The sequence below is a fragment of the Paenibacillus sp. 276b genome, assembly GCF_900107875.1.
GTDB classification, from domain to species: domain Bacteria; phylum Bacillota; class Bacilli; order Paenibacillales; family Paenibacillaceae; genus Paenibacillus; species Paenibacillus marchantiae.
Genome location: NZ_FNRR01000005.1, coordinates 1 through 115343 on the forward strand (window position 1 = coordinate 1; position 115343 = coordinate 115343).

Sequence of the window (115343 nt, forward strand, 5' to 3'; positions counted from 1 at the left end):
AAGCCCCCCTCAAGATGAGATTTCCCAGTATGTAAGACCCCTTGAAGACGACGAGGTAGATAGGCTGGGGGTGGAAGTGCAGCAATGCATGGAGCTGACCAGTACTAATCGGTCGAGGGCTTATCCAATATGCAAGTTATAAATCGCACATTTCGTTTCGGATCTAGTTTTCAGAGAATAATCTCTGAAATGAAAATCGGTACATCACAGAATGTGTGTATGATTTTCAGTTCTACAAAGATTTCAAGAAGCAATGCTTCGACAAATCGCGTTTGGTGGCGATGGCGGAGGGGTTCCACACGTACCCATCCCGAACACGACCGTTAAGCCCTCTAGCGCCGATGGTACTTGGACCGCAGGGTCCTGGGAGAGTAGGACGCCGCCAAGCGAATTCCCTTTGGGGTATTTTTTTTGCCCCCCTCGTAAGGAAAAGGGAAATATATTGGGGCCCTTAGCTCAGTTGGTTAGAGCGCACCTCTGATAAGGGTGAGGCCGGTGGTTCGAGTCCACCAGGGCCCATAGTAATACCAGATATACTAAAGTGTATGGGGCCATAGCTCAGCTGGGAGAGCGCCTGCCTTGCAAGCAGGAGGTCAGCGGTTCGATCCCGCTTGGCTCCACCATTCCCTGATAGCTCAGTTGGTAGAGCACTCGACTGTTAATCGAGTTGTCACAGGTTCGAGCCCTGTTCGGGGAGCCATTCAGGAGAGGTGTCCGAGTTGGTCGAAGGAGCACGATTGGAAATCGTGTAGGCGCCAAAAGCGTCTCGAGGGTTCGAATCCCTCTCTCTCCGCCAGATAGAATTTTGTTACTGTGGCCCGTTGGTCAAGGGGTTAAGACACCTCCCTTTCACGGAGGTAACAGGGGTTCGAATCCCCTACGGGTCATATTTACATGGAGGCTTAGCTCAGCTGGGAGAGCATCTGCCTTACAAGCAGAGGGTCGGGGGTTCGATCCCCTCAGCCTCCACCATATAGATTTCTGAATAACGACGCGGGGTGGAGCAGCCCGGTAGCTCGTCGGGCTCATAACCCGAAGGCCGCAGGTTCAAATCCTGCCCCCGCAATTATACTTTCTTTCAAGAAAGTGATCTGGAACCGTGGTGTAGTTGGCCTAACATGCCTGCCTGTCACGCAGGAGATCGCGGGTTCGAATCCCGTCGGTTCCGCCATTTTAATCTTTACATGAGGAAGCTGTTCACTAAATCTGCAATATGGCACCGAACGCCCTAGATAAAGTGTAACGTTCCAAGATTAAACTTTATTGTGGCTCGGTAGCTCAGTCGGTAGAGCAGAGGACTGAAAATCCTCGTGTCGGCGGTTCGATTCCGTCCCGAGCCACCATTTATCACAACTTAATACGCCGGTGTAGCTCAACTGGTAGAGCAACTGACTTGTAATCAGTAGGTTGGGGGTTCAAGTCCTCTCGCCGGCACCATGTAATCCTGGAGGATTAGCGAAGCGGCCAAACGCATCAGACTGTAAATCTGCTCCCGTACGGGTTCGGTGGTTCGAATCCATCATCCTCCACCAGTTTTTCGAGTCATTAGCTCAGTTGGTAGAGCACCTGACTTTTAATCAGGGTGTCGAAGGTTCGAGCCCTTCATGACTCACCATTATATTTTGCGGTCGTGGCGGAATTGGCAGACGCGCACGGTTCAGGTCCGTGTGGGCTAACCCCCGTGGAGGTTCGAGTCCTCTCGACCGCACCATATATTTTGCGGAAGTGGCTCAGCGGTAGAGCATCGCCTTGCCAAGGCGAGGGTCGCGGGTTCGATTCCCGTCTTCCGCTCCAATATTTGCGCCCTTAGCTCAGCTGGATAGAGCGTTTGACTACGAATCAAAAGGCCGGGAGTTCGAATCTCTCAGGGCGCGCCATTATTTTCATAAGTATCGGGATGTAGCTCAGCTTGGTAGAGCACCTGGTTTGGGACCAGGGGGTCGCATGTTCAAATCGTGTCATCCCGATTTTTATATGCGGGTGTAGTTCAATGGTAGAACTTTAGCCTTCCAAGCTAATAGCGTGGGTTCGATTCCCATCACCCGCTTCATGGTAACATCAAAGAGAGCTCTTGCTTATTGCAAGGGCTCTTTTTGATATAGTAATCTTAAATAAGAAAATAGTGGGAGGACTTATGAAAAATAAAATAGAAACGCCAAAGATTCCCCTGGAACTCGAGGACTTATCGTTAACTTTAGAAGCATGGGAGAGTAAAGAAGAAATCAAACATGGACGATTTACCAATATCTCTATTGAGAATCAGAGCGCCAGCAGGGTTTCATTCGATAAAGTGGTCTTTGAGAACGTGATCTTCAGCCAGTCCTCTCTCCCCGAAGTTGAGCTTACTGATGTGATTTTTGATAAATGTGATTTGTCCAATATGGACTTTAACGGTTCTTTCCTACACCGGACAGAATTTAGAAACTGTAAATTGCTTGGTACTAAGTTTTCGAATAGCAGGCTCCAAAATGTAACCTTTCAGGGCTGTGTAGCTGACCTTTCTTTATTTCGATTTTCCAAGTTTAAACAGGTGAAGTACACAGAATGTTCTCTGGTGAGTGGCGATTTCTTTCAAGCTACAGCCCCAAAACTGGAGTTTTCTGAATGCAATATAGATCAAGCTCTTTTGTCTGGGGTTAAGCTTAAGGGAGTGGACCTTAGTGACTGTAGCTTTGAAAGGTTACACGTGGATATTGAGGACCTGGACGGATGCATCATCTCTGATGCTCAGGCTGCCTCTTTTGTTGGATTATTAGGCTTAATTGTGAAGTAAGTTTGATTATGCGAGTGATCTTTGTTTAAATGAAGAGATCAATGAATGTACAAATCATGCTTTCACTGATAAAAAGGAGGCGGATTATGAAAAGGGCTCTGGTTATTGGAGGAAATGGAACATTAGGCAAGGCTGTTGTTGCGAAGCTTCAGGAATATTCCGTTGAAGTCATTACAGCTGGCAGGCAATCCGGGGATTACCATGTAGATATGACCTCGACTGAGAGTATTACATCCCTCTTTGAAACGGTAACTAATATTGATTATGTCATTGTTGCAGCAGGCCAGACCCATTATGCGAAGTTGGAGGAGCTGACTCCTGAGAACAACATGATTAGTGTGCAGGGGAAATTACTCGGTCAAGTGAACATCGTCTTGATTGGGCAGCACTACATCAACGATAAGGGAAGCTTTACGCTGGTCAGCGGCATTATACAGGACCATCCCATTCTGAAAGGCGCATCCAGTGCTATGGTCAACGGTGCAATTGATTCGTTTGCCAAAGCAGCAGCGTATGAGTTGCCGCGAGGTATACGTCTGAATTCGGTTAGTCCTAACCTGTTTGTTGAATCCGCAGAGAAATATAAGGGTGTGTTTATTGGATTTAATCCGGTTCCTGTGGAGCGGGTCGCCAATACGTTTATCCAGAGTGCACTTGGTATCGAAACAGCCCAGAACTTTAAAATATATTAACTGTAAGGAATATTAAATAAAGGAGATCAACAGAATGTTCCTGTTGATCTCCTTTTGTTTTGGGTGAAAATGGATGTAGGCTTGAATGGGCAGATAAACCAAACATATCATTGTATGTTTAAGCGATAGGGTATGGGAAGGGGAAAGACCATGATTCGATTCGTTTCATTAAGAACATAGACATGCCCATTTTCCCCGTTGCCTTTAAACCGCTAGATACCATACTTAGACTTATACGGTATGGGCAGCTACAACCAATTAGTATCTTTCCAAGATGAGCTGAGTTTTCAGGCCATCGGCAGGAATGAGCCAGTTTTTGTTTGCTAGGACTTGCATCAGTTGAGTACGCAGTCCAGAAACTTCTGTAGAATCTGCTGTTTTGAACGAGATCTCAACGATATTCTCTACACCTGTGCCTGCTGCGTTGCGAATTGGCCATACTTCAAGGGTGAGTTCCTGTCCATTCCATGTGCCTTCATAACGTTGGAACGTTACCGGGCCGTAGGCACGGGATGCCGTGAGTTGTTGTTTACCCCAGTTGGAGGAGGACCAGTTTTTTAATTTGCCAGGCAGCTTGTCCAATAACATGCTCAAGGCTTCCTGCTGTGATGGAAGTTGTACGCCTGTAGCGTTGGTATCCACCTTTTTCGTGTTGGAGAAGCTTAATGTTTGTTTGCCATATCCCCAGTCAATTTCAGCCTCGTAGTTATCATCTGACGCATTAAATCCCTCTTGGTAAGCCAGAGTCAACGCCGCATTAACATCACCATTGATGACAGGATAGCGCTTTTTATAAGTCAGTTCATAATTGTTCTTGTCATCCTTCTTCCGAAAACGGACATCCCATCCTGCTTGATTTAGATTGAGTGCGTTAGTGTCGAAATACTCTGCACTAATGTTTCTTGCTGTGGAGTTCAAGCCAAGTGTCTGAATGACTTCACTGCGTGGTGTCCCATCTGTGTTCAATACCAGCTCCGGCTTAGCCAGGAACTTCACTTCATAAGCAGGAACGGCGTTTGCTGCTGCTGAGGCCTGTGGTGCTTCCAGAAACGTCAGTCCACTTCCCAATGTCACGATGCTCAGCATGAATGAGGCGGTTACCTTTTTCCATTTTTTCAAAACCAATCACTCCCTAGGCTGGATTAACGTACAGACCCACTTTATCGTCCGAGTATATGAAAGCGATTAAATGGAAGGGCTCGTTGCGTTAACCCTGCATAGATTTGATGAATGCCAAGCGATAGTTTATATGGGATAGCGGGATCATGAATTAAAAAGAGAGATGCTGTGGCTCATGTCCCGCAGTACTTCCTTGAAGCGGTTGACCTGGACGGAAGGATGACGATCCTTGTTGTGGACGGTGTAAATATGCCGCGGAGCCTGCTCCCCCGGAATGGGGAGGACCTTGATCAGTCCATGCTGCTCTTCCCACTGTACGGCCATTCGTGACATGAACGAGATATGACCGCCGAGTAGAACCAACTGCTTGATCGCTTCCAGAGAGTCCATCTCAACGGTGCTCCGCAGACGAATATCATGTTGCTCCAGCCATTGGTTGGTTAAACGGCGAGTGCTAGATTCATCCCCATGCAGTGCAAAAGGAACCTGTGCCATATGCTCAGGTTTCAGCACATCCCTCTGAGCCAAGGCATGCTGTGGTGAGCAGATTAATACCAGATCGTCTTCACACAACGTCTCTGCTTGCAGCACCGGCCCTACAAACGGTTCGGAAGAGATTACACCCAGATCAATCTGGTGACGGATCAACATTTCGCGGATAACGGGTGAAGGTTTGACTGATAACATAATTCGAATACCGGGGAATTCCTGAGAAAATGTATTCAAAATAGGTGGCAGCAGATACGTGGCTGGTACATAGCTCGCTCCAATGTGCAGGGTGCCCCGATAGAGGCTGTCATATTCCTGTACTACCCGGCGTGCCTCCTGGGTCAGGGCATTGATTTTGACGGAATAGTGTAAAAGGGCTTGTCCAGCCTCGGTTAGAAATGTCTTTCCACTACGCGATTCGAATAATCGCACCCCCATCTCTTCCTCCAAAGACTTCATATGAAAGGTAACAGTAGGTTGCTTGATACCTAGAAGTTCGGCCACGCTGGTCATATGATGATGTTTATCAATGAGTTCAACAATTTGCAGTTTAATCAGGTTCAACGAACTCAACACTCCTCTCACTTATACAGGGCCTCCATAATATAAGATGAATTAATGTTTTTTTTCATAAAGACGGAGAGTACAGGACCAATCTGAAGAAGCGGAGCTAAAAGCTTTCTGAAAGAAAGCTACTTCGGAAGCATATGCTTCGCCTTTATCCCCTGATTTCTCCCTTTGTAAAGGGAATCAAGGAAATCTGGGGATAACAGCGATCGGAAGATGGTGCTGTAATCGGAGTAGCAAAATGAAAAATTCATTTTAATCACCTTATATAGATTTAATCTATGAAGATCAACAGAATTCATCTAAAAAGTTAATTCCAATTTTACATTTCTAACATACAACTCGCGAAAGCGGACGTTAGACTGAGAACAGTACAAGAAGACAGGCAGGGATGCTTATGAAAATGGAAATTAGGGGAATTCAAAAATCATTCAATCGCACTCCCGCGCTGCTGCCCACGGATTTAACACTTCAGCATGGACAGTTTACGACGCTGCTCGGCCCATCCGGCTGTGGCAAAACGACGTTGCTGCGCATGCTGGCGGGGCTGGAGCAACCGGATGCGGGAGAAATCGTCGCGGATGGCAAGAGTTTTTACTCGGCGACGAAGCGAATAGATGTACCGACACATAAGCGTAATCTGGGCATGGTGTTTCAGGATTTTGCATTATGGCCGCATATGACCGTATACGAAAATGTGGCGTTCGGCTTGAAAGCCGGAAAGCAGAAATTGGATTTGCGCCAGAAGGTGACCGAAGCACTAAGCATGGTTCGCCTGCAAGGCATGGAGGATCGTTATCCTCATCAGCTGTCGGGAGGACAGCAGCAACGGGTTGCTTTTGCCAGAGCGGTAGCAGTAAGACCGGGGATTATCCTGTTCGATGAGCCACTAAGTGCACTGGATGCCGTGCTGCGGGAAGAGATGCGAATTGAGATGATGTCATTGGTGCGGGATATGGGATTGACAGCGCTGTACGTCACCCATGATCAGGTTGAGGCGATGTCGATGTCCGATGAGATTGTGGTGATGGAGAAGGGGCGGATATTGCAAAAGGGAACCCCGGAAACGATCTACGCATCGCCAAGCGATCCTTTTGTTGCTTCGTTTATCGGAAAGTCTAACTGGCTTACGCCTAATCAGTCCATGGTGAGACCGGAACATGTCTCCTGGAGCAAAACAGGTCATGACGATCTGTGTTATCAGGCGATAGTGCTCAGTGTCAGTTATGTAGGAGAGCGTTATGAAATTCGGGTGCAGATGGAGGGACTGGGTGTATGGACAGCCTATCTGGATCGAAGAGTACGCGTAGGAGAGAAGGTTCAGCTATATGTAGCCCCGGAGCGGATTTGCCGAATGAACGGACAAGACACTCCGAATGTGAAGCCTAGAGAGTTCATCGCAGCAGCCAACTGATCATGATGAGCATACAGCGTGAGTTTGCAGAAACTTGAATACTAATATAATCAGAAACCAAGGGAGATGGAATGAAAATGTTGGGTATGATAACACGGAAAAGAAGTGCAATGCTATTATTATCAGCGGTAATGAGTATCAGTTTGTTCGGATGTAGCACAGGTAATTCAACTACCGGGAATGCGGGTCAAGCTGCTGGGGAAGGCAGTACGGCTACTGCATCAGTGGAAACAACAAAACCAGCCGGCGGTAAGCTGGTATTGTACAGTGCAGGACCTCAGAAGCTGGCGGATAACATCATCAGCGGATTTACAGCCAAGACGGGCATTGAAGTGGAGATTTTCCAGGGTACGACAGGCAAAATTCTGGCTCGCATGGAAGCTGAAAAATCTAATCCGGTAGCGGACGTGGTTATCCTGGCTTCCCTGCCTTCGGCACAAGCGCTGAAAGCGGATGGTCTGACACTCCCATATCCTGATGCGGAGAATGCAGACAAGCTGAACAAGGATTGGTCAGATGCCGATGGCAACTATTTTAGCTCCAGTGCTTCGGCACTTGGAATTGTCTACAATACGAAGCTGGTGTCCACGCCACCAACCAGTTGGGCTGAGCTGGCAACACCCGCCTGGAAAGATGTTGTGAACATTCCTGATCCTACACTGTCCGGTTCTGCACTGGACTTCATTACGGGATACCTGAGTGTGAATGGAGATAAGGGCTGGGACTTGCTGGAAAGCTACAAAGCGAATGGTGTTGCGATGGCAGGAGCGAATCAGGAAGCACTTGACCCGGTTATTACTGGAGCGAAGAGCATCGTAGCAGCAGGTGTGGACTACATGGCGTATTCCTCCAAAGCCAAAGGTGAACCGCTGGACATCGTATATCCAGAGGAAGGGACTGTAATCAGTCCAAGACCGGCAGCGATTCTGAAATCGAGTCAGAATGTGGAGAATGCCAAGGCGTTTATCGACTACCTGTTGTCTGATGAGGCACAAAAGCTCGTTGCAGATGCTTACCTGATTCCGGGTCGTGAAGACATCGAGGCGACTAACCGGGCAAATCTGAAAGATATCCCGCAGCTTAAAGTGGATTGGAACTGGATGAGTGAACACGGAGATGAGACAGCGGCACGTTTCTCCGAGACTTTTAAATAAGAATAGTGTTATGACCTAACGATTGAGTAACTAGAGCAACTAGAGTGAAGAGACGATTGTTTTGTGGAAGTCATGTGAGGTGAAATCGTAGTGAAACCTGGTGTAATAGACAACAACCGTATTTTTCGGAGAGTGGGCGTGATTCTGGCCCTCTTTCTGCTGACGATAAGCATTGGTGTACCGCTCTTGCTGATTTTCTGGGAAAGTGTGTATCCAGACGGGCAGTGGGATTGGATGGCTCCGATTCGGACCATTACCGGGCAGCATTTATCCGGGGTGTTGCTGAATTCCGTCTGGCTGGGGATCTGCGTGGTAGCTGTAACAACGCTGCTGGCATTGCCACTGGCCTGGATGATGGCGAAGACCCGCATGGGTCAGCATCGCTGGGTGGACGTAATCCTGATGATTCCGTTCATGACCCCGCCGTATATCGGCTCCATGGGATGGATTCTGTTTATGCAAAAAGGGGGATACCTGCAGCAATGGGTGCCCTCCGCTGCGAGCTGGAGTGAGTTGTTCTTCAGCTTCTGGGGCATGGTGCTCATTATGAGCCTACATCTGTTCCCTTTCCTATATCTGTTGCTTCGGGATGCCATCATTCGCATTGGAGGCAACCTGGAAGAAGCGGGAGCGGTGCACGGGGGACGTGCGGGATACCGATTCAGACGCATTATTTTGCCACTGCTGTTGTCTTCCTATGGCATGGGGATCATGCTCGTCTTTGTCAAAACGATTGCGGAATTCGGAACACCGGCCACCTTCGGGCGCCGTATCGGTTATTATGTCATGACATCTGAGATTCACAAGTATATCTCCAGTTGGCCGATTGATTTTGGCAAGGCAACCTCGCTTGCATCGGTGCTGCTGTCGGTCTGTCTGGTGATGTGGTACATGCAGTCTGCCATGAGTCGGAAGTTCACGTACCGTCTGGTAGGGGGCAAAGGGCAGAGATCCAAACGATACTCCCTACGCGGCGGAGCGGGTTGGTTGTGTGGGTTGTATCTCGCGTTGCTGCTGATTCTGTCGGTGGGCATTCCGTATTTCTCCATTATTGCTGCATCGACTATGAAGCTGCGCGGCGCAGGATTGTCCTTCGACAATCTGACGCTGGATCATTACCGGGAATTGCTGTCCTGGGGATCGGTCAGTATGAAAGCAATCGGGAACAGTCTAGGGCTGTCACTAGCAGCTTCAACGGTTGCGGTTATTATCGGTACAGGTTTTGCATTGACGATTGGTAAATCGTCTTCCTTTATGCAGCGTGTCATTGACCTGTTCAGTCTGCTGCCGAATACGGTACCTGGCATTGTCATGGTGGTGGGTCTCATCCTGTTCTGGAATTCACCATGGATGCCGTTCACCCTGTACAACTCGTACGGAATGGTTGTTCTGACGTATGTGGTGCTCTTCTTGCCGTACACGGTGCAGTATGTCAAATCAAGCTTCACCCAGATAGACGGAACGTTGTTCCAGGCGGGTCAGGTCTTTGGCGGAAGACCGTTGTATATTCTGCGGCGCATTCTTCTACCACTGATCATTCCCGGTATGTTGGCCGGGTGGATGATGACATTCACCATTGCCACGCGGGAGCTGGTGGGATCACTGTTGATTTTGCCTCCATCGATGCAGACATCAGCTACGTATATTTTTGCTCAATTTGAACAAGGTCAGGTTTCATTGGGAATGGCGATGGCCGTGGTTACTGTCGTTATGACGGTACTGATGTTGCTCGGCATTGAAGTTCTGAATTCGAAGAGAAAGTGGAATGCATCATGATCAAACTGAAGGTATGGGGCGGCGCCGGGGAACACGGGCGCTCTGCCTATCTCCTTAGAGGGAGCAGGGTTCAACTTTTGCTGGATTGTGGCGTGAAAAAAGAAGGAGCCGGCGAGTATCCATTGATTGAACCGGAAATCGTCAAAGAGCTGGATGTGGTTTTGCTGTCTCACGCCCATGAGGATCATTCTGTCGCTATTCCATTACTTTATAGATTGGGGTATCAGGGTGAAGTATGGACGACGCGGGAAACCAGAGAGCAATTGGACACTTACTTCAGAGCTTGGCGAAGAAATATGGAGAGGGCAGGACACGCCCTTCCATACGAAGAAGGCGATGAACAATTGATTCGCTACCGATTTCTGGAGGACGAAGCCGAAGGTGGAACCTGGTTTGAAATGGTCCCTGGCGTTTCGGTGGTGTGGGGGCGCAGTGGACATCTTGCAGGATCGGTATGGTTCGGGCTGGAAATCGAGGATAAGCGGATATTCTATTCCGGTGATTACACCTCCGAATCCATGCTTTTGCAGGAGGATTGTCCAGCGGATGTATTCTGGCAGGCAAGGGTACCACGTAACAAGCGTGGATTCGATACTCCGGTTACTCAACGTTGGAAAACGGATATACGAACCGCCGTGAATGGTGGGCATGTCTTGGCAGGAGAGCCATCCGCGTCGCAGACTCTCCCCTTTGCTGCATCCGAAGGGGTGTTACGATCCCATGTATCAGCAGGGAGAACTGTGGAGCAAGGGGATTCCTATGCCGTATCCAAGGGAGTCGAAGTGAACCAAGCATCTTCATCCGACCTGCTCGATTTGGTGATTATGGATGCTGCCTATGGAACAGATCGCGATACGCAGGCCAACAAGCTGGAACAGCTGGAGCAGGCCATTCATGAGACCATTGCCCGGGGTGGAAAGGTGCTAATGCCTATGCCCTCAGTGGGTCGTGGTCAGGAAATCATGCTGTGGGCACAGCAGCAGTTCCCGGACGTTCCAATTGTAGTGGAACAAGGGCTGGTGGACGGTCTGAAGCAGCTTTTACGTGCTCCATATTGGCTAAAGGAAGAGGAAGAACACATATCGGGCTCTGTAAAGGAAGCAATTGAGCGTTTTTTGAGGGGTTATGGTTGGGAAATGCCTGTAACAAAGGAAAATCGAGAGCGGCTACTGCATCAACATGCTGCCTCTTTGTGGTTCATTCCGGACGGGATGATGCAGTCCTCTCTTGCTCGCTGGTACTATAGCCAGTTTGCGGACGATGAACATAATCTGGTACTGCTCACTGGGCATGTCTCTGCCGGCACCTATGCTTACAGGCTGTTGCAGAATCCTGCAAAACATGGAGCGTGCGAGGTGCGGAAAATTCGTTATAAGGTGCATCAGGGTTGGAAGGATGTCGAGAGAATGCTGCATCAGGTTCCTGCGAGGCATACGGTACTTGTGCATGCGGAACGGGCAGAGACGGATAAACTGAGAGAAGGCTTGCTCAGCGAAAAATCGGTCTCGGGGAAAGGGATTTTGCATTCGCTATCTCCTGGAGATGAGCTGTATCTGTAAGTTGAATTGGATAAAGATTGGATCTATGTAGGGCGTCCCTGGGGACGTCTTTTTGAATGTGGATTTTTAATAAAAAAAAGCATGATGAGAAGTTATGCTTCTCATCATGCATGGGAGATGATTCAAGGGGAGAATCATCTGGAAATCATCCGCTGTCTTTAAAATTAGATTAGGGCTCGCGCTGAATAGGATGCTCCAGCTCTGAATGGCCCATCAAGCTATCGAGGGCTTCACCGTCCACCAGGATATCGATACTTTCTACTTCATCGTATTGAAACATCGTCTGGGTCAGTGCATCCAATGCAAGCAGCTCGCCACTGGTTCCCAATTTGGCCTCATCCGGAATATGAACATCCAAAGTGACTTTGCCCTCACCGTACTGTAGGGAGAGCAATTCGACTTTTTCCCAGAGGGATACGAGCTCCGAATCGGTATTTTTTTGTAAAGCTTCAAATGTTTTTTTGTATTTCTCGGAATCGTCCTTGTATTCAATTTCCTGCTCTTTTTTCTCAAGTTCCAGTACCTGGGCATCTGCGAAATACACATCTACCGCTTTTGTGTTCATTGAGCCCAGATCCACCTCTGTTTCGGATGGGTTTGGTGACTGTCCTCCCTGAACAGCAGGTTCGGCCGATCCGGATTCACTGACTGGCTTCTGAGCACAACCAATGCCAACTATCATTAAGAAGGATAAGACGAGTGCACATCCCAATTTCGTTTTCAATGGATCACATCCTCCAGCATATTTTCATTATGTTTTATCATTTAATTTATACCCAGATATTCCTTAATCCCATCTGCTATCGCTTGAGCCGCTTTCATCTGAACAACATCGGAAGACATCAGTTCTTCATCCATAACATTACTCAGGAATCCCACTTCCAAAAGTACTGCAGCCATGGTCGTATCTCTGATCACTTCCAAGTTTCCATTTTTCACACCACGGTCTTTGAGCCCCATGGCTTTAACCAAACGTTGATGAATGATATTGGCTAATTCCTTGCTGCTGCTGCGTTGATAGTAGAACGTCTCTGTACCTGTCGCCTGGGGTGAGGACTCCACATTATTGCCATGGATAGATACAAAAACATCCGCGTTTAATTGATTAGCGAGCCGAACACGCTCCGGGCGAGTGGGATAAGTATCACCGTCACGAGTCATCACCAATTCGATATCCGGCTCATTGAGAAGCAGTGCTTGTACTTTGAGAGCCAATGCCAGATTATATTCTTTCTCGGGTTTGTTGGTGATGCTGGTTGAACCTGGATCTTTACCCCCATGGCCTGGGTCGATGACAACAACCTTGCGTCCTGAATCGCCTACAGGAGTTACAGGAACGGGTGTGACGTTATCTCCCGAAACATTTAGATCGATAATTAGTTTATCGGCAATGATGTTCTGGCTGTACTGTACATCCTTCACCTGATTCAATTCAACGACAATTCGAACTTGACCAGGGTCTTGTTTAAAAAGAGAATATCTAACTTCCGTTACATTGGGGTATGCGTCCACATCCAATTTACCATTCATGTTTTGATTCAAAGGTTGCGATAGATCACCAAACACTGCTCCGGGCAGATCCACGACCAGACGATCGGGATTCTTCAAAGTCGTCATCACTGGTTTGGATTCACCATCCATAGACACGACGAGCTGATTGTTGGCAAATTGGATATCGGTAACATGTGTTAGCGATGCTGGGTTACCGTTTCCTGAACCGTTGCCCGGCTCAACATTGAGCTCTTTACTGGTGGCGGTGTTGATTAAGTATACAATCTTCTCCTTGTTGTTCCATTTCACGTTGAGTCCCATTTGTTCACTGACAAATCGAATGGGTACCACCATGGTGTTATTTAAAATGAGTGGAGCTGTGTTCAGGGTAACTCGCTTGTCAGCGACCATGGCTTGCTTTTGATCAACGGTTAAAGAAATCGTCTTGTCATTTTGCTGGATCTTTACATTACGTGTATTTTGATTCCAATCCACTTTGAATTTCAAATTTTCGGCAACGACACGAATCGGAATCATAACATTCTTATTCACGATGGTCACCTGAACGTCACTTGGGAGGATTAATTCCTCGCCGTCCAAGAAGATTTTCGACGTGCTTGCAGCCGCATTTCCCTGATGAGGGAGTACAACCAGCAAGAACAGACTCAAAAACAGGAGTAAAATCGATTTTTTCATTATGCACCTCTACTATTTAGATCGTTACTGTATGGAATACTTATCCAGCTTAAACCATTCGGCAAACTCATTACGGCTGATTTTCTTAAAAGGCTTCACCTTGTTACTCTCTATGCTATACCTATAAAGTATCATTTGATCAGACGGGTACTCACTGATGTAATCTAGCATTTTTCCGTTTTTTTGCCACAAAATCAGATTGGTACTAATATAATTGGTTGCCCTTGGTAGGTATACAAAGCTCTCTTTCTGAACATTGTAGATGGCTATTGAGCTTTTGGAGGGATCTCCGTAAGAGAAGGCTATCTGATCTTCGTTGGGTGCCCAGTTATAGTCGGCAATCGTTTCTATGTTTTTCTTGCCTGCTTTTTTCAATCGATCATTTAATTCCGTCACTTCACCCGTTTGAAGGTTAAGCAGCATCAGAGTGTTTCCTGAGCTACGTTCTGCGTGTATAGCAAGCCATGTATTGGAGTTAGAGGCAACAACACTTGTGATATCGAGCCAATTGTCCTCCAAGTCACTCGTTTCAATCGTATATTTCTGGCTCCCCTTGGTGACGACAATGGATTGAATTACGTTTTGTTCAAATGTGGGCATACCTTCCAATCTCACTGTAGTAGCGGTTAAAGTAATATTTCCTCCCTTCAAGATGATTTTGTTGGTACTGTTGCTCTTTTTAAAAGGTGTGACGCTTGAATAGATGGAAGGAGTTACAGAAGGCGCATTAACGGAACGTTGTGAAATTTGTTCTGGTGCAGCTGGTTTGGCACCAACAATAGATGACGATGTAGTCGTCAATCCCCCCAGTAATAACACAGTTGAAAACCAAATAGCAGCGTTGTTCATCTTGGTATCTCCTTCCGCTAGAGACAGTTTATAACCCTCAACATATCGATTCCAAAATATACCTTCGTTATATAAACGGTAAAATTGTAAAAATGTTTCTTTTTTGATCGTTATTTATCTATTTTTATTTATAGAAGCATCTTGTGAGCATTTCATTTCGGACAAAGAGTCGCTATGGTTGGAAGAGTGTAATTAAATTTCATAAAATATTTGACTTGTGAAATTTTATATCATATACTGGGTGAAATTATGGCAGGATGACGTGTTCATCGGGTCTGGCGGGAGGTTGTGAATGGATGGATACAGGCAGCTATCCGATGTGGGAGCAATATCGCTTGAAACGGGAGCATTACATCATTGGACTGATGTCAGGCACGTCCCTCGACGGGACGGATGCGGCATTGGTGCGTATTCTGACAGATGACAGCGGGGCATTGCAAAAGATCGATCTGGTTGACTTCGTCTGCGTACCTTACTCCAATGAATTGAGAGAAGTGCTGATTCGACTATGTTCACCGGAGACGGCACGTGTGGATGAGCTGACGGCTGCACATTTTGGCGTATCGGAGTGGTATGCTCAGAGTGTCAGAGAGCTTATTCGATCCTCAGGAATCTCATCCGGTCAGGTGGATGCGATCAGCATGCACGGACAGACTGTATGGCATGCACCAGTAGCCTCGGCTTTTCCAGGACCAGCAGGCGAGAGTCTTCCAGTAGTGTCCACGTTGCAGATTGGCGAAAGCGCCGTTGTACGTGAACGAACGGGCCTGCCAGTGATCGGCAATTTGCGGGCACGGGATATGGCGGCTGGCGGGGAGGGAGCGCCACTTACCCCTTATGCCGATGCGTTGATGTTCCGCAGTCCGGAGGAAGGACGTCTGGTGCAAAATATCGGTGGTATTGGCAACGTTACGGTGCTGCCATCAGCGTCTTCTAATGAAGGCATTTCGGCTTTTGATACGGGACCTGGCAATATGGTGATGGACGCGATCGTACGCCAGGCGACTGGTGGGCGGCAGCACTATGATCCAAATGGAAGCATCGCCGCACAAGGAAAGTTTGATCAGGATCTGGTGGATCTGTGTTTGGACGATACCTATTTCAAAAGGCTGCCTCCCAAGAGTACCGGACGTGAAGTGTACGGTGCAGCATATGCAGTACGCTTGATGGAGATGGCCGCTGCGCGTTCTTTATCCCTGGAGGATACGCTGGCTACCGCCACTTGTCTGACCGCGGAGACGATCGTGCGTGCAGTGAAGGATTTTATCCTGCCCAAGGTGCACATATCGGCCATGCTCGCCTGCGGTGGAGGCACTTCCAATGCTACGTTAATGGAGATGATCCGTCAGAGACTTCCGGAAGGCATCCGTTTGGAGCGAACAGCGGACTATGGTATACCAGATGATGCCCGTGAAGCGATTGGATTTGCCCTCCTTGGCCATGAGGCACTCATGGGCAGAACCAACACGCTCCCGGCAGTAACCGGCGCGAAACACGCCGTAATATCGGGCAACCTGACACTGTAGTGCAGCATGGCTTTTGAATGAGTTGAATAAGCAAGGGCGTTTAATCAATTAGACTCTATTGGAATTATAGGATAAAATGCTTGTACATGAAGGCAGTACGGAAAGGAGGAGCGGATGGAAGGCATGAAAGGTGGACTTGTACGTTTACGCGCATTAATGGATGACTTGACACCGTCGGAACGGAAGATCGGTGCTTACATTCTCGATCATCCCCAAGAGACGGTTCAGTCCTCGGTGGCACAGCTGTCTGAACGGAGCGGTGGCAGCCCGGCTGCCATTATCCGTCTCTGCAAATCACTGGGTGTAACGGGTTTCCAGGAGCTGAAGCTGAAGATTGCCGGAGATTTGCAGACAGGTGAGCAATACCAATATACGGAGATTCGTCCCCAGGACTCCATGGAGAGCATTATTCAGCATGTGTCCGCAAACAATATTCAGTCGGTGAAGGATACCGTTCATATTTTGGACCCGCGTCTGGTGGAGCGGGCAGTGGATGTTCTTCATCGGGCGAACCGGATCTTTTTCTACGGGGTGGGGGCCTCCAACCTGATTGCGCTGGATGCACACTACAAGTTCATGCGAATCAATCGCACAAGCTTTTCGTTCGCCGATCCGCATATGCAGATTTCGTCCGCAACGACGCTTCGCGAAGATGATGCGGTGGTATGTATCTCGTATTCAGGGGAGACTTCGAACGTGATCTCCTGTCTGAAGCATGCTCGTGAAGGCGGCGCTGCAACGATTAGCATTACCAAGTGGGGGAGCAATACACTCAGCAGTTTGGCGGATGTACCCCTGATGATTACTTCCACCGAAAGCGATATCCGGAGCGGAGCAACTTCGTCACGCATCGCACAGCTGAACGTGATCGACATTTTGTATCTGGCGATTGCCAGCCGCGACTACAACCAGTCGGTGGAATATTTGGAGAAGAGTCGGCAGGCTATTCTGGAGCATAAGTGAAGTAGAACCATATGAATCCCTTTCTGTTTATACAGGAGGGGATTTTTTGACGGATTATATTCGCTTTTAGTATAAAAAAATTATAAAAAGAGCCCAGACTAATGTCGGGCTCTTCTCTTTCAACCTCTAGGAATACTTCTGTACGGCTCAGGAAGGACCCGCAATGGCGCTGCGGACAAATCCGTCAGCCAGATCAAGTCTTCGCTGAGCTTCCACGGCGTCCACGCCTGCCATCAGCATGACGATTGCTGTTTTTACATGACCGTCTGCACCGGCAAAAACCTGTTCAATGTCCGCTTCGTTCGCTCCGGTTGCCAGATGGATCATGCGTTTGGCCCGATGGACAAGTTTTTCATTCGAAGGGTTCAGATCGACCATGAAATTACGGTAAACCTTGCCCAGACGAATCATGGCAGTAGTGGTGAGCATGTTCAGAATCATTTTCTGGGCGCTGCCGGCCTTCATACGTGTTGAACCCATGACAACCTCTGGGCCGACAACAGCCTCGATGCTCACATCAGCCAAAAGGGTCATCGGCGTACCTGCGTTGTTACTCAGGCTGATTACAGTAGCTCCGATCTCCTTGGCGTGTCTCATCGCACCCAGCACATACGGCGTCCGGCCACTGGCTGCAATGCCAACCACGACATCGTTTTCGTCTATTCCATGTTCATCAAGGTCTGCGGCTCCCAATTCCTCGCTATCCTCAGCACCTTCAACCGGGTCCTTCACTGCCCTGAATCCTCCTGCAATAATACCCTGCACCATGGAGGGAGGGGTTCCGTAAGTAGGAGGGCATTCCGAAGCGTCAAGTATTCCCAATCGTCCACTGGTACCTGCACCTACATAAAATAGCCTGCCGCCAGATTGAAAGGCCTTCAAAATCAGGTCCGCCGCTTGAGCAATGACCGGAATCAGGGGCTGAATGAGCTCCGCAATCCGTTGATCTTCCTTATTAATTAGCTCCATAATTTCTGCCGAAGGCAATTCATCTATATGATCCGTTAGTGGATTGGGTTGTTCCGTTAGTAGTGAGTTCAGCATGTGATTCATCCGTATGGCCTCCTTCTCTCTTTTAAAATGATTCATTCAAGGAACAGCGTATTCTTGCCAGTTGTGCTGCACCAATCGCTGGAGCAGGGGCATCTTCACGATATACAAAGTCCAACTCTTCATAATATCCCGATAACTTCTGGATAAATGTAGTTCGGAAAAGTGCAGCGTATCGAAACAATGATCCAGACAGGACAACCTGAGTGGATGCAAATTCGGGATGACGGGCAATCAGCGCCTTGGCGGTATCCGCCAATTGTGCGGCCTCATCGATGATCAGTGCCCGGGCGGCCTCATCCCCGGATTCAGCAGCCTCTATAGCCAGACGGGCGATGGATGCGGTCTCGGTTTTGCCCCAATCCGTCTGGTACACCCGTGCCTTTAACTCCGATATATCCCGAAGGTTCAGTTTCTTTAGAAGAAGGGGGGTTAAACGGGTTGGAGGAAGAACACCGTCATAGCTCTGCATTACCACTTGGAGTGCACGCTGCCCAATACGATAGCCGCTCCCCTCATCTCCGAGCAGATGACCCCAGCCTCCTGCACGGTATCGCTCTCCTTCCAGCGTAAATCCGTACACGATGGATCCTGTTCCAGAGATGCACAATACACCGTGAGTATGTCCGAGAGAGGCCATCAGAGCAATCTCTCCTTCGGATACAACCCAGACTGGACACCCTTCTGATCCCTGTCGATTCCGACTCTTCATATAGTTATTAACTGCGTCGGCTATAAGTTGCCGTTCTTGGATCGTATCTACACCTGACATGCCGAGGCATATACCTTCACAATTTGTCGATAAATCACTTTTTAGATCAAATAGCTGTTCCAGCACTCGTTGCAGTTCGGAAAGGGCCTGTTCCAGTGGTACGCTGTGAGGATTTGTGGGACCGCCGCTGAGCCGGGCGAGAATTTCGCCAAACTCAGAAATGATTGCTGCATCAGTATTGGTACCGCCTCCATCTACGCCTACATATACTCGCAAAGTGGCTCACCTCGATTGCTTGAGTTTTCTTTTTACATAGTATAGAGGCATAAAATGAAAAAGTAAAATTAAATTTTATAATAAAAAATAATGTTGAATTTTTATTTCATAGCTCATATAATGAACTCAATCTACAATTTTGGAAGGAATTAATACTGTTAATGTTAACTAAGTTGACGTTAATATTGCATTTAAGAGATTAATCCTGCGTACGTTCAGGTCTAATCCATAAGGGAGGTGCATTTTCCTTACTGCCACGCTCAATAATCTGTTAAGTCGTTTAAGGATGGATGATTTCAAAAGGGGTAGCATGGTTAGGCAATGCAATTATCGGGAGACGACACGCGAAGGAGATGAAGGGATGAAAAAGAAGGGTCTGGTATGGGCAATGTTGTTGATGATGGTCTGGGTTACTGCCTGCGGGAATAGCGGGGGCGCTGCTTCAGATGATCCCAATGCAGAAGATACGGTGACCGTATGGACTTATCCAGTACATGGGACATATGAAGATGAACTGAAGGATCTGATCGTTGATTTCAATAAAGAACACCCGAACATTACCGTGAAGACGGAAATGCTCTCCTGGGCGGAAGGGCCCAAAAAATTCGATGTCGCTCTAAACGCGGGCAACCCGCCGGATCTTTACTTTCATAGTGTAGATGGCACATATGTGAATACGGGATTGGCACTTGAGCTGGACAACTACCTGACACCTGAGATCAAGGATGACTATCTGCCAGGTACGCTTGAATTAGGCCAGATCCAAGGGAAACAGTACGGAATGCCGTTGTATCAATTCCAATGGGCATGGGGTGGCAACAAACGCATTCTCGAGGAAGCGGGTATTGACTGGAAATCCATTCAGCAAAATGGCTGGACCTGGTCCGAATTCAACGCTGCCGCAGCCAAGCTGACCAAAACGCTGGATGGTGGGGCTAAACAATATGCACTGGTTACCGACGGAACCTCGCTTGATTTCATTGAAATGTTGTCCCGAAACAACGGCATGATTGACGTTCTCGATAAAGCTGGCACATTCCAATGGAATGATGGTCGCATTCTGGATACTCTCTCTTTTATCAAAAATCTGATGGATCAAGGTTATATGCCGAAAGAAACGGCTGCTCTTGCTCCAGCAAAACGGACGGATATGTTCTACGCGGGTGAAACGGCGATCATCTCCAAAGCGATTCCTTATTATGATGTGATGATTCAGAACCGCAACAAGGATATTGATGACGGCAAGGTACAAGGGGAGAAAATTGATTTTGTCCTGCTGCCTGTACCGCATAATGATGATCAACCTGCGGCAACAACGATGGGTGGCGAAGGGTATGTAGCCTTCAAACAGAAGAAGGACAAAGGTGAACAGCATGCTAAAAATACGTTCCTGGTTATGGAGGCACTCAGTGGTGCCAAAGCAGGGAACTCGGCCAATGAACTGGCGCTTCCATTCGTAAGACAATCCCAGGTGGATCTGTTTAAAGGAAAAGAACTTGGTCAACCGGATAATCTGGCTGCTGCAAAAGTCATGGCAGAGAATATCGCTATGCCGGTTGTACTGGAACTGGATATCGACAAAGCATCACAGCAAAAACAATTCAAGGAACAAGTTGTGAAGCCTAACATTCAGGCGCTGTTCTCGGGTGAGAAGACACCGGAGCAGATCGCAGAAGACTTCAAGAACAAAGGCCAGCAGATGTTTGGACAATAACTCGGACCATACAACATAACGCAAAACTACACTGATTAGGAGAGGAGGATTCGCCATGCAGACCGCCCTTGCGCCAAAACCGTCTGTGCCCCGGACTTCCCGGGTTGCCCGGTTTTGGCGAGACTACGGGTGGGCGTATTTGTTTATTTTGGCGCCTGTCCTGCTGTTTCTCATTTTCACACTGTATCCCGTTCTGACGGCTCTCGTGATGAGCTTCCAGAAATACAACATTATGAACTCGACGTGGGTTGGATTGGATAACTACGAGCGACTGGTGAAAGATGAGACGTTCTGGAAGTCGATTAAAAATACACTCATCTTTACTGTAGGTACGGTACCGGTCAATATTCTCATTACTTTTGTACTGTCCTACTTCATCTACCAGATGAAAAGCAAGTGGCAGACGTTCTTCAAAGCAACATTGTACCTGCCTGCGGTAGCATCCGGAGTAACCATCTCCATCGTATGGCTGGCGATCTTTGACCCGACAGATTCGGGACTGCTGAACCGCTTCCTTGGCCTGTTAGGCCTTGATCCGGTGATCTGGCTGGGCCAATCGGGAACGGCACTCTTTTCACTCATTCTGATGAACTGGCTCGGATCGCACGGAGCGGGCATTATTCTATATCTGGCAGCCATGGGCGGTATTCCGAAATCACTGTACGAAGCGGCGGATATTGATCATGCCAGCGGCTGGACCCAGTTCAGCAAGATTACATGGCCGCTCCTCAAACCAACGACGCTGTATCTGCTCGTGACAGGTGTGATCACGTCTTTCCAGGTGTTCATATCGGTATATCTGATGACACAGGGTGGACCGAACTTTGCGACAACAACGATCGCTTATCTGATCTATGAGACGGCATTCAAGTTCTATGAGTTCGGATTGGCTTCTGCACAGTCGTTCGTACTGGCGATTATCATCATTGTTATCTCCGTCATCCAGTTCAAATATTTCTCCAGCGATATTGAGTATTAGAGGTAGTTCAAAACACGTACTATTAGAGCACGTTGCATTAAGCATCCGGGGGTGAATGAAATCCATGAAATCAACACAGAAAAAGACACTGCTTGTCGTTGCATCCATTCTGCTGGTGGTTTGGGCACTGGTGACGGTCATTCCGATGTACTGGATGCTAGTCGGTTCGGTGCAGGATAGTGCGATGTCGGCTTCCTTCAAACCGCAGATGATCCCGGAGCAGCTGTCGTTATCACCATATGAGCGCTTTTTTGCCAAAACTGATGCCTGGCGCTGGCTGTACAACTCGCTGCTCATCTCGGTCATTCTAACCGTGACGAATGTATTCTTCGCCTCCCTGGCGGGATATGCGTTCGCCAAACTGAAATTCCCGGGAAGTCAGGCGGTATTCTGGACCTTGCTGGGGACGATGATGATTCCGGCACAGGTGACCCTGATTCCCTTGTATATTCTGATGGTCAACGTGTTTGACCTGGGGGATACGTATACGGCCATTATTCTGCCTGCTGCGGTCAGTGTGGGCAACATTTTCTTGATGAAACAGTTCATGTCAACGCTGCCCACATCGCTGATTCATGCGGCACGTATTGATGCATGCAGTGAGTTCGGCATCTTCTGGAAAGTGATTCTGCCGATGGCGAAGCCAGGGATCGCGGTGCTGGCGATTTTCACGTTTGTAGCTTCGTGGAATGAATTCTTCTGGCCATTCCTGATCACTAACTCCAACGAGATGCGCACCGTTCAGGTGGGGCTGGCTTCGTTCGTATTTGCCGAATCAACGGATTTCGGCGCAATGATGGCAGGGGCAACAATTGGTGCGCTGCCGATGATCATTCTGTTTTTCTCACTGCAACGTTATTTCCTACAGGGCATTACGATCGGTGCAGTAAAAGGTTAAGGTGAACTGTTAGTTCAGGACAAGCGACAACGTAAAGGGGGATCTACCTATGGCACGCGTGGAGTTTCGCCAAGTGCGCAAAGAATTCAAAGACGATCATAAAGGAACGTTCACGGCTGTGGCCGGCTCGGACTTTGTTATAGAGGATAAGGAATTCGTGGTTTTTGTGGGTCCTTCGGGCTGTGGCAAGACGACATCACTGCGGATGATTGCGGGACTGGAAAAACAGACGAGTGGCGATATTGTCATCGGGGAACGGGTCGTGAACGACCTGCATCCGAAGGATCGCGATATCGCGATGGTATTTCAGGATTATGCACTTTATCCGCATATGACGATACGTGAAAATCTGTCCTTTGGTCTGAAAAATCTCAAGAAACCAAAATCCTATATTGATGAACAGGTACAGAATGCTGCCGCCATTCTGGGGCTGGAGGCGATGCTGGAGCGCAAACCGCGCGAGCTGTCCGGTGGTCAGCGCCAGCGTGTGGCGGTAGGACGTGCGATCGTCCGTGATCCGCAGGTGTTTCTGTTCGATGAGCCGCTCTCCAATCTGGATGCAAAGCTGCGGGTGCAGATGCGGGTGGAATTGGGCGAACTGCATAAGCGGCTCGGTGCCACAATTGTATACGTCACGCATGACCAGGTGGAGGCCATGACACTTGGGGAGCGAATCGTGGTCATGAATCATGGAGATATCCAGCAGGTGGCTTCACCGAAAGAATTGTATGCGAGTCCACGTAATATGTTTGTTGCCGGATTTATCGGTTCCCCGGCAATGAATTTCATTGATGCCCGGATTGAAGGCACGCAGGTTGTTGTGGACGGAGCATCATTCACCTTGCCAGAAGATGTACTCGCTCGTCTTCAGAGCTATCAAGCCAAACCGGTGATTATGGGTCTGCGTCCAGAGCATATTTTTGGTGACGATGTCGCTCCGAATATCCCGACAGATCATACGCTGCATGCGCGGGTTCAGGTTGTAGAGCATCTGGGCTCCGAGAATCTAGTGTATTTCCATTCGGGTGCCCGTACCGTTACGGCCAAGGTTCACCCGGAAACACATGCTTATGTAGGAATGGACAAAAATTTTGTACTGGACCTGCGTAAGGCACACTTTTTTGACCCAGAGACGGAACTGGCGATTGGACGGGAATAAGAAACGAGCTGCAAGAAAGGGAGTGTGGGGATGCGTAAGCTGAGTGAAGTGTTGGTAAAGTCGGGGGCGGAAATCTATCGGGATATTATTCCGGTGGCCCTGTACAGTGTTGTCAGCTCCATCGTGCTGGTACCCATTCTGATGTTTGCTCCGCTGCCAATCGCGGTGCTGCTTTTGGCCGTGATTTATATGCCAATCCTGTTCGGTGTCAGTTATGCCGTGCATCACAGGCTGGAACGCAAGGAACGCCGCAATGGTCTTAAGGATATCTGGAACGGAACGATGAAGGGATTCATCCCGGGAGGGGCAGTAGGTGTGCTTTTCGCCGTGCTTGGCTTCATTCTCTGGTCAACCTGGTGGTATTACGGCGGACAGGGCGGGATTACAGGCACAGCGGTGAGCATGTTCCAAACGTTCTTCGTCCTCATGGCGCTGATGTCGCAATTCTATACCTGGCAGCTTGTTTTGCAAAAAAACATGGGCATCATTCAGGCGATGGGGGAAAGTGTGAAGTTATTCTTCCGTCATCCGGGGTACACGATGGGAGCCTGTTTTCAGGGGCTGTGTCTGACGGCTTTGCTAATGCTGACGGTTGTTGGCTTCGGAGCGCTGTTCGCGGGCATGTTTGCCATCTATCAGCATAAGGTCGCCCTTAATGTGCTTGAACCTGAAGAGGAACCTGTCACATCTGGCGGCAATGACCACCAACATACGGGGTGGATAAGCCAGGGGAATGTGTGATGGGTGTAAAAACTGGAGTTGATCTTTTATCCAGCGGGTTATCCCACCCATGGTTAACGGATGCGCGTATTGGCCTGATGACGAACCCCACAGGTATTACGGCCGACTTTGTCTCTACGGTGGATGTTTGTGCCGGGTTGGCAGATGCCAAACTTACAGCGCTTTATGCGTGTGAGCACGGGCTGGATGGTGAGCTTCAAGCTGGTGTTCGATTCGGGGATACGGTGCACCCACGTCTGGGCATCCCTGTGTTCAGCCTTTATGGGGAACACAAGAAGCCTACGCCTGCGATGCTGGCTGAGGTGGATACGGTGCTGTTTGATATTCAGGATGTGGGCGTTCGTTATTACACGTATGCATCCACTCTGTTCCACATGATGGAGGCCTGTGCCGAAGCAGGCAAACGCTTGTTGGTGCTGGACCGACCCAATCCGCTGGGCGGGGATGCGGTAGAAGGCGGCCTGCTAAGCGCGGGGTATGAATCACTCGTTGGCGCTTGGCGTGTTCCTGTCCGCACCGGACTGACGGTCGGTGAATTGGCTCTGTTGGTCAACAGTGAGATGGAGGTGCCCTGCGAACTGGATGTGATAGCAATGGAAGGGTGGCGGCGCTCCATGGAGTTTACGAATTGTGAGCTTCCTTGGATGCTGCCCTCTCCCAATATGCCCACGCTGGACAGTGTGCGGGTGTATGCGGGTACTTGCCTGTTCGAAGGCACCAATGTATCAGAGGGCAGGGGCACGACTCGCCCATTTGAGTGGATTGGAGCCCCCTGGATTGAGGGTGAACGACTGGCGGAACGCTTTCGGGAACACAAATTGGAGGGTGTACATGTGCATCCGGTCTACATGTCGCCAACCTTCTCCAAACATGCAGGTGAGCTGTGCGGAGGTGTGAGGATTTTCGTGACGGATAGCAGGGCACTCCGGGCGGTAGATACAGGTCTGGTGCTTTTGCATGAACTGGCATCGCTCTATCCGGAGCAATTTCGTTGGTTGGAGCCGCCACAGCCGGGTTCCCGTTATTTTATTGATCTGTTGACCGGAGGCAGGAAAGTCAGGGATGTCATTCATGACCGTGAAGAGTTAGTACGCTTGATGGAAGCATGGAATGCAGAGGCAGAGGAATGGAAGGAACGGCGTAAGCCGTTTTTGCTATACCCATAAAGTATGGAATTCATCAATAGAATGTCGCGTAATGTACGGATGATGTTTGTCATGGGGAGGAGGCATGGAATGAGTGAGCCAAAAGAGATATACCCGGTGAAGCTGAAACAGATGACCTTGCGTGAGAAAATTGGACAAATGCTGCTTTGTGGATTTCATGGCACTGAGGCTGCCGGTGATGTGGATGCTTTTCTGCGAAAGTATCCCATTGGCGGCGTAATCTATTTTGCGCGCAATGTCGAGTCACCGGAGCAGGTAGAGCGGCTATCGTTGGGGCTGCAACGGATTGCTGTCGATAGCGGTAATGTGCCGCTCTGGATATCCATTGATCAGGAAGGCGGCATGGTGGCCCGGATTACCGAAGGGATCGCCCTGATGCCGGGACAGATGGCGATTGCCGCAGCAGGTTCTATCGAGGATGCATACCAGGCAGCCTATATCAGTGGGGTGGAGCTGAGATCCATGGGGATTAACATGAACTTTGCTCCGGTCCTGGATGTAAACAACAACGCCGCCAATCCGGTAATCGGTGTGCGTTCATTTGGGGAATCACCGCAGTCCGTGGCAGCGTATGGGGCCAGGAGCATTGCGGGAGTCCAAGATGCTGGCATTTCAGCGACAGCCAAACATTTCCCGGGGCACGGGGATACGGATACTGATTCGCATCTGGATCTCCCGGTCATCCCCCATGATCGGGAACGGGTAGAGCGTGTGGAGCTGATTCCGTTCCGGGCTGCCATAGAAGCAGGTGTTGATGCAATGATGTCGGCACATATTTATTTTCCGGCTCTGGAACCGGAGCGTCTGCCTGTGACACTATCGCGAGCCGTGTTAAGTGGATTGCTTCGTCAGGAGCTAGGGTATGACGGCATGATTGTAACGGATTGTATGGAGATGGACGCGATTGCCGCCAACTATGGCACTGTCGATGCAGCTGTGATGGCGGTAGAGGCCGGCGCAGATCTGGTGTTGATCAGCCACACAGCTCAACTTCAAGCAGGGGCGTTTGAAGCGCTGCTGGCAGCCGTGCAGAGCGGGCGAATCAGCGAGGCCCGCATTGACGAATCTGTAACCCGGTTGCTGAAGTACAAGGCCAAACGAGGCCTGCTGGAGAAGGGAATAGGCACAGGTAATGATGAAGTACACGGTTCGGTGTCGACTTCTCTCTCCGCTGAGGCATCAACTGATCCAGCTTCAGCGAAGCTCCAAGAGCGCAACCACCCGTTACACCTAGAGGTGGCTCGACGAATCAGTGAGAACAGCATCACGCTGGTGCGTGACCAACTGAACATGCTGCCTTTGAAGCCGGAACGTACACTGGTCATAACGGTTGCTACATCTGTGACAACGATTGCCGACGAACAGCTGACTCAGGCGGTTACTCTAGGTTCGGCTTTGTCGCACTGCGGTCTGGATGTGTTCGAAGTAACAGTCACGCCAGAGGAGGTTGCCATTCGTTCTGCCCGTCTGCTTCAATCTGCCGAAGAGGATGACGTTCGCCAGATTGTGGTGGGGACGTATAATGCAGGCAGTGCCTCTGGTGATCCGCAGTGCAGGTTGATCGGCTGGCTGCAGCAATTGGGCAAACCGCTCGCTGTTGTGGCGCTCCGCAGTCCCTATGATCTGCTTGCAATCCCGGAGGTTCAGGTGTATGTGGCAGCTTACGAGAGTAGGCCGCTTGCCATGGATAGCGCCGCTCGGGCGCTGATGGGGCATATTCCTTTTGCCGGGAAACTTCCTGTATCCATTAAGTAGACAGGCGTTAAATGACGAACGAAGCGAAAGTTTGATTCGGAATATGAAGACCAATATAGCAGAAGGGACGATCCTATAATGGACCGTCCCTTCTGCTATATCTAATGGATAATTGCAAAATTATTGCAGATTCAGTGCCTGAGCTGTCTTAGCCTCGACTTTATCCATAAGCGAAGTCATATCCATGCCCGCATGATTGCCGAGCAGAATAATGGTAACATCATCTGTTAAATTGCGTGAGAACGCTGTGGCAAAACCACCGCCGCTACCGTTATGGAACACGGTACGATTCTGATCGCTTTCCTTAAGAATCCAGGCGTAGCCATAATTTTTATCCGAATACGGCTCATACATCTGTTCAATCGTATCCTGGCTTAGAATTTTGTCCGTGTACAGTGCCCGATCCCACTTCAGCAAATCATCCACCGTGGAGTAGATCGTCCCTGAACCTGATTGTGAAACATAATAAGGGGCAGGTACCCACTGCTTATTCTCCGAAACAAACCCGCTGGTCGTATGGACCTTGCGTGAAGCTTCTCCGGAGTTCTTCATGCCGAGTGGCTTCAGAATGGTCTGTTCTACATAATCGGCATAACTCATGCCAGATACCTGTTCAATAACATAGGCCAGCAGAACATAACCACTGTTACTGTATAAATAGGCACTACCCGGTTCGAATTTTAATGTTTTGTGCCGGATTTCCTCTACCGTTTCTTCCAATGAAGTGCCTTCACCTCTGCCAAAGGCGGATGGAATACCTGAAGTTTGGGATAACAGCATATGGAGCGTGATCTGATCTCCCTTTGGTATACCGGAGATGTACTTGGATATTGGATCTTGCACATCGAGCTTCCCTTTTTCCACCAAGCTGAGAATGGAGGCTGCGGTGAAGGATTTGCTCAGAGAGGCAATTCTGGTCTTCTGATCTGGACGATTCAGCGTCTGTTCATCCGCTAGTCCGTAGCCTTGGCGAAGCAGCACTTCGCCATTGCGGGCAATCAGAGCCATGCCTGGAAAATCAATTTCGCGCAAATAGCTGTCTACACTAGCGACTTGACTATTTAATAGGCTCACTTTGTCCGTCTGGATATTAACACTCATCTGCCCTGAGGCTGTACGTTGCACTTTAATATCTGCCTTGAGAGCATTGGCAAGCGCGCGGACAGGTAACATCAGGGTGCCGTTAATGGTGCGGGATTGCACACCGGAGGACAGGCGAACGTGATTAACTTGAATGAAGTCACTGCCAGCTTGGTGAACGAGCTTGTCTCGACCAACGGTAATCGTAGCCGTTTTGGTACGAGCTTCCCACTTCAAGGTGCCATTTACAGAGGTAACCACATCTCGCAATGGAACATACGTTGTACCTTTGTATACAAGGGGTGCATTTTTCCACGATTGCTCTTGACCATTCACTTCAATGTGAACTGTTTGCGTCTCTTGTGCCGCGGATGCCGTGAAACTGGCTTGTCCCATAATAGGGCCTGCACAAAGGATGAGGGCTAACAGAATACGTAACATGGATGAATATAATCTGGTAACAGGTTGTTGCACATGTGACTTGCGTAAGATTCGAATCCTCTCCTTCCAATCGTTTCATGGATAACCAGCTTATGAGATATTGTAAACGATCTCGCAGAGAGGGTCAAAACGAGGCGTGAGCATCATTTTCTATTTCCCTAACAAAAATAATGCAATTTCGATTCATTTTAGTATCCATACATAATATTTTTACTACGTTTGTCCGATAAAAAAGGGGTGAAGATGATGATGGGGGATATTTAAATGAAGAAAAGGATTCGCAATTGGTTTACATTAACGGTTAAGAAACGTCTGATCGCTTCGTTGCTCTTGTTCTTGATTGTACCGAGCATTAGCGTGGGATGGTTGTCTTATTTAAAAGCAGCAGACCAGGTCAGGGAAGAAATCATTCTTTCTGCACAGGCCAAAACGGAAATGCTCAGTCTGCAGATTACTCAAATGCTGGATATGGAGAAGGATAACGCAGCGCAGTTTGCAGCGGGTATTACTTCAACAGATATTATCAATAAATCACCAGCTGTTCAGAGACAAATGGATCGTATGTCCAAAGCTCACAAAGAATTGGGTGTAATAACAGCAGGTGCTGAAGATGGCAGCTGGATGAAATCCCCTGACCCCGGACAACAAATCTACGATCCACGGGAACGCAGCTGGTATACGATGGGTATGTCACAGGATGAACCAATTATCTCGGACACGTTCCAGTCGGTAACCACGGGTGAATGGGTTGTCACCGCAGCTGCCAAGCTGGCCGATGGTAAAGGGGTAATTGGAGCCAATGTAAGTCTCAATTATTTGAAAGATTCCGTTGATAAGATACATATTGGTGAAAAGGGAAAACTGTATATGCTGGATAACGGAGGGAAGTTCCTGTTTCATTACAATATCGAATCCGGTGTGCAGTCCAATGAGAGCTACATTAATGAGATGTATAAAAAAGATCAAGGAACTGTAAAGTACACGTATGATGGACAAGAATTGGAAGCCGTATTCTATACGAATCCAGAAACAGGCTGGAAAATTGTCGGTGAGATGGTTCCTTCTGAAGCAGCAGATGCGGTAAGACCGATCTTGATTCGTGCCTACACTCTGGTAGGGACCTCGTTGATCATTGGTATTATTCTGCTTGTGTTCATTATTCGCAGTATTCACCGTCCATTGTTGCAACTAACGCAAGCAGCATCCAAAGTAAGCGCGGGTGATCTGACAGTTCGTGTAGGTTTACAGCGCCGTGACGAGTTTGGACAACTCGGGGCAAGCTTCGATACCATGACATCTTCGCTACGTAACGTTCTTGGCGAAGTGCATGATACATCAAGCCAGCTAGCGGCATCCTCTGAGGAGCTGATGGCGAGTTCTGAACAGACATCCAGAGCAACGGAACAGGTTGCCGAATTGATGCAGGATGCAGCGGCAGGAACGAACAAACAAAACGCCAGCCTTGCTGCAACGGGCCAACTCGTCGGTGAAATGTCTATAGGTGTCAAAGAAATCTCATCGAGTGCTGAAGACACGGCTCGTATAGCTGTAGAAGCATCTTCCAAGTCCGAAGCGGGTATGGTTACGGTGGAAGAGGCGGTTGCTCATATTCAGAAGGTGAATAATGAGAGTGAGGCCATGGCTGCTGTCATTCAGGATCTTCGAGCGAAAAATGAAGAGATTGTTGAGATTGTGGCCGAGATTACCAACATCGCCAAACAGACCAATATCCTTGCCTTGAACGCATCCATTGAAGCTTCAAGAGCAGGTGAACAAGGTCGAGGCTTTGCTGTCGTTGCCAATGAAGTAAAATCGCTAGCCAACAATTCGGGCAGTGCAGCTGAACGTATTAATGAACTTATGCGTGAGATGCAAGAGAAAACGAATGCGGTACAGTCTACCTTTGCCCGTACAGGAGAAGGCATGATTAAAGGTACGCAAATGATTACGGAGGCGGGAGAGGCCTTCCAAAATATCCGTAGCGCCGTGCAGTTGGTTGCTGCACAAGCTGGAGAAGTGTCGGCAGCTTCCCGTCAGATTGATGGAGGCATGAGTCATGTGTCCAAGGAAGTGAATGATACCATTGAATTATCCAATCAAATTGCCTCAGGAACCGAAGATGGTTCAGCTGCTGCGCAGGAGCAGCTGGCTACGATGGAAGAGGTTGCAGCTTCTTCTGCGGCATTGTCTCGCATGGCTGAAGATCTGCAAAGCCTGATTGAGAAATTCAAGTTATAGTTCAATAGCATTTCTAGAAGAAGACTGTGGGGGTGAAACCCTTCAGTCTTTTTCTCGTTGGTGATTTATCGTTAATCAACGGTTTATGAACGCTCGGAACGGATCTGTTCTGTAAAAGTGAATCTGTCTTTCCCTGAATGTCTCATCCTGTGGTATATTTCTAAATTAAAAGTAATCTACATGATGTGGATGACATGGAGAGGGGATGAACCGGATTTGGATAAATCCATACCACTGACATCCGGGCCCGCAAATACTGAAGAGGTGCTGGATGATGCTACATTTATGCAAGGGGTTAAGGACTGTATTCCAACACTGCTTGGATATTTAAGTATTGGGTTTGCAGCGGGTGTCATTGAAATGACGGCAGGCTTAAGTTTGGCGGAAACGGCTCTGCTCAGTCTGATTGTATACGCTGGATCGGCTCAGTTTATTGCCGCAGGCATGCTTGCCTCGAGTGGTTCAGCGACTGCTATCATTTTCACCATATTCTTTGTGAATCTTCGCCATCTGCTGCTGAGTGCAGCCGTATCACCGTACTTTCGTCATCTGACGCCGCTTAAAAATATGTGGATCGGCTCGCTGCTTACCGACGAGTCCTTTGGCGTGGCGATGACGCGAGCGATTGGCCGGAAAACGTTGAGTGAGCGCTGGATGCACGGTCTGAACATTACAGCATACCTGAATTGGTTTGTGGCGAATATGGCGGGGGCTTACTTTGGACGCTGGATAACCAATCCCGAGCGGCTTGGACTTGATTTTGCCCTGCCTGCAATGTTTATAGGTCTGGTAGTGCTTCAGCTGATGCAGCGCAAAAATAAAAAATTACACATCAATGTGGCGATCATCGCCGTTGTCTGTGTAATCTTCGCCAGCATGGCTTCACTTGGCAGCATGAGTGTCATTGTGGCTGCGGTCATTGCGGCAACGATGGGAGTAGTGATGGAACGATGGAAGTAAGATGGGATGTATTCTGGATTATAATGGGTTCGGCTTTGTTAACGTTCATCCCGCGCGTATTGCCGCTCATGCTGTTCAGTAAAATACAGATACCGATGTGGCTGTTACGCTGGCTTGAATATGTACCCGTGGCGGTCATGGCGGCACTGATCGGTCAGGAACTGTTTATGGCGGACAACCAGTTGGTGCCGATTACACACAATCCAGCCCTATGGGCAGCACTGCCTACGATTGCTGTAGCAATCTGGACACGAAGTCTGCTCGGAACCGTACTTGTCGGTATTGTGGCGATGATGATTCTGCGGTATTTGATGGGTTAATATACGGGAGCCTTTATTGGATCAGGTAAATCCTTCGCTCTAACGGTTAATAATGTTCTATAGGATCGTAATAGAGCGAAGGGAGCTAAATCCATGAGCAACTTGAAGCACAAAATATTGATTACAGAATCCCCGAACGAGAAAGCCTAATTCTTTAGATGTGGGATGAAAGTGAGGTCGAATACGGAGTATCACTATTGTGATGCTTCAAGTATCCGAAATGTCTGCGTTCTTAATTTTTTTTGCTTGTTTCAATTCATCTATTAAACTGATACAATATAGATATGAATGAATATAGAAGAACAAACACAACCGTATCTTTGTTGAACTATCATTTTGTGTTCTGCCCACGATACAGGAGAAAGATATTTCTCAAATTAGAGGTAGAACAGCGCTTCAAGGAATTGGTGCATGAGGTATGTGCAGAGCTTAAAATTGTGACTGTTGCCATTGAATGCGACAAAGACCATACACATATGTTTCTCAATGCACTTCCAACATTAAGCCCTGCTGATATCATGGCAAAAATAAAAGGAGTCACATCAAAAAAACTACGAGAAGAGTTTCCACACCTTCTGCATTTGCCCAGTTTGTGGACACGTTCCTATTTTGTTTCTACCGCTGGAAATGTATCAAGTGAGACCATCAAGCGTTATGTTGAACAACAAAAGACAAGGGGGTGAAGTATATATCTCAGACCATAACGGTTAAGTTAAAGCTGCTGCCGACTACAGAGCAGATCCAACTATTGCAACAAAGTAGTCATGAATATATCCGAGTTGTTAATACACTCGTGGCCGAGATGGTAGAAGAAAAGAAAAGGTTGAAGAAGACAACAAAAGACATTCCTGCTAATCTACCAAGTGCAGTAAAAAATCAAGCGATTAAAGATGCGAATAGTGTATTCTCTACCAAAGTTAAGAAAAGTAAATACGCAATCATACCGATCCTAAAGAAACCGATTTGCGTATGGAATAACCAAAACTATTCTCTTGACTTCACACACATTTCCATTCCATTCATGGTAGAGGGAAAATCTAAGCGTTTAAAAATTCGTGCATTGTCCATCGATAAAGACCATCGAAACGTTGACCTTTTGAAGCATAAACTTGGTACGCTCCGTGTCACGAAAAGCTCAGGTAAATGGGTAGCCCAAATTGCTGTCACCATGCCAACAACTGAAAAAACGGGTATGCGGATTTTGGGCGTTGATTTAGGGTTGAAAGTCCCTGCCGTAGCCATCACGGATAATGATCACGTTCGCTTCTTTGGGAATGGGCGAGAAAACAAATACAAGAAACGGAAGTTTCGTAGTGTTCGTCAAAAGCTAGGAAAACAAAAGAAAGTGAACGCTATTCGCAAGTTAGATGATAAAGAACAACGATGGATGAAAGACAAAGACCACAAAGTCAGCCGTGAAATCGTTCATTTCGCAGTCGAAAATAAGACTTCTGTCATTCGCTTAGAGCAACTAACGAATATTAGGCAGACGACAAGAACAAGTCGTAAAAACGAAAAGAATCTACACACATGGTCATTCTACCGTTTGGCACAATTCATTGAATACAAAGCAAATATGGCAGGGATCAAAGTGGAATATGTGAACCCTGCATATTCAAGTCAAACCTGTCCAGAATGTTCAAAAAAGAACAAGGCGCAAGATAGAAGATATAAGTGCCCATGTGGATTCAAGAAACATCGTGATATCGTTGGGGCGATGAATATTCGCTACGCAACTGTGATTGGCGGTAACAGTCAATCAGCCTAAGGTGCTATATGCACTGTCTTAGGAGGGGTAATGGCATACCCTAATCTTAGCATCTGTCCAAAGCAGAAATGAAATGAGGACGTTAAGCTTAGCTAAGAATCCCAATCACTTTAGTGATCTTGCCCCTTTAGGGGTGGGAGTGTCAAATACAGGAAGGAACGGTTTTGATTATGAGTACACATTCATCCGTTATACTTTTTCAGGGAGATTCCATTACAGACGGCGGAAGATCGCGCAATGACGATCCGAATCATTTTCTCGGGCATGGCTATGCTTATCTGATCTCAAGCAAACTGGGTGTGGAACTGGCAGCCAAACAGCCAACGTTCTACAACAGAGGGATTAGCGGGGACCGCGCTTCTGATCTTTATGCACGTTGGAACGAGGATACTTTTAGTTTGAAGCCGGATCTGATTAGCATTCTAATTGGTGTTAATGATGCATGGCGTACCATGAATGGCGAACCTAGTGGAGTGACGGATCGTCTTGGACGTGCATATCGTCATTTGCTGGAGGAAACACGGGAAGTAATGCCGAATACCGGGCTGATTTTAATGGAGCCGTTCATTCTTAAAACGGGAGCTACAGTGGAGCTTTGGGATACTTGGCAGGCGCGTATCGGGCAGTATCAAAATCTGGTCCGTGAACTCGCAAGTGAGTTCGGGGCGGTCTGGGTACCTTTGCAGCAAACGTTCAACGATGCTCTCGAACAAGCTGACGCAGCCTACTGGTTATGGGATGGTGTGCATCCAACCGCAGCGGGTCATGAGCTGATTGCCCGTCAATGGCTGTCCGTTGTACAGAATTCTCCACTTGCGATTGGTTAATAGAATTAGAAATATCCAGTTTGAGCTAAAAAGCTGAATGCAACGAGGAACCCTGAGGGGTTCTTCGTTTTTTTATATTGGGACAGGAATTCTGTGGTTAATTTGGTTGGATATGATGGATAACTCTTCAAATGTACAGCATTATCCGGTAAAATGAAATCGGTTACATATAATGAAGGTTTCGTATTCCATATAGATTAGGGTGAATTCAATGGAAAACACCAATCAAAGTAAAGTCAGCTCCATCTGCATCCCGGATTCTACGGTCATTCAGCAGGCAGTACCTCGGATGGTACGAGACAGAAATAGGAGTCAGCAGCTTCTGCTTGCTTCAGCAGCACCCTCAATCTGCTCTATCAATGCCATTGGAAAGGCATTATTGCAACCAGAGCTAGCTTCTTTTTACACAGATCTGAGCAGCTATGGGGAACGTGCTCTGAACGAAAGCTTGCCTTCGCTGTCATTCGGTCTTTATCGGAAGTTTGGGGATATAGGGGAACGAAAGTTGTATGAGGATGCGTACTTTGAACGCAGGGGACGTATGGCGGCAATAGCGCTGCTTGCTGTGGATTCGAATGTGCCGAGATGGATAGAGACATTGGAAGATATGTTGTGGGATGTATGTGGTGAGTATACATGGTGTTTGCCTGCACATTTGGGTTCAGGGGGAGTGGAACAGGTCAACGGTAATATTGATCTGTTTGCCGCGGAGACGGTACATATGCTGGCCGAAATCGTGACGATTCACGCGGATCGACTGGATACACTTATCATTCAGCGGATTAGGGCTGAGGCCGAGCGGCGCATCTTCACACCGCTCTATCGGGAACAACGTACCTATCACTGGCAAGATGCAGAGCATAACTGGTCTGCTGTGTGCAGCGGATGCTGTGGCATGGCTGGACTATTACTGCTGGAGGAAGAAGCGATTCTGACGGAATCGGTTGGTCAGGCGATTCGATCCATGCAGGCATTTCTGAGTGGATATGGCATGGATGGTGGCTGTGCAGAAGGCATTGGTTACTGGGTGTATGGGTTCGGCTATTTCGTCTATTATGCCGACATGCTACGCGAATACAGTAAAGGTGAGTTGGATCTGCTGAATGGTTCAAAGATAGCGGCGATAGCAGCCTTCCCACTGCGGGTTCATCTGTCGGGGGGAACCTTCGTGAATTATTCGGATAGTGCGGAGCAGCAAGAGATTCCTTCGGGCTTGCTCTCACTTCTGGCATCTCGTTTCGGTATACAGATCGATCTGCCGTTTCATATTCCTTTGTTTACCGATGATCCCTGTCATCGTTGGGCTCACCTGCTGCGCAACGTGATGTGGAGCAGTCCGGCAATGTACCTGCAAGAAAAGGGGGCTGTTCCGGCGGAACGAGTGATCATTTTGGAAGATTTGGGCTGGATGATTGCGAAGGGAGCACTTGATTCTCCAAGCGCTGAACTTACCGGAGATAAACCTCTCGCTGTTGCTTTTTCCGTCAAAGCCGGGCATAACGATGAACCCCATAACCATAATGATCTGGGGCAATTTATGATTCATTGTGGTGGCGAAAACATTCTTTGTGATCCGGGAGCAGGGCTGTATACACAAGCCTATTTTGCTCCGGGCAGAGAGCGATTGTTCCACATTAGTTCGGCCGGGCATAGCGTGCCGCGGATTGAGGGGAAGGAGCAGAGCTCAGGGCGCGAGGCGCAAGCACAGATTCTTGAGGCGACGGTTTCGGACGATGACCGTACACTGGATACCTGCTTGGAACTGACAGCAGCTTATCCTGAAGCAACTTCGCTCGCTCGTTATACACGCCAGCTGCATTGGAGCGGTTCTGCTAATGATGCCGGGAGCGTAGCAGAACTGCGTCTGAAGGATCGATTTCAATGGAAAAACAGAGCGGCGTCTTCATCAAGCACGTTAAATTCGGTGGGCGAATTGAATCGGTCGAATGTGACGGAGCGGTTTATGAGCAGAAAGGTACCTGAGATCGTACATGAGGGGCAGATTCAATGGCATGGCGAACGAGCAACGGTCTGTATGACGTATGATGCAAACCAATGGCAGGCTGACATAGAGATCATTAATACGGTTGATCATGACAATGTGCCAGTTACATTCTATCGGACATCACTTGAATGGCGAGAGCAGTCGGATAACTCCAGTGCGGGAAGTGATGAAACCGATCTGCTGGAGACGATGTGTGAGCTGAAATTCACGATTGAACCAAAGTGAAAGATGGAGGTGAGCATACGTGAGTAAGTATACAGCCGCATCAATGTATCCATGGAGAGATGCTCTCGAAAATTATCGTACACTGGCGGAAAAGGCGGGGCCTGCCCCATCAGATGGTTGGAATCAGGCTCGCAAATTGGCCCTTGTGGAGAGTGTTGTTCGGGCTTATACACCTTACCAGGACAGTAGTGGCGCCATTATTGATCCGTTCTCGGAGGCCGAGCGATATTATTCCACACCAGCATATGCAATGGCTGCATCGGTTCTTGTTCAAGCGGGACATATGGACCTGCTTGCTTCGGCCGCATCGGCCCTGTCACACAGTATAGATGTTGTTGTGAAGGGTTGTGCACCGGATCATCACCCGGACTTTTTCCCTGTGTTGATGATGAGAGCTTACATCCTGTTGAAGCCGCATATGCCTGAGCAAGCAAAGGTCTGGGCAGAGGCTCTTAAGAAGATACAGCCAGAACAAGATTATGTTTTTACAATGAGAAAAATGAACAATCCCAATCGCATGATTAACTGGAACGCCATCATGATCTCGGGAGAATATCTGCGCTTGAGGGAACATCTCGCCAGTGAGGGTACGGATTGGATGGACCGTTATCTGAATCTGTATCATCTGCCACGATTTACGGCGCTTGGACTATATCAGGACGGGCCGCTGGATCGACCCAATTGTCCATTTTCCTATGATATTGCAACGCGCTATCATCTGGATGTCATGCTTGAAGCGGGTTATGAGGGGGCCTGCGCTGGTGAGTTAAAGGAACAATTACGTCATGGTGCATTCAGTACGCTGCTTACACTGTCACCGCTGGGGGAGATTCCTCCGCGTGGACGCAGCTCCCAACATCAATGGAATGAAGCGGCAGCGGCCTACGTATGTTCTACCCATGCAACACAGGCCTTACAGGCTGGAGATTGGGTGATGGCTGGGGCGTTCGCTCGTGCTGCCAATCGGTGTTTCGAAGCTGTGGAGCGCTGGAAGATGGATGATGGGCGTCTGAAAATAGTTCGCAACGAGTATGCACCTGAGGCACGTCATGGCTACGAAATCTATACGAATCATACGGGTTATAATCTGTGGACGGCAGCAGCGCTGGCCCATGCCTGCCTTAGCGATCCTGGTGAAGATGTAACGGAAATATACCTTCCTTCCGAGTTAGGCAACCGGGTGTTGCAGACCGATGGATGGTTTGAAACGATCATTGCCTCGGTACCAGGTCAACAAATGATTCTGCATACAGCTATGAATGATCCATACACGGTTCCCGGTCTCGTGCGCATACAACAGGCGGGATTGTCAGGGCTGATCGGTCCATCCGCTGCTGGACATGTGCAATCTGGATTCACAGAGTTTGCGGAAGGGGAAGTTAGTCCGCTGAGCTATTGTCCTGTCTGGAAGACGGCAGATGGGAACTGGCACAGTCTTGCCGAGGGTATTCCGTCAGGTGCTGATTATGACCGGGATGCCGGGATTAATCCTGCCGATGGCGGAGGTTCGATTTTGCTTGAAACGGTAGATCGAGAGGTCCGAGATGATTCAGCCTCCCCAGAGGAAGATGACGGGAAGCATCAGGAACAGGCCAATGCATTTACAGTGACATGGCTCGGCCCACTAATCGGGCTCGATTCACTGAGCACCCGTTATGTACAGCAGGCGGATTTGCTTACTGTGACATATGAATTCGACGGTGAGCTTGAGGCTGTCGGAGCACTCATTCCATTGATGTTCAGTGACGGCCGCGAGCAGGCTGTCATCACTCATTCCAAGCAGGCTGTGCGCAGCGAGTACCGGGGAGCTTATGTGGAATCCACTGTGCTGGATGAAGGAGCCATCATTCAGCTCAAGCAACAGCCGGTGGCATCCCGCAATGGGCTGCTGAAGGAAGCACGAATGGAAGTGAGCGGTGGACGAAGTATAACGTTTACGATCAGATTGGGTGTAGTGCATTGATTAGAGGAGGGATAGATTTATGAATACATCAACATCAGTAAAATGGCTGGAGGAAGCATGGCGGCAAGGAGCGGCCAAAACGATTCGCAACGCGAAGCGCATCAAGGATACATTTCCGCACACCGCCCCGCAGGGCATATATGACCGGAATGATCCCGAATGGTGGACCGCCGGCTTCTGGCCGGGGCTGTTATGGCTTGTCTATGGCGAGTCGCCGGAAAACGAAGCTTTCGCTCCGTTATCCCGCATTGCCGAAAGTTGTGAGCGGCAATTGGAAGGTTGTCTGCGTGATCCCGAATCGGTGGATCACGATCTCGGGTTCATCTGGCTGCTTAGTGGCGTAGCCAACTACCGCCAGACCGGCAGCGCAGATGGCCGGCGGCGGGGAATGCTCGCCGCCAATCTGCTCGCTGCCCGCTTTAACGTGCGCGGTGAATTCATCCGCGCCTGGAACTTCAGCTCGTCAACCATGGATACGCGCGGCGTAGCCATCATTGACAGCATGATGAACTTGCCGCTGCTCTACTGGGCTTCCGAGCAGAGCGGCGACCCGCGCTTCCGCTGCCTGGCGGAAGCGCATGCGGACACCGTGGCGCGCGAATTCGTCCGCGCTGACGGGTCCATCTGCCATGTGGTGGAGTTCGATCCACTCACGGGGCAGAAGCTGCAGGAGCATGGCGGGCAGGGCCATGCGCCAGGTTCGGCCTGGGCGCGGGGTACCGCCTGGGCGTTGCATGGGTTTGCGCTGTCTTTCCGGTATACGGGCGAAGCCGGCTATCTGGAGACAGCGGAGCGGGCGGCCGATTTCTTCCTCGCCATGCTTGGCGAAGAGATCGTGCCGGTGTGGGATTTCCGCGCACCTGCCGAGCATCAGGTGGCGTGGGACTCGTCCGCTTCGGCGATTGCCGCAAGCGGCCTGTTGGAGCTGGCGAAGCTGTCGCCGCGCGGCGAGGAATATGCAGCCGCGGCAGAGCGTATCCTCCGCGGGATGCATGAGAACTACAGCTCCGGTGAGACGGCAGCGGAAGAAGGTCTAATTATGCAGGGCACGGTGCATTATCCAGAGGGTCGTGGCTTGAATGTGCCGATTATATACGGCGATTATTTCTATATGGAGGCGCTGGCGAAGCTGCGTGGCCGCCCGGGTTTATTTTAGAGAAACGAGAATCAGGGAATCAGGAATGTCACACTTCAAGCGGCGAGTATGCGTGAGTTGCATGAGTAGGCGACCCACCATACAGCCGTTCGAGTGTGCCTGCCTCCTAGTGGGAAAGGGTATTCCTGTCTTGGAGGCGGAGCACACCCTTGGTCTCAGACCGATTTATTTTCGATGCCGGGTGTGCGTCTTAAGATGACAAAGTCGGCCGAGGACTGGTCGGGATACCGCTGAGGAATAATTTCATGTACTTTGAATTCGGGATAGTCGAACAGATAGTCAAAAATATTTCGGTCCTGAATGGTGCTAACTCCTGGATTACCGTTTTCTTTCAAACGAGTGTACAACACAACCCACCCTGACGAAGAGTGCAGAATGTCGTAGAGTGTATTGCGAAAATCCGTTTCATCCGTAATATGATAGAGCACATCCAGACACACGGTGAGATCAGCTTGAAGGAAACCGCGGTTAATCCACAGACCTGGTGTATATAACATGAAACTCTTGGAGGTATCGTTAGCAAACTTGGAGGCGCATAGACGCACCGACGAGCCGGCTACATCGACACCTAGATACGTATTATAATTCATATATTGCAGTTGATTGCCATCCCCGCATCCAAATTCAATGACGCTGGAAATACCCTCACGCTGAATCAGTCCATTTACGACCTCTGCCTTGAATTCAGCCAGTACGCCATACGAACCCCTTCCGGATGTCTCGCCTGAGCTATACGTTTGTTCCCAATATCCTTTGTAGTCAAAAGGCTGACTCATGTTTCTCCCCCGATCATATAAATGAATTCAAAATAGTGACTATACATAGGTTATGCGTAATATTTGCAGGTATGAATCATTTGGAAATCGATAGTTCGGATGAATGAATTCCACGAAATCCCCTGAAAATTCCCTGAAAGTCTAAACATCTGGAAAGAACTTGCCGACATTAAACTAAGGAACAAAATGAAAAGAATCGGGGGGAAATGATGTTAAAGCCAAGATTGACCAAGTACATGGTGATGATGCTGGTATTGGTGCTGAGTATTTCCAACGTAGGCTTGGCCGCTGCGGCAGATAAAGAACTGTCCAAAATTGTAGTTTCCAAAAATGAGCTGTCGCTCGAAGTGGGTGATTCCAGTTCGGTTACGGTGACAGGAGTATATACCGACAATACATCGGCTAACGTAACCATCAGTTCTTCCTGGAGTAGCAGTGATACTTCGATAGCGACTGTATATAATGGTGCCATTACTGCCAAAAAGGAAGGTACGGCAACCATTACAACGTCGTATCTGTCTCAGAGTCAAACGGTTCAGGTGAATGTAACCAAAAAGGTTAAAGCCCTTTCCAAAAACGTGCAGTCCCTGGACTTGCGCACAGGGGATAGCAAAGACATTATTTTGACAGCAACTTACAGTGATAATACGACGAATGCAGATGCATCCAAAGTAGCTGAATGGTCATCCGATGACGAGAAAGTGGCAACGGTTGTGAATGGTAAAGTTACTGGACAAAGCGCCGGTACAGCTGTCATCACAGGTAAAGTCGGCAGTCAAAGCGTGACTGTGGATGTTAATGTTGAGGTTGTTAAACGTGTGGATGTGGACAAGAAGCAGGTCAATCTGCTCTTGAACAAAAGCGAAACTGTAAAATTGACAGCCACCTATCCAGATGGCACAACCAAAGATGTAACGGATCTGGCAGAGTGGACGTCAAGTAATGAAAAAGTAGCAGATGTATTAAAAGGTGAAATTACAGGATACTCCGCAGGTTCTGCTAAGATTACAGCCAAATACGGAACGAAATCCGTATCCGTAGATGTGGATGTTGATCTGACAAGCAAACTGAGTGTGGAGAAACAGAGCATTTTCTTCCGTTTGAGCGAGTCCAATAAAACGGCAAATGTAGTATTGACTGCCTCTTACCCGAGCAGTGCTGATGTGAATGTAACGGATCAAGCGACATGGACATCCAGCAACGAGAAGGTAGCGACGGTATTCAAGGGACAAGTTACAGCCATTGGTGCGGGTTCTACGACAATTAAGGCAACGTATAGCGGCAAAACAGTGGAAATCACGGTTGACGTTGATACAGCAAGATATCTGGATATTGCGGGTGTCGAAGATAAACTGGCTATGAGTGTTACAGGTGATAACAAAACCAAGAAACTGGTAGCCAATGCAGAATATATTGATGCAAGTACAGAAAACGTAACTTCCAAAGCAACTTGGACATCCAGCAATGCGGATGTTGTATATGTATCTGGCGGCGAGCTGATCGCCTATAAATCTGGAACAGCGACCATCACTGCGGCATACGGCGGCAAAACCGTTAAATTCACAGTGAATGTAGACGTTCCAGACAAGTATGAAATGGACAAGAAAAAAGGTTCTGTAGCCATTGGTGGTACATTATCTGTGAAAGTATTGGCCGTATACGGTGATACATCCAAAGACGTGTCCGAAGATGCGGATTGGAGCAGCAGCAGTGAGAAACTCGCTGAAGTGGACAGTAAAGGTGTCGTGACGGGTATTGCAACAGGTAAAGTAACCATCACAGCCAAAATTGAAGGTAAAACGTTAACTTTGCCTGTTGAAGTAGGCATGGCTAGTGGGCTGGAGGCAGATGTGAACTTTGTGGTGTTGTCCTCCAAGGAAACACAGCAAATCGTACTCACAGCAACGGATGAAGATGGCTTGACCAAGGACGTGTCATCCGATGCAACATGGAAATCAAGCAATTCCCGCGTAGCCGACGTGAAAAAAGGGGTTATCACTGCGAACAGCAGCGGTAAAGCCAATATCACGGCTGAATATGGTTCCAACAAAGTGACCATTCAGGTTGAAGTGGACGTTATTTCACGCATTGAAGCATCGGAACCGGCTCTTTCCCTGAAAACCGGTGATTCCGCTGATCTTACGGTTACCGCATATCTGAGCGATGGCAGTGAGCGTGATGTCACGGACAAAGCGGAATGGAAAACCAACAGCTACAAAGTAGCTCAGGTAACCAAAGGTAAAGTAAAAGCGACAGGTTCAGGTAAAGCAAAAATTACAGCCAAGTACGGCAGCAAGACGGTAACCATTGCAGTCGATGTAGATACACTGAAATATTTGCAAACCGATAAAGTAACCCTGACCATGAAGCCTGGTGACAAGGCAACCCTGGTTGCTACAGCAACGTATGCCGATGGCAGCGAAGCGAACGTATCCAAGCCGGCACTTTGGAAATCTTCCCGTATTGCAACAGCATCGGTGAAAGATGGTATCATTCAGGCCAATGGTAAGGGTAAAGCAACCATTACCGTGACTTATGCAGGTGTGAAAACCAAAGTGACTGTAGTCGTTGAAGCAAAATAATATCTTCAAGTACGAAGGTAAAACAAGCAATTTTATGTACGGTGATGACAGCTTAAATGCTGGCATCACCGTTTTTTTAATGGGAAAAACACAAAAAAACCAACAATACAAAAAAGAAACGCCCCGGCACTTGTGCATATATCCATATCAGATATAACAACACATTGTTCCAAGACGTTCCCCCAATCTAAATAATCAATGAATTACATCGTATGAGACAGAACCAGCGCACCGTATGCAAAAGCAATGACGATGAGGATGGCTGGATGCAGCTTGGTCTTGGTCATGACCCAAAGCGAGATCCCTGCAATGATCAGTGTCTGCCAAATGCCGATGGAATTGGTGGATACCTGACCGAATTCCCATGTAAGTAAGATCATAAGTACAGCAATAACCGGTTGTACGAGCAACGTCATCCCTTTCACCTTTGGTGAAGTGCGATGCTTGTTCAGTAAACGAAGCAGCAGAATTAACGCGACAGCAGAAGGTACAACTGTGGCAAAACTGGCGATGAATGCGCCAAACCAGCCAGCTACCTGATAACCGACAAATGCGGCAATTTTGGTCGCGATTGGACCGGGAAGTGCATTACCGATGGCGAGTACATCACCGAATTGCTCGGTGGTCATCCACTTGTAGTGGTTGACCACTTCTTCCTGCATTAATGGAATGGAGGCGGGGCCGCCCCCGTATCCCAAGATATTGGCTACAAAAAATCCCCAAAACAATTCCCACCATGTCTGAAGCATCGCTTAGGATACCCCCTTGTCGGAATCGCGTTTGGATTTGAAACGCTGGACCACATCCATATGGAAGACGCCATATCCGAGGAAGACGGCAATCACAATACCGGGGTGAATATCCAGCAGCTGCAGCAGTACAAATGCAAGGACACCGAACAGGGCGGCAAAGGTTGTACCGAGTCCCTTCCATGCTTTCTTGGCGAATTCGTATGCCATCATGCCGAGCATGACAAAAATGACCGGGCGAACAGCTGCCACCATGCCTGCTACGATTTTCGATTCGCGCAGCGCGTACATGGAACCAAGCAGCGCAATGATGGCGATGCTCGTCGGCAAAATGTGGGCCAGGACCGACACAATAGCGCCCAGCACGCCCTTCGTTTTATACCCGAGATACGCGGCCATCTTGGTAGCAATGGGACCAGGCAGAGCGTTGGCAATGGCCAAAATCTCGCCAAACTCATCATCGCTCACCCACTTATAGCGGGTAACGGCTTCATAACGGATCAGCGGAATAACCGAGGGGCCGCCGCCATATCCCAAAATTCCGGTTCGTACCATCCCAATGACGAGACCGTTGTAATCTTTCCAACTCATGCTGATTTCCTCCTAGAGTCTCATGCCCATTCGGCTTTTATATCGTTTTAACAACAGCTGTGATTCTACCTTAACGATGCCCGGCATCTTGTAGAGCTTCTCCAGCAGGAACTGCTCCATCTCTTCCATATCTGCAAAAATTCCATGCATGTGCAGGGTACTCGGGCCTGTCATATGATAGAGGCTGGTTACTGCGGGTTCTTCGTCCAGTTTCGCGGCTACTTCATCCAGGAATAGCGGTTCTACATCGACATTGAAAAAGGCAGAGACCTGGAGTCCAACTTTGCCCGGATTGATAACCACGGTGAAGCGTTCAATGATTCCCTTTTCGGATAAGGCATTAATGCGGGCCTGAACGGCCACACGGGACAAACCGATCTGTGCACCCAGATCGGTGTAGGATATCCGGCTATTTTGGTGAAGAGCGGCAATGATTTTACGATCGATTGCATCCAGATTGTGCATTTGCGGGATTTCTACACCTTTGGAGGAGCGTTTCTCTGACATGATTGACCATCCTTTTTTTTAACTATATAGAATAAAGAATTATGATAGAATCTACGTACAATTTGTATGCAGCATTCATATTTTAATGACGAATCGTAATTGGAGTCAATATATTTATTGTAAATGTTGAATTTATCCGATTCGAAGCTTTCATTTTGTCATTTTTACCAATCAGAGATGATGAATGGGAGCAGGATGCAGGCATGAATCGAAAAAGAGACTGTTCACGGAGCACATCCGTAAACAGTCTTCTATATAAAGTACAGGTTGAAGCGACTTAATGAAAAGTTTTGGGTAGACAAAAGGTAACTACAGTTCCTTCGCCAGGCTCCGAAGATACTACAAGTGTACCTCCGGCTCCACGAGCGCGCTCCTCCATGCTAAATAGACCAACACCGTTACCAGCCGTCGTACTGTTGAACCCTGCGCCTTGGTCCACGATCTTAACAACGGTTGCCTCTTCCGAATCTTCCACCGTCACATGTGCTTCTGACACATCGGCGTACTTGGCTACATTGGTTAACGCCTCCTGGATAATGCGATACATGGCGATCTCTCGGTTCATCTCCAGCCGTTTTCGCAGATTACATTCCAGCTCCACTTCAATCCCGTAGTGCCGGGTATAGTTCTCGATATACGTGCGAATGGCCGGAACGACACCAAGGTCATCCAGTACGGAGGGTCTCAGCTCCCATGCCATGCCGCGTACATCCTCCATAATGCCCGTAACTTGTTTTCGCAGTGCTTCCACACCAGATTGAGGTTGGTCCGCCAACAGACGATCCATCTGAATAACAAGAGAGAAGAGACTCTGTCCAATGCCGTCGTGCAGCTCACGCGAGATGCGACGCCGCTCCTCTTCCTGAATGTTCATGACCTGGGTCATCATCGTCTGTATCTCAGCTTCGACCCGCTTCAACTTGGTTACCTCACTTCGAACAGCCAAATACTGATAGGGCTCACCATCGTTATCGAGAAAAGGCACAATCGTTGTATTCACCCAATAATGGCTGCCATCCCTGGCACGGTTACGAATCTCTCCGTTCCACACTCGTCCGGAAGAGATGGTTTCCCACAGGTTTTTCATAAAATTCTTGCCGTGATAACCCGAATTAATGATCCGATGATCCTGGCCGATCAATTCTTCCCGATTATATTGTGAGATTTCGCAAAACTTATTGTTTACATACTGGATCTTTCCTTTGCGGTCTGTGAGGGCTACAATGGACGACTCATCCAGGGCAAACTTCAGATCACTGAGCTGATGCAGGGAACCTTTCAGTCTGCTGCGGAATTCAGTATCTGTAATGTGACTGTCGATTTCCTCTAATAACTGACGCACTGGTTGGTCGGCAAATCCGCTAAGTCTGTTTTTGCGTGTGCTACTCAAAGTTAAGCAACCCCTTTTTCATCGCAAACTTCACCAGTTCCGGTCTGGTTCGAAGGCCGAGCTTCTCCATCAGATTGCTTTTGTGGGATTCAACCGTTTTGACACTGATCACCAGATGTTCAGCGATTTCCTTGTTGGCATAACCCTTGGCAATCCAGGACAATATCTCTTTCTCTCGTTCGGATAACGTGTCATACGGTCCAGCGTTCTCCTGCTTCGCTTTGTCCAGGTATTCACTCATCAGCCGCTTGGTCGCACTTGGGTACAGATAGGCGCTACCCTCTGCTACAGAACGAATAGCGGCAAGCAATTCTTCATGCGGTGCGCTCTTGAGAATATATCCGGATGCTCCCGCGTGGATAGCGCGGAACAGATATTCTTCATCGTCATGCATGGTCAGGATCAAAATGGAGACATCCGGCATCAATTTCTTCAGTTCAGCAGTAGCGGTCAGACCGTCTTTGCCTGGCGGCATGCTGAAATCCATTAAGACCACATCCGGCTTCAGTTCTTGTGCCTTGGCAATAGCTTCATCACCATCGGCTGCATCTCCAACAATATGTATATCATTCTTTCCGTCGAGCAGGGCGATCAGCCCGGAGCGTACAACTACATGATCGTCGACAACTAATAATTGAATCACATCATTTTCCTCCTGTCCGGTTCCACAGTTCTTTCTTTATCATACCAAAAAAGAAAGCCATTCAGAGGTTAATCTCTGAATGGCTTCGATTCTCTGTAAGTCCGTGTTACTTCCTATAAGGAAATAACAAGACTTCTTAACGTATTACAGACAGCTATCTTTATCCGTACACTTTTGGCTGCAGCTGTATAGCGACCTGTTCGGTCTGACGGACCATCTCCGGTGAGAACGTGCAGGGTAATCTGCTGCCAAGGAGCAACACGGCGCCAGGAACACTTCCTTGCTGGAACACAGGCACTGCTATGGCACATACCAACCGCTCCGCAAGCATTAACGGGCAACGACCGGGTGTATGCTCCCCGATGGATTGTGCATCAGATAGAGCGGTGCGTCCAGTCCGAAGCGCTGTGCCAACCAGATCTTGTCCGGGACGCATCTCCATGCGTTTCACACGTTCGTTACTGGCGCCGGATGTATATTTCCAGCGCAGCATCGTGCCGGACAGACAGGCCAGTCCGCAAAAATCGCTGGAGGTACTCAGGCGCAGGCCGTCGATCATCTCCTGAATGCCAGATGGCAGTTCATCATGCATGAGAGGACACTTCCTTTTTTGGAATCATACCGTACGTTACGGTGTAATCAATATCGTTATCCTGTGGTCAGGGAACATCTTAAAATAAGGGTATTTCGCTGTTGTTTCTATTGTAGCCCCTTTCTTCCGTGTTGTAATTCAGGGAAAACCCCTATTTCCGTTCTGCAATTTGCTGATCCTGTGTATGGACAGGCATTCAGGCCAGGAATGGCAAGGCTTTTTTCGATTACGGAGTCGTGAAGGGATCTCGTAAGTGTGATTTATCTCACAGAAAATTCAGGGAGTTTCCCCGTGAGGTTCAGGTAATCCCCCGATAACCCCCACGCTATATTCGCGGTATGATGGATACATAAGGAAACACCGAGGGGGACGATGGTAATGGGTACGGTATTTACAGAAAGAACAACCCAGGCGACACAACAAGAACAGACAGAGGCGAGCAAGATGACACGGGAGACAGGTGGAATCCTTTCGTTCGTGACAGCTGAACAGTGGGGCTTGATCGAGGCGAAGATGCAGCCAAAACGGGTAAAGTCGGGGTACAGTCTCTTTCTGGAAGGCGATGAAGCCGGATACCTGTACTACATTCGCTCGGGAAGAGTGAAGCTGACCAAGTCGACTGAGGATGGGAAAGAAATTATTTTATCGATTCAACAAACCGGGGATCTGATTGGAGAGTTTGGCGGCATTGGCGGATTGACTCATAGCTACAGTGCAGAGATGGCTGGCAAAGGGGAGCTGGGGATCATCTCGCTCAGCGACTTGGAAAGTGTGCTTAGCAAACACGGTGACCTTGCCTTGAAATTCCTGCAATGGATGGCGCTCGCCCAGCGTATCACCCAGTCGCGTTTCCGTGACCTCTTGCTCTATGGCAAGGCAGGTGCACTCGCATCGACGCTCATTCGTGCCAGCAACTCGTATGGCAAAATTACGCCGGATGGCATCGTGCTCGACATGAAGCTGAATCATACCGAATTATCGGAAATGATTGGTGCCACGCGGGAGAGTGTAACGCGCATGTTGGGAGCCTGGAAAGAACAGGGGACGCTGGACACCATGGATGGAAAGCTGATGATTCGTGATCTGGCAGCCTTGCGCTGCATGTGCGGATGTCCGACATTTCCAAGCTGCCCGGTAGAGCTGTGCCGATTGTAATGAAATCAAGTTGAATAGGGTTGTTTCCTTCCATGGCGATTGGGGTCGTTACGGAGAATTCAAAAAAGCTGATGTCCGATGTACTCGGGATCAGCTTTTTTGGCTTGATATGAGCGGCTTGAAGCAGTGGTATTGAATCGAAAAGTTTAGAGGGTTCAGTTATCCGGGCAGGAAATCAAGAATTGGAAACGAATACATAGTTTGGTTTGCTCAAAATAGGTTGATCAACGTAATTTCAACATTCAAGTAATAAAAGAATCATAAAAAAGGAGTACATTTTACCATGCTGGATTTACAAAGTTTTGTTTCAGATTACACAAAAGATAAGAAACATTTACAGCTTGTTATCGGGATTGTTAGGGAGGGAGATGTTGAATACTATTCATTTGATAATAATAAAAAGAAAAGTGTGATCCCTCCTGAGCATAAGTTGTTTGAGATCGGCTCCATAACCAAAGTTTTTACATCCATAATTTTATTAGAAATGGAAAAAGAAAAACTGCTTTCCTCGGATGACGTTGTTGGTAAGTTCGTGCAGAACGTTCAAAACGATTATTTGAATAAGATTACCTTGAGAAGCCTTGCTACTCATACCTCTGGATTACCTATATTGGCAACCAACCACAATTTGGCTAAAAAAAGATCGAATCCTTATTCAATGTATACCGAGCAAGATTTAACTGCTTTTTTATCTAATTCTGATTACACGGATAGCATAGGTTCGTTTGGATATTCCAATATCGGTGTAGGTTTACTGGGATACATACTATGTAAGGTGTCAGGAAGTGCGTATGACGAACTGTTAAAAAAATATATAACGAGTCCATTAAAGATGAATGAGACAGCCGTTATACTTGATGCAGAACAGAATAGCAGGTTTTTGAATGGACATGCTTCATCTGGGAAAAGAGTCCCTCATTGGGATCTTTCTATACATGTAGGAGCTGGGGGAATTAAGTCATCTGTTAGCGATTTGAGTTTATTTGTCCAAGCCAATCTAAATGATAATAATCCGATAGCCTCTACACTACAAAAAAGTCATCTCCCTATATCGATCGGAAATTCAAACCGTTATTTTGGCTGGGGAGAGGATAATCTTCTAGATAAAGGTATCCTCTGGCATAACGGGGGTTCAGCTGGTTTTAATAGTTATCTAGCTTTCAATAAGGAACTCCGTGTAGGAGTTGTATTGCTATCCAATTATTCTTTTTTCTCAAATTCTCTTATGGATCATTATTTTGCTCAAATCATAAAATGGATTACAAAAAAAGAGCCTTCACAAGGAACGATGATAGACTCTACAGGTATAAAAATATTGGAAGAAATCATGCAGAGAGAAGCGTCATTAAAGTAACGAGAATCGATAGAAGTATTAGCCACCTGATCATTAGGTGGTTTTCTTATGCTTAATGACTCCCATCCAAGATAAATAATCCTAGATACAAAAGAGGACGCGTTAACGCCCTCCTGCATCATATCAGGAATTCATCACTCACCTGCATATTCCTTTGCAAGAATCGAATATAGACACGAATCATGATATTCCCCTTTGTAAAACCAATGCTCTCGCATCAGACCTTCACGCTGCATGCCAACCTTCTGCATAACCTTCTCAGAAGCCTTGTTGTTCGGGCGGCATTTCGCATAAATACGGTGTACGCCAAGTGTATTGAAGCCAAAGCCAAGCATCGCTCGGGCTGCTTCGGCAGCGTACCCTTTTCCCTGGTAAACGGGATTGAGCACATAACCGATTTCTGCGTTCGTCTTTTCGATGTGAAGGCCAATACCGCCGATCAGAATGCCCTCCTTTTTCAAGCATATCGCCAGTTCAAAGCCCTCTTGTGGTTGTGTTTGCTGTGAATTCAGCACGAATTCCACATAAGCCTGCGTATCTTCTTCCGTATTAGGTCCCCATGCCGTATGCTGAGTAACTTCTGTCATGGATGTGTAGCTATGTATACTTTCCCAGTCTGTCTCCAGAATATCCCGGATGATGAGTCGTTCGGTCTCCAATTGCATAGCTATTCCCTCCTATATAAAAAGTGAACTAAAGAATAGTTACACTTGCCACTTCGATGACAGAACAACCTTCCGATCGCTGTTATCCCCAGATTTTTTTGATTCCCTTTTTAAAAGGAGAAAATCCGGGGATAAAGGCGTAGCGTATGCTTCCGATGTAGCTTTCTTTCAGAAAGCTTTTAGCTCCGCTTCTTCAGGTTTTTTCTGTCCTCTCCGTTTCTCGTGTAAATGTTTAGTTCAATTATATAGTAAAACAAAAATAGCCCAATAACCGATTCGTGTAAAGAATGGGTTACGAGCTATGTAAGTATAAGCATGCTATTGTGGTTGTTTACATTCAACTGCGGGATAAGTATAAGCCAGCTTGCGAATAATTTCCTTTTGCCATTTAGTGTCACCCAGGTTGGTTGCCAGGTTCAGAAGATCCAAATAATCGTCAAGCTGCAGATCAGCCTTTTGCAGAGTTGTATTCATTCGATGTTCGTTCCCCTTTATCTATAAAATCGTTAAGTCATGTACAGTAGGCAGAAGACTTGAGACAAGCTCAAGAATGATAATCATTATCACAGTTATATTATCATTATGCAATGAACGATGTCAAAATGCAATGCCAAGGCTCGAATGTACTCAACTTTTTTTCGAAAAAAGGCTCAGCCACAGCACATAGGGAATGTACACACCCAGGTATGCAGACGGATAAAGAAACCATCCATTCAACAGGAAATGGTGAATTTCTGTGGTGAACGTTGTCATATGGGAATTCGTAGCGTACACATCACCTGCAATGACAGTGGCCGCACTATAGAAGCAGAGCAGTGCAAGTACATGGAAAATGCGGGTCACCATCCGTGAGCGGAGCGCAACAAATACCATAATCAGTGGAACAATCAGCAGGAGCAGAAGAAAAAGAAACTTCATCATATAGGTCTCCTTTGGGATACTTTTGTTAAACAGTATGGGCAATTGGTGGAATTTCCAAAAGTTTTTTCAAACATTTTACAAAAAGAAAGAGGAATTCAGCATATGAACGATTAAATTAAAGGTGGATAACCCATTATCAGGTAATTACGAGGAGGAGAAGGCAAGTATGAAGAAAGCGATATGGCAGCATTGGATCGGGGCATTCCTGATCTTCATCATGATGGCGACGGCATTGCTTCAACCTGGTTCACAAAGTCCGGTACAGGCCGCTGCAGCACCTATTACGGTATCGCAGGCCATCGCTGCCCAGAGTGGCGGAGCAACGGCAACGGTGGAAGGATATATTGTTGGACATGCCACCGGTTCGCTTACAGCCAAGTTTACATCTCCTTACGCCAATGATTTTAACTTCCTGATTGCAGATTCAGCGACAGAGAAGACTAACGCGAAACTGCTCGACGTGCAGATTCCAGCGTCGTACCGCTCGCAATATGGACTGGCTACCAACCCGAATCTTGTGGGGCAGAAGGTTATCGTAACCGGAACACTTGGCGCATATAACAGTTATGCCGGAGTTAAGAATCCTACCTCAATCGCACTCTCCTCTGGAACAACCAATCCTGATCCTGATCCAGGCACAACGCTGCCGGATGGTACAGGGAAGAAAGTATTATTCGATAACACGCATGCTCAGACAGCCGGGGCTGCGGACTGGGTTATTGATGGGGCATTTTCGGACTTTGCGAATGGTTTGCGAAACGCAGGCTTTACCGTGGATCAGCTGGATCGCAGCATCCCGTATACCTTCGGTGAGCAAGCCATCACCTTTAATAAATTGAAAGATTATGATGTCTTCGTTATCGGCGAAGCGAACGTGCCTTTCAAAGCGACAGAGCAAGCTGCGCTGCTGCAATATGTACAGAATGGTGGCAGTGTCTTCTTCATTGCCGACCACTACAACGCAGACCGGAACAAAAACCGTTGGGATTCCTCCGAAGTATTCAACGGCTATCGCCGTGGTGCATTCTTGAATCCGGCCAAAGGCATGTCGTCAGCAGAAGCTGAATCTCCAGCCATGCAAGGCGTGACCAGTTCGGACTGGTTGGCATCCAACTTCGGTATTCGTTTCCGCTACAATGCATTGGGAGATGTTAATGCAACGGATATCGTCGCACCTTCACAGTCGTTCGGCATTACAACTGGCGTGAACGCAGTGGCCATGCATGCTGGTTCCACACTTGCCATTATTGACCCGAACAAAGCCAAAGGTCTGGTGTATGTACCTAGTGGGGTTTCCAAATGGGGCAACGCGGTAGATCAGGGCGTATACAATGGTGGCGGACGAGCTGAAGGAGCCTACGCAGCGATCGCCAAGATCGGGGCAGGAAAAGCAGCATTTATCGGTGACTCCTCACCTGTTGAGGATGCCACTCCCAAATATCTACGTGAAGAAACAGGCGCTGCCAAAACAACGTATGATGGCTTCAAAGAAGTGAATGACGGTGTATTCCTCGTGAATACCGTGAAATGGCTTGCAGTGAAAGAAAGTTACACAAGTCTGTCCCAGGTCGCTGGACTGACATTGGATACGCCGACAAGTCTGCTTGCTATTGAAGCTCCGGCTTCTTCCACTGAGCCGCAAACCGAACCATGGGCTACACCGGCTGCAGGCTACAAATGGTACGATCCTACAACGTTTAAGGCAGGATCGTACGGCAAAGCGCAGTAAGATAAGCAGTAAGAAAAATATACGGAAAATCGGCCTGTTCGCCACAATTGCGGACAGGCTTTATTTTGCATAAATGCCCGGAGCAGAGGGAAACGTATGGGTAATTATGAATGATGAGTGAGATGCCAAGGTGAGGAGGAAGACCATGATGAATCGGCAAGCAGACTGCGACAGCTCGACCATGAGGCAGAAACTCAAAGGGGACCTCCATCGTGTGGCAGATCGAATGAACAAGACGTTATCCACCTTTGACCATGACAGTGTGTGTCTGCTGGGCCAATTTGCGGAGATTCGGGCCGAGATCAAGCAGATCGAGGTGCTGGCGTCTTCCTTTTATCTGGATTGTTATCTGTCTCCCTTCACGGAGAAATTTGCCGAACTGACTGCCAGTGTACAGCATTTGTCGGATCGCAGATATGGTGCGCTCATTGTAATTGAACGGGAAGTTCCGCTTGAACCAATTATCCACTCAGGGGTTGCAGTCGATGCCAGAGTCACGCATGCGTTGCTGGAGTCGCTGTTTATACCGGGTGCACCTCTGCATGATGGGGCGGTGCTGATTCGGGGCAATCAGATTGTATCCGCGGGCAATGTATTACCTTTGTCACAGGCCATTGCACATGAACGGAAAATTGGCACACGGCATAGGGCTGCTCTCGGATTAAGTGAGCTGACGGATGCGGTTGTGCTGGTTGTCTCGGAAGAGACAGGTCAAGCTTCATTCGCCGTGGGAGGGGATCTGCATCCCATCAACGTGGTTGAAACCCTGCCATGATTACTGGTCGCTAGATTTTTTACCGATTCCATGCTGGAGTAAATGAACCTTTTTCCCTGCGAAGAGAGAAAGGTCTTTTTGTTACATCGTGATGTGGTTTTGCACAAACTTGATAATCATGGGTACAATAGAGGATGGAAGACGAACTGAAGAAGGCGAATTGATCGCAAAAATGGTTGGAGGAGACGGTTAACACATGAGCTGGTTTGATGCAATGGAACATCACGATTATGAGGAACTGGTACTGTGCCAGGATAGAGCCTCTGGTTTAAAAGCAATTATTGCTATTCACGATACAACACTCGGTCCAGCGTTGGGAGGCACACGGATGTGGACCTATGCTTCTGAGGAAGCTGCCATTGAAGATGCCTTGCGCCTTGCGCGGGGAATGACATATAAACATGCTGTATCCGGACTGAATCTGGGCGGAGGTAAAGCCGTAATTATCGGGGATCCGCGCCGTGACAAAAATGAAGCGATGTTCCGGGCCTTTGGCCGATACATTCAGGGACTGAACGGACGTTATGTCACCGCAGAGGATGTGGGAACGACAGAAGAAGATATGAATCTGATCTATCAGGAAACTGACTATGTTACAGGCATATCACCAAGCTACGGTTCCTCCGGTAATCCTTCCCCGGCAACAGCCTGGGGTGTATATCGGGGCATAAAGGCCGCAGCGAAGCAAGCATTCGGCACGGATCTGCTGGAAGGCAAAACCGTGGCTGTACAAGGTGTGGGCAACGTGGCGATGCGTCTGTGCAAATATTTGTACGAAGAAGGTGCGCAGCTGATCGTTACCGATATCCATAAGGATTCCGTGAAGCAGGCTGTGGATCAATTCGGTGCAAAGGCGGTGGACCCTACCGACATTACTGGAGTGGATTGTGATATTTATGCTCCATGTGCATTGGGCGGTACCATTAATGATGATACGTTGAAACAGCTTAAGGCCAAGGTTGTGGCAGGCTGTGCCAACAACCAGCTGCTGGAGCCGCGTCATGGTGACAAGCTGCATGAAATGGGAATCGTATACGCACCAGACTACGTGATCAATGCAGGTGGCGTAATTAATATTGCGGATGAGCTGAACGGCTATAATGCAGATCGTGCGTGGAGCAAGGTTGGAGAGATCTACAATAATCTGGAGAAAATCTTCGACACGTCGCGGACCGAAGGCATCGCAACGTATATTGCTGCGGATCGACTGGCTGAACGCCGGATTGAACTGATGAAAAATACACGCAGCACGTTTCTGCAAAATGGTCATCACGCGCTGAGTTCCCGCAGACTGCGCGGGTAAATTTTAAGGATTCACATTACAATAAAATGTAAAACAGCTAAGGCAGGCATCCCATGGTGAACTGCACCCCATTTGTTAGAAAGGAGGTGCAGTGCAATGGATGCCTGCCTTCTCTTTGAGTTTAAAGATTTTTTTGTAAGGCGTTCATCGTATGGCTCGGCTAATATTAAAAATTCTTATAACCCGAGAGCAACGCAATGTTATTTCAAAACGTAATGCACTTCTGATTCAGCAGCTTCACAAATCGATCCAGCGCGCTGCTGACGTATCGATCCTCACCCCGGACAAAGGTCGTTGTGGTATGTGTGAATCGTTCGGCCAGATCATATACAGAGAACTCATCTGGTTTCTTGTGAATAACGCTGCAAGGCATAATGGTAAAAGCAATCCCCGACTCCACACAGCTAAGCAGGTTATCCATCGTGCTGACTTCAATCATATTGCGAGCAGACAAACCTTCTTCCTGCAAATATTCCTCCGTAATTTCACGGTATGGGCAGCCTTTTGGGAAAACGACCCACGAAACCTGACACAGGCTTTCGGGTGGAACGTCCATCCTTTTGGAGATGATATGCACCGTGTCCTGCATTTCATATTCCACTTTCAGACCCTCTTTTACACACGCACCACTAATAAAGGCACCATCAATCTCGTATTCCTGTATTTTCTTGCGCAGCACTTTGGGTGAAGTGGCATTCACAAGTGAGATGGAGACCTCGGGATAGGTCACTTGGTATTCATTGAGAATCTCCATGAACCGGCTGGATGCTGCCGTCTCCACAATCCCGATTTTTAACGTGCCTGAAGGCTCACCGGGATCAGTCATATCCTGCTCCAGATCGTTCAACAGGTCACGGATGCGTGTTGTATATTGGACAAATTGTTCTCCTTTGGAAGTCAGCACTACCCCTTTGGGAAAGCGGTTGAACAACTGCACCTGATATTCCTGCTCCAGCTTTTTGATGCGTGTGGTGACGTTGGATTGAGCGTAATTCAGTTCCTTGGCGGCCTGTGAGATTTTGCCGGACCTTGCCACCGCGAGAATAATATCGATATCCGAGAGTTCCATGGCTCTGGCCTCCTGAGTTGTAATGAAATGAAGTGAAGTGAAGTGTTAGGTATCTCTATGAGAGATACCTCTATATATTTCAATCATTTTACGATATATATATGCCGGCTTACAATATCGTTATCAACAGCTTTTACAGAGCAATGGAATCATGCAAAACGCTGATATTGGAGAAGGAGTTGTGATGAGAAATATGTCTACATTACTGAGCCCGGTGAAGATCAACGAGTGGCATTTGAGAAACAGGTTGGTGATGGCACCTCTTACCCGAGGGTTTGCCAATGATCAGGATGGGACCGCGACGGAAGAGATGGTGGCGTATTATGAGCGACGTGCCCAGGATGGTGTGGGGTTGATCATTACAGAGGGGATTAATCCCTCGCTGGCAGGCAAAGGCACCTATGGCATCCCCGGATTATATACGGCTGAACAGACCGACTCATGGAAGAAAGTGACGAATGCCGTCCATAAACACGGAGGGACCATTATCTCTCAGTTGTGGCATGTGGGCAGACTGTCTCACTCCGATCTGATAGGCACCCCGCCACTGGCACCTTCAAACATTCCGGCTCAAGGAAGAGTCCATAAATTGCATAAGCCATATCAGATACCTCACGCCATGAGTGCGCAGGATATCAAGGATAGCATTCAACAATTTCAAAAGGCTGCCCGCAATGCGGTACGGGCTGGATTCGACGGAATTGAGCTGCATGCAGCACATGGTTATCTGATCGACCAGTTTATCAATGAGAAGACGAACCACAGAACAGACGAATATGGAGGCGATATCCAGGGACGATTGCGTTTTCTGAAGGAGATCATTATTGCAGTTCAAAAAGAAATTAGCGTGGATCGCATATCGGTACGATTTTCTGAGAAAAAAGATGATGACCCTTCCTATGTCTGGACAGACAAGGCTGGAGTGCTGAATGCCTACCTGAATCTGTTCCGCGAGACAGGCATTACAATCCTACATCCTTCAACAGATCGATACACCAGAGTATGGGATGGGGAACAGAATTTCCATGAGGCGATTCGCGAGCAGTGGGATGGAATCATCATTGGCGTAGGGGATCTTGAGGAAACAACCGCAGAACAGGCTGTGCAAAATTCGAGCATTGATTTGGCAGCGTTCGGCAGACCGTTTATCGCCAATCCTGATCTGGTGCAAAAATTTCGTGCGGGGCAGCAGTTGATCAAGTATGATGCCAATGAACATTTAACTGTGTTGGTGTGAATGTAGAAAGAAAAGGGCAGAAGCTGATCCTAAAGATCACTCTGCCCTTTGTTTACGTATGGAAGAATGGTTATGGGTTACTGACGACGATGACTTTCTTTTCCGTTAAGTAGTATACGAGTGCAAGCAGAGGCATTAACAGACCAATCAATGTCGTGAGACTCCAACCTCCATGCGCGTAGGACCAACTGCCAAGAGATGATCCAATTGCGCCCCCTACAAAAAAGATCGACATAAATATTCCGTTTACGCGTCCTCTTGCTTCGCTCAACGAATAGATAATGCGCTGTCCCAGCACCAAATTACCCGAAACCGCCATATCCAGCGTGATGGCAACGAGCACAAGCAAAATAAGGGTAGCGGTAGAGTGACCCTGGAATAGATAGGCAAGCCCAAAAGATGCAACTGCGATGACCATGGCGAGTCCGGTTAATATGCGGGTTAAACCTTTATCCGCCCATCTTCCGGCAATAGGTGCTGCGATGGCACCCCCAACACCAGCCAGTGCAAACCAGGCAATTCCTTGCTGGGACATGCCATACTCATTGGCGAGCTGCAAGGGAACTGTGGTCCAGAACAAGCTGAAAGCGCCAAACAGGCTGGCCTGATAGAGGGCTCGGCGGCGGAGCATGGGAAATGTTTTGAGCAGGGAGCCCAATGACAGAATTAATTGTCCGTACTTCATCGCAGGTTGTGGCTGACGTGCAGGAAGTGCACGTGATAGGAGCAATGTAAGCAATACGATAATGATTGCCGAGAAGACAAAGACCGCTTGCCAGCCGAGCAGGCTTGTAATAAAACTTGCGACTGGCCGAGCCAGCATGATGCCCAGCAGTAGACCACTCATCACGTTGCCGACAACCCGTCCGCGTTGCTCCTCAGAAGTGAGGTAGGTGGCGTAGGGAACCAGAATTTGCGCAACGACTGAACTGATACCGATGACGAGGGAAGCAGTCAGAAATAATACGGCATGGGAAGAGAAAGCAGCGGCAATCAATGCAACGACTAGAATGATGAGGAAAAAAGTTACAAGTCGCTTATTCTCCAGAATGTCACTGAGCGGAACGATAAACAGCAGGCCAATAACATAACCGATCTGTGTTAACGTCACAATCAATCCCGCAGCAGCAGAGGAAAGCCCTGTTGTCACGCTGATTGGTCCTATAACCGTCTGAGCATAATACAGGTTTGCCGCAATCAGCCCGCACGCCGCAGCCAAAAGTAAAATCAACCAACTGGGAACTGAATTTGATTTCACATCAGTTTGCATATCCATGAGTATCACCCTCCACATGTTCTCTAATTATTTTTTATTAAAGTGAACTTGTATTGAAATTGTTAATTACTAAACGGTGCGTTTACTAATCGTAAGCATATAATAAACTAAACGTTTAGTATTGTAAATAGGCGTGGGGATTTTTTTCATGTCGAGGTAAGGTAAGAACGAAATTGTTTAATGTATCGGTCTTTTAGTATAATGAACGTATAGTTTTTATGAATTACAGATGCATTGGTTACACCAAGGAGGGCTTATGATGACAGCCAAAAGAGGGCGTCCCCGCAATGTGGAAACCCAGAATGCGATTCTTGCAGCTTCCTATGAATTATTACTGGAACATGGTTTCGGAGCGATTACGATCGAAAAAATTGCTGAACGTGCTAAGGTGAGCAAAGCAACGATATATAAATGGTGGCCTAATAAAGGTGCTGTCATTATGGATGGGTATATGTCTGCGGCAAAGGCAAGATTGCCTGTACCGGATACAGGATCGGTATTTGAGGATGTGCGCATTCATGCGAGCAATCTGGTTGTTTTTTTGAGCAGCCGGGAAGGAAAAGTGATCACACAGATTGTCGGAGAGGGACAGTCTGATCCAGGGCTTGCAGCAGAATACCGAACCAGATACATTCAGCCTCGTCGGCGCGAAGCGTGGGGAATTTTTGAAAAAGGTGTAGAACGGGGACAGTTGAAAAAGGATTGTGACATCGGACTGTGCATAGACCTCGTCTATGGAGCGATGTTCTATCGCATGCTGGTGACTGGCGAAGTGATAGATACTGAATTCGTGCAGCGTTCGTTGATCTCCTTGTTTGAGGGTATTAAATCTGGATCATAGAGAAAGACATCTTGGGGGAGGGATAGGGCGATTCTTAAGAATCACCCTGGATACATAAAGGCTTGTGGATGAATGGGGATTGTGTGGAGAACTGAGAACTATACCTGGAAGATCGGTGAGATGGCTGGGGGCCATGAATCAGGAGAATGCGAAGTGGAAGAAGGAAGAGACTCGTTCAAGAGCGGGGGCTCGTTCCATATGAAACTGGGTATTTCGCGTCGTAACACCGGCGCTACATCCTGGGCAAAGCGTTCTACCTGCTCCAGCTGCTCTGCATGGCTGAGTCCATCCACGCTGATACTCAGTACCTGATGTCCATATGCGGCATGGTAATTGAGGATCTTCTCAATGACTTGCTCTGGACTACCAATCAGTACAGGACCATGCGCAATGTTATCCTCCAGGTCCTTAAAGGGTGACTGGTTGTGCTGCGCAGCGGCCGTAGCATGAAATGCCTCATAATAAGGCGTATAACGACGGATCGCCTCTTCGCGTGTATTCGCGAGGTATAGGCTGCCTGCACCAGAGCCAACCACCGCTCGGTTCGCATCATGACCATAATAATCGAGACGCTCCCGGTAATGGTCAATTAACGCTTTGTATTTTGCCTGTGGGTGGAAGGAATTCGAGCTAAATATCGGTTCGCCATACTTAGCTGCAAGCTCGGTAGAGCGGGTGCTCGATGCGCTGCCATGCCAGATCGGAATGGATTGCTGAAGCGGTCTCGGCTGAGTAGTAACCTCTTGAAGGGGAGGGCGATACGTTCCCTGCCAGGTTACATTCTCTTCAGTCCACAGCCGTTTCAGCAGTTCGTAGCGTTCACCGAGTGAATCCCATTGTTCCTCCTCGCTAATGCCAAACAGGGGATAGTGCCGAGGATCATTGCCTTTCCCGATGATCATCTCCAGACGTCCGCCCGATAATTGATCCAGCGTGGCATAATCCTCGGCAACCCGTACCGGATCAAGTATACTGAGAACAGTGACCGTTGTTAGCAACCGGATACGTGAAGTCGCAGCAGCGACGGCGGTCAGCACAACGGGAGGTGAGGAAGACAGAAAAGGTGCGCCATGCCGCTCACCGATCCCATATGCATCGAACCCCAGCCGTTCGGCCAGCTTGGCTTGTTCCAAAATGTTGTGAAACTTTTGTTGTGTTGTTAGTGATTCACCAGTTACGGCATTTGGAAGATTCATCATGAGACTAAATAAGGCAAATTTCATCTAACCATCCCCTTGGATTGGATTGGAAAAGCACTGGGTTGTCTAATCCTATGGAAATAGTAGGATATTCAAGCTAAAACTAACTTTACCATGTTGCCATGCATTCTTCTAATGGATTTTTTCTATAAGGCGGATTAAAGCCGCTCAAACTTAGACAAATGGGCAGGAAATTGCCACGATTTTTATTGACCGCTGTAAAATTTAGGATTAAAATTGTGCATATCATATAAATTCAAATTTATGGATTTTCATTGTGGAGGTGGGAGACATGGAACCTACAACTACGATACGCTCCTTTATTGAGGACTACATCAGGAAACAGGGCTATACCCTGCAATACTTTGCCGATATATCGGGTGTGAACGCTGGAACGTTAAGTGCGATCATCAAAGGAACGCGGCCAATCGCCATGGCTCAACTGGATTTGATTACCAAAGGCATGAAGCTGGAAGAAGGCCATTTCTACGAAATTTACGGCGCTGAGTGTTTTGTGGAGTCTGCACCACATTGGAGAAGACTGGAACCTTTTCTGCAACGTTGCGCCGAGCTGGACAAGCTCGAATGTATTCAGAGGGTAATCCAGCAAGTGACGGATGATCGATCCTATATTTCCGAATTGTTCGAGATGGCAGAAGGCATGCTTGAACGAGGACAAAAGAAAGCGGCCCGCATGTTATATGAATGCGTTGCGGAGTGTGAGAAGTACCAACACTCGGAACGTCTCGCATTGTGTCAGTACCGTATTTTCACACTATCTCTGGGTCAGGATCAGCATGAAAATCTCAGGGCAGCCGTGCACTTCGAGCCATATATTAATAGGCTGGATGAAGAGCGGCAACTGGATGCGATCAAGGATCTGGCGAATACATACTCAGCCCTACGTTATTGGGACAAGCTGTTCGCACTAGCAGATGAATTGGGGCGTAAAGCTGAATTTATACAATCTTTTACTAAGAAAAAAGTCGATAAAGTAAATAGGGTAACTGCATATCCCCTTTTTGTGTACAGAGCATATTCAAATCTTCTCAAGGCTTCAGCCTGTGAATGGAGTGGAAAATATAAGGAGGCTCTAAACTACACCCAAGAATATGCTGAGATAATTAATATTGCAAACCCTAGTGAAGAGGACCAAATATATATCAATATGTTCAGTGGCTGGACTGAAGTAAACACCTATTTGTATAATCTGATGATGGGAAATGAAGAAGTGCTCCCAGCGTATGTGGCATGGATTGAACAAAATGAAGAAGAATTCCTTACTGCTCTTGTCAAAATTATGGAGGCAGCAAATACTTACGATATGAATATCAATCATGTACTTTTAAAATTTGATAGTAAAATTAATACAATTTCAAGAGATATTATGTCAAATAAAAGATACAATAAACAGATAATAAATGACAGGTACACCAAATTTTTGACTGAATTGGCAATTTATTATTTTCGTCAGGAACGATATGCTGAAGGAATGCAAAAGCTGCTTAATTGTTTGAATTCAGCAATCAATATTAACAATTATAGAGATATTATACAATGCGTTGCTCTCTTTGAAAGATACAGGTCTTTTGCATCTCAGGAGATACAAAACTTGTACGGATCTATAATAAAGGAGGCATATAATTATGAGATTAAAAAAAATTATAACAATACTTTTGTTTAGTACTATTTTTTTCTCTGTTATACATCAATATCCAATCGACATAAAAATACAATCCTTTGGTCCTTCATCTCATGGTGATGGAACATTGTAGATTAATCGCAATGAAATTATAAACTATCATAGTTAATGGTTTATTTCCGAGATTGGAAATAAGCCTTTTTTGCGCAGATTGACCATTGTAAAATTCAGGATTAAAATTACATTTATTAAGTATTGATGAATCTTAAGTTAGTTTGGTTGAAGGGGGTGGGAGAATTGAAACTTGCACCTACGATACGCACATATATAGAGAATCACATAAGAGAAAGAGGATATAAACTACAGCAATTCTCAGATGTCACGGGTGTCAACGTTGGTACATTAAGTGCCATCCTCAAGGGCAGCAGGCCTTTAGCCATGAATCAGTTGGATCAAATTACATCTGGTATGGGGTTGGAGGATGGATACTTCTACGAAATGTACAGTGTGGAATGTTTTGTGGAAGCCGCACCTCATTGGAGGCGTTTGCAACCGTTCCTGTATCGCTGTGCTGAACTTAACAAGCTAGGCTGTATTAAAAAGGTGGTCTATCAGGTTACAGATGATCGATCCTATATTTCAGAACTGTTTCAAATGGCAGAGAATCTATATTCCAACGAAATGAATGAAGCGGCGCTTATTTTATATGGATGCGTAGCCGCAGGTGAGAAATATCAGCACTCGGAAAGATTAGCACTGTGCCAGTACCGTATTTTTCTTATTAATATTGGTCATGACCAGAAAGTGAACAGACTACTCATTTCCAAATTCGAACCATTCATAGAACGGTTAGATGAAGACTATCAGCTGGATGCAATTAAGGATCTAGCGAATGCATATTGGGGATTACATGAATGGGATAGAATGAGGGACATAGCCTGCCAATTAGAAAAGCAGTCGGATGTGGCCATGAGACAAACTAAAAAGCTTACTAGTAAAACACAGTATCCACTATATGTATATAAAGCTTATTCTAACTTGCTTATTGCTAATTACCATGATTGCTCTGAAAATTATAAAGAAGCTCTTCGATATACTGATATTTATGAGAAAATCATTGAGACTTACGGAATTGAGGATAAGCTCATTGATCGAAAAATTAGATATATGGCTAAACTTAATAAATATTTATATCAAATAATGATGGGCGTACGAGAAGTTATACCTGATTACATTAATTGTATCGAGAAAGATGAAGCAGAAATTCTTCCTGCTTTGGTTAAAATTATTCAATCTGCTAACAGGCATCATTATGACGTGGATGATTTATTGGTCAAGTTTGAAAAAGAGATTGCTATACAATTCAATGATACTTATTTAAGAGGGGCGTACACAGAACAAAGCTGGTATTATCGAAGAGTTATATTATTTTATGAGCTATCAGTTTATTACTTTAGAAGACATAGGTACGATTCTGGATCGAAGTCTCTACTTATAAGTTTGGAGTTATCCATTTTTGTTAAAGATGATGCGGCAACATTAAAGTGTATTGATCTTTATGGAGAGTTTAAGAGTCGTTTATCTAAAGAATTAGAGAACCAATACAAAACATTAATCAGCTTGCTTCATCCAAATGCGAGTTTGTAAGTATCCGTAGCCTTAATAAAATGTGTAAATCTGTATGGGGAATATAGAAGATTTGCTAATGAAGAAATAAACGTTAAATATCAACAGATATTACAATCGAACAATGTTGCATTAATTATAATATATATTTAAACAGCCAACTGTTTTTGCAGTAGGCTATTTTTGTTTTCAATAATTAGGTCGAAAAATGAACATAAAAGTTTTCTAAAGAATCTTTTTTACAAAATTCTGCAAAACATCATATGTTTTTGTCAGTACTATGGGTTCACACGAAAAAATAGAGGATAAAAGATGTATTCTAAATTGTTTTAAAAAGGGGGGGGGGGCATGCTGTGAGAGAGCCGAGAATCCTGAGAGATCAAATCGAGCAGAATCGGCAACATTTGCGTCGGTTGGTGGAGAAACATGGCATGCATGATGATAAAGTTCTCAAGCAGTCTATGGTGCTGGATGAACTGATTAATAAATATATTCGACTAAGAGAGAAACACTAATTTGTTAACGCTCTTATCTTCCTCTGTAATCCACCTATAGGTGGACCTCTATATCAACCCAGTTGTGGACGCTAGAGCGGTGTTCTCCCTGCTATGCTTAAAGCATCAAATCAAGCAGATTACAGGGGGAACAACGTATGACGACGAGCATGTGGGTTCAGATGATCATCATGTTTGCGGTTTTAGTATTCACTTCAATTGGACGAAAGCCAGTACGTTATTATCGTTTATTGCTGCCTTTCGTTATTATGGGTTATTATGCAGCCATATTCCTTAAAGACATGACTTTTACAGGCAATAATGTGCTGTTTTTGTTGGTGGCCGTGATTGTAGGGGCATTGTTCGGAATGATTGTGCTGGGAATAACGCGTATGGAATTCGATGCGACGGCAGGTAAGTGGTATACCCGAGTGGGGATAGGTAGTGTGGTCGTCTGGGCAGTGGCATTCCTGCTACGCATCATTCCGGTGGAATGGATTACGCATCATCCGCAGCAAGCATACCAGTATGCAAATGAGCATCAATTGGATCTTCAGAATATCGGCCCTGCATTTATATTAATGACCGCAGCTATGGTTTTGGTGCGTGTAGCAGGGATTCTAATCCGCTCCAGAGCGAGCAAAGTACAGCATACGATTGGAACATAATTTATAATGTGTTTCTGTCTTTAGTCTTTGTGTAAAGGGACTCCATTTTCTCATGAGTACGATATGTAGTTTAGTGTGAGTGGAATATATCTATATGCTGTAATTGTGACGATTTTCACGGATTAATGCAAAATGCTATGTTATGAAAGTATTGTTATGTAAGAAAACATTTTATTTTGCAAAGGAATAAAATATGAATTTTTTGGCAATGTATCCTAAAATGTTTTAAAAAGAGGGGGTGCATGCTGTGAGAGAACCGAAGCAGATTAGAGACCAAATCGAACAAAACAGGCATGAGTTAAGTCGTTTGGCGGAATATCATGGCATGCAAGACTACAAAGTCCTTCAACAATCGATGGTATTGGACGAGTTAATTAATGAATATAATCGCTTCAAATATAATAAACACTTTATGAATAGACAGCCGATTGCATAAAGCAGTCGGTTTTTTGATGCAATAGAAGAGTAGTCGACTGTAGCCATACAGTCGGCTTTTTTGCGTTTCGTCGAAACCTGCGCTTCAATCTTGAAATTCCGTACCAATCCCATGGTTGGCAGGATAGCCAACGATCATTAAAACTGGATATGATGACCCCAGTTATATCCAGATTGATCTGTGAAGGGGGATCATACAATGATCGGGAGAGGGAGGGATGAACGGAAATGATGGACAAGGTACTGGGTTATTTCGGAAGAAATATGAATCTGCGCACCAAGCTGCTTCTGTTGTTCCTGGCGTTGACCTTGCTGCCGCTAAGCTTGCAGGGAGTGGTTAATTACCTGCATTTCTCGCAGACGATTGATCGCAAGACGGAGCAGTTCACCATTGATATTGTCCGCCAGATTAATACCAATCTGAATCGGCTGCTCAAGGACTTCGAGCGTTTGTCGCTCTTGCCGCTCTATGATCAGATGATGCTTGGCATTCTGGGCAAATACAATGCTCCGATGGGATCGGGTACATGGGCGAGATCCGATGATTATCTGAAAATGAAGCTCTACACGTCCGGTCAGGCGTATGACCGACCTGAAATTCGTGGCATCCATCTAATCAGCAACAGCGGCATTTTGTTCTCCAATCTGGATTCGCTGGCAGTGAATCCGGTATGGGACAGCAGGCAGGATGACTGGTTTGCAGAGCTTAACGGCTCGGAAGGGGAATGGCGTCTGCTCCCTCCGCACGAACCAAGCTATTACACGGGCAGTCATGAAGAGCCGTATATATCGGTTGCCCGTGAGATACGTGATCCGGGTACACTCCAGCGACTGGGGTATATTCTGATCGACATCCGGCTGGAAGCCTTCGGCCAACTCTTGTCCAATCTGAATTTTGAGCAAAATGCGAGCCTGATGATTGTCGACAGCAAGCAGCGTCTTTTGTTCGAGCGGACCTCAGCTGGAGGTCTATCCGCTTACGACCAACTGTTAACGCATGGCCAGCTTCAAGGCTATGCAGGCAACCAGAAGGTTGTCCTTGATGGGAAGCCCTATCTCTACGTGCAAAACCATTCCAGCTATTCAGGACTTTCGGTGATCAGCCTTACGCCTATTGTCGTTATTCAGAAGGAGTCGGGCGAGATGCTCACGTTTACGTTTGGATTCGCTGTGTTGTGTATGGCGGCCGTAGCAGTTCTCGCGGTGCTCTTATCTTACCGTATAACGAGGCCGCTAATTCGATTGAAACACAATATGATTCGGGTGGAGCAGGGAGACTTTAGCCAGCGCGTAGCGCACTTTAGCAATGATGAGTTCGGACAGATTAGCCGGGGTTTTAACCGAATGATGGAAGAGATCAATAGATTATTCAACGAGGTATTTCTGTTGGGCATTCAAGAGCGAGAGGCAGAGTTGTCAGCATTGCAGAGCCAGATCAATCCCCATTTTATATACAACACATTGGAGTCCATCAACATGATGGCGGTCCGCCAGAAGCACGCTGAGGTGTCTGATATGGTGACGGCACTTGGCAAGCTGCTCCGTTATACGATTGATAAGGTGGACCGGAGGGTTCCGCTTCAGGAAGAACTGGCTTTTGTACAATCCTATGTACGCATTCAACAAGTACGTTATGACGGCAAGCTGGAGGTAATCTATGACATCGATGAAGCCATTACAGAGTGTCTGATTCCTAAGCTGGTATTGCAACCGCTGGTGGAGAACGCTGTCTACCATGGCATTGAAGGGAAGGCGGATGGCGGGGTGATCTGGGTATCTGCATTGAAATTCGATGATGAGCTGCTGATTATTGTGCGTGACAATGGCAAAGGCATGGCTCAGGCGGAGATTGATGAATTAAATGAATCCATTGCTCGGCAGCCTTCCAATGAGGCATTGCGTTGTCATGCCGGGGACAGGCTGGGACTTAACAATATCTCTCAAAGGCTCCGCCTCATGTATGGAGAAGGCAGCGGCTTGAGCGTCGATGGCAGTCCCGGGCAGGGCCTGGCGGTGACGATATCCATTCAACTTCAACCGAAAGGGGAATGAAGCGCATGTATAAAGTATTGCTTGTGGAGGATGAGACGGTCATCCGTCAGGGACTGAGAGAGCTGATTGTACAGGCGGCTCCTCAGTTCGAGGTAACAGGTGAAGCTTCGAGCGGAGCCGAGGCACTGGATTTTCTGAGATGTGAAGTACCTGATGTGTTGATCACGGATATTCGCATGCGTGAAATGGACGGGCTGACACTGGCATCCAAAGCAAGAGATATGTACCCTGAACTGCTGATGATCATCATTAGCGGGTACGGAGAGTTTGAATATGCACGCAGGGCGATGGAATACGGGGTATTGAACTATCTGCTGAAGCCGATTGAACGACATGAACTGGCATTATGCATCCAAAAAATTCAATTGCTGCTGGATCGCAGGTATGGCATTTCAACCCTTCCAGTCACTGAGCCATCTGGGAAAGCAGAGCACTCCGGCGGAGATACGCGGAAGATTATCCGAGATGTGAAGGAGCACATCAAGCAGCACCCCGATGGGGATCTGCGACTTCAGACCATAGCAGCTCTGGTTCATCTGAACCCCACCTATCTAAGCCAACTGTTCAAGAACGAAACAGGAACCAATTACTCCGAATACATCGCTGAGGCTCGTATGGAACGGGCCAAGTGGCTGCTGGTTAACACAGGGCTCAAAATCTATGATGTTGCAAGGTTATCCGGGCATCAGAGTCCCAAGCACTTCATGCTGGTATTCAAGCAGCAGGTGGGATGGACAGCAGGGGAATATCGTGACCGATTCAGCATTTCTTGAAATACCATACCATTTCTGTAATTGACGTGATTTATGAGCGGGCGATGTCTTCGTTATACTTTGGTTGCACATGTATACCACTAAGTCCATAAGGGGGATTTTCATGAAAAAAGCAGGACTGATATTGATACTCTTACTCATGATGATTGCTTCAATCGGGTGCACAAGCTCCAATTCCGGAAGTGATCCTGGGCAAGCAGCCGGGGAGAATGGAGAGGTTGAGCTGAAATTCATGATGTGGGGCAATCAGGCACATATGGATGTATACAACAAGCTGATCGATGGCTTCACGCAGGAAAATCCAGGCATCAAGGTGACGATGGAATCCGTACCTTTCGCGGAATATCAGCAAAAAATTTCGGTGCTTGCCGCTGGCGGCTCTCTCCCGGATATCGCATGGGTATCGGAGCGGATGGTGCCACAATTCAAATCCAATCACATCCTGGCCGATGTATCCGAGTTCAAGGACGATGCACAGTTCAAGCTGGATGATTATATACCAAGCACATTGGATTTGTTCCGTGATGGAGATCAGCTGCTGGGGCTTCCTTTTTCTACACCTCCGGTGGTCATGTTCTACAATAAAACGCTGTTCGACAAAGCAGGCCTGACCGACCCGAATACACTTGCCAGCCAAGGGCAATGGACATGGGAACAGTTCGAGAAGTCCGCTAAGGCGATCACCAGCAAGGAGGCGACCAACCGGATCTATGGCGCTAACTTTTTTCGCGACTGGAAGACCTGGGCTGTGCTCTCCTCGTATTCCTGGTCCAATGGCAGCGGCCCGTTCGACGAAGGCATGACGAAATTCACCTGGAACGATGCCTATGGCGTACAGACCTTTGAACTGCTGGAGCGCATGATGTTCACCGATGAATCGCATCCAAAAGCAGGCGAGCAGGTCAGTTTCGATGCTGGCAATGTGGGCATGTTCTTCGATAACTACAGCTATGTTTCCAAAGCCAGAGAAATTACGGATTTTGAATGGAGTATCGCTCCCATGCCTTCCGGTTCACAGGGCAGCGTACCGATGCTGGGGCAGGCTGGATATGCCATGTTCAACGACAGCAAACATCCGGAGGAAACCAAGAAGCTGTTGAAGTATTTTGCCAGCGAGCAGGGCATTCAGGAGACGGCCACCTACTTTGTGCCTCCGCGTACCTCTGTGCTGAACTCCGATGCGTTCATTAATCAGCCCAATAATCCGAGCAAGGAGCATATTGTGCAGGCGGTGATTAATGAAATGCCAAAAGCGCGCTTGATTCCAGGTCATATCCGTTGGCAGGATATCGACAATGCGGTGTTGCAGGGATTTGACCGACTGTTCGCCCGTTCAGCAACACCCGAGGATAATCTGAAGCAAATGCAGGAAGAGGTCCAAAGCGTGCTGCAACAATAAATATTCTTATAGAAACAGGAGGTGAGCATGATGGGCAAATTCAAGGAATTGCTTGATCGGAAATCCCTGTCACTTGTGGTCAGTTTACCCGAGAACGATCTATCTTTGGCCCGGGCAGCAATTGAAGAGGGCGCTGATGCACTGAAGGTGCATTATAATGTCGGTCATCGCGCCAGCGGGAATCATTTTGGTCCACTGGACAACTATGCCGAAGTTTTTCAGGCGATCCGTAGCGAGTTTGGCGGCCCGCTTGGGGTCGTACCATCCGGTAGTATAGATGGAGCACGGAGGGAGGACGTGGAGCGCCTCTCCGGGCTGGGTTTTGACTTTTATTCCATCTATGCACATCACTTGCCATCCTTCATGCTGGATGACCTGGGGTTGGACCCTACGTTTGCGATCAACGACGAATATGAACCTTCAATCGTAACGTCAGCGGCTCATTACGGCTTCACCGCCCTGGAGGCATCCATTGTACCTGGGAATGAATATGGTACACCGCTAAGCTTTGCGGACGTGCTCAAGTATCGCCGTCTGGTCTTGCAGGCGCAAATTCCGGTATTGGTTCCTTCTCAGCGTAAGCTGGTGCCGGAGGATGTTCGGGTGCTGCACGATACCGGAGTCAAGGCGATCATGCTTGGAGCGGTCGTAACGGGCAGAGCGGAGGAGCAGCTGCGAAGGGTTGTTAACGCCTTCCGTAATGCGGTGGACAATCTGAACCGTCCAGACTATATAAGTTGAACTAAACATTTACAAGAGAACGTAGAGGACAGAAATAACCTAAAGAAACGGAGTGTTCGCCTTTATCCCCGGATTTTCCCCTTTGTAAAATTGAATCAAAAAATCTGGGGATAACAGCGATCGGAAGGTTGTTCTGTCATTGGAGTGGCAAGTGTAAATATTCGTTTCAAGGGAAGAAATTTGATAAAGGGGAGGGCCTGACTGTGACCCATTCACGCAAGCGTACAGGAAGAGGTCCGCTCGCCAGAGAGGCCCAGATCGCGGGATGGCTGTTTGTATCGCCCATGGTGCTCGGGTTTACCCTGCTGCTGCTGTTTCCCATGGGTCTCGCGCTATACATGAGCCTGACCGACTGGCCGCTGCTGGGGGATCATCATTTTATTGGACTGGAGAATTACCGGAATGTGATGACAGACGCCATGTTCTGGAAGGTGCTTGCCAATACAGTCTATTTCACTGCGGGGCTTGTGCCGCTTAACATTGTGCTTGCTCTACTGCTCGCGTTGCTGCTATCCAGAAGTTTGCGCGGCATCGGGATTTTTCGAACAGCCATCTTCGTTCCGGTCATGACCTCGCTGATTGTATGGTCCATCGTATGGAAACTGATGTATGCGACAGAGTCGGGACTGATCAATCAGCTTCTGTTAATGATAGGCATCAAGGGTCCGGCCTGGCTCTACAATCAGGATCTGGCGATGCCTGCGGTTATTGTGACGAGTGTACTGAAAAATGTGGGGCTGAATATGGTGCTGTTCATTGCAGCCATTCAGCAGGTGCCGCGTTCACTTTACGAAGCGGCAACACTGGACGGCGCGGGCAGAAGGGGAACTTTCTTTCACGTCACGCTGCCCATGATTACGCCAACGGTGTTTCTAACCATGGTCATGACCGTGATTGGCTCGCTTAAGGTGTTTGGACAGATCTACGTCATGACACAGGGAGGGCCGAGCAACAGCACGAAGGTATTGGTCTATTACATTTGGGAAAAAGCATTCAAATTATTTCAGTTCGGCTACGCCTCTTCGCTTGCGTATGTGTTGTTCTTTATCGTGCTAATCCTGACGCTGCTGCAATGGCAGCTTCGAAAGAGGTGGGTATTCAATGAAGGCGATGCCTAATCCTTCGATTCGCAAGACAGGCAGTGCCCTGGGGACGTACTTGCTTTTGACACTGATCTCGCTGATCATGCTTGTTCCATTTATCTGGATGATATCGACGTCATTCAAGGAACCTCAGAGCATATTTACCTATCCACCACAGTGGATACCGGATACCTTCCGATTTCAGAACTACATCGATGTTTTTCGATTAATTCCGTTTCACCGTTTTTATTTTAACAGTGTATATATTGCTGCTGTGGTTGTGCTGGGTACGGTGTTCTTTGCATCTCTCGCCGGGTACGCATTTGCCAAAATTCCGTTCAAGGGACGTAATGTGGTATTTCTCATCCTGCTGAGTGCGATGATGATTCCCCATGAGGTGACGGCAATCCCGATGTTTCTGTTCATGCGGCAGCTGGGGTGGATTGATACACATCTTCCGCTGATTTTATTGCCGATCTTTGGGGCGGGCGGTGTGTTTGGCATCTTTGTGATGAGGCAGTTCTTCATTACGGTACCCACCGAGCTGGAAGAAGCGGCGATGATTGACGGTTGCAACCGCTTCCGGATCTATGCGCGAATTATGCTTCCGATTGCCAAGCCCGGTATGGCTACGCTGACGATCTTTACTTTTGTGACGATCTGGAATGAGTTTTTCGATCCGTTGATTTTCATTAACTCGCGAGAACTGATGACGCTGCCGCTGGGGTTATCCTTGTTCACGGATGAAGTGGGTACAGCCTGGCAATATCTGATGAGTGCCACCGTCATGGCGACCCTGCCGCTGCTAATTGTCTTTTTCCTGGCACAACGGCGCTTCATTGAGGGAGTTGCCATGACAGGACTGAAAGAGTAGTCCATGTAATAGAACGGAAGGAGTGATAAACTTGAGTGAACGGACGAGTATGAAAAAGGAAGAAGCGGATGTGGTTATTGTGGGAGGAGGTCCGGCGGGAATAGCAGCAGCCATTGCTGCTGGACGACAAGGTGTTCGAACAGTGCTGGTGGAGCGGTACGGGTTCGTTGGTGGAATGTCGACTGCCGCTATGGTGTACCCCTGGATGACCTTCCATACGGAGAGTGGTGAGCAGGTGATTCGAGGCATCGCCCAGGAAATCGTTGACCGACTGCAGGCGCGCGGCGGCTCTCCGGGGCATCTTCGGGATACGGTTGGATTTGTGCATACTGTTACGCCTTACCATCCGGCGATCTATCAGGTGGTTGCGGCGGAGATGCTGCAGGAGGCGGGTGTCCGGTTGTTATTGCACAGCTTCGTGGATGAAGTGGTTATGGTGGATGATCGGGTAGAAGCGGTACGCCTGACGAACAAGTCTGGTCGAATGGAGCTCCAAGCGAACGTATTCGTGGATGCCAGCGGTGATGCGGATGCGGCGTATCTTGCGGGCGCTTCTGTTGCAAAGGGGCGAGATGGCGATCACCAGTCACAGCCGATGACCATGAAATTCCGAATGCGTGGTGTGGACCTTGGACGAGTGAAGCAATACATGCAGGAGCACCCGGAGGATTTCTATGCCAAAACCCCTTTCTCCGAACTGGACAGTATTCCGTTAACCGGGGTGAGCGGCTTCTATTCCCAATGGAAAAAAGCAGGTGTACCGATTAATCGTGATCAGGTATTGTTTTTTACCGGACCGGCTGAAGATGAAGTATTGATTAACTGCACCCGGGTGCAGGGGTTGGATGCTACAGATGCAGAGGATCTGACCTCTGCTGAACAGGAAGGCAGGAAACAGGTGCTGATGATCGCTGAGTTTCTGCAGCGTGACGTGCCTGGATTCGAGCGGGCTTCGATCTCAGCGGTAGCACCGCAGATCGGTATCCGTGAATCCAGGCGAATCATCGGACACTATGCATTGACCAAGGACGATGTGGTTGCAGGGAAAAAGTTTGACGATGTAATCGCCAGAAGTGGCTATCCGATTGATATTCATGATCCCTCCGGTCAAGGCGTCGTAGCGGCTTTTATAGAAGGAGACGGAGCATACGATATTCCGTACCGCTCTCTGATTTCCCGAAATATTCGCAATCTGCTGGCGGCAGGACGTTGCATCTCCACCACACATGAGGCCCATGCAACGACAAGGCTGACTCCAAGCTGCATGGCTACGGGGCAGGCGGCGGGAACAGCAGCAGCTTTAGCTGTTCAGATGAAGCTAGATCCGTTGGAGCTGCCGGTAGCGGTGCTGCAAAAGGAACTACGCCGTAAGGGAGCAGCGATTTGAGGAATGATTCCTGTGCGAGCAGACTATCATGAAATCCAAAGAAGACTCCAAAACCACTATTGAAGTGGAGCTGGAGTCTTTGGGTTGTAATGGAAGCATCGGTCAACCGATCATCAAGTCATTCGTGCTTCAAGCCGCCGTGCCACAATGGACAACGTGTAGTTGATGACGAAGTACAATACGGCTGCGAGCAGCAGGGCAGGGATGACGTAATCGAAGCTTTGACCCCCGAGGATCTGCACATTGTGCATCAATTCCGGCAGGGAGATGATGATCGCCAGTGAAGTATCCTTCAGTAAGGAGATGAACTGACTCACCATCGGTGGCGACATGCGCCGCAAAGCTTGAGGCATGATGATGCCGCCAAGTGTCTGCATATAGCTTAGGCCGGAGGAACGGGCGGCTTCCACCTGACCGCGTTCGATCGATTTGAGTCCGCTGCGGACAATCTCTGCGATCATGGCGCCTTCAAACAGACTTAGTCCAACAACCGTGGACCAGAAGACGGACATTTTGATCCCGAGCTGGGGAAGTACGATATAAATGAAGAAAATGATCAGCAGCAGCGGCAGATTGCGGATCGTATCCACGATGACGGCCACAATCTGTGACAGGACCGGAATTCGGGTGTATCGAACGGTACCGAGCACGGTGCCGAGTACAAAGCTGAATACAATCGATAACCCTGCCACTTGCAGGGTTATCAGGAATCCGTGCAGCAGGAAACGAAGGTTGGGCCAGGCGTAGGCCCCGCTAAAGTCCATAGATCATCGGCCTCCTTCTGTGAGTAGGACAAGATTTAGAAAGGATGTCTGTTTTACATGGTGACCTGACCCGTTGGTTTGTTCTTTTTTGGTTTGCCTTTGGCACGGCTGGCATCCGCATCACTTTGTCCGAAACGGCGCTCCATATAGTGAACCAGGAAGCTGAGCGGTAAGGTCAACACCAGGTAGAACAGCGCAACAATGGTGTAGACGCTGAGCGGCAGGAACGTATCCGAGTTGATCAGATCGGCAAAATACATCAGATCCATGCCAGCCACGACCGCTAGGATGGATGAGTTTTTGACCAGATTGATAAACTGGTTGCCAAGGGACGGCAATACAATCTTGATCGCTTGTGGCAAAATGATCAGGTTCATGGCCTGTACGTAGGACAGACCGGAAGATCTCGCAGCCTCTAACTGCCCGCGAGGGACCGTCTGAATACCCGCTCGAATCGCTTCGGCAATGAAAGCAGCCGTATAGATGGTCAGACCGAGTGTACCCGAGATGAATCCATCCAGTGAAATGCCGAGTGCCGGCAATCCGAGATAGAAGAAAAACACGACGAGCAGCAGCGGGATGTTACGGATAAACTCTACAAAAGCCGTGCCAATCCAGTTGAGTGGTTTGATGGGGGATATCCGAAAAATAGCCATGATTGCACCCAGAATAAAGCTGCCAATCAAGGCCATGATGCTCACCTGAATGGTGTTGAGGAACCCTTCCAGAAATCGATCCGAATGTTTGATCAGTACGCTGAAGTCCAATTTGCCCATGTAGGCGAAGCCTCCGTTCTCCAGATGTAGAAGCGGCGATTGCGTCCTGCTCACGCATTGCATATCACAGGCGAATTCGCCGCTTAACCATCATTAATCGGGGTTACTCTGGCTTGCTGCCCAGCCATTTCTCGTGCAACGTATCATATTCACCGCTGTCCTTCAGGTTTTTGAGCAGGCTGTTTACTTCTTCGACGAAGGCTGTGTCGCCTTTACGAATTGCTATGCCGTAAGGTTCGCTTGTGAAATTGCCACCAACCAGCTTGTAGTTGTTATCCGTCTGCTGCATGCCGATCAGGATGATGTTATCGGTCGTCAGAGCTTCGCCTTTACCCGCTTTGAGGGCTGTGAAGGCATCCTGATAGTTATCGAATTCCAGCACCTCGGCGTCCGGGGCTTTTTCGCGAATGTTTTGCGCAGAAGTCGAGCCTTTGACGGCAAGTACCTTCACACCGCTGAGACTTTCGAGACCTGTAATTGCGCTGTCGTTTTTCACAAGCAGGGATTGCCCAGCTTCAAAATAGACATCGCTGAAATCCACTTGTTCCTTGCGTTCATCTGTAATCGTCATCGTTGCGATGATGAGATCAATGTCGCCGTTTTGCAGCATCGGAATGCGCGTTTTGGACGTTACTTCTTTCAGTTCTACCTTCGTTTCGTCTCCAAGAATCTGTTTGGCGAGTGCTTTGGCGATATCAATATCGAATCCTTCGACTTCGCCACTTGCGGGGTCCTTCAAACCGAACAATTTGGTGTCGTATTTCACGCCGGCAATGAGTTTGCCGCGCTCTTTAATCTGTTCAATTGTGCCTTTGGCTTCGGTACTCCCACCAGAACCACCGCTGTTGCTACTTTCCTCTCCAGTGCTACAACCGGACAAGACAAGGGATAGAATCAAGACAAGCATAAACGACGGCCACTTTAATACATTTTTCATTTGGTAAAGACCCCTTTCAAAATGGATTATTCTCAGTGGTGAATCAGACGACTAAGAAATTGCTTGGCCCGTTCTTCTCTCGGGTTGTCGAAAAATTCAGCGGCGGAGGCTTCTTCCACAATTCGGCCTTCATCCATAAAGATGACTCGGTCTGCGACCTCGCGGGCGAATCCCATCTCATGTGTAACAACGACCATTGTCATCCCGTTATGGGCAAGAGACCGCATGACATCCAGGACTTCCCCGATCATTTCGGGGTCCAGTGCAGAGGTGGGTTCGTCAAAAAGCATGATTTTGGGTTCCATAGCAAGACCTCTTGCAATGGCTACCCGCTGCTGTTGTCCACCGGACAACTGGGAAGGAAAACTGTCTGCCTTGTCGGCAATGCCAACCCGGGTCAAATACTTCATCGCCGTAGAGGCTACCTGTGCTTTGGGCTGTTTACGCACCTTCATGGGTGCAAGGGTAATGTTATCGATGACTTTTTTGTGAGGGTAGAGATTGAAGTGTTGAAATACCATGCCGATGTCACGGCGGAAGAGGTTGATGTCCACCTTTTTCTGATGTAAAGGGACACCACTGACGACAAGTTCACCTTCGGTAATCGTCTCCAGACGATTGATGCAGCGGAGCAATGTACTTTTGCCTGAGCCGGAAGGGCCGATAATGACAACGACTTCTCCTTCTTCAATGTGAAGATGAATATCTTTGAGGACATGAAAATGGCCAAAATGCTTCTGAACACCCCTAAATTCAATCAAGAGACCCCATCCTTTCTGCAACGTCTGTTTGTAAAAGGAATAATAAGGAATAAATTGAAACTAGTTATTTAATCATACATACTCATCCTGCTGAAGGCAATTGGTTTGTGATAAAACATGACATAAGTAATGGGTTTTATAGGGCTATAGCCAGTAATTATGTTATATATTTGTTATATTGCTAGCCTCTTTGTGACGAATCCTGACAGAAAAATGAATCCATTCTCCTAGTTGTTTTACAACCATTGGAATAGATGTATAGAGTATACTGGAAGGGATGTTTACTTTATGACTCTGATCATAAAAACAAATAACATCAAATTCTGAATCGTACATGGCAAAAAAGCTCAACCTTATGCCCTATGGCATTGATATGATGGAGCGAGAATGCGCTTTCCAGTAAGTAATGCAATATTAAAAACAGTCCGATCCAATTATAGGTAGAGAGGATGTTCTGAACGATGAATACATATTACTCCCCACTGGGTACAGGAGAAGGTGTTGAATCCCATACGAAAGCTTATGAAGTGAGTTTACCTGTCATCCCTGCACGGGATTTTCAGATTACGGATTATGGTGCGGTAGGGGATGGCTTGACCGATAATACCGAGATGTTTCGACTGGCTATAGCAGCTTGTGCAGAAGCGGGCGGTGGCCGAATTGTCATTCCGGCGGGTGTTTGGTTAACGGGTCCGATTGTTCTCCGCAGTCGAATTGAGCTTCATGTTCAGGCGGGTGCTCTGGTTACGTTCAGCCGTAATTTCGATCAATATCCCCTGATTGCGTCCAGCTTCGAAGGTTGGCAGGCAGTGCGGTGTCAGTCGCCTATTGATGGTGAGCAGTTGGAGGATATTGCGATCACGGGTGAGGGGATTTGGGATGGCGGTGGAGAGGCATGGCGTCCGGTGAAACGATCCAAGATGACGGCCTCGCAGTGGAATCGACTGGTTTCCTCGGGCGGTGTGGTGGAGCAGGCTGGCGGAGACGAAGCCATTTGGTGGCCCTCGACTTCTGCTCTTGAAGGCGGTGCGATTGCGAATCGTCTGCATCTGGAGCAAGTGTGTGATGTGGCTGCTTATGACGAAGTCAGAGACTTTTTGCGTCCTAACATGGTCAGCTTGCGTCAATGTAAACGAGTGCTTTTGGACGGACCGACGTTCCAAAACTCTCCTGCATGGAATCTGCATCCGTGGGCATCCGAGCATGTCACAATTCGTAACGTGAGTGTGCGAAATCCATGGTTTTCCCAGAATGGTGATGGGCTTGATATCGAATCCTGCCGTCATGTCCTTGTGGAGCAGAGTGTATTCGATGTTGGTGATGATGCGATCTGCCTGAAATCCGGCAAGGATGCAGAAGGACGTGAACTCGGTCTGCCCTCGGAATATATTACGATCCGCAATTGCACCGTGTATCACGGTCATGGCGGTTTTGTCATTGGCAGTGAAATGTCTGGTGGTGTGCGGCATGTCCGGGTCTCGGACTGTACGTTTATTGGAACGGATATTGGGCTTCGCTTCAAAAGCGCGCGTGGGCGCGGCGGGGTCGTTGAAGATATTCAGGTGGAGCGCATTTATATGAAAGATATCATTATGGAAGCTATTTCGTTTTCCTTTTTCTATGCCAATCAGGAGGGTTCCGCTCGTGGTAGCGACTTGACTCAGGAGGTCAGTGAGCAGACTCCGGTGTTCCGGGATATTCGGATATCGGATGTGGTCTGTGCAGGAGCGGAAACCGCGTTATTGGTGAGTGGACTGCCGGAAATGCCTCTGGATGGTCTGGTCATTCAGGGATATACGGTGACGGCTCGTAATGGGGTGCACTGCGCTCATGCGAAGCACCTGCGAATCGCCGAAATGAATGCACATATTACCGATGGATCGTTAATTCATTTGCATCAGTGTAAGGGTGCGGAACTGGAAGCGATTGAGGGTGTAGGCGCGGACGGTCGGCTTCTGATGGTGACAGGACATGAATCGGCAGGAATCGTATGCCGGGAAAGTGATGCAGATACAGAGGGACGCCAAATCTCCGTTGGTCCTGAAGTAAGAAGTGGTGTAATTATCCGCAGGTAAGAAGGGTTCGACTTAGTATACGCTTAGCATATCACCGCGGGCATCTCCTGGCGCGCGGTGTCATGATAGGGTGTCATATGACAGGTGTCCGGCTTCGCCAGTCGCTTCCAAGATCTATCGATGTTCTTTGCGATAGCGAAGCGGCGTGGTCCCGGTCACCTGTTTAAACGTTTTATTAAAATGGGCTGTATGCTCAAATCCGACCTTCTCCGCAATCATTTGCACCCGTTCCTGAGTGGACAGTAAACGTCTCTGTGCCTCCCGAACCCGGGTAACACGCAAATATTCGCTGAAGCGAAATCCGGTAAAACGGCTGAACATCCGGCTCAAATAGGATGGACTGATATAAAATCGCGCTGCGGCCTCTTCCAACGTAAGAGGCTCGGTATAATGATTGTTCACATAAGTGACGATCTCACTGATCTTATCCTGCATGGGATGATGCGGGGCCGGAGAGGATTGCCGAGTATCTTCTTCAACCCGGTGGATCTGAATCAGGATCTGGGCAAGCAGGCTTCTCACCACGATGTCATAATGAGGTCGGCGCTCCCTGCATTCTTGCAGCATCTGCCATAGCATTCGTTCGATCTCGGGCTGTTCCGCATCAGGAAAGTGCAGCAGCCTTGAACGATCGAAGGGAAGCAGACCACATATTCCAAGCTCCATCCCGGTGGCAAAAGAAGGAGAGAATCCGATCAGGATTCGTTCAAAGCCGGGAATACTTCCTTTGGACGTCGTATGTACATCATGGGGATTGATCAGGATCAAATCACCTTTGCGGGCGGTAAGAAGCTGACCATTCATGGAATAGACGCGTTCTCCTTCAAGCAGATAATACAGTTCATAAAAAGGGTGGGCGTGAGGCTGTGGCATGGCGTTCCCTTCGTGTCTGCTCATGTGTTCAATGGTGAATGAACTCTCGCCAATTCGATATTTGGGTCCAATCCGATCCTCTATAACACTCATAACACGTCTCCCCTCTGCGCCAGCTGATTTACGGTTAATATCCATATCATAACGGAAAATCCAGTTTGTTGTAAACGCTATCATTTGAATAGGGGGCCGACCAGACGAAATGAACAGCATACGGGTGGAATGATTTTCGGCAAGCTTATATATGCTGTAAAGGTGACAAAAGTCTATTCATGTTTTACAGTAGGGGGAGTGAGACTAACCTCTGGATAGGGGTGTCTCCAATTCGATTTGGAAGGAAGGAAACAGAATATGACGACACATGAATTATCGCCACTCGTTGCTGCACTGAATATGCAGCCGCACGTTGAAGGCGGTTGGTATAAGGAAGAATGGAAGGCATCGTACCAAATTCCACAATCCGTACTGCCGGATACATACTCAGGCCCTCGATTCTCGGCAAGTTCGACGTACTTCCTGCTGCACTCCCATGAAGTCTCGGAATGGCATACCGTTTTGTCCGATGAGCTTTGGTTGTGGCATAGCGGCAGTCCAGTAGAATTGAAATTGGGCGGCAACGGGGAAAACCCCGAAAATGAAGAAGTGCTCGTGTTGGGTATGGATATTGCTGCGGGGCAATCGCCGCAGGTACTCGTTCCAGCCGGAGTATGGCAAACAGCACGTCCGCTGGGTGATGAGCCTGTACTGGTAACGTGTGTTGTAGCACCAGGTTTCCATTTTGATGATTTCAAACTGGTTTCCAAAGGCTAATATAACTATAAATGAATAAGCAAAATCCCGATCCAGGTGCGTGTGCATCCAGATCGGGATTTTTTGATGTTTTCTAGCTTGATTGTATGTTGAGGTTAGAAATTAAAATTGTCCGGATCGGAACCAAAGCGCTTATTCTCGTTCAATTGATTAATGCGCTCGATTTCTTCCGTGGTCAACTCAAAATCATACAGGTCCGCATTATCGCGGATGCGCTGTGGTGTAACGGATTTAGGTATGGTCACAATGCCATTTTGCAGATCCCAACGCAGAATGACCTGTGCCGGTGACTTGCTGTACTTGGCAGCGATGTCCTGAAGAAGCGGATGCTCCAGCAGATGTCCCTGACCCAGTGGAGACCAGGCTTCAATCTGGATCTGATGTTTGCTGCAATACTCCCGTAGCTCCGTTTGAATCAATAGCGGATGCAGTTCCACCTGATTCACAGCAGGTTTAATGGTGGCATCGGTCATCAGGTCCTCCAGATGGTGAATCTGGAAGTTACTTACCCCAATGGCGCGGATGCGTCCTTCCTTATGCAGCTTCTCCAGCGCTCTCCAGGTATCCTTGTACTTGCCTTTGACAGGCCAGTGGATTAGATAGAGATCCAGATATTCCAGTTCGAGTCGTTCCATGCTTGCTTCAAAAGCTGCCAGCGTGGATTCGTAACCTTGATCCCCGTTCCACACTTTGGTGGTAATGAACAGATCCTCGCGGGCGATTCCGGATTCACGAATACCCTGAGCTACGCCGGTTTCGTTGTTATACGCTTTCGCTGTATCGATACTGCGATAACCTGCCTGGATAGCCGTTTTGACGGCTTCAACCACTTCTTCTCCATCTTTAACTTTGAATACACCAAAACCCAGCCAAGGCATTTTGACTCCGTTATAAAGTGTCGTTGTGTCCTGCACGTGTTTCATGGTCCGAAATTCCTCCTCTGATTCATTCATTATTTCATTATGTAATTACCCTGATGATCGCCAGCCAATCGTAAATGGAGGGCCGTCTGTATTGATTATACTAAAACCTTTTTGGTAATGGAAAAGAATACGACCATTTCGATAGGGAAAACCCCTCTTTTATCCTTTTTCACCAGCCAGAGGTTTGGTTTTGACGCTTACGGGTGATAAGATGAAGTATACGAAATATGGAAACAGAAGCTTTCCTATGGAAGCAATCACATGAAGAACAGAAGAGCACGGGAAAGTTGGGTGTTATTGAACCCGTGTGATTAACGATAAAGGAGTAAGAATACAATGGCTAAACCTAAACAAACCAAAAAAGCAGCAGCTTGGTCTCTCGTTATTATGGGAGCGGGATTTGCCGCATCATTGCCGTTTCAAGGCGGTGTAGTAGGCAAACTGCTGGTAGGGTCATTTGAAGCGGGATTGGTAGGTGGACTTGCGGATTGGTTCGCCGTAACAGCGTTGTTCCGTCATCCACTGGGTATTCCGATTCCCCATACGGCTTTGCTGCCTAAGAATCGGGACAAATTGACTGAAGGCCTTGTCTCCGCGGTGGAAAACAACTTGCTGAACAAGGATAGCATCACCGAGAAAATTGCGGGCTTCAAGGCGGCAGAAATCGTTCTGGATACCATGACAAGGGAACTTCACAACGATGGAGTCAAAACCATGATCGATACGCTCTGCAAACGAATCCTTGCAGGCCTGCCGTTGGAGCAGATTGCTCCACTGGTTGCGGGCGAGATCAAATCACAGGCGGGAGCCTTCGACCTGGGTCCGATTCTGGAACGGGCTTCGATCCAGATGAGTGAGCGTGGATATGATGCCAAAGCACTGGACTATGGTCTGAAGCAGGCAGAGGAATGGCTGGTGAAGCCGGAGACGATCATGTTTTTGGGTGAAAGCGGCCTAAAGGCAATCAGTGGCATCCAGATGAACGGATTAATGCAATTTGCGATGAATGCGTTCATGGGTTATCTGAACGAGGAGCGTCTGGGCAGTATTTTGCAAGGATATCTGTTTGACCGGGTGGAGGACATGAAGCGGGAGGGCAGCGCTCTTCGTTACAAAGTGCTAGATCTGTTGCGAACCCAGGCTATCCGGCTGGCGATGAGTGAAAGTGTGCAGGATGGAGTCAATGGCTGGAAAAACAACATGCTGGATGGATGGAACGCAGAGGAAACTGTGCTGAACAAACTCACTGAATTGAGGGAAAAGGCGCTCGCTGCAATGGAAGATGGCCAGTATGTGGAGACGTTTGCTCTACCCGCGATTGAGCGGGTATTGTCTGATTTGCGGTCAGACGATGCTTTATTGGCTGGATTGAATGCGAAGATTGTGGAAGGTGTAACGACGCTGCTAGAGAAAAACCATTCCAAAATCGGCAACCTCGTACGCGAAAATGTCGACAAAATGGATAATGCCTCACTGATCTCCTTGATTGAGGATAAGGTAGGAAAGGATCTGCAGTGGATTCGGATTAACGGGGCCGTTACCGGATTTATAATCGGGATTGCACTGACCGCCCTGCGGATGGTATTGGAGTAACTCATTGATAATGGCAAGATTAGGGCCGCTCTCTGGAGCAGGCTCTTTTTTTGTCTGGGCAAATGATAAATAGAGAAATGATGCAAAAACAGTTGAATTGGGTAATGTACACCCGAATGCTCTATTGGAATCATTTAGGAACAAAGTTACATAAAAACGATGCCAACAGCCGATGTGATCATGTTGATTTTGTACTATGATGCAGATAACAGAAGAAAAGAGTGGGTATACGAATATATTTAATGATAAAGAAAAGGTGATTGATATGAGGTTGGAGCGACGACTCGCATGTATATTTTTTTTGACCATACTATCTACTTTCATTTTGGGAGGGTGTCAGAACATGAAGGAAAGTGAAAAACAGGCCTATTTTAAAGAAGCCGAAGCGGAAGCCGTAAAATATCTGAAAAATAAATATGAACTGGATGTCGTGATCACAAATAAAGAGCTGTTACCTGAGATGGCGCTTGATTCTATTGCTATGGAAGGGCATGTGGTTGAACATGAAGAGCAAGAATTTACGATCTCGTACGACTATGAGGATAAAAAAATCAAAAACTTTGGCATGAGTCCAGCAATTAAGGAAGCAATTATAGCTAAGGGGTATGATCCGTTTAACAAATAAATCATAATTCAGGATTGATTTTCTTGGAGGTGCAACGGTTGTGAGTAAATCACCAAAAATTGATGATGAAACATACAACAAGATGTCTGAATTAGCTTACGAGAATCTGAAATCAGGTATTGAGTTTGACAATCTTCCCGGATGGCAAGTTCTTGAGGACACTCATGGAAATAAAAAATCGGGTTTTGATGCGGTGACCTTCTACAATCCTGAGACCAAACAGGCGGTTATCGCATATCGGGGCACCGAGGGAAGTGCATCATTGGATCGCAGCGCCCCTGATTATTACGCGGATGCTCAAATCGGTTTGCCTGAGCTCGGCAGAAAAATTGAACAAAGTACTGACCTTACGCCAGATTGGTTAGCTAATGGAATTCAGAAGGTAAGAGATGTGACCGGAATCACTAAAGTCGAGAATGCTGTGGGAGAACTGGACAAAAAGCTGGATAAGACAATCGGGCTGGGTCCCAACCAAATGTATGAAGCGGAAGATTACGCCAAAGATATGCAGAAAAAATATAAGGATTTGGATTTTTCGCTGACAGGGCATTCGCTTGGAGGGGGCAATGCCCAGTATGCGGCCGCATACACGGGACTTTCCGCGGTGACGTTCAGTGCGCCATCCGTGATTTCCAACCTCACGCCAGAGGCAAAACGAAAGGCTGAAGAGGGTGGGTTTGATAGCCAAATCATTAACTACGGACATCCCGGAGATTTTGTAACCAGCGGATTTTTTGGTGGATATGATCGTCATGTAGGTTCCATGTATTACATCAATTCCAACTACAAGGATATGAATGATGACATGGGCATGTTCGATAAAATCAGTAACACCTTTGGTGGTGAAGAGTATCACGGTTTGAAACAGTACAAATTCGAGAATGGCTATATTTCCAACGATCTATACGATCCGGTTACGGGCGAGCAAATCAGTTATTCACCACGTCAGCCATCCAATGTCCTGTCTGATCTCGCAGCATTCATGCGGAACCTGGGTGGGCAAGCAGGCAACCTTGCAAGAGGTATGGCCGCAGCAGCAGGAGCGTCTGGCCTGATTCAGGTAACGCCCGAAGAACTCAAAAGTGTCGCTGCCCGGTGGAAGCAAAATGCACAACAGTGTAATGCAGAGTTGAATACGGTACGGAGCCGAATGGCGCAATACCTGCATTCCAGCCGTAGTCGCAGACTTGAGCCTATCGTCACTCATTTGGATGCGTCTATTAACGAATTGAGCACATGGCATATGAAGCATACGAGTCAATTCTTGAACTTTATCGAAGAGAAGGCGGAAGCATTCCGTCAAGCGGATGAGAGTCAGGTCAGTTTTAAATAGAATTTTGCGTGAAGGGCCTGGCGCTTGGCACTTACATAAGGGAGGGAACACGAGTGAGCGGACAATTGCTGGTAGAGCTAAATGATCTTCGGATTGCTGAAAAAGAATTGACCCAGCTGCTTGCCCGTCTCCAGGCAGATGAGCAGGAGGCAAGAAGCCTATACAACCGTCTCGACGATTGGAAGGGACAATCGGCCGATTATACAAGGCAGCAGATCGAAGCGTTTTTCGCGGGTCTGTCTGGACGAATACAGTCGATTGAACAGCAGAAGAAGAGCTTGCTGCAATATATTGAAATCATGATCCAGACGGATCAGGGACGGTAGGAAAGAGTCGTAAGGGACGCTGCTCTTAACCAGTGAATGTAAGCATGATTTTGAAATCGAAGTTAGCGTATGCATACAGATATCAAAAAGGAGCCTCGGCACATCGGGAAAGATCCCGTATGCCAAAGGCTCCTTTCTTTTTTTGTCTACATACAAGACTGACTGTATCTTAACTCTTAACGTTTTTTGCGGCGTGTTGCCAGAGCAATACCCAGGAAGGACAGGATCAACGCCAGAATGGATACGATCAGTGTTGCCTGTTGCAGCTTCAATGTGCCTGGGTCGGAATCCGTGTTGTTTGGCTCACCAGTAACGGTGTCGTTCAGCGCGTCACCCAGTGTGGTATCGTCGTTTGCCTTCTTATCATCGCCCGTTGCTGCTTTATCATCATGGCCAGCATTGCCGGCTGTGCCTGCACTATCATGACCTCCGCCTGCAGCAGCATTACCTTCAGCAGCAGGATCTTGGCTGATAGCCGTGATACTGTGCGGGTTGCTGTCACTTGGTCCGCCTGTCCATTCCACGATGCTGCCATCGCTATAATACTGGAACGCATCCCAAGCTACTTCCGTTTCGGCATCCGGATTCTGAGCTACGAAGTTGAACTGCTGGAATTGACCAGCCAGAATTCCTTCGTTATCTCCGTCCACTTCCCAAGTGATTGATGTTACTTCATTGGAATCATTTTTTTCGGTAGTGATTTTCCAGCCTGACAGTGGTTGGTATTGCTTGAATGCAACGCCTTGCGGTACTTTCAGCGTGATCTTGGTAGTAGGCAGCTCTTTTTCGGATGGAATCTTGATGCTATACGTCTGCCATGCACCTGTTTGTGCCACAGTTGGGTTAACGGTAACGTGTGCACTGGCGAATCCAGCAAACAGCATCAGTGCAGCAGCTCCAGCAGTAAGGCTGGATGTCAGTTTGGAAGTCCATGATGTTTTCTTCAAAATAATTTACCCCTCTCAAATCTTCTAATATATAAGCTCAACTAAAGAATATTTACACTAGCCACTACAATGACAGAACAACCTTCTGATCGCTGTTATCCCCAGATTTTTTGATCCTCTTCTTCAAAGGGGAAATCCGGGGATAAAGGCGAACGCTTCGCTTCTCCAGGTTTTTTCTGTCCTCTCCGTTATTGTGTAAATGTTTAGTTGAACATATAAGGCCAATCATTAATCGGTTTATACCTACGGATTAGCGGTGTCGATCTCAAATTCGGTATCCAGCGAATCCAGAGATCGGGTTAGCAGATGAACCTTGATGTTCCAGCGTCCTGGCATGGAGATATATTCTTCTGCTTCGTATACGCCAGTATCATTTTTCGGAATCGTGATCTCGTAAATGCCCATATCCATATCCAGGTGGGTCAGTGACAATGTGATCTGTTCCAGATCGTTGACTGTACTGCCGTCCGGTTTCTTCACGTCGACCTTGAACTGATTCTCTCCGGTACGATTGGGACTTACCTGAAGCGTAATTGTAGTCCCGTCATCCTTAGTCTGCACTTCTTTATAGGGTCCTACGGCTGCCGGTTGTCCGGGAGACAAGTGTGTCAGCACGGCGGCCAACGCAAGCACGACGGCTCCAGCAATCAGTTCGGCCTTCAGGCTGCCAGCCAGTCGGTTGCCGCTGCTTGCACGTGCCATTCTGGCATGACGCCAGGCCAATAGAAGCATCACCACAAGCAAGACAACTTTAGCGATAAGCACGATACCATACGCCGTTGTGAACAAAGACGTAAGGATAGGTGCAGGCAAAATGATCAGGCTGCTGTATATCCCCGTAGCGACGAGAGCAGCAACAGCGCCGATGCCCCAAGCTGTAAATCGTCGGATCGCCGTCCAGTAGACCTCACCTCGCACCGTGGAAGGCAGTTTATCCGCGAGCGGAGGCAGACACGCAGCCATGGCAGTTAGAGCCCCGATCCAGAAAGCGGCTCCGATCAGATGAACGAAGTCCATTGCAATGGCGAGCGCGCGATGTTCTGCTGCAGCTGGATGTCCTGTCATGGCATGGGTGAACAACCAGCCAAGAACGAGGACCAGTGATCCGTATGATGACCAGATACGGATACGCAGCGAGCGATCCCGGTCATATCCAGAGAGGATGGTAACCGCCAGCAGCATCACAATAAGCATCTGTACCATCCAGATCTGCCCAAATGACGTCAATTTGAGTGCGCTGCCCATCAGTGCCCAGCTGAACTCCCCGATGGAGACGCCTGATTCATACAACGTGTTCAGGGGCAGACTGATCAGAGCGGCAACAGAAGCGGCGCCATAACTGATCCATAACAACTTGTAGCTCCTTGGCACTTCCAGTGGTTCTCTCGCCATGGAAGCTGGTGCAATTCGGAACAGCAGGAAAGCAAGTGTGCCCAGAATCACAGACAACCCCAGATATTGAATCCAGTCTGTCAGCGACAAAATCCATTTTAACGGTCCGCCAACCTGGCCTGAACCTGAGGTTAAATCAGCCAGACCAGCAGGAGCGCCAGATGGTTCCCCAATATGAAACACATAGGCCCCTTGAATGGGGTGACCATCAGCAGACACGGCCTTCCAATTCACGGCGTAGGTTCCGTTTCCAAGTCCGGTCCGCAGTCCGGTCTCCAGAATATGAGGGCGATCTTCATCGACGTGCACATTGCCGTCATCTGCCTGTGTTCCGTCAGGTCCGGTGATTTTAATATCAAAAAAGGCCGTCTGTAAAGACTCGTTGAACTCCAGAGTCAGGCGTTCAGGTGCTGTCGCAACCAGTTCATTTTCACCTGGTGAGGCCTGCACAATATAAGCATGGGCGGATGCCCATTGTGGCATAACAAGGCAACACAATAACATTAGGGCAACCATAAGTGCCCAGTGCCGTTTGCCCAATTTCATGGTGAACCTACTCAAAATCAAAAAATCATCACCCTTAGGTCTAGAATTGTAAGTCATTCTTTGTTAACCGAGCACAATCTATACCATTATAACTTTGTCCAAAATAACACCGTATGACTACATTGGGCTATAAAAAAACGAAATGATCCATGGAATTGTGACAAAAACATGAATGTGCCGCTATTTACGCAGCTTACGGCCTGCCAGTCCGCTTTCCAATGCATAGCGGGTTAATTGCACACGATTTTCGAGATGCAGTTTCTGTAAAATATTCTTCAGGTGATTCTTCACTGTTTGATCCGAAATGCCAAGTTGGTCGGCAATCTCACGGTTAGTATATCCCGCAGATACCCATTGCAGGATCTCAAGCTCCCGCGTAGTCAGCGGATTATCGGGTACATCTTCCGTGCGAGGTGCGGGGAACTCCTGAAGGATTCGATAGGCAAGTTCTTTGCTCAGGGGTGCATCATCACTGACGATGGCGCGAAGGTATTCAAGCCAAGTGGACGGAGATAGATTTTTGAGCAAATATCCTTGAGCCCCTTGCTTCAGCGCTTCGAACAGGTACGTGACATCATCCGATACAGTAACCATGACGATAATGACATAAGGAAAGCGCAGTTTGATCTGGCGGGTGGCTTCCAGCCCATCCATATCCGGCATCTGCACGTCCATCAGAATAAGATCGGGCATCCATTGCCCGGTAAGCTCCAGCGCCTCTAGTCCAGTCGAAGCGGTACCAATAACTTCAAACAGGCTGTCCTCGGATAAAATACTGCATATCGCCTCACGCGCATGCGCGTGATCATCGACAACCAATACCCGTACAAGTTCCATATTAAGCATGCCCCTTTCCAATGGTTATTCGAGTGTAACCTGGCCTTGAATCAAGAGCGAAAGACCAGCCCATCTGAGCTGCACGTTCCTTCGTAATTCGCAAGCCGTACCGATCCTTCAGATGCAGTGGATCCCCGCTCACACCAACACCATTATCCTGAACGAAGATGGACCAGACAAAAGGGGTTCCTTCTGCAATCACCCGAATATCTGTGGCCCGGGCATGTTTACGTACATTAAGCAGTGCTTCCCGAATGCAGGCGAGCAGCTCTACCTGCTCCTTTGGGGAGAAGAAGGTGCTGTCGAGATCCCATTCCAGACGCGCCGAAGGAACCGTCTCCTCTATAAGTAATTCTACCTGTGACAACAGGGAAGTTCCCTCCGGTACTGCCGCTTGTCCAGGGACGTAGCGGAGCTGGGCGATGGCCTGCCGTACGTAAGCGTTGACCTCATGTACGGTTTTGCGTATTTCCTGAATTTCATTCTCGTGACCACTTCCAGCCAAACTGCGCTCGGCCTTGTCTGTTTTTACCGACAGGAGAAAAAGAGACTGCGAGATACCATCGTGAAGCTCGCGGGCTAGTTGATCCCGAGCTTCGAGAGCCACTTTGGAAGCACGCTCCTGCTCCAGAGCAGCCCTGGCACTTTCCAGCATCTTAAATAAGCGACTTAGCAAGGTGACACTTATGAGGTACAGGATAAGTGGGGTAAGCCAGTTGCCCGCATCCATGGAAAGGTAGGGCATTAGGAATTGGTGACGGATGTATTCCCAGAGACCAACCGTGAATGTGGGGACCAGCAGAATCATCCATTTAATCTGTTTGTATGACATGAATACAGAACTCCTTTGAGATAAGGTCCATTTATATGTATCCGTTTCAAGGGCTGGCACCATTATAACGCATGCTTGCTTCAGACCCTAGTCTGGCTTTCTTCGGGGGAACCTCGGGTGGATAAGGGAGCATTTAGAAGGATATCTAAGAACAACATGGGGTGAAATTATGTCACGCAGGGTGAGCCTTGGTGAGTACAGATGAGCGGGGCTGTATCCATTTTCCCTATTGGAGAAGGTCCTCTATACTTATATAGAACAGAAATTCATTACAAAAGATGTTAAGGAGTGAACGCAACAACATGAATCAAGAGGTATTGGAACGTCGCAGCGAGTTGCTCAAGAAGAACATTCATCAAATGCTTCTTCAAGACAATCAGCACGGAATCAGTCGTCAGGATAACATGTTTTTGCAGCAGATGATTAAAGAGCTGCATCAGACTTCACATGAGATGAATACCACTCGATAACGCAGAATCTGCACAAGAATGAAGTAATCTCGTGCATGATTCATTCCATGATGAACATGAAAATGGCGCTATCCCCGATTAGGCCGGGGGTAGCGCTTTTGGCTTTGTAAGGGGGAATTCTGTGGGTGTTACACAAGTTGTTGCTGCACCGTTCGTTTCTGAATATATCGGATGAACAGCTCGGCTAGCTCGGGATCAAACTGAGAACCGGAGCACATCTGTAGTTCCTTGATTGCTTCATCGACATTTTTCGTTTCCTGATACGGTCGCTCTGTCGTCATTGCGTCAAAGGAATCAATCACCGTGAGCATCCGGCACAACCGTGGAATCTCACAGCCTTTCAGACCATAAGGGTAGCCTGCCCCGTCATATCGTTCATGATGCAATTCGATATAGGGAATGAGATCGGCAAAACGCTCGTTCGTCATGGCCATTTTTTTGCCCCAGGTGACATGGCCCTTGATCGTTTCCCATTCTTCAGCGGTAAGCTTTTCTTTCTTATTCAAGATGGACCATGGAATTTCGAGCTTTCCGATGTCATGAATCAGTGCGCCCAGTACAAAATTCCGCTTCTCCACATTATCGAGTTCCAGCAACTCACTTATATCGAGAGCATACTTATATACGCGTTTGGAATGTTTGAATGTATCCATATCCTTATACCTGAACAAGTTGAGTTGTTGCTCAATGTCACGCACATCCTGGACCAGATCAATCTCTTGCTCCATGCCATCATTGCTGCCGTGGCGATGCACATTGTTTTTGCCTTGCTTTTTGGCATAATACAGCGCTTTATCCGCCTGATCCACAAGTTGTGACTTGTTGTACATATCGACTTCATAACGCGCAACACCTGCGGAGAACGAGAGACAACCGTGCGGAAACACTTCAACCCCTTCAAAAGGTGTGTCGTTCAGCTGCTTGCGCAGCTTGTTCATGAAAGCATAAGCCTCGTCCAGATCCATGCCTGGCATGAGCAGGGTGAACTCTTCTCCGCCATAACGAAAGGCGGTGACCGAAGTGCCTTCCGTCTTCCGACTGAGGAAATCTCCGAGAAGAGCCAGCAGGCTGTCACCCTGGAGATGACCGAAGCGGTCGTTATACTTTTTGAAATCATCAATATCGATGAGTCCCAGTGAAAGCGGGGTTCCCTGAGAACGGGCGTTACCAAGCTCGGTCTCCAGCATACTTTCAAAATGACTGTGGTTAAACAAACCTGTGCGTTGATCCGTATTCGCCTTTTCCTCAATACTCTGATACATCACAAACAGCTGTTTGAACGCATGTGATAGCAGAATGCTAAGACTGAGGTAGAGCAGCAGACCGAGAACGCCGTTATGCACAACGAGAATGGTCAGCACGAGTGCCAAAATCAATGTACATAAATAGACGAGCAGCGATTCGGTAACGAACACACGCTTCATCTGCTGTAATGCATCCTTTGTTGAGAAATGAAAAAACAGGCCAAGCGTGATTGTATTAATGATGAAGTAGGCTGCAAGTGCCGCAAAATAGGGCAGCAGGTTATATCCATCCAGTGCTCCCGGAATTCCTCCAGTCCAAGTAAATACATAAGCCGCTCCAGCAATCATGAGGCTGTAAATGCTGAAATTGACGATATGTTTCCACCAGGTGAGTTTGCGATCCTTGATTAACAGAATGAGGGAAACAGGCAGCAGTACAGACAGACTGAATGCACCACCAAACATGAAGATAGAGGCGAGGTACACGGAAGAGTCCATGGATTGCTGATTGCCTTTGGGTGGAATTTGAAACGTGAAATAATCCAAAATCAGCGCCGCACCAAGCATCGTGTATACCATTACCCATTCGTCAGAGGATAGATGGAGATAAGACCACTTGTTCATATACAGAAAAATACCGATGCCGGTACAGCTAAGCAAGACGACATACATGCTGCTCCGATCTGCTTTATGGATAAGGTTACGAATAAAGTTCATAAAAATTCTCCTGCTTGGTTTAGTCTGCTCTTGATGTGAATATATCGGCTTGTACTATATTGATGTATAACATAACAAGTTACCTCCCAAAAATCCAGAAAGAAAAAACAGGCCGCTGGCAGCCTGTTTGTCTTGGTTGGCGAAGTATATGTACTAGCCGCCCAGCTTGTATCCCGAAGTCAATGCAACAACGACAGAAGCTACGATGATTGCGTTGATGACGAGACGGGAATATTTAATGCCTTCGAATTTTTTCATGGAAAAGACCTCCCTTCCTTGGAGTCTGTCCGAATGTCTTCAGGCCTGATGGAACTCACTGGCTGCAAAGCTTCTCCGGTTCGATTCACCATCATGTACTGGATAAACAGGAATATGCCAATGTTCATGACCACATCGCCGATGCTGATCACCTGGGTCCGCGGATAAGGGCTGGACAGCGGGATGATATCACCTAGGAATGAAAGATGTGTGGAAGCATCCATCATATAGTGCTTTGATACCGCCCCGCCTTCGCGCAGCATATCTACATAATAGGGCCCAAGAACAGCAGAGGCGTCCACGGAAACCGGCATACGCCCACCGTTCACTGCCATGACGATGAAATTGAGAAAGACACCGATCCAGATCAACGTAAAACCTTTGTAATGTCGATTAAGCCACAAAAATGCTAGACCTGTGACATAAACGGCAGCAAACAGGTACCCGTTGATGGATGCAACCCAATCAAGCCTTTCCTGCAAGAAAAAGATGAAGAACTGGGCCAGCAGCAACAGCGGGAATATCCATCCGCCTCGCAGCTTGAGTGCTGCAAACTGGTGGAGACCATACCGAAATCCTCCCCGGAACAGTCCAACGATCAAGCCTAGCAGAATGCCGTCGTATACCATGATTAACTCCTGTCTTACAGATATGTGTAAATGTGATTGCGTGTTTGTGTATCTATGTTATTCGACCTTTTACTGGTAAATCCTTCAATGGAAAATATTTTTTTGAGAAGAAATTTGCAAAAAAATAAACAAAAAACCGCCTTTACGAACCAATGGGTCGAATCCATTGAAAAGTTCGGTAAAGTCGGCTTTATATTATGTCAAAATGCGAGCTTTGATGCACCTAGCATATGTTCGATTTATTCTGATTCCCCGTTGAGATAATTGAAGAACGGGTGGTCAACCCAGAAGGTGTAACTGGAAATATCCGCATCAGGGGCGAGCTTACGGAATCCTTCCTGAATTGCCTTGGAATTCTCCTTAAGGGAGAAGGATTGTGCGTAATAGTTGCCAAGTGAAATTTTATTGTTAGCAATGACCGGATATTCCGCCAGAGCAGTCGGTGAATAATACAGCGGCTGCCACCAGGAAGCATGGATTAAGGCAGAGGTGTCATCGCTATTCTTTTTGGCATACTTCAATATAATATCGTTGAAACGGGCTTTGTCCGCTGTGTTATTGAACTCGAACTGAATGTCATATTCTTTGGCGTAGGCGATGTAGTTGCCATTCTCGATCTGGGTTACTTTGTAATCCGGTGTTTCTTTGGGCTCTCCCCATTCCTTCAAATAGATGAAGGCAGATGTCTTCGGCTGGAACTGTACATCAGCATCGATGCCTTCACTGCGCAACAGTCCAATCAACTGCACCGCATGTTTAATATCATCATGACCGTAAGTTAAAGTCAGTTCATCGATGAAGTTGGAATCAAAGCGACTATCCTTAAGATTGTAACCTGTGACGAGATCATTCCGCAGAGCTTGATCCACAATGGTCCGAAGCTCCGGTGCTTCTATTAAATCAGCAGTGCGATAGGCAGCGTACAATTTGGAGTAAATGTCAGCGTCGCCGGAACGGCCAATTTCATTTTTATATTTACCCTGACTGGTTAATACCCGTCCAAGCAAAATGTTGGCAAAATCGGAACTCGCTTCGCCACCCTTACGAAGAGCGGGGTACAGATTTTCCGGGATCAGACCTGTATCGATGGCAGCGGCCAGTTCCTGCGCGGCTTGTCCCTGCACGCGGCTTGGGCTAATGCCCAGTTTTGCAAGTGCCTTTGCTGTTTTGTCTTCAGGATATGTATAGGCCAGCTCTTTGAATCCGGCTGCTTTGACTGCGATGAAGACAGCGGCATAAGTGCTCAGTTTGTCATTGGCACGAACTTCCGTACCGGATAGGATGCCATTGTTATATAAGGAAACGGCAGCTTTATAAGCAGAATCATTCGATTTCAGATCAGTAAAGGATGGGGCCTTAACTTCACTGTCACTTGCTTCATCTGTAGCAGGAGCAGCTTGATCGGCTTCAAGAATGGTAGCAATCGCCTTGATGAAGTCACCCTTCGTTAACTGTTTCGGCAATTGGATATTGTATTTAGCTTGCAGGAATTGGGCGTAATCAGCTGCACTCTCGGTATAAACTGAAGGAGCTTGTGCTACGGGTCCTTTAACAGCCTGTGAGGTCGTTTGTCCAGCGGATGCTGCGGATACCGAAGCGGGCAAGCTGAGGCTGCCGAGTGTAACCGGAGCGGCGAGCAGAGCGGCCAGTGTGATCTGGGTGATTTTTTTCAAATGAATAGCCTCCTCAAAATAGGGTTGGAAAATAAATAAGATTGCGTTATAATTCTGACAAATCCTATCTGAATATAATAATTGGATTGACTTTAGCATGGAGCAGCTCTGGATGTCAACGAAAAAAAACCTTGATACAGAGAGCCTTCGGAGGCTTTATGGAGGGTAAATCAGCTATTATATTCCAATTAGTGTATACGCTCAAAGATTTATTGACAAGGATCGACAGTATCCGCTAGGATTATAAAAAAAAGAATAGTGAAAAGGGGAATTTTCAAAATGAAAAGAGGTTTATCGTTCGTCTTATCGATCATCATGTTGGCTATTTTACTGGCGGCTTGTGGAAATTCTGCTTCCAAAGACGAACAATCGGCCCAAGGTGGCGACAGTGAGAAATCACTTCGCATGGCGCTTGTACTTCCTGAAAAAATCGGGGTTAACCCGTTCTTCGTACAGATGGATGAAGGTTTCAAAAAAGCAGGCGAGGAATTCAAGGTAGATACCAAAACGATTGAATCGACTGACCCGGCTGCATTTGAGCAAAACCTGCGTGCTGCAGTTGCTGAGAACTATGATCTGATTATTACAGCAACCTTCCAGGCAGAAGATGCACTGAAGAAAGTGGCTGCCGAAAATCCGGACAAGTCCTTTGCTATTGTGGACACAACGGTTGATCTGCCTAACGTACGTAGCGTTGGTTTCCATGAATATGAAGGAGCGTACTTGCTTGGTGCAGCTGCCGGACTGTCTACGAAAACAGACAAAGTCGGTATGATTGCCGCGATGGACGTTCCATTGATCAAGAAATATACAGAAGGTTTCAAAGCCGGTCTGGAATCAGTTAACCCGAAAGCGGAATTCCTTGTGAACTACGTTGGTGGATTTAACGACCCGGCCAAAGCCAAAGAGCTTGCGTTGGTACAATTCGGCAAAGGTGCTGACTTCATCGCTGGAGCATCTGCTGTAGGTGATCTGGGCGTGTTCGAAGCTGCGAAGGAAAAAGGCTTCTATACTTCCGGTCAGGATACAGACCGTACCGTTGAAGATCCTGAGCATATTGTGTTGTCTCAATTGAAGTCGACAGACACGGTTGCTTATCAGACAGTGAAGGATTTTGTAGAAGGAAATTTCAAAGCAGGCGCTGTGAACTATGGCTTGAAAGAAGATGGCGTAGGCTTGACTTATGTAACACGTGACAGCGAATCTCCATTGAATGCTTTTGTTGGACAAGAGGTTATCGACAAGGTTAAAGCAATCAAGGATGATATCGTATCCGGCAAAATCGTTGTGAAAGATCCATTGCAACAGTAGTATTGTTTGTTTCATAGGATTGAGTAATTGAGTTGATCAGCCGGCTGCCCGATCAGGCAGCCGGTTTTGCTGCTATTTAAGACCGAGAGGAGAGAACGCGAGATATGCTGTTGGAGATGGAGCAGATTACGAAGAAATACGGAGGCTTCACCGCTAACCGGGACATCCGTTTTAATTTGCGAGAAGGAGAGATTCATGCCCTCGTGGGTGAGAACGGCGCTGGTAAGACAACCCTGATGCGCATGTTGTATGGAATGGAGCAACCGACATCAGGCACAATCAAAGTTCGTGGACGCGAGGTCAGCTTCGCAACTCCGTCTCAGGCCATGGCAAGTGGTATCGGCATGGTGCATCAGCATTTCATGCTGTTTCCTTCCTTTACGGTTGCCGAGAACATCGTGATTGGCCGTGAACCGTCTGCGGCAGGGGTATTTGATCGCAAACAGGCGGCGGCCCAGGTGAATGAATTGGGCAGAACGTATGGCATGCCAGTTGATCCGTGGAAAAAAGTATTTGAATGCCCTCTGGGCATGCAGCAGCGTGTTGAAATTCTCAAGGTGCTGCATCAGGGCGCGGACATCATTATATTGGATGAACCATCAGCGGTACTGACACCGCTGGAAGTGAAAGAACTACTCGCGAATATGAAATCCCTTGCCAAGTTGGGCAAAACCTTTGTATTGATCACGCACAAGCTGCAGGAAGTTATGGATGTGGCAGACCGGATCACGGTTCTTCGTGATGGTCAGGTGACTGGTACATTGGAAGCAAAAGACACGAATGTAGAGGAACTGTCCCGCCTGATGGTAGGGCGTGAGCTGGTTCGCATGGACAAGCAGCCATCCGTTCCGGGAGAAGCTGTGCTTCAGGTGGAAGCGGTAAACTTGTCAGGGGCAGAGGACCGTTCTGCACTCAAGGATATCCATTTGCAAGTTCGGAAAGGCGAGGTCGTTGGAATCGCGGGTATTTCCGGCAACGGCCAGTCTGAACTGATCCAGATCATTGCGGGACTACGCAAGGCAGATAGCGGCCGCGTCCTACTGTCAGGGCAGGATACAACCAATTGGCCAGTGCGGCGCATTCGGGAGCATGGACTTGCCCATATCCCGGAAGACCGTTATATGTGGGGAGCGGCGAAAGATGCGAGCGTTCGTGAAAATGGACTGATGGGCCACCATCACCGGCTTCAATCACGCGGTATCATTAAAGCGAAGGCAGCACGGACCATGGTGGAGAACTGGATCAAGCAGTTCAGCATTAAAACCGGTTCTGCGGAAACGAAGGCGCAGTTCCTATCCGGCGGTAACTTGCAGAAGTTGATTGCTGCGCGTGAATTTGCCCAGGATACACCGTTTCTGATTGCAGCTGAACCTACGCGGGGTGTAGACATCGGAGCGATGGAGACCATCCACGCTGAACTGCTGCGCAAACGGAATGAGGGTGCGGGTATTCTGCTCGTTTCCTCCGAATTGTCCGAGGTTTTGCAATTATCGGATCGGATCATTGTCATGTATGAAGGCGGAATTGCCGGGGAACTGAAGGCAGATGAAGCAACAGAAGAACAGATCAGCTTGTTGATGGCAGGAGGGAAAGAGCGGATATGAATCGGGTAAAAGAAACACTTCGCGGACTCATACAGCCGCTGCTTGCCGTATTCATCGGTTTACTGGCAGGTGCTGTAGCCATTCTGATCGTTGGCGGGTCTGTGGTGGATACGTATGCGGAGATGTGGAAAGGGGCCTTCGGCAACTTCTACTTCTTCACTAACACACTGGCACGTTCGACGCCCATTATTCTTGCGGGGCTGGGCGTAGCACTGGCGTTCCGCGCCGGATTTTTCAACATGGGTGCAGAAGGACAGATGGTTCTTGGCGGACTTAGTGCAGCGCTGACGGCGCTCTACCTGCCGGGTCCAGGCTGGTTTGTCTGTATTGCAGCCATTGTGGCGGGGATCATCGCCGGTGGGGTCTGGTCGCTGTTTGCAGGTTGGCTGGATGCCCGCTTTGGCATGAATCTGTTGATCACAACACTGCTGCTCAACTATATTGCGATTTATTTTGGAGGATACATGGTATCCTATCCGTTTAAAGACCGCACGGGATCGGCGGCAATGGCCCAGACGCCGATGATTGATCAGAGTGTCTGGCTGCCGAAGCTGTTCCAGGGTATGGGACTGCATGCCGGATTCATTATCGCCATCGTGGCGGCGATTCTCATCTACTGGTTCACACACAAGACGGTAACTGGTTATGAGATTCGCATGTTGGGAAGCAATCCTTCGTTTGCAACGTATGGCGGTGTGCGCCGCATTCGCATGATGATGCTGTCCATGATCATCAGTGGTGGACTTGCAGGTCTTGCGGGTGCAGGGGAAGTGCTGGGTACACAGTACCGTTTCCTTGATGGATCGTTGTCATCGGCAAGTTATGCATGGAGCGGCATTATGGCGACCTTGCTAGCCCGCTCGCATCCGCTAGGAACAGCTGTGGCGGCAATCCTGCTTGCAGCGTTGCAGACAGGTGCTATGGGGATGGAACGGAATACGGATGTGCCGCTGGAAGTCGGCAGTGTCATCCAAGCAGTATTGACGTTATTTGTATCGGCTCAGATCGGATATTCATTCCTGAAGCGGAGAAAGGAGAAAAAGTCCAATGCAACAACTGTTTGATGCAGCCATGTTTGGCTCTACCTTGCGGATTATGACGCCGATCCTGCTTGCAGCGCTCGGTGGGGCTTTATGCTCTCGTGTCGGTCTGTTCAACGTGGGTCTGGAAGGACTCGTACTGATCGGTGCTTTCTCCGCTATTGTCGGTAACTATCTGTTCGGCAATGTACTGTTGGCTGTAATATTTTCTATTGTGATCGTCATGTTGTTCTCTGCGCTATTTGCCTTTATCAGTATTAACCTGAAGGCCAACGCCATTGTGGTCGGGATCTCGCTTAACTTTCTGGCCACAGGACTGACGACTTTTGCGCTGCGGGCGATTTTTGATGTAAAAGGTGCTTACTATGACAAGGATATGGTGGGACTCCCCAAATGGGACATCCCTCTTATTAAGGACATTCCGTGGGTAGGCGATGTCATCTCAGGGCACAGCCCGCTCGTGTATCTCGGGATTATTATCGTAATTGCCTTGCAGTTTTATCTGTTCAAAAGTGTCTCCGGTTTCCGTCTTCGTTCCGTGGGTGAGAATCCGGTAGCGGCACAAAGTATCGGCATCAAGGTGCGCGGCATTCAATATGGTGCAGTTCTGATGTGCGGCGTATTGTGCGCCTTGGCGGGTGCACAGTTATCGCTCGGTCAGGTTACGATGTTTACCGAGGGCATGACCGCAGGTCGCGGCTTCATCGCATTGGTAGCGACCATGCTGGGTCAAGCGAATCCGCTCGGCGTTATGGGGTCCAGTGTGTTGTTCGGGTTCATGGAAGCTCTTAGTATCCGACTGCAGGGCTTTGCGCTGCCAACTCACTTTACCATGATGCTGCCGTATATTGTGACACTGGTGGCGATGTTCTTCTTCAAGGACCGTACTTATGCACAAGATGCACTGAAAGCGGGCGGAAGCTCGCGTTAAATCCTGAATGTTATGCTTGAAGCATATAAAGAAGGAGGAATCACGCTTGCATAATAAGGCTGAACGTCTGAAAAAAACGAAAAGCCCGGCACCCAAAGCGGGTGCTGAGCACGGAGACCGACTGCCACCGGGGCAGGTACTGACCGAGAAATTCCCGATTCTGCATGAAGGTGAAGTGCCGGAATACGACCTTTCCACCTGGGATTTGAAGGTATTCGGTGAAGTTGAAGAAGAGAAGGTATTCTCCTTCGCCGAGCTTCAGGCGCTGCCTCAAGTGAACACGGTGAGCGATATTCATTGTGTTACCCGCTGGTCGAAGTTTGATACACCATGGGAAGGCATACGGTTCTCGGATTTCATCAAGCTACTTGGCGTCAAACCGGAAGCAAAATATGTTATGATCCACGCGGATCATGATTATGAAACGAATGTTCCGCTCGAAGAACTGATGCATGATGATGTATTGCTTGCTTTTAAATTTAACGGTGAGCCGCTCACACCAAAGCACGGTTATCCGCTGCGCTTGGTTGTTCCACAACTCTACTTCTGGAAGAGTGCGAAGTGGATACGGGGTCTGGAATTCATGAAAGAAGATCGCAATGGCTTCTGGGAAGTCAATGGTTTCCATCATTTTGCCGATCCGTTCAAGGAGCAGCGCTTCTCTGGTGAAGATATTCCGATTCCGGAAGACGAATGGACGAAGAAGGAGTTTGATTAAGATGTTGATGCCTATTTTGCAAATTCATTCCGAAGATATGCCTGCATATGCCATTGTCTGTGGTGATCCGGCACGTGCGGAGAAAATTTCCCGCAAGCTGGAGCAGGCGAGAGAACTGGCGTTCAGCCGGGAGTATCGCACGTTTGTAGGATTGTATGAAGGTGTACAAATGGCCGTGGTCAGCCATGGCGTAGGTTCACCAGGAGCAGCTGTCTGCTTCGAAGAACTGATCCGGGCAGGGGTAACGACCCTGATTCGTGTAGGTACAGCGGGCTCGTACACAACGGATTATCCAGCGGGCAGCGTAATCGTCAGCACGGCCGCTGTGCGTACGGACGGGCTGACACGTCAGCTGGTACCAGATGGTTTCCCTGCGGTAGCGGACCTTGGTGTTACACAAGCGTTAATCGAGGCAACTCGTGAGCATGCAAGTGCAGCGAAAGCTTCAAGTGCGGGTAAAGTTGGCGTGGGCATTACCGTTACGCTGGATGCATTCTTCACAGGCGTTGAAGAGATTCCTCATCGCAAGTACAAGCAGGCGGGTGCTCTTGCCGCTGAGATGGAAATTGCCGCACTTTACATCGTCAGCACACTACGCGGCGCTCGTGCCGGAGCTATTGTCGCTATCGACGGTTTCGCAGACAGCGACCTGGCAGCCGAGTATGATCCGCATACAAATGCGGTAGCTGATGCAGTTGAGCGGGAGATCGAAGCGGCACTGCGTGCACTGGCTGCACTGGCTCGTCAGGATCAGGCGTAAAAGCTGAGATCATCAGGGTATTTTGTAGTACTATTGCTGGTAAAAAGCTAAACGCGTAAATGATGTTCATCTGAGGTGGACAATATAAAAGGGCGTCCCATAAGGTCATATTCATGACTTTGGGATGCCCTTTTGAGTTTGAGATAGAAGCGACTGTTGCTAGATTGGAAGGTGCAATCGATTCGTTAGCGTTGTCCGAACAATTGCTGTGCCGTCTCAATAAATAACCGGGATGCGGGAGAAGCATCAACAAGTGAAGGAACGGCAATCTCAATATTGCGGTAGGCTTTCGGCTCTGTGGGGAGTGCTTTGACACCCGGAGGCAGCCAGGATAGTGAGATCGCAGGCAGCATGGCGGTCCCGAGTCCCTGCTCGATCATGCTAAGGCAAGTGTTTACGTTATACACGACAAATCCGAAATGTAATTCTGCATCTGCTCGATTGAACAGATCAACAATCGGTACCTCATAGCCGCCTTTGCAAATAATCATGGGGTGTTTGTCCAGCATTTGTACCGGCAGAATTTCCTGATTCGCAAAAGGTTCATCGTCCCGAAACACCGCGAGCATCTCCTCGCTATAGAGTGGAAGCGTCTCATAAGACACATCTACTGGTTCTTTATCTGTGGCAATAATGAGAGCTACATCAATGGCGCGTGAGCTTAGCCACTCCTGAATTTCAAGGATGTTCCCCTCGTGCAGCTCAAACTGAATCTGAGAATAGCGGTCCCGAATCGAGCGGATGATTTTTGGCAGCAGATGGGCGGATGACATTGGGAAAGAGCCAATACGAATCGTACCAATCTCCAACCCTTTTTCGGCGGCAACGACCTGCTGTACCTTATCAAATTGCTGTAAAATGCGGCGGAAAATAACCAGAATTCGCTGTCCCACATCCGTAAGCACGATGCCGTTCCTACGATCCCGTATGATTAGAGTGACATCCAGTTCATTCTCTAGCGAAGAGATGGCCCGACTGACTGCGGGCTGTGTCATATTCAGTTCCTGGCCTGCACGGGTGAAACTTCCCGTCTCTGCAATTTTCACAAATAACTGCAACTGTGAGTTGTTCATAACAAATATGGTATGCTCCTTATGATTAACATGCATTTCAATTATTTCGATCATTATTGTATCATGAAGACACGGAACGATCAAAGAACGAATGTAAAACGGATCTGGATCGGATTCCAAATGGTTTGCAGGCACAGAAAGAGCGCAGGATAATGTGTACGATTGATTAAACTGCCCCTGTAGATGGTGCCGGATAGGAGAATAAACATATGGCTTTATCACGTGCAAAAGCAGGCTGGGTCCTGGCTTTTCTGGTACTCATGTGGGGAGTAAACTGGCCCCTGACCAAATACGCATTAAATTTTACACCGCCGCTCATATTCGCAGGCATGCGCCTGTTAATTGGGGGTCTGGTGCTGGGGCTGTATGCTTTTCCCCGCTACAAAACGCTGCGGTTGAAGCAAACCTGGCATATTTATGCCATATCTGCGGTGCTTAACATCATCTTCTTCTACGGTTTTCAGACCGTGGGGCTGACGGAAGTGCCAGCAGGATTATTTTCATCCATAGTGTTCCTACAGCCTGTGCTGCTCGGAATCGGGGCATGGTTGTGGCTGGGTGAGTCCATGTATGGACTGAAGATTGCCGGATTGGTGATCGGTTTTGCAGGGGTGGCTACGATCAGTATTGGCGGCATGACAGGCAAAGTATCCCCTGAAGGGGTTATGCTTGGGCTGTTCAGTGCAATTAGCTGGGCGATCGGGACCGTATATATGAAGCGAAATTCAATGAAGGTCGATGGAATCTGGATGACAGCCATTCCGATTCTGATCGGCGGAGTTGTTCTGACATTGACGGGTACGGTCACAGAGAGCTGGGCTGATGTGCAATGGGTGCTTCCTTTTATACTGGATACGCTATTTATTTCGGTGTTTGTCATTGCAATGGGCTGGCTCGCGTTCTTCAAACTGGTTAGCTCCGGCGAAGCCAGCAAAGTAGGATCGTTTACGTTCCTGATTCCGCTGATCGCCCTGTTATGCAGTGTGCTGTTCCTCGGAGAGTCGGTTACGGTCAATCTGATCGCAGGTCTGGTTATGATTATTGCCAGCATCCTGCTTGTGAATGTTAAAGTGAAAGGCAGTAAAGTCGCGAAAATATAAAGTTATGCGGAGAACTTTCTTCACGTGGTTGTTGAACCTTGTATACATTCCGAATGACAATGCAAAAAATGGGTAAGTTATATATAGGAACATCACCATGATTACGAAGAGGAGGACTCCAGCATGACACAGAACAATCAACCTCAGGATGAGGCGGCAATTCGCAACAAACTAGATGAAGACGGGGATTCCTTGATGGAGAAAAAGAAAATTTTGAGCGGTGTGGATATTGAGCCGCAAGCGGACGAATGGTCTGCCAAACCGTCACCTGTAGCATTTGATGAAGGTAAATCATCCAAAGAATAAGAGGAACCAAATATAGCTTAAAAAGAAGCGGGTACCGTAGAAGGTATCTGCTTTTTTATATCAGAATGGTTAAGCACGTTTCGGAGCATCATCTTCCTGATGTCTTATTGTATAATCATGGGAAACGTTTGTGAGAGGAGAATGTGAAGATGAGTGAGATTAACATTAGAAGGGCTGTCATCGGAGATTACACGGGAGTATCTGTCTTAATGGATGAACTTCATCACTTGCATGTGGAGGACAGGCCAGACGTATACAGAGAGCTGCAGACGAGAATGAGTCATAAGGAATATGAAGAACTACTGGAAACGGATCATCGTTATCTCTATGTTGCGGAATTGCTGGAACAGGGTGAGATTGTTGGATTTGCGAGCGCACAGTTGAATGTTATTCAGAATGTGGATTTGTTAAAGGATCGAAAGATGTTATATATCCATGAGATCATCGTTGGTAGCAAACATCGTGGACATGGGACAGGCAAACTGTTGATGCAGGAGTTAATCGAACTTGGCAAAGAAATGCAGGTCGACAGTGTTGAACTGACCGTGTCTACATTTAACACTGGTGCTCAAGCTTTCTATGAGCAGATGGGTCTGGCTGTACGCAGCAGCAGAATGGAATACATACTATAACTATAATGTGCTGTACGAAGAATAATGAGATGTCTGGCGCGTTAGTGCAGTCGTAGGAAGCATGGAATACATCCATTTGGAGTAAAATAAAAGAAATAGTCTTGCATACCCCCGTGGGGTATGTTACTCTTATTACAGAACGAAAGAAAAGGGGTGTTCGCGATGGAACATCAGAGCCATCCCAAGGAACCTTTGGAGTCATCCGTAACAGAGGTGAACGAAGTCTCACAGACAGATGATCAGCAAGCCAATTCATGTCATACGTCAGGCAGTGATGGAAAGCATGTGCGCAAGAGCCATCACTCCCAAGAGATGAAGGGCAACCTGATTTCCCGCTTGAACCGTGTTGAAGGACAGATTCGCGGGATCAAGGGATTGATCGAGAAGGATACCTATTGTGATGATGTGCTGACACAGATCGCGGCTGCTCAGTCCGCTCTTAATTCAGTAGGCAAGCTATTGCTGGAAGGCCACATGAAGAGCTGCATCGTTGAGCGCATTCAGGCCGGAGAGCATGAGGTTGTGGATGAATTGTTGGTAACGGTAAGAAAGTTAATGAAGTAATTATTTTTGAATGAACTCATCATTTATATATCTAAGGAGGAACTACCCATGTCTAATATTACGTTGAACGTTACAGGAATGTCTTGCAATCACTGTGTGAAATCGGTTGAAGAAGCTGTGAAGAATGCGGGAGCGAATGGTCAGGTTGATCTGGCAGCAGGAACTGTCGCAGTTGAATATGACGAGCAAAAAGTCAATGTGGATCAGATCAAGGCAGCCATCGAAGATCAAGGGTATGACGTTGTCTAATCATCGCAGGCTTAAACTGAACTTCCCTTTGCATGGAAAGGAATTCAACAGGTCTTTTCCATTAAATGAGTTCATTGTTTAAGCCTGATTTTCTGTCTTTTATATACCCCTTGGGGGTATTGGGTGTGTAGGAATATTTCATAGAGAAAGGAGCTAACAACATGGATAAGTCATCAACAACGGAAAACGCAACAGTATCAGAACCCGTACCTTCACAGGAAGCGGCGGGATTGCAGACAACACTGCAAATTACAGGCATGACCTGTGCTGCCTGCTCTACCCGGATTGAGAAGGGTTTGTCCCGAATGGAAGGGGTCAATCAGGCGAATGTTAACCTCGCTATAGAACAAGCAACGGTATCCTATGATCCGAAAACAACGAACATCAATGCTTTGCGGGATAAGGTGGAGGCGCTTGGCTATGGTACAGTAACGGAATCCGTGGATCTGGACATTACAGGCATGACCTGTGCTGCTTGTTCTACTCGAATCGAAAAAGGTCTTTCCCGGTTGCCGGGTGTATCCCGTGCAAACGTGAACCTGGCGCTGGAAACGGGACATGTGGAATTTGCAGCAGGAGTACTGAAGGCAACCGATATTACGGCGAAGATCAAACAGCTCGGTTATGGAGCAGAGTTGCAGAAGACACAGGAAGATACCCAATCAGTGCGTGAGCGTGAATTACAGCGTAAAAAGTGGAAATGGATGATCTCCGCCCTGTTATCTTTGCCACTGCTTTGGGCCATGGTGGGTCACTTTTCATTTACCTCGTGGATCTGGGTACCGGATCTGTTCATGAACCCATGGTTCCAACTGGTGTTGGCAACGCCAGTACAGTTTGTGATTGGATGGCAATTCTATGTGGGAGCCTATAAAGCGCTCCGTAATGGCAGTGCCAATATGGATGTACTGGTTGCTTTGGGTACAAGTGCGGCTTTCTTCTACAGTCTGTATCTGACCCTGACCAGTGGCAATGCAGCTTTGACCATGATGGATCATGGTGGGACGGGAATGGCTACAGCAGCCATGCCAACCGTGGAGCTTTATTATGAGACGAGTGCCATTCTGATTACGTTGATCCTATTGGGAAAATGGTTTGAGGCCGTAGCCAAGGGACGTTCCTCTCAGGCAATCAAGAGCCTCATCGAACTGGCTCCGCGTGAAGCCAGAGTGATTCGTGATGGACAGGAGGTTATTGTACCGTCTGCGTATGTCGCGGTAGGTGATCTCGTTCTGGTAAAACCCGGAGACAGCATTCCTGTGGATGGCGTCGTGGAGGAGGGGCAGTCTTCTGTCGACGAATCCATGTTAAGCGGAGAGAGCCTGCCCGTGGATAAAAAACCAGGGGACGCCGTTACAGGCGCTACGCTGAACAAAAATGGAGTATTAAGACTGCGTGCGACCCGCGTGGGCTCGGACACGGCGTTATCCCAAATTATTAAAGTGGTTGAACAAGCGCAGGGTTCCAAGGCCCCTATTCAGCGGATTGCCGATGTGATCTCAGGTATCTTTGTTCCGATTGTTGTAGGCATCGCGGCAGTCACGTTCCTGATCTGGTATTTTTTCGCCAGTCCCGGTGACTTTGCCGGTTCGCTGGAGAAGGCGATTGCTGTACTTGTCATAGCCTGTCCTTGTGCGCTTGGACTCGCAACTCCAACGTCCATTATGGCTGGATCAGGGCGTGCGGCGGAATATGGTGTGTTGTTCAAAGGCGGCGAACATCTGGAATCGGCACAGCAGATCCAAACCGTTGTACTGGACAAAACAGGTACAGTTACCCAAGGCAAGCCCGTGCTTACGGATGTGGTGACGGCTCCAGAATGGACGGAAGCAGACCTGCTGCAACGGGTGGGAGCAGCAGAGCAGAGTTCGGAGCATCCATTGGCTGAGGCGATTGTAGAAGGAATCCGAGGTAAAGGTCTGGAACTGGTCCAGTCAGAGCAATTCGAGAACATACCGGGATATGGTGTGCGAGCTCGGGTTCAGGGACAAGAAATCCTGGTCGGGACACGCCGACTGCTTACGGATGCGAAGGTGAATGTCTCCGAGGAAACGATGCAACAGATGAATAACCTTGAGGAACAAGGACGCACAGCGATGCTGGTCGCCGTGGACGGTCAATGGGCTGGGGTTGTTGCGGTGGCGGATACCATCAAGGAAACTTCACGGGAAGCCATTCAGCGGCTTCATGCTATGGGAATTGATGTCATCATGATTACGGGAGACAATGAGCGGACAGCACGCGCTGTAGCGGAGCAAGCCGGAATTAATAAAGTTCTGGCTGAGGTACTGCCAGAGGGTAAAGCGGCAGAAGTGAAAAAACTTCAGGAGAGTGGCCTCAAGGTAGCGATGGTTGGAGATGGTATCAACGATGCTCCGGCCCTTGCTACAGCCGATATTGGTATGGCCATCGGAACCGGAACCGATGTAGCGATGGAAGCAGCGGATATTACGCTAATGCGCGGCGATCTGAACAGTATTGCAGATGCAATCGAGATGAGCCGGCGCACGATGGGCAATATCAAGCAGAACCTGTTCTGGGCACTTGGCTATAACGTGATTGGGATTCCAATTGCAGCAGTGGGCTTCCTAGCTCCTTGGTTGGCAGGTGCGGCCATGGCGTTCAGCTCTGTGTCGGTTGTATTGAATTCGCTGCGTCTGCAACGGATGAAACTGAAAAGCAATGACTGATGTCCATTGAGGGACGTGATTCAACTTTCTATTATGCTCAAAAGTAAGCATAGGGTGCGGTCCGCTGTGGCGGACCGTGCTTTTTTTGTTGAGGAAAGGTGTTTGAAATATGCTAAGGGAATGGTCCTTTCCTTGTTATTAGAAGGTGAGTATGTGAAGTGATGTCCTCTTATGAAATGGAATTCATTGTTTGCGAAACACATCTTAATCTTTCTGAACCTTTCAGAAATAGATTGACAATATAGACATATAGACTTAAAATTTAAAACGATCGTTTGATTCAAACAATCGTTTACATCAAATTCGAACTAATGAGTAATGGAGGACATCATTTATGTTGCAGGCTTTACGTATATTGTTGAAAAAACCGCCAGTAATTGTGGGGATCGTGACGGCACTTATGTTCCAAGTGATCTTCAGCGTGATCTGGATGACAGCATATTCCGGAGTGAATGACCGGATGAATGAATTGACGGTTGCCGTTGTCAATGAGGATGGAGAGCAGTCCAAGGGGATCGCAGATCGTATGGCTGAGACGCTTCCTTTTCATACCGTAACGAATCTGAGTGCTGCCGAAGCACTTGACCAGTTAAATCATCGCAAGATTCATATGGTGCTGAATATTCCTGCAGGGTTTAACGAGCTGATTCAGACAGCCGGTTCCACTGCCGAAATCAAGTACACCATTAACGAGGCGAACCCGGTTACGATCAAAAGCATGATGCAAGGTGTATCGCAGAGCGTGACGAACACGATTAACAAGCAAGCAACCGCTCAAGGTGTGCAAGCTGTGTTGACGGCTTCTGGAGCGCCTGCAGATCAGGCAGCTGAAGCTGCTGCCAACCTGACTACACGAGTGGAAGGTACAACCACTTCCATTAATCCGGTTAACGGTATGAACAATCAGATGGTGCCGATGATGATGGTACTCGCTTCTTATGTGGGAGCCATGATTATGGGTATGAACCTGCAGACAGCGATGGGTATGCTGTCGGCTACTCACTCCCGCTGGACTTTGTTTGGCGCCAGAGTAGTCATTAATCTGGGGTCTGCTCTTGTGGTTTCCCTGCTGGGATCATCACTGATCGTGTCGCTGGGCGGACAGATCGAGCAAGGATTTATCGCATTCTGGTTGTTCCAGGCGTTGTTCCTCTGCACGTTCATGTTCTTCTCCCAGTTCTTCCTGATCTGCTTTGGACCAGCGGGAAGTTTGTTCAACATCATTTCACTGTCGCTGCAACTGGTATCTTCCGGTGCAATGGTGCCACGTGAATTGCTGAACAGCTTCTACAGTGGTATTGGTCAGTATCTGCCTGCCACATATGCCGTTCAAGGTGTTCTGAGCGCTCAACTGGGTGGACCTGGAGTTCAATCCGCGGCTGGCTCAATTACCATTGTATTGCTGGTTGCTGTAGCCCTCTCCCTGGTGGTGACGTTGTTGAAAAAACAACCTATGCCAGCTGGGGCACCAAGCCCGGCTCAAATGAACAGCTAATATTCCAGTCATCATGGTTGTTCTTCATAGGATATGATCAAGCACCCCGGTGATTTTCACCGGGGTGCTTGGTTTAATAGTAGGTTGAGGTGGCTAGCTTTGCAGAACCACAGGCGGCACACCTTGCGCTTTGATGCACAAACTTTCATAATGAAACGATAGAGTAGTCTCGCTGCAGCCCGGTGAGCTGGAGCAAATGAATAGAACGGACAAGAGGAGCGGACGGAATGACGGAACCGGAATTGGATATAAAAACGAGGATTTTGCTTGCAGCCAAGAAGCTTTTTGCACAGCAGGGGTATGACGGGACAAGTGTTCGTCAAATCTGTGATGAGGCGGGTGCGAATGTATCGCTGGTCTCGTATCATTTTGGTGGAAAAGAAAAGGTGTTCGAAGCATTATTTGAGCACTTTTTTCCTGATCATATGATGAACGAGTTGGCTGAAGAGTCCATGTCCTCCCCCGTGGAGGGTATCCGACGAATCATAGGTGAAGTCGTAAAATTCACGATGACGGACCGGGAGATGAGCGATATTGTGCAGCTTGAAATTACACTGCGTACCCATCGCACAGCTACCGTGTTTCGTTTTTTGGACCCCGTCTGGACCAGAGTGAGAGAACTGCTGCAAGAAGGCAAGGAGCAGGGCGTGTTTCAGATCGAGTCCGTATCTTATGCGATGCTTCAGGTCATGGGTGTGGCTTTGGCGCACAAACGGGCTAAGAATTCGCGGTTTAGCTTTGACTATCAGGATATGAACACAGATGAACTGGCTGAGCAAACCATTGAATTCGTACTACGAGGATTGGGAGTGAATAGCAATGAACGAAACCATTGAATTGATGATGAAACACCGCTCTGTGCGGAAATTCAAGCCAGACCCGGTAAGTGAGGAGCAGCTGGCAGCAATCGTGGCGGCCGGGCAGATGGCTTCCTCTTCAAGTAGTGTGCAGGCCTATACTATAATTGCTGTTACCGAACAGGAGCAGAAGGCCAAATTGGCTGAATTGGCAGGCAATCAGTCTTACGTCAATGAATGCCCTGTGTTTCTCGTATGGTGTGCTGACCTTTATCGCCTGAGTGATGCTGCCAAGCGTCATTTGCCTGAAAAGGAATCCTATGAGGACTCCACTGAAAACTTTATGGTGGCCACCATTGATGTTGCACTCGCATCGCAAAATGCTGCGCTTGCAGCAGAGTCACTAGGTTTCGGAATTGTATATATTGGCGGGCTGCGCAACCGTATTGAGGAAGTGAGCGAAGTATTGGGTTTGCCCGACGGCGTCTATCCAGTATATGGAATGTGCATTGGTGTTGCTGATCAGGATACGGGTATTCGTCCGCGTCTACCACTGGATGCTGTCCTGCACCATGGCCGCTATAACGCCGAGCAGACTCTCAAAGGCGTCGAGAGCTATGACGAAACGACTGCTGCATACATGAAGGAGCGCACTCAAGGGGAACGTTCTACATCGTGGTCCGAAATGATGGCGAAACGCCTCACAGAACCGGTACGTCTACAGATGAAGCCATTCCTCGAAGGCAAAGGATTCTTGAAACGTTAAGTGTAAATTCAAAAGAAGTCAGTTCGGCAGATGCCGACTGACTTCTTTTTTTGCATACTATATCTATTTAGTTGAGGAACCAGCACAAGAATGGATGCCAATTCGGACCTAAGGAAGACCGTAGAAGCGTTTCGTATTCTGATAAAAGAGACGCGCAGCCCGCTCCGTTCCCATACCGGTCACTTCACTCCACGCTTGAATGACCTGTCTGGTCATGGCAGGGTGCGTCATTCTTCCCTGGAAAGGTCCCTCGAAAGGCCAAGGTCCATCAGTCTCTGCCATAACCTGCTCGGAAGGATACTGGCGAGCTAATTCGCGAATTTCCTCTTCGTATATGATATCAGGTGTAAATGAGACGAAGTATCCGTTGTCAGCCATTCGCTGGACGGTCCCCTTGGAACCTTTGAACCAGTGAAAATGTGCCCGGCGATGTTGATATTGCTCCAGCAGGTCACAGGCGATATCGGCATCCTCGTATACAGCGTGCAGCACAATCGGTTTACCGTGCCGTTTCGCTAGCTGGATAAATCGCTCCAACAGATCGATATAGCCGCTCTGATCAAAGTACTGTCCTGCCTGTTCGGCTTCCTGTCGGTTGTAATAAGGCAATCCAACTTCCCCAATCGCTGTGGCTTGTCCCATATGCTTTTCGATCCATTTGATAAATAGATCCTGCTCTGCCAGGGACGGCAGGGGCTGCTCGGGATGGAACCCAAAGGCCGGATATACGGTACGAGGGTATTGGGAAGCTACTTCTAGGTTACTCTGGGCAGAAGCCAGATTCATGGAAACGGCGATGACAGCCTCAACCTGCTGGGATGGGAAGGAATGCAGCATCTCACGTTGTTCTTCAGGTGTATATTTGTCCAGGTGAAGATGGGCATCGATCAAGGGTGCAAAAGCGGTTGATTGCATGGATTGACCCCTCCTTTTTGTCTTTTACCAATGATACGCAGGATAGTTTGTCTTGGATCACCCATTTTAGGGAAAAAATAACTCAAAAACCCGCACTATTTAGATAGGCGGGTTTTCTGCTGTTCTTCTCTCATCCACTGGGAAATCTGCCGTTTCCGTTCAAGAAAAGCAGATTCCTCCGTGATCGCTTCGCGACGTGGACGATCAAAGGGAACATCGACCTCGTGAAGTACAGCCGCAGGCCGATTTGATAAAACATAGATACGGTCCGCAAGCAATAATGCTTCCTCGATATTATGCGTAATGAACAGCACCGAGCGGCGGTTCTGTTCCCAGATATCGAGCAGCCAGCGCTGCATGTCGCTACGGGTCAGTGCATCCAGCGCACTAAAAGGCTCGTCTAGCAGCATCAGCTCCTGCGGACTGAGCAGGGCGCGCAGAAAGGCAACCCGCTGCTGCATGCCGCCCGATAACATATGCGGATAGGCTTGTTCGAACCCAGCCAGTCCGACACTGCTCAGCCACTTCCGGGCATCTGCAAGCGCCTCTGCTCGGGGTGGTGCATCCGCAGACACTTCACCTGCAAGCAGCACATTGTCCTCAATGGTACGCCATGGGAAGAGGGCAGGCTGCTGCGGCATATAGCTAATCTTGCCGCGTTGTCCGGTGACATCCTGACCATTCATCAGGATTTGGCCCTCCTGAGGTTTCAGCAGACCGCCGATGATGTGAAACAGGGTGCTTTTGCCACAGCCGGAAGGGCCCACGATGGCTACGAATTCTCCTTGTTCCACGGTCAGGGACAGACCATCCAGAACGGGCAATGTGCTGCGTCGCTCTCGGAACGAAGCATTCACGTTTAATACTTCCAACGCTGGTGATGAATGATGTGCAGGTAAGGCCACGGTTCCATACTCAGGACTTCCGCTACTCGTTGGAGTGGTTTTACCTTCATCCGGCGCAGCTACCCGCTCGTTGTGTTCGGGTGTCATCTTGTCATCACTTCCTAACCTTTATATGGTGCATATTTCAAAGTTATCGCTTTTGTGGACGCCAGCGTACGAGCAGCTTCTCCAGTAGCGCAATGAGCAGGAAGAGCAGCAGACTCAATGCCACAATAATCATGATTGCCACGAAAAGACGATCCGTCCGATAGGCTGATTTTTGCAGCATCATATAATAGCCGATGCCCTTATCTGCACCGATCCATTCGGCGATAATCGCACCCATGACGCTGTACGTAGCGGCAATTTTAATCCCCGAGAACACCGAGGGCAATGCATGTGGAAGTTCGAGCTTCCAGAAAATTTGGCCGCGTTTTGCACCAGCCATGCGCATATAGTTCATCATCGCCGCATCGGTGCGGGTCAACCCGTCCATGGCAGCTACAGCCACCGGGAAGAAGCAGACCAGGATGATGGTAATCAGTTTGGGCAGCAGCCCAAATCCGAACCAGATCAGCAAGAGCGGAGCAAGCGCAATGGTCGGTATATTTTGACTAAGAATAAGTAATGGATAGAGTGCAGATTTCAAAAATGGAATCAGATGCAGCACCATCGCAATCAGTAATCCCACAAGTGTACCTGCTGCAAACCCAATCAATGTCAGCTGGATTGTTGCCCATGCATGCATACCAAGTCGCTCGGCCTGGGATGCTGCTTCATGGGCGATGTCCGAAGGCGCAGGCAGCATCCATTTCTCAATATGGAACAGGGAGACGGCTCCCTGCCATATCGCTATAAAGAGAATAACCGCCACAAAGGGCGGCCATACGCTTTTCCAATAGGCATGCATTAGCGATATTTCTCCGTCAGGGTGTCCATGCTGAAGCCACTTGGGCTATGGGCGATTTTGATCTGTGAGATGATGCTAGGGCTGCCAGCTTCCACGAGAACTTCGTGCATTTTGCGGACAACCTCCAGCAGTTCCTCTAGTTCTCCCTCCATCGTGGTATCGAGTGGATTAACCTGATATTTCAAGCCAGACTGCTGAATGACTTCAATCGCACGATCAACATAAGGAT

General features: G+C 48.1%; 105 protein-coding genes, 17 tRNA genes and 2 rRNA genes (1 of these 124 running past the window's edge). 85 read left to right on the forward strand and 39 right to left on the reverse strand.

All coding sequences use genetic code 11. The features are described from left to right. The 21 genes from BLV50_RS22125 to BLV50_RS22225 form a co-directional block, all read left to right on the forward strand. Positions 1-128, forward strand: a 23S ribosomal RNA gene (locus BLV50_RS22125); the annotation flags it as partial. Positions 129-271: 143 nt separating this feature from the next. Further along, positions 272-388 (forward strand): 5S ribosomal RNA (gene rrf / locus BLV50_RS22130). 57 nt (positions 389-445) lie between these two features. Continuing rightward, positions 446-519: transfer RNA gene (locus BLV50_RS22135), tRNA-Ile, on the forward strand. Positions 520-547: 28 nt separating this feature from the next. Beyond that, positions 548-623: transfer RNA gene (locus tag BLV50_RS22140), tRNA-Ala, on the forward strand. A 1-nt stretch (position 624) separates the two neighbouring features. Further along, positions 625-700 (forward strand) — tRNA-Asn (locus BLV50_RS22145). A gap of 4 nt (positions 701-704) precedes the next feature. Further along, positions 705-796: transfer RNA gene (locus BLV50_RS22150), tRNA-Ser, on the forward strand. Positions 797-815: 19 nt separating this feature from the next. Next, positions 816-887 (forward strand) — tRNA-Glu (locus BLV50_RS22155). A 9-nt stretch (positions 888-896) separates the two neighbouring features. Continuing rightward, positions 897-972: transfer RNA gene (locus BLV50_RS22160), tRNA-Val, on the forward strand. 20 nt (positions 973-992) lie between these two features. Then, positions 993-1066: transfer RNA gene (locus BLV50_RS22165), tRNA-Met, on the forward strand. Positions 1067-1093: 27 nt separating this feature from the next. Further along, positions 1094-1171, forward strand: a tRNA-Asp gene (locus BLV50_RS22170). A gap of 96 nt (positions 1172-1267) precedes the next feature. Further along, positions 1268-1343, forward strand: a tRNA-Phe gene (locus tag BLV50_RS22175). Between the two features lie 18 nt (positions 1344-1361). Next, positions 1362-1437: transfer RNA gene (locus BLV50_RS22180), tRNA-Thr, on the forward strand. Positions 1438-1446: 9 nt separating this feature from the next. Next, positions 1447-1532, forward strand: a tRNA-Tyr gene (locus BLV50_RS22185). A gap of 7 nt (positions 1533-1539) precedes the next feature. Further along, positions 1540-1615, forward strand: a tRNA-Lys gene (locus BLV50_RS22190). Between the two features lie 9 nt (positions 1616-1624). Further along, a tRNA-Leu gene (locus tag BLV50_RS22195) sits at positions 1625-1711 on the forward strand. 8 nt (positions 1712-1719) lie between these two features. Then, positions 1720-1794 (forward strand) — tRNA-Gly (locus BLV50_RS22200). A gap of 6 nt (positions 1795-1800) precedes the next feature. Beyond that, positions 1801-1877, forward strand: a tRNA-Arg gene (locus BLV50_RS22205). 16 nt (positions 1878-1893) lie between these two features. Continuing rightward, positions 1894-1967, forward strand: a tRNA-Pro gene (locus BLV50_RS22210). Positions 1968-1976: 9 nt separating this feature from the next. Next, positions 1977-2047 (forward strand) — tRNA-Gly (locus tag BLV50_RS22215). Positions 2048-2134: 87 nt separating this feature from the next. After that, complete coding sequence (locus BLV50_RS22220) at positions 2135-2773, forward strand: pentapeptide repeat-containing protein (protein WP_090810059.1); 639 nt, start codon at positions 2135-2137, stop codon at positions 2771-2773. Positions 2774-2859: 86 nt separating this feature from the next. After that, complete coding sequence (locus BLV50_RS22225; protein ID WP_063568009.1) at positions 2860-3465, forward strand: short chain dehydrogenase; 606 nt, start codon at positions 2860-2862, stop codon at positions 3463-3465. A 258-nt stretch (positions 3466-3723) separates the two neighbouring features. Here BLV50_RS22225 and BLV50_RS22230 read toward each other — a convergent pair whose 3' ends face one another. Both BLV50_RS22230 and BLV50_RS22235 read right to left on the reverse strand, forming a co-directional pair. Further along, on the reverse strand, positions 3724-4584 hold the full coding sequence (locus tag BLV50_RS22230; RefSeq protein WP_090810061.1) for a CYTH domain-containing protein: 861 nt from the start codon (positions 4582-4584) through the stop codon (positions 3724-3726). Positions 4585-4728: 144 nt separating this feature from the next. Then, on the reverse strand, positions 4729-5637 hold the full coding sequence (locus BLV50_RS22235) for a LysR family transcriptional regulator (protein WP_079695908.1): 909 nt from the start codon (positions 5635-5637) through the stop codon (positions 4729-4731). 400 nt (positions 5638-6037) lie between these two features. Here BLV50_RS22235 and BLV50_RS22240 point away from each other — a divergent pair, with 400 nt between their 5' ends. From BLV50_RS22240 to BLV50_RS33145, 4 genes are all read left to right on the forward strand, one after another. Continuing rightward, entirely contained in the window at positions 6038-7054 is a 1017-nt protein-coding gene (locus BLV50_RS22240; protein ID WP_072735025.1) for an ABC transporter ATP-binding protein, read from the forward strand. 77 nt (positions 7055-7131) lie between these two features. Then, a complete protein-coding gene (locus BLV50_RS22245; RefSeq protein ID WP_090810063.1) occupies positions 7132-8208 on the forward strand; it encodes an ABC transporter substrate-binding protein in 1077 nt (358 codons plus the stop codon). Positions 8209-8298: 90 nt separating this feature from the next. Next, positions 8299-9984: an ABC transporter permease gene (locus BLV50_RS22250; protein WP_063568011.1), complete on the forward strand. Its 1686-nt coding sequence runs from the start codon at positions 8299-8301 to the stop codon at positions 9982-9984. Next, the gene (locus BLV50_RS33145) at positions 9981-11543 is read left to right on the forward strand and encodes an MBL fold metallo-hydrolase (protein ID WP_256338022.1); all 1563 of its coding nucleotides are present in this window, start codon (positions 9981-9983) and stop codon (positions 11541-11543) included. Before BLV50_RS22250 ends, BLV50_RS33145 begins: the two co-directional genes overlap by 4 nt. 169 nt (positions 11544-11712) lie before the next feature. Here the strand turns inward: BLV50_RS33145 and BLV50_RS22260 are convergent, their stop codons facing one another. From BLV50_RS22260 to BLV50_RS22270, 3 genes are read right to left on the reverse strand one after another with little or no spacing between them, the layout of a single operon-like run. Further along, complete coding sequence (locus BLV50_RS22260; RefSeq protein WP_083584818.1) at positions 11713-12267, reverse strand: GerMN domain-containing protein; 555 nt, start codon at positions 12265-12267, stop codon at positions 11713-11715. 41 nt (positions 12268-12308) lie between these two features. Beyond that, complete coding sequence (locus tag BLV50_RS22265) at positions 12309-13730, reverse strand: N-acetylmuramoyl-L-alanine amidase family protein (protein ID WP_090810065.1); 1422 nt, start codon at positions 13728-13730, stop codon at positions 12309-12311. A 24-nt stretch (positions 13731-13754) separates the two neighbouring features. After that, positions 13755-14579: a hypothetical protein gene (locus tag BLV50_RS22270; RefSeq protein WP_090810066.1), complete on the reverse strand. Its 825-nt coding sequence runs from the start codon at positions 14577-14579 to the stop codon at positions 13755-13757. 296 nt (positions 14580-14875) lie between these two features. On the opposite strand from BLV50_RS22270, the gene BLV50_RS22275 reads away from it, so the two are divergent. Together BLV50_RS22275 and BLV50_RS22280 are read left to right on the forward strand one after the other, a co-directional pair. Then, entirely contained in the window at positions 14876-16105 is a 1230-nt protein-coding gene (locus BLV50_RS22275; protein WP_090810068.1) for an anhydro-N-acetylmuramic acid kinase, read from the forward strand. A 123-nt stretch (positions 16106-16228) separates the two neighbouring features. Continuing rightward, on the forward strand, positions 16229-17068 hold the full coding sequence (locus BLV50_RS22280; protein WP_072735023.1) for a MurR/RpiR family transcriptional regulator: 840 nt from the start codon (positions 16229-16231) through the stop codon (positions 17066-17068). Between the two features lie 147 nt (positions 17069-17215). Here BLV50_RS22280 and murQ read toward each other — a convergent pair whose 3' ends face one another. Then, on the reverse strand, positions 17216-18121 hold the full coding sequence (gene murQ, locus BLV50_RS22285; RefSeq protein ID WP_090810070.1) for an N-acetylmuramic acid 6-phosphate etherase: 906 nt from the start codon (positions 18119-18121) through the stop codon (positions 17216-17218). Positions 18122-18143: 22 nt separating this feature from the next. Next, positions 18144-19106, reverse strand: a complete 963-nt coding sequence (locus BLV50_RS22290) for an N-acetylglucosamine kinase (protein WP_090810072.1) — start codon at positions 19104-19106, stop codon at positions 18144-18146. A 361-nt stretch (positions 19107-19467) separates the two neighbouring features. Here BLV50_RS22290 and BLV50_RS22295 point away from each other — a divergent pair, with 361 nt between their 5' ends. The 7 genes from BLV50_RS22295 (at position 19468) to nagZ (ending at position 27518) form a co-directional block, all read left to right on the forward strand. Then, on the forward strand, positions 19468-20820 hold the full coding sequence (locus BLV50_RS22295; protein ID WP_072734989.1) for an ABC transporter substrate-binding protein: 1353 nt from the start codon (positions 19468-19470) through the stop codon (positions 20818-20820). A gap of 55 nt (positions 20821-20875) precedes the next feature. Continuing rightward, positions 20876-21799 carry a carbohydrate ABC transporter permease gene (locus BLV50_RS22300; RefSeq protein WP_063568019.1) on the forward strand — a complete coding sequence of 308 codons (924 nt, stop codon included), beginning with the start codon at positions 20876-20878 and terminating at the stop codon, positions 21797-21799. 64 nt (positions 21800-21863) lie between these two features. Further along, positions 21864-22697, forward strand: coding sequence for a carbohydrate ABC transporter permease (locus tag BLV50_RS22305; RefSeq protein ID WP_062322342.1), 834 nt, complete (start codon positions 21864-21866; stop codon positions 22695-22697). Between the two features lie 49 nt (positions 22698-22746). Next, positions 22747-23856, forward strand: a complete 1110-nt coding sequence (locus BLV50_RS22310) for an ABC transporter ATP-binding protein (protein ID WP_090810074.1) — start codon at positions 22747-22749, stop codon at positions 23854-23856. A gap of 30 nt (positions 23857-23886) precedes the next feature. Continuing rightward, entirely contained in the window at positions 23887-24597 is a 711-nt protein-coding gene (locus tag BLV50_RS22315; RefSeq protein ID WP_090810078.1) for a hypothetical protein, read from the forward strand. Beyond that, complete coding sequence (locus BLV50_RS22320; protein ID WP_090810080.1) at positions 24597-25763, forward strand: exo-beta-N-acetylmuramidase NamZ family protein; 1167 nt, start codon at positions 24597-24599, stop codon at positions 25761-25763. The genes BLV50_RS22315 and BLV50_RS22320 overlap by 1 nt, the downstream gene beginning before the upstream one ends. A 69-nt stretch (positions 25764-25832) precedes the next feature. Next, positions 25833-27518 (forward strand): beta-N-acetylhexosaminidase, encoded by a 1686-nt coding sequence (nagZ, locus tag BLV50_RS22325; protein WP_090810082.1) that lies wholly within the window; start codon positions 25833-25835, stop codon positions 27516-27518. Between the two features lie 120 nt (positions 27519-27638). On the opposite strand, the gene BLV50_RS22330 is transcribed toward nagZ, so the two are convergent. Beyond that, complete coding sequence (locus BLV50_RS22330) at positions 27639-28994, reverse strand: serine hydrolase domain-containing protein (protein ID WP_063568023.1); 1356 nt, start codon at positions 28992-28994, stop codon at positions 27639-27641. Positions 28995-29303: 309 nt separating this feature from the next. On the opposite strand from BLV50_RS22330, the gene BLV50_RS22335 reads away from it, so the two are divergent. The 9 genes from BLV50_RS22335 to BLV50_RS22375 all read left to right on the forward strand — a co-directional run bounded on the left by BLV50_RS22335 (position 29304) and on the right by BLV50_RS22375 (position 40501). Continuing rightward, positions 29304-31277, forward strand: a complete 1974-nt coding sequence (locus BLV50_RS22335; RefSeq protein WP_063568024.1) for a methyl-accepting chemotaxis protein — start codon at positions 29304-29306, stop codon at positions 31275-31277. A 285-nt stretch (positions 31278-31562) separates the two neighbouring features. Next, positions 31563-32237 (forward strand): AzlC family ABC transporter permease, encoded by a 675-nt coding sequence (locus BLV50_RS22340; RefSeq protein WP_063568035.1) that lies wholly within the window; start codon positions 31563-31565, stop codon positions 32235-32237. Continuing rightward, positions 32228-32557: an AzlD domain-containing protein gene (locus tag BLV50_RS22345; RefSeq protein WP_063568025.1), complete on the forward strand. Its 330-nt coding sequence runs from the start codon at positions 32228-32230 to the stop codon at positions 32555-32557. Before BLV50_RS22340 ends, BLV50_RS22345 begins: the two co-directional genes overlap by 10 nt. 284 nt (positions 32558-32841) lie before the next feature. Continuing rightward, on the forward strand, positions 32842-33240 hold the full coding sequence (gene tnpA, locus BLV50_RS22350) for an IS200/IS605 family transposase (RefSeq protein WP_090810084.1): 399 nt from the start codon (positions 32842-32844) through the stop codon (positions 33238-33240). Between the two features lie 5 nt (positions 33241-33245). Then, positions 33246-34325: an RNA-guided endonuclease InsQ/TnpB family protein gene (locus tag BLV50_RS22355; protein ID WP_090810390.1), complete on the forward strand. Its 1080-nt coding sequence runs from the start codon at positions 33246-33248 to the stop codon at positions 34323-34325. A 170-nt stretch (positions 34326-34495) separates the two neighbouring features. After that, positions 34496-35152, forward strand: a complete 657-nt coding sequence (locus tag BLV50_RS22360) for an SGNH/GDSL hydrolase family protein (protein ID WP_090810392.1) — start codon at positions 34496-34498, stop codon at positions 35150-35152. 211 nt (positions 35153-35363) lie between these two features. Beyond that, positions 35364-37382 carry a heparinase II/III domain-containing protein gene (locus BLV50_RS22365; protein ID WP_090810087.1) on the forward strand — a complete coding sequence of 673 codons (2019 nt, stop codon included), beginning with the start codon at positions 35364-35366 and terminating at the stop codon, positions 37380-37382. Positions 37383-37401: 19 nt separating this feature from the next. After that, on the forward strand, positions 37402-39345 hold the full coding sequence (locus BLV50_RS22370; RefSeq protein WP_090810089.1) for a glycosyl hydrolase: 1944 nt from the start codon (positions 37402-37404) through the stop codon (positions 39343-39345). Positions 39346-39364: 19 nt separating this feature from the next. Continuing rightward, entirely contained in the window at positions 39365-40501 is a 1137-nt protein-coding gene (locus BLV50_RS22375; protein ID WP_090810091.1) for a glycoside hydrolase family 88 protein, read from the forward strand. Between the two features lie 155 nt (positions 40502-40656). Here BLV50_RS22375 and BLV50_RS22380 read toward each other — a convergent pair whose 3' ends face one another. Then, complete coding sequence (locus BLV50_RS22380; protein ID WP_090810093.1) at positions 40657-41277, reverse strand: methyltransferase domain-containing protein; 621 nt, start codon at positions 41275-41277, stop codon at positions 40657-40659. A 209-nt stretch (positions 41278-41486) separates the two neighbouring features. Here BLV50_RS22380 and BLV50_RS22385 point away from each other — a divergent pair, with 209 nt between their 5' ends. Next, positions 41487-43859, forward strand: coding sequence for an Ig-like domain-containing protein (locus tag BLV50_RS22385; protein ID WP_090810095.1), 2373 nt, complete (start codon positions 41487-41489; stop codon positions 43857-43859). Between the two features lie 203 nt (positions 43860-44062). On the opposite strand, the gene BLV50_RS22390 is transcribed toward BLV50_RS22385, so the two are convergent. The 6 genes from BLV50_RS22390 to BLV50_RS22415 all read right to left on the reverse strand — a co-directional run bounded on the left by BLV50_RS22390 (position 44063) and on the right by BLV50_RS22415 (position 48331). After that, entirely contained in the window at positions 44063-44608 is a 546-nt protein-coding gene (locus BLV50_RS22390; protein WP_053780063.1) for a chromate efflux transporter ChrA, read from the reverse strand. 3 nt (positions 44609-44611) lie between these two features. After that, positions 44612-45199 carry a chromate efflux transporter ChrB gene (locus BLV50_RS22395; RefSeq protein WP_090810097.1) on the reverse strand — a complete coding sequence of 196 codons (588 nt, stop codon included), beginning with the start codon at positions 45197-45199 and terminating at the stop codon, positions 44612-44614. Positions 45200-45211: 12 nt separating this feature from the next. Next, complete coding sequence (locus tag BLV50_RS22400; protein ID WP_064642788.1) at positions 45212-45706, reverse strand: chromate efflux transcriptional regulator ChrS; 495 nt, start codon at positions 45704-45706, stop codon at positions 45212-45214. A 277-nt stretch (positions 45707-45983) separates the two neighbouring features. Further along, a complete protein-coding gene (locus BLV50_RS22405) occupies positions 45984-47096 on the reverse strand; it encodes a PAS domain-containing sensor histidine kinase (RefSeq protein WP_090810099.1) in 1113 nt (370 codons plus the stop codon). Further along, positions 47089-47739, reverse strand: a complete 651-nt coding sequence (locus BLV50_RS22410; protein ID WP_053780067.1) for a response regulator — start codon at positions 47737-47739, stop codon at positions 47089-47091. The genes BLV50_RS22405 and BLV50_RS22410 overlap by 8 nt, the downstream gene beginning before the upstream one ends. A gap of 160 nt (positions 47740-47899) precedes the next feature. After that, the gene (locus tag BLV50_RS22415; protein ID WP_090810101.1) at positions 47900-48331 is read right to left on the reverse strand and encodes a GAF domain-containing protein; all 432 of its coding nucleotides are present in this window, start codon (positions 48329-48331) and stop codon (positions 47900-47902) included. Between the two features lie 378 nt (positions 48332-48709). On the opposite strand from BLV50_RS22415, the gene BLV50_RS22420 reads away from it, so the two are divergent. Both BLV50_RS22420 and BLV50_RS22425 read left to right on the forward strand, forming a co-directional pair. After that, the gene (locus BLV50_RS22420) at positions 48710-49486 is read left to right on the forward strand and encodes a Crp/Fnr family transcriptional regulator (RefSeq protein ID WP_244552206.1); all 777 of its coding nucleotides are present in this window, start codon (positions 48710-48712) and stop codon (positions 49484-49486) included. A 283-nt stretch (positions 49487-49769) separates the two neighbouring features. Next, positions 49770-50840, forward strand: coding sequence for a serine hydrolase domain-containing protein (locus BLV50_RS22425; protein ID WP_090810103.1), 1071 nt, complete (start codon positions 49770-49772; stop codon positions 50838-50840). A 134-nt stretch (positions 50841-50974) separates the two neighbouring features. Here the strand turns inward: BLV50_RS22425 and BLV50_RS22430 are convergent, their stop codons facing one another. The 3 genes from BLV50_RS22430 to BLV50_RS22435 form a co-directional block, all read right to left on the reverse strand. Then, on the reverse strand, positions 50975-51505 hold the full coding sequence (locus BLV50_RS22430; protein WP_090810105.1) for a GNAT family N-acetyltransferase: 531 nt from the start codon (positions 51503-51505) through the stop codon (positions 50975-50977). A 318-nt stretch (positions 51506-51823) separates the two neighbouring features. After that, on the reverse strand, positions 51824-51979 hold the full coding sequence (locus tag BLV50_RS32885; RefSeq protein WP_162842450.1) for a hypothetical protein: 156 nt from the start codon (positions 51977-51979) through the stop codon (positions 51824-51826). A gap of 153 nt (positions 51980-52132) precedes the next feature. Next, positions 52133-52423, reverse strand: a complete 291-nt coding sequence (locus tag BLV50_RS22435) for a hypothetical protein (protein ID WP_090810107.1) — start codon at positions 52421-52423, stop codon at positions 52133-52135. 220 nt (positions 52424-52643) lie between these two features. On the opposite strand from BLV50_RS22435, the gene BLV50_RS22440 reads away from it, so the two are divergent. The 3 genes from BLV50_RS22440 to BLV50_RS22450 all read left to right on the forward strand — a co-directional run bounded on the left by BLV50_RS22440 (position 52644) and on the right by BLV50_RS22450 (position 56233). Further along, positions 52644-54155: a DUF6359 domain-containing protein gene (locus BLV50_RS22440; protein WP_371129276.1), complete on the forward strand. Its 1512-nt coding sequence runs from the start codon at positions 52644-52646 to the stop codon at positions 54153-54155. 145 nt (positions 54156-54300) lie between these two features. Further along, positions 54301-54930 carry a sporulation-specific diadenylate cyclase CdaS gene (cdaS, locus tag BLV50_RS22445; protein WP_063566290.1) on the forward strand — a complete coding sequence of 210 codons (630 nt, stop codon included), beginning with the start codon at positions 54301-54303 and terminating at the stop codon, positions 54928-54930. Positions 54931-55126: 196 nt separating this feature from the next. Next, complete coding sequence (locus tag BLV50_RS22450; RefSeq protein WP_090810111.1) at positions 55127-56233, forward strand: Leu/Phe/Val dehydrogenase; 1107 nt, start codon at positions 55127-55129, stop codon at positions 56231-56233. Between the two features lie 205 nt (positions 56234-56438). On the opposite strand, the gene BLV50_RS22455 is transcribed toward BLV50_RS22450, so the two are convergent. Next, positions 56439-57302, reverse strand: a complete 864-nt coding sequence (locus tag BLV50_RS22455) for a LysR family transcriptional regulator (RefSeq protein WP_090810113.1) — start codon at positions 57300-57302, stop codon at positions 56439-56441. Between the two features lie 193 nt (positions 57303-57495). Here BLV50_RS22455 and BLV50_RS22460 point away from each other — a divergent pair, with 193 nt between their 5' ends. Then, complete coding sequence (locus BLV50_RS22460) at positions 57496-58539, forward strand: alkene reductase (protein WP_256338023.1); 1044 nt, start codon at positions 57496-57498, stop codon at positions 58537-58539. A gap of 70 nt (positions 58540-58609) precedes the next feature. Here BLV50_RS22460 and BLV50_RS22465 read toward each other — a convergent pair whose 3' ends face one another. Further along, positions 58610-59809, reverse strand: coding sequence for an MFS transporter (locus BLV50_RS22465; RefSeq protein WP_371129277.1), 1200 nt, complete (start codon positions 59807-59809; stop codon positions 58610-58612). Between the two features lie 265 nt (positions 59810-60074). Here BLV50_RS22465 and BLV50_RS22470 point away from each other — a divergent pair, with 265 nt between their 5' ends. Next, entirely contained in the window at positions 60075-60656 is a 582-nt protein-coding gene (locus BLV50_RS22470) for a TetR/AcrR family transcriptional regulator (RefSeq protein ID WP_090810119.1), read from the forward strand. Between the two features lie 98 nt (positions 60657-60754). On the opposite strand, the gene BLV50_RS22475 is transcribed toward BLV50_RS22470, so the two are convergent. Further along, a complete protein-coding gene (locus tag BLV50_RS22475; protein ID WP_090810121.1) occupies positions 60755-61879 on the reverse strand; it encodes an LLM class flavin-dependent oxidoreductase in 1125 nt (374 codons plus the stop codon). A 268-nt stretch (positions 61880-62147) separates the two neighbouring features. Here BLV50_RS22475 and BLV50_RS22480 point away from each other — a divergent pair, with 268 nt between their 5' ends. The 12 genes from BLV50_RS22480 (at position 62148) to BLV50_RS22535 (ending at position 75028) form a co-directional block, all read left to right on the forward strand. Further along, the gene (locus BLV50_RS22480) at positions 62148-63539 is read left to right on the forward strand and encodes a helix-turn-helix domain-containing protein (protein ID WP_090810123.1); all 1392 of its coding nucleotides are present in this window, start codon (positions 62148-62150) and stop codon (positions 63537-63539) included. Positions 63540-63794: 255 nt separating this feature from the next. Continuing rightward, on the forward strand, positions 63795-65144 hold the full coding sequence (locus BLV50_RS22485; RefSeq protein WP_090810124.1) for a hypothetical protein: 1350 nt from the start codon (positions 63795-63797) through the stop codon (positions 65142-65144). Between the two features lie 332 nt (positions 65145-65476). Then, positions 65477-65638, forward strand: coding sequence for an aspartyl-phosphate phosphatase Spo0E family protein (locus BLV50_RS22490; RefSeq protein ID WP_090810126.1), 162 nt, complete (start codon positions 65477-65479; stop codon positions 65636-65638). A gap of 137 nt (positions 65639-65775) precedes the next feature. Beyond that, on the forward strand, positions 65776-66285 hold the full coding sequence (locus BLV50_RS22495) for a DUF1453 family protein (protein ID WP_090810128.1): 510 nt from the start codon (positions 65776-65778) through the stop codon (positions 66283-66285). Positions 66286-66532: 247 nt separating this feature from the next. Further along, a complete protein-coding gene (locus BLV50_RS22500) occupies positions 66533-66721 on the forward strand; it encodes an aspartyl-phosphate phosphatase Spo0E family protein (protein ID WP_063566279.1) in 189 nt (62 codons plus the stop codon). Between the two features lie 227 nt (positions 66722-66948). Continuing rightward, on the forward strand, positions 66949-68772 hold the full coding sequence (locus tag BLV50_RS22505) for a cache domain-containing sensor histidine kinase (RefSeq protein ID WP_090810130.1): 1824 nt from the start codon (positions 66949-66951) through the stop codon (positions 68770-68772). A gap of 5 nt (positions 68773-68777) precedes the next feature. Then, entirely contained in the window at positions 68778-69545 is a 768-nt protein-coding gene (locus BLV50_RS22510; RefSeq protein ID WP_072734965.1) for a response regulator transcription factor, read from the forward strand. A 103-nt stretch (positions 69546-69648) separates the two neighbouring features. Beyond that, on the forward strand, positions 69649-70944 hold the full coding sequence (locus tag BLV50_RS22515) for an ABC transporter substrate-binding protein (RefSeq protein ID WP_090810132.1): 1296 nt from the start codon (positions 69649-69651) through the stop codon (positions 70942-70944). A 30-nt stretch (positions 70945-70974) separates the two neighbouring features. Continuing rightward, the gene (locus BLV50_RS22520; protein WP_090810134.1) at positions 70975-71685 is read left to right on the forward strand and encodes a beta/alpha barrel domain-containing protein; all 711 of its coding nucleotides are present in this window, start codon (positions 70975-70977) and stop codon (positions 71683-71685) included. Between the two features lie 203 nt (positions 71686-71888). Further along, complete coding sequence (locus tag BLV50_RS22525; RefSeq protein WP_079695868.1) at positions 71889-72803, forward strand: carbohydrate ABC transporter permease; 915 nt, start codon at positions 71889-71891, stop codon at positions 72801-72803. Next, on the forward strand, positions 72787-73641 hold the full coding sequence (locus BLV50_RS22530) for a carbohydrate ABC transporter permease (RefSeq protein ID WP_076290688.1): 855 nt from the start codon (positions 72787-72789) through the stop codon (positions 73639-73641). The genes BLV50_RS22525 and BLV50_RS22530 overlap by 17 nt, the downstream gene beginning before the upstream one ends. 49 nt (positions 73642-73690) lie before the next feature. Continuing rightward, positions 73691-75028, forward strand: a complete 1338-nt coding sequence (locus BLV50_RS22535) for an FAD-dependent oxidoreductase (RefSeq protein ID WP_090810394.1) — start codon at positions 73691-73693, stop codon at positions 75026-75028. A 113-nt stretch (positions 75029-75141) separates the two neighbouring features. On the opposite strand, the gene BLV50_RS22540 is transcribed toward BLV50_RS22535, so the two are convergent. The 4 genes from BLV50_RS22540 to BLV50_RS22555 all read right to left on the reverse strand — a co-directional run bounded on the left by BLV50_RS22540 (position 75142) and on the right by BLV50_RS22555 (position 78266). Next, positions 75142-75792 (reverse strand): amino acid ABC transporter permease, encoded by a 651-nt coding sequence (locus BLV50_RS22540; protein ID WP_090810135.1) that lies wholly within the window; start codon positions 75790-75792, stop codon positions 75142-75144. A 53-nt stretch (positions 75793-75845) separates the two neighbouring features. Continuing rightward, positions 75846-76568: an amino acid ABC transporter permease gene (locus tag BLV50_RS22545; RefSeq protein ID WP_064642730.1), complete on the reverse strand. Its 723-nt coding sequence runs from the start codon at positions 76566-76568 to the stop codon at positions 75846-75848. 103 nt (positions 76569-76671) lie between these two features. Further along, complete coding sequence (locus tag BLV50_RS22550) at positions 76672-77505, reverse strand: ABC transporter substrate-binding protein (protein ID WP_063566271.1); 834 nt, start codon at positions 77503-77505, stop codon at positions 76672-76674. Between the two features lie 32 nt (positions 77506-77537). Then, positions 77538-78266, reverse strand: coding sequence for an amino acid ABC transporter ATP-binding protein (locus BLV50_RS22555; protein ID WP_090810137.1), 729 nt, complete (start codon positions 78264-78266; stop codon positions 77538-77540). Positions 78267-78727: 461 nt separating this feature from the next. Between BLV50_RS22555 and BLV50_RS22560 the strand changes: the two genes are divergently transcribed. Further along, positions 78728-80341 (forward strand): glycoside hydrolase family 28 protein, encoded by a 1614-nt coding sequence (locus BLV50_RS22560; protein ID WP_090810139.1) that lies wholly within the window; start codon positions 78728-78730, stop codon positions 80339-80341. A gap of 114 nt (positions 80342-80455) precedes the next feature. On the opposite strand, the gene BLV50_RS22565 is transcribed toward BLV50_RS22560, so the two are convergent. Next, on the reverse strand, positions 80456-81307 hold the full coding sequence (locus tag BLV50_RS22565; RefSeq protein ID WP_063566268.1) for a helix-turn-helix transcriptional regulator: 852 nt from the start codon (positions 81305-81307) through the stop codon (positions 80456-80458). Between the two features lie 258 nt (positions 81308-81565). Here BLV50_RS22565 and BLV50_RS22570 point away from each other — a divergent pair, with 258 nt between their 5' ends. Beyond that, the gene (locus tag BLV50_RS22570) at positions 81566-82024 is read left to right on the forward strand and encodes a cupin domain-containing protein (RefSeq protein WP_063566267.1); all 459 of its coding nucleotides are present in this window, start codon (positions 81566-81568) and stop codon (positions 82022-82024) included. Between the two features lie 95 nt (positions 82025-82119). On the opposite strand, the gene BLV50_RS22575 is transcribed toward BLV50_RS22570, so the two are convergent. Beyond that, the gene (locus BLV50_RS22575) at positions 82120-82947 is read right to left on the reverse strand and encodes an aldo/keto reductase (RefSeq protein ID WP_063566266.1); all 828 of its coding nucleotides are present in this window, start codon (positions 82945-82947) and stop codon (positions 82120-82122) included. Between the two features lie 336 nt (positions 82948-83283). On the opposite strand from BLV50_RS22575, the gene BLV50_RS22580 reads away from it, so the two are divergent. From BLV50_RS22580 to BLV50_RS22595, 4 genes are all read left to right on the forward strand, one after another. After that, positions 83284-84540 (forward strand): DUF445 domain-containing protein, encoded by a 1257-nt coding sequence (locus BLV50_RS22580; protein WP_090810141.1) that lies wholly within the window; start codon positions 83284-83286, stop codon positions 84538-84540. A 343-nt stretch (positions 84541-84883) separates the two neighbouring features. Then, entirely contained in the window at positions 84884-85165 is a 282-nt protein-coding gene (locus BLV50_RS22585; RefSeq protein ID WP_063566264.1) for a hypothetical protein, read from the forward strand. An 82-nt stretch (positions 85166-85247) separates the two neighbouring features. Further along, complete coding sequence (locus BLV50_RS22590; protein ID WP_090810396.1) at positions 85248-86498, forward strand: Tle-like phospholipase domain-containing protein; 1251 nt, start codon at positions 85248-85250, stop codon at positions 86496-86498. A gap of 53 nt (positions 86499-86551) precedes the next feature. Further along, positions 86552-86824 (forward strand): hypothetical protein, encoded by a 273-nt coding sequence (locus BLV50_RS22595; RefSeq protein ID WP_053780102.1) that lies wholly within the window; start codon positions 86552-86554, stop codon positions 86822-86824. Between the two features lie 176 nt (positions 86825-87000). On the opposite strand, the gene BLV50_RS22600 is transcribed toward BLV50_RS22595, so the two are convergent. The 4 genes from BLV50_RS22600 to BLV50_RS22615 all read right to left on the reverse strand — a co-directional run bounded on the left by BLV50_RS22600 (position 87001) and on the right by BLV50_RS22615 (position 91378). Next, positions 87001-87771 (reverse strand): YcnI family copper-binding membrane protein, encoded by a 771-nt coding sequence (locus tag BLV50_RS22600; protein ID WP_256338025.1) that lies wholly within the window; start codon positions 87769-87771, stop codon positions 87001-87003. A 243-nt stretch (positions 87772-88014) separates the two neighbouring features. Continuing rightward, the gene (locus BLV50_RS22605) at positions 88015-89709 is read right to left on the reverse strand and encodes a copper resistance CopC/CopD family protein (RefSeq protein ID WP_177031238.1); all 1695 of its coding nucleotides are present in this window, start codon (positions 89707-89709) and stop codon (positions 88015-88017) included. A 180-nt stretch (positions 89710-89889) separates the two neighbouring features. Continuing rightward, positions 89890-90546 carry a response regulator gene (locus BLV50_RS22610; RefSeq protein WP_063566261.1) on the reverse strand — a complete coding sequence of 219 codons (657 nt, stop codon included), beginning with the start codon at positions 90544-90546 and terminating at the stop codon, positions 89890-89892. A 1-nt stretch (position 90547) separates the two neighbouring features. Then, positions 90548-91378, reverse strand: a complete 831-nt coding sequence (locus BLV50_RS22615; RefSeq protein WP_072734958.1) for a sensor histidine kinase — start codon at positions 91376-91378, stop codon at positions 90548-90550. 302 nt (positions 91379-91680) lie between these two features. On the opposite strand from BLV50_RS22615, the gene BLV50_RS32890 reads away from it, so the two are divergent. Then, entirely contained in the window at positions 91681-91848 is a 168-nt protein-coding gene (locus BLV50_RS32890) for a hypothetical protein (RefSeq protein WP_162842449.1), read from the forward strand. Between the two features lie 128 nt (positions 91849-91976). Here the strand turns inward: BLV50_RS32890 and BLV50_RS22620 are convergent, their stop codons facing one another. The 3 genes from BLV50_RS22620 to BLV50_RS22630 all read right to left on the reverse strand — a co-directional run bounded on the left by BLV50_RS22620 (position 91977) and on the right by BLV50_RS22630 (position 96369). Then, positions 91977-93809, reverse strand: a complete 1833-nt coding sequence (locus BLV50_RS22620) for a bifunctional diguanylate cyclase/phosphohydrolase (RefSeq protein ID WP_063566259.1) — start codon at positions 93807-93809, stop codon at positions 91977-91979. A gap of 254 nt (positions 93810-94063) precedes the next feature. Then, positions 94064-94696: a DUF5317 domain-containing protein gene (locus tag BLV50_RS22625; protein ID WP_063566258.1), complete on the reverse strand. Its 633-nt coding sequence runs from the start codon at positions 94694-94696 to the stop codon at positions 94064-94066. Between the two features lie 239 nt (positions 94697-94935). Next, positions 94936-96369 (reverse strand): hypothetical protein, encoded by a 1434-nt coding sequence (locus BLV50_RS22630; protein WP_090810145.1) that lies wholly within the window; start codon positions 96367-96369, stop codon positions 94936-94938. 279 nt (positions 96370-96648) lie between these two features. Between BLV50_RS22630 and BLV50_RS22635 the strand changes: the two genes are divergently transcribed. The 6 genes from BLV50_RS22635 to BLV50_RS22660 all read left to right on the forward strand — a co-directional run bounded on the left by BLV50_RS22635 (position 96649) and on the right by BLV50_RS22660 (position 102733). After that, positions 96649-97680 (forward strand): BMP family lipoprotein, encoded by a 1032-nt coding sequence (locus BLV50_RS22635; RefSeq protein ID WP_090810147.1) that lies wholly within the window; start codon positions 96649-96651, stop codon positions 97678-97680. A gap of 104 nt (positions 97681-97784) precedes the next feature. Then, complete coding sequence (locus BLV50_RS22640) at positions 97785-99284, forward strand: ABC transporter ATP-binding protein (protein WP_090810149.1); 1500 nt, start codon at positions 97785-97787, stop codon at positions 99282-99284. Then, positions 99281-100348 carry an ABC transporter permease gene (locus BLV50_RS22645; RefSeq protein WP_063566254.1) on the forward strand — a complete coding sequence of 356 codons (1068 nt, stop codon included), beginning with the start codon at positions 99281-99283 and terminating at the stop codon, positions 100346-100348. The genes BLV50_RS22640 and BLV50_RS22645 overlap by 4 nt, the downstream gene beginning before the upstream one ends. After that, on the forward strand, positions 100332-101255 hold the full coding sequence (locus tag BLV50_RS22650; protein WP_024632282.1) for an ABC transporter permease: 924 nt from the start codon (positions 100332-100334) through the stop codon (positions 101253-101255). Before BLV50_RS22645 ends, BLV50_RS22650 begins: the two co-directional genes overlap by 17 nt. Before the next feature lie 46 nt (positions 101256-101301). Beyond that, a complete protein-coding gene (locus tag BLV50_RS22655; protein WP_090810151.1) occupies positions 101302-101973 on the forward strand; it encodes a sulfite oxidase-like oxidoreductase in 672 nt (223 codons plus the stop codon). Position 101974: 1 nt separating this feature from the next. Then, complete coding sequence (locus tag BLV50_RS22660) at positions 101975-102733, forward strand: nucleoside phosphorylase (protein WP_079695858.1); 759 nt, start codon at positions 101975-101977, stop codon at positions 102731-102733. Positions 102734-102918: 185 nt separating this feature from the next. Here the strand turns inward: BLV50_RS22660 and BLV50_RS22665 are convergent, their stop codons facing one another. Further along, on the reverse strand, positions 102919-103806 hold the full coding sequence (locus BLV50_RS22665; RefSeq protein WP_090810153.1) for a LysR family transcriptional regulator: 888 nt from the start codon (positions 103804-103806) through the stop codon (positions 102919-102921). 209 nt (positions 103807-104015) lie between these two features. Here BLV50_RS22665 and BLV50_RS22670 point away from each other — a divergent pair, with 209 nt between their 5' ends. The 9 genes from BLV50_RS22670 (at position 104016) to nfsA (ending at position 112405) form a co-directional block, all read left to right on the forward strand. Next, positions 104016-104906, forward strand: a complete 891-nt coding sequence (locus BLV50_RS22670) for a DMT family transporter (protein ID WP_063566251.1) — start codon at positions 104016-104018, stop codon at positions 104904-104906. A 123-nt stretch (positions 104907-105029) separates the two neighbouring features. Next, complete coding sequence (locus BLV50_RS22675) at positions 105030-105212, forward strand: hypothetical protein (RefSeq protein ID WP_063566250.1); 183 nt, start codon at positions 105030-105032, stop codon at positions 105210-105212. A gap of 149 nt (positions 105213-105361) precedes the next feature. Next, the gene (locus tag BLV50_RS22680; protein ID WP_090810155.1) at positions 105362-105844 is read left to right on the forward strand and encodes a GNAT family N-acetyltransferase; all 483 of its coding nucleotides are present in this window, start codon (positions 105362-105364) and stop codon (positions 105842-105844) included. 162 nt (positions 105845-106006) lie between these two features. Then, entirely contained in the window at positions 106007-106408 is a 402-nt protein-coding gene (locus BLV50_RS22685; protein ID WP_082935409.1) for a metal-sensitive transcriptional regulator, read from the forward strand. Positions 106409-106456: 48 nt separating this feature from the next. Beyond that, on the forward strand, positions 106457-106657 hold the full coding sequence (locus BLV50_RS22690) for a copper ion binding protein (protein ID WP_053779829.1): 201 nt from the start codon (positions 106457-106459) through the stop codon (positions 106655-106657). Positions 106658-106914: 257 nt separating this feature from the next. After that, the gene (locus BLV50_RS22695; RefSeq protein ID WP_371129278.1) at positions 106915-109347 is read left to right on the forward strand and encodes a heavy metal translocating P-type ATPase; all 2433 of its coding nucleotides are present in this window, start codon (positions 106915-106917) and stop codon (positions 109345-109347) included. Between the two features lie 334 nt (positions 109348-109681). Then, positions 109682-110842, forward strand: a complete 1161-nt coding sequence (locus BLV50_RS22700) for a YhgE/Pip domain-containing protein (protein ID WP_072734951.1) — start codon at positions 109682-109684, stop codon at positions 110840-110842. Between the two features lie 227 nt (positions 110843-111069). Further along, positions 111070-111678: a TetR family transcriptional regulator gene (locus tag BLV50_RS22705; protein WP_063566247.1), complete on the forward strand. Its 609-nt coding sequence runs from the start codon at positions 111070-111072 to the stop codon at positions 111676-111678. After that, complete coding sequence (nfsA, locus tag BLV50_RS22710; RefSeq protein ID WP_090810159.1) at positions 111662-112405, forward strand: oxygen-insensitive NADPH nitroreductase; 744 nt, start codon at positions 111662-111664, stop codon at positions 112403-112405. Before BLV50_RS22705 ends, nfsA begins: the two co-directional genes overlap by 17 nt. A gap of 108 nt (positions 112406-112513) precedes the next feature. On the opposite strand, the gene BLV50_RS22715 is transcribed toward nfsA, so the two are convergent. The 4 genes from BLV50_RS22715 to BLV50_RS22730 form a co-directional block, all read right to left on the reverse strand. Next, positions 112514-113320 carry a TatD family hydrolase gene (locus tag BLV50_RS22715; RefSeq protein ID WP_090810161.1) on the reverse strand — a complete coding sequence of 269 codons (807 nt, stop codon included), beginning with the start codon at positions 113318-113320 and terminating at the stop codon, positions 112514-112516. A 95-nt stretch (positions 113321-113415) separates the two neighbouring features. Beyond that, positions 113416-114312 (reverse strand): ABC transporter ATP-binding protein, encoded by an 897-nt coding sequence (locus tag BLV50_RS22720; protein ID WP_244552202.1) that lies wholly within the window; start codon positions 114310-114312, stop codon positions 113416-113418. A 43-nt stretch (positions 114313-114355) separates the two neighbouring features. Beyond that, positions 114356-115114 carry an ABC transporter permease gene (locus BLV50_RS22725; protein WP_063566244.1) on the reverse strand — a complete coding sequence of 253 codons (759 nt, stop codon included), beginning with the start codon at positions 115112-115114 and terminating at the stop codon, positions 114356-114358. Continuing rightward, on the reverse strand, positions 115114-115343 hold the 3' portion of the coding sequence (locus BLV50_RS22730; RefSeq protein ID WP_024632265.1) for a thiamine-binding protein. The gene runs 61 nt beyond the window's last position; the window shows 230 of its 291 coding nt (coding positions 62-291); its start codon lies off the right edge, out of view; it ends in the stop codon at positions 115114-115116. The genes BLV50_RS22725 and BLV50_RS22730 overlap by 1 nt, the downstream gene beginning before the upstream one ends.

Excerpts from the sequence above, each read along its gene's own strand:
- BLV50_RS22220 (WP_090810059.1), top strand. The coding sequence starts at position 2,135 with ATGAAAAATAAAATAGAAACGCCAAAGATTCCCCTGGAACTCGAGGAC.
- BLV50_RS22225 (WP_063568009.1), top strand. The coding sequence starts at position 2,860 with ATGAAAAGGGCTCTGGTTATTGGAGGAAATGGAACATTAGGCAAGGCT.
- BLV50_RS22240 (WP_072735025.1), top strand. The coding sequence starts at position 6,038 with ATGAAAATGGAAATTAGGGGAATTCAAAAATCATTCAATCGCACTCCC.
- BLV50_RS22245 (WP_090810063.1), top strand. The coding sequence starts at position 7,132 with ATGTTGGGTATGATAACACGGAAAAGAAGTGCAATGCTATTATTATCA.
- BLV50_RS33145 (WP_256338022.1), top strand. The coding sequence starts at position 9,981 with ATGATCAAACTGAAGGTATGGGGCGGCGCCGGGGAACACGGGCGCTCT.
- BLV50_RS22265 (WP_090810065.1), bottom strand. The coding sequence starts at position 13,730 with ATGAAAAAATCGATTTTACTCCTGTTTTTGAGTCTGTTCTTGCTGGTT.
- BLV50_RS22270 (WP_090810066.1), bottom strand. The coding sequence starts at position 14,579 with ATGAACAACGCTGCTATTTGGTTTTCAACTGTGTTATTACTGGGGGGA.
- BLV50_RS22275 (WP_090810068.1), top strand. The coding sequence starts at position 14,876 with ATGGATACAGGCAGCTATCCGATGTGGGAGCAATATCGCTTGAAACGG.
- BLV50_RS22280 (WP_072735023.1), top strand. The coding sequence starts at position 16,229 with ATGAAAGGTGGACTTGTACGTTTACGCGCATTAATGGATGACTTGACA.
- murQ (WP_090810070.1), bottom strand. The coding sequence starts at position 18,121 with ATGAATCACATGCTGAACTCACTACTAACGGAACAACCCAATCCACTA.
- BLV50_RS22295 (WP_072734989.1), top strand. The coding sequence starts at position 19,468 with ATGAAAAAGAAGGGTCTGGTATGGGCAATGTTGTTGATGATGGTCTGG.
- BLV50_RS22300 (WP_063568019.1), top strand. The coding sequence starts at position 20,876 with ATGCAGACCGCCCTTGCGCCAAAACCGTCTGTGCCCCGGACTTCCCGG.
- BLV50_RS22305 (WP_062322342.1), top strand. The coding sequence starts at position 21,864 with ATGAAATCAACACAGAAAAAGACACTGCTTGTCGTTGCATCCATTCTG.
- BLV50_RS22310 (WP_090810074.1), top strand. The coding sequence starts at position 22,747 with ATGGCACGCGTGGAGTTTCGCCAAGTGCGCAAAGAATTCAAAGACGAT.
- BLV50_RS22315 (WP_090810078.1), top strand. The coding sequence starts at position 23,887 with ATGCGTAAGCTGAGTGAAGTGTTGGTAAAGTCGGGGGCGGAAATCTAT.
- BLV50_RS22320 (WP_090810080.1), top strand. The coding sequence starts at position 24,597 with ATGGGTGTAAAAACTGGAGTTGATCTTTTATCCAGCGGGTTATCCCAC.
- nagZ (WP_090810082.1), top strand. The coding sequence starts at position 25,833 with ATGAGTGAGCCAAAAGAGATATACCCGGTGAAGCTGAAACAGATGACC.
- BLV50_RS22330 (WP_063568023.1), bottom strand. The coding sequence starts at position 28,994 with ATGGGACAAGCCAGTTTCACGGCATCCGCGGCACAAGAGACGCAAACA.
- BLV50_RS22335 (WP_063568024.1), top strand. The coding sequence starts at position 29,304 with ATGAAGAAAAGGATTCGCAATTGGTTTACATTAACGGTTAAGAAACGT.
- BLV50_RS22340 (WP_063568035.1), top strand. The coding sequence starts at position 31,563 with ATGCAAGGGGTTAAGGACTGTATTCCAACACTGCTTGGATATTTAAGT.
- BLV50_RS22345 (WP_063568025.1), top strand. The coding sequence starts at position 32,228 with ATGGAAGTAAGATGGGATGTATTCTGGATTATAATGGGTTCGGCTTTG.
- tnpA (WP_090810084.1), top strand. The coding sequence starts at position 32,842 with ATGAATGAATATAGAAGAACAAACACAACCGTATCTTTGTTGAACTAT.
- BLV50_RS22360 (WP_090810392.1), top strand. The coding sequence starts at position 34,496 with ATGAGTACACATTCATCCGTTATACTTTTTCAGGGAGATTCCATTACA.
- BLV50_RS22365 (WP_090810087.1), top strand. The coding sequence starts at position 35,364 with ATGGAAAACACCAATCAAAGTAAAGTCAGCTCCATCTGCATCCCGGAT.
- BLV50_RS22375 (WP_090810091.1), top strand. The coding sequence starts at position 39,365 with ATGAATACATCAACATCAGTAAAATGGCTGGAGGAAGCATGGCGGCAA.
- BLV50_RS22380 (WP_090810093.1), bottom strand. The coding sequence starts at position 41,277 with ATGAGTCAGCCTTTTGACTACAAAGGATATTGGGAACAAACGTATAGC.
- BLV50_RS22385 (WP_090810095.1), top strand. The coding sequence starts at position 41,487 with ATGTTAAAGCCAAGATTGACCAAGTACATGGTGATGATGCTGGTATTG.
- BLV50_RS22390 (WP_053780063.1), bottom strand. The coding sequence starts at position 44,608 with ATGCTTCAGACATGGTGGGAATTGTTTTGGGGATTTTTTGTAGCCAAT.
- BLV50_RS22395 (WP_090810097.1), bottom strand. The coding sequence starts at position 45,199 with ATGAGTTGGAAAGATTACAACGGTCTCGTCATTGGGATGGTACGAACC.
- BLV50_RS22400 (WP_064642788.1), bottom strand. The coding sequence starts at position 45,706 with ATGTCAGAGAAACGCTCCTCCAAAGGTGTAGAAATCCCGCAAATGCAC.
- BLV50_RS22415 (WP_090810101.1), bottom strand. The coding sequence starts at position 48,331 with ATGCATGATGAACTGCCATCTGGCATTCAGGAGATGATCGACGGCCTG.
- BLV50_RS22420 (WP_244552206.1), top strand. The coding sequence starts at position 48,710 with ATGGGTACGGTATTTACAGAAAGAACAACCCAGGCGACACAACAAGAA.
- BLV50_RS22425 (WP_090810103.1), top strand. The coding sequence starts at position 49,770 with ATGCTGGATTTACAAAGTTTTGTTTCAGATTACACAAAAGATAAGAAA.
- BLV50_RS22430 (WP_090810105.1), bottom strand. The coding sequence starts at position 51,505 with ATGCAATTGGAGACCGAACGACTCATCATCCGGGATATTCTGGAGACA.
- BLV50_RS32885 (WP_162842450.1), bottom strand. The coding sequence starts at position 51,979 with ATGAATACAACTCTGCAAAAGGCTGATCTGCAGCTTGACGATTATTTG.
- BLV50_RS22435 (WP_090810107.1), bottom strand. The coding sequence starts at position 52,423 with ATGAAGTTTCTTTTTCTTCTGCTCCTGCTGATTGTTCCACTGATTATG.
- BLV50_RS22440 (WP_371129276.1), top strand. The coding sequence starts at position 52,644 with ATGATGGCGACGGCATTGCTTCAACCTGGTTCACAAAGTCCGGTACAG.
- cdaS (WP_063566290.1), top strand. The coding sequence starts at position 54,301 with ATGATGAATCGGCAAGCAGACTGCGACAGCTCGACCATGAGGCAGAAA.
- BLV50_RS22450 (WP_090810111.1), top strand. The coding sequence starts at position 55,127 with ATGAGCTGGTTTGATGCAATGGAACATCACGATTATGAGGAACTGGTA.
- BLV50_RS22455 (WP_090810113.1), bottom strand. The coding sequence starts at position 57,302 with ATGGAACTCTCGGATATCGATATTATTCTCGCGGTGGCAAGGTCCGGC.
- BLV50_RS22460 (WP_256338023.1), top strand. The coding sequence starts at position 57,496 with ATGTCTACATTACTGAGCCCGGTGAAGATCAACGAGTGGCATTTGAGA.
- BLV50_RS22465 (WP_371129277.1), bottom strand. The coding sequence starts at position 59,809 with ATGCAAACTGATGTGAAATCAAATTCAGTTCCCAGTTGGTTGATTTTA.
- BLV50_RS22470 (WP_090810119.1), top strand. The coding sequence starts at position 60,075 with ATGACAGCCAAAAGAGGGCGTCCCCGCAATGTGGAAACCCAGAATGCG.
- BLV50_RS22475 (WP_090810121.1), bottom strand. The coding sequence starts at position 61,879 with ATGAAATTTGCCTTATTTAGTCTCATGATGAATCTTCCAAATGCCGTA.
- BLV50_RS22480 (WP_090810123.1), top strand. The coding sequence starts at position 62,148 with ATGGAACCTACAACTACGATACGCTCCTTTATTGAGGACTACATCAGG.
- BLV50_RS22495 (WP_090810128.1), top strand. The coding sequence starts at position 65,776 with ATGACGACGAGCATGTGGGTTCAGATGATCATCATGTTTGCGGTTTTA.
- BLV50_RS22505 (WP_090810130.1), top strand. The coding sequence starts at position 66,949 with ATGATGGACAAGGTACTGGGTTATTTCGGAAGAAATATGAATCTGCGC.
- BLV50_RS22510 (WP_072734965.1), top strand. The coding sequence starts at position 68,778 with ATGTATAAAGTATTGCTTGTGGAGGATGAGACGGTCATCCGTCAGGGA.
- BLV50_RS22515 (WP_090810132.1), top strand. The coding sequence starts at position 69,649 with ATGAAAAAAGCAGGACTGATATTGATACTCTTACTCATGATGATTGCT.
- BLV50_RS22520 (WP_090810134.1), top strand. The coding sequence starts at position 70,975 with ATGGGCAAATTCAAGGAATTGCTTGATCGGAAATCCCTGTCACTTGTG.
- BLV50_RS22530 (WP_076290688.1), top strand. The coding sequence starts at position 72,787 with ATGAAGGCGATGCCTAATCCTTCGATTCGCAAGACAGGCAGTGCCCTG.
- BLV50_RS22535 (WP_090810394.1), top strand. The coding sequence starts at position 73,691 with ATGAAAAAGGAAGAAGCGGATGTGGTTATTGTGGGAGGAGGTCCGGCG.
- BLV50_RS22540 (WP_090810135.1), bottom strand. The coding sequence starts at position 75,792 with ATGGACTTTAGCGGGGCCTACGCCTGGCCCAACCTTCGTTTCCTGCTG.
- BLV50_RS22545 (WP_064642730.1), bottom strand. The coding sequence starts at position 76,568 with ATGGGCAAATTGGACTTCAGCGTACTGATCAAACATTCGGATCGATTT.
- BLV50_RS22550 (WP_063566271.1), bottom strand. The coding sequence starts at position 77,505 with ATGAAAAATGTATTAAAGTGGCCGTCGTTTATGCTTGTCTTGATTCTA.
- BLV50_RS22560 (WP_090810139.1), top strand. The coding sequence starts at position 78,728 with ATGAATACATATTACTCCCCACTGGGTACAGGAGAAGGTGTTGAATCC.
- BLV50_RS22565 (WP_063566268.1), bottom strand. The coding sequence starts at position 81,307 with ATGAGTGTTATAGAGGATCGGATTGGACCCAAATATCGAATTGGCGAG.
- BLV50_RS22570 (WP_063566267.1), top strand. The coding sequence starts at position 81,566 with ATGACGACACATGAATTATCGCCACTCGTTGCTGCACTGAATATGCAG.
- BLV50_RS22575 (WP_063566266.1), bottom strand. The coding sequence starts at position 82,947 with ATGAAACACGTGCAGGACACAACGACACTTTATAACGGAGTCAAAATG.
- BLV50_RS22580 (WP_090810141.1), top strand. The coding sequence starts at position 83,284 with ATGGCTAAACCTAAACAAACCAAAAAAGCAGCAGCTTGGTCTCTCGTT.
- BLV50_RS22585 (WP_063566264.1), top strand. The coding sequence starts at position 84,884 with ATGAAGGAAAGTGAAAAACAGGCCTATTTTAAAGAAGCCGAAGCGGAA.
- BLV50_RS22590 (WP_090810396.1), top strand. The coding sequence starts at position 85,248 with ATGTCTGAATTAGCTTACGAGAATCTGAAATCAGGTATTGAGTTTGAC.
- BLV50_RS22605 (WP_177031238.1), bottom strand. The coding sequence starts at position 89,709 with ATGAAATTGGGCAAACGGCACTGGGCACTTATGGTTGCCCTAATGTTA.
- BLV50_RS22610 (WP_063566261.1), bottom strand. The coding sequence starts at position 90,546 with ATGGAACTTGTACGGGTATTGGTTGTCGATGATCACGCGCATGCGCGT.
- BLV50_RS22615 (WP_072734958.1), bottom strand. The coding sequence starts at position 91,378 with ATGTCATACAAACAGATTAAATGGATGATTCTGCTGGTCCCCACATTC.
- BLV50_RS32890 (WP_162842449.1), top strand. The coding sequence starts at position 91,681 with ATGAATCAAGAGGTATTGGAACGTCGCAGCGAGTTGCTCAAGAAGAAC.
- BLV50_RS22620 (WP_063566259.1), bottom strand. The coding sequence starts at position 93,809 with ATGAACTTTATTCGTAACCTTATCCATAAAGCAGATCGGAGCAGCATG.
- BLV50_RS22625 (WP_063566258.1), bottom strand. The coding sequence starts at position 94,696 with ATGGTATACGACGGCATTCTGCTAGGCTTGATCGTTGGACTGTTCCGG.
- BLV50_RS22635 (WP_090810147.1), top strand. The coding sequence starts at position 96,649 with ATGAAAAGAGGTTTATCGTTCGTCTTATCGATCATCATGTTGGCTATT.
- BLV50_RS22640 (WP_090810149.1), top strand. The coding sequence starts at position 97,785 with ATGCTGTTGGAGATGGAGCAGATTACGAAGAAATACGGAGGCTTCACC.
- BLV50_RS22645 (WP_063566254.1), top strand. The coding sequence starts at position 99,281 with ATGAATCGGGTAAAAGAAACACTTCGCGGACTCATACAGCCGCTGCTT.
- BLV50_RS22650 (WP_024632282.1), top strand. The coding sequence starts at position 100,332 with ATGCAACAACTGTTTGATGCAGCCATGTTTGGCTCTACCTTGCGGATT.
- BLV50_RS22660 (WP_079695858.1), top strand. The coding sequence starts at position 101,975 with ATGTTGATGCCTATTTTGCAAATTCATTCCGAAGATATGCCTGCATAT.
- BLV50_RS22665 (WP_090810153.1), bottom strand. The coding sequence starts at position 103,806 with ATGAACAACTCACAGTTGCAGTTATTTGTGAAAATTGCAGAGACGGGA.
- BLV50_RS22670 (WP_063566251.1), top strand. The coding sequence starts at position 104,016 with ATGGCTTTATCACGTGCAAAAGCAGGCTGGGTCCTGGCTTTTCTGGTA.
- BLV50_RS22675 (WP_063566250.1), top strand. The coding sequence starts at position 105,030 with ATGACACAGAACAATCAACCTCAGGATGAGGCGGCAATTCGCAACAAA.
- BLV50_RS22680 (WP_090810155.1), top strand. The coding sequence starts at position 105,362 with ATGAGTGAGATTAACATTAGAAGGGCTGTCATCGGAGATTACACGGGA.
- BLV50_RS22685 (WP_082935409.1), top strand. The coding sequence starts at position 106,007 with ATGGAACATCAGAGCCATCCCAAGGAACCTTTGGAGTCATCCGTAACA.
- BLV50_RS22690 (WP_053779829.1), top strand. The coding sequence starts at position 106,457 with ATGTCTAATATTACGTTGAACGTTACAGGAATGTCTTGCAATCACTGT.
- BLV50_RS22695 (WP_371129278.1), top strand. The coding sequence starts at position 106,915 with ATGACCTGTGCTGCCTGCTCTACCCGGATTGAGAAGGGTTTGTCCCGA.
- BLV50_RS22700 (WP_072734951.1), top strand. The coding sequence starts at position 109,682 with ATGTTGCAGGCTTTACGTATATTGTTGAAAAAACCGCCAGTAATTGTG.
- BLV50_RS22705 (WP_063566247.1), top strand. The coding sequence starts at position 111,070 with ATGACGGAACCGGAATTGGATATAAAAACGAGGATTTTGCTTGCAGCC.
- nfsA (WP_090810159.1), top strand. The coding sequence starts at position 111,662 with ATGAACGAAACCATTGAATTGATGATGAAACACCGCTCTGTGCGGAAA.
- BLV50_RS22715 (WP_090810161.1), bottom strand. The coding sequence starts at position 113,320 with ATGCAATCAACCGCTTTTGCACCCTTGATCGATGCCCATCTTCACCTG.
- BLV50_RS22720 (WP_244552202.1), bottom strand. The coding sequence starts at position 114,312 with ATGACACCCGAACACAACGAGCGGGTAGCTGCGCCGGATGAAGGTAAA.
- BLV50_RS22725 (WP_063566244.1), bottom strand. The coding sequence starts at position 115,114 with ATGCATGCCTATTGGAAAAGCGTATGGCCGCCCTTTGTGGCGGTTATT.